This is a genomic window from Actinomadura nitritigenes (assembly GCF_017573545.1).
Lineage (GTDB): Bacteria > Actinomycetota > Actinomycetes > Streptosporangiales > Streptosporangiaceae > Spirillospora > Spirillospora nitritigenes.
In genome coordinates this window covers 223,191-327,823 of sequence record NZ_JAGEOK010000008.1, presented here as the reverse complement: position 1 = coordinate 327,823, position 104,633 = coordinate 223,191, and the positions used below count along the sequence as shown (strand labels likewise).

The following is a 104,633-nucleotide window of genomic DNA, read 5'->3' as shown; positions in this document are numbered from 1 at the left end:
GCATTAGCGTGGGCCATGAAGACCTCCGAGACGGGTGAAGACGGCTATCTCCACCGCACTCGGAGGTCTTCGCTTTGATCAACCACCAACCCGGCGTGTCACCAACCTCGTGACCGAGTACAGCTAGGGGCGAGGGGCGGGCTCGTCGGGCTCGAAGGTGGCGGCGAGGGCCTCGGCGAGGGCGGGGACGAGGTCGGGTCCGGCGAGGACCTCGTCGTCGGTGTCGTGGCGGCGCAGCCGGAGGGCGGAGTGCCGGGTGCCGTCCCGCAGGACGCCGACGATCATGCGGACGTCCTCGCGGGCGGGGTGGCCGGCGGCGAACTCGGCGGCCTCGGCCTCGTCCTCGGGGATCTCGTCCTCGGCCTCGGGCGGGAGCACGACCCGTTCGATGACGAGGGCGCAGCCCTCGACGGCGTCGGGCCAGGCGATGGCGGCGAGGGCGTCCTCGACGCCGGCCTTCTCGGGGAGGGCGGGCTGTTCGAGGGCGGCGAGGGTGTCGGTGTCGGGGGGCAGGCCGAGCTGGTCGGCGAGTTCGGGCTCGGCGCGGCGCAGCTCGGTGCTGCGGACGAGGGCGTAGAGGCGGGGCGCGGAGTCCCAGCCCTCCTGTGCCGAGTGACGTTCGAGGTCCAGCACGACTTCTTCCAGAAGGCTCACGGGGCCCATCTTTCCCCGTCCGGGGACCGGGAAATGCGGGAACCCCGGTGGTAGTCGGTAAGTTGCTTACACAGCACCGGCGCGCGGCCGGTGGGCCGCGATCTCGATCGGAGGGGCAATTGGCCTTCCGGACTCCCGGTTCGGGGCGCCGGTTCGGCGCCGGACGCACCCGGCCGATACTGCCGGTCCTGGTGGCGCTGGCGCTGCTGCTGGCGTTTTTCCTGGTCTTCACCGCGGTCTACACGGATCTGCTGTGGTACCGCTCGATCGGCTTCTCGACGGTGTACACGACGCGGTTGCGCGCGGAGGCGGTGCTGTTCGCCGGCGCGGGCCTGCTGATGTCGCTGGTGGTGGGCGCGAACGTGGCGGTGGCGTACCGGCTGCGCCCGGCGTACCGGCCGCTGTCGGTGGAGCAGCAGGGGCTGGAGCGGTACCGCTCGGTGATCGATCCGCGCCGGAGGCTGATCTCGCTGGGGCTGCTGCTCCTGCTGGGCGTGCTGACGGGGTCGTCGGTGGCGGGCCGGTGGCAGGTGTGGCTGGCGTTCCTGAACCGCACATCGTTCGGCGTGAAGGACCCGCAGTTCCATAAGGACGTGTCGTTCTACGTCTTCACCTATCCGTTCCTGCGGCTGGTGCTGGGCGTGGTGTTCGCGACGGTGATCCTGTCGTTCCTGGCCGCGGTGATGGTGCATTACCTGTATGGCGGTCTGCGGCTTCAGGGGCCGGGCGACAAGGCGAGCCCGCCCGCGCGCGCGCATCTGTCGGTGCTGGTGGGCCTTTTCGTGCTGCTGAAGGCGCTGGCGTACTGGCTGGACCGGTACGGGCTCGTCCATTCGGAGCGGGGCGTGACGACCGGCGCGTCCTATACCGACGTGAACGCGCTGCTGCCCGCCAAGACGATCCTGGCGGTCATCGCGCTGCTGTGCGCGGTCATGTTCTTCAGCAACCTGCTGCGGCGCGGGATGATGCTGCCGGGCGTGGGGTTCACGCTGCTGGTGCTGTCGGCGATCCTGCTGGGCGGGCTGTACCCACTGCTGATCCAGCAGTTCCAGGTGAAGCCGGACGAGCTCGCCAAGGAGCGCGGCTACATCCAGCGCAACATCGACTTCACGCGGCGGGCGTACGGGGTGGGCGGCGCGAAGGTCGTCCCGTACGGGTCGTCGCCGGTGACGGACCAGAAGCAGCTGCAGGACGAGGCGAACGGGCTGGGCGGCGTCCGCGTCCTCGACCCGAACGTCGTGGGCCCGACGTTCGAGCAGCTGCAGCGGATCCGCCCGTTCTACAAGTTCCCGGACACCCTGGACGTCGACCGCTACACGGTGGACGGCAAGACCACCGACACGGTGGTGGCGCTGCGGGAGCTGTCGGGCGCGCCGTCGGGGCAGCGCAGCTGGGTGAAGGACCGGATGGTCTACACGCACGGCTACGGGTTCGTGTCGGCCTACGGCGACCAGATGGCGCAGGGCGGGAACCCGGACTTCATCACCCGGGACATGCCGGCCTCGTCCGGTCAGCGGATCCAGGTGACGCGGCCGGAGATCTACTTCGGGGAGCGGTCGCCGCGCTACTCCGTCGCCGGCGGGAAGGGCCAGCAGGAGCTGAACTACCCGGACAACAGCCCGGACGACGGGCAGCAGAGCACCACCTACGACGGGAACGGCGGCGTCCCGATCGACTCGTTCTTCCACAAGCTGCTGTACTCGGCGAAGTTCCAGGACAAGAACCTGCTGCTGTCCGGCGCGATCAAGAAGGGCGCGCAGATCCTGTACGACCGGTCGCCGCGGGAGCGGGTGCACAAGGCGGCGCCGTGGCTGACGCTGGACGGCGACCCGTATCCGGCGGTGGTGCAGGGCCGGGTCGTGTGGATCGTGGACGGCTACACCACGTCCGGCGCGTACCCGTACTCGGAGCAGACGAGCCTGGGCGAGGCGACCCGCGACACGATCACCGACACTCGCTCGTCGGTGGCGCGGCAGGCGAACGACCACATCAACTACATGCGGAACTCGGTGAAGGCCACGGTCGACGCCTACAGCGGCGCCGTCCACCTGTACCAGTGGGACACCGAGGACCCGATCCTCAAGACGTGGATGAAGGTCTTCCCGGACACCGTCCAGAAGAAGTCGAGCATCCCGGACGACCTGCTGCAGCACTTCCGCTACCCGCAGGACCTGTTCAAGGTGCAGCGTCAGATCCTGACCAAGTACCACGTGACGGACGCGTCCGCGTTCTACAACGGCGAGGGCTTCTGGGAGGTGCCGCAGGACCCGACGACGCGGGGCAGGCTGCAGCCTCCGTACTACCAGAGCCTGAAGATGCCGGCGCCGTTCGACGGCTCGCCGGCGTTCTCCCTGACGACGGTGTTCAACCCGCGCGACAACCCGCAGCTCGCGTCGTTCATGGCGGTGGACTCCGATCCGTCGAGCCCGTACTACGGGCAGATCCGGATCCTGCAGATGCCGCGGGACGCGCAGCCGCCGGGCCCGGGGCAGGTGCAGAACTCGTTCGAGACGGACTCGCAGGTGAAGGGCGACCTGTTCGCGCTGAGGCAGGGCGGGACGAAGACCGTCGCGGGCAACCTGCTGACGATCCCGTTCGGGGGGAGCCTGCTGTACGTCGAGCCGATGTACACCAAGGCGTCCGGCGGGAAGGAGCAGCAGCCGTACCCGCTGCTCGGCAAGGTGCTGGTGCGGTACGGCACCCGGATCGCGGCGGCCGGCACGTTCGGGGACGCGTTGAAGCAGGTCCTCGGCGGGACGGGCGCGCCCGCGGTGACGGCGCCCGGGGACGGCCGGCTGACGCGGGACGAGCAGCAGGCGGTCGACGACCTGCAGAAGGCCGTGAGCGACTACGAGAAGGCCCAGCAGGAGGGCGACTACCCGGGCATGGGCGACGCCTGGAAGCGGATCAAGCGCGCGCAGGAGGCGCTGTCGGCGGCGCGGCAGGCGGGCGCGGGCCGGCCGAAGCCGACTCCGGACGCGACCCCCTCGCCGTCCGCGACGCCGTCCCCGACCGACCCGGCCGAAGCCTCGGCAGGCTGATCCCCGCCGGCCCGGCCCGGACGGAGCCGGGCGGCGGGCGGGGCCGGGCGGGCTAGCGGCGGCGTTTGCGGGCGCGGCGGATCGCGGCGGCGGCGCCGATCGCGGCGACCGTGGCGCCGGCCGCGGTCGCCATGGTGGCCTCCTTGCCGCCGACGCGGCGCCCGACCACGGCGTGCCGCCCGGCGGTCTCCTCCATCACGGCGCGGAGCGCGGCGGCGTTGTCGTAGCCCGGCTTCCACCCCGCGGCCCGCAGCCGGGCGCAGTCGACCACCCACGGGTAGGCGACGTAGTGCAGGTCCGTGGCGGGCGCCGGGGTCATGCCGAGGCGGTGCAGCCGCTGCGCCATCCCGAACGTCAGCGCGGCGGGCAGCTCGAAGGTGCGCTTGCCGGTGATCTCGGTGACCTCGTCGGGGCCGAGCCAGCCCTCGCAGCCGACCGCGACCGGGCCCTGGAGGTCCTCGGCGACGATCACCTCCAGCGCGGACGCGAGGTCCTCGACGTGGCAGAACTGCCAGCCGGGCGTGCTGCCCTTCACCGTCAGCAGCCGGGGCGCCTCGAAGTGCCGGGTGACGACGGTGTCGACGCCGGGCCCCGCGAGGGCGGCGGGCCGCACGACGGTGATCTCCAGCCCGGGGTGGGTGAGCGGCGCGGTGGCGGCCAGCTCCTCGATCTCCAGGTAGTCCCCGGCGATGCTGACGTTGGCCTCGGCGAGCAGCGGGGCGTCCTCGGGCAGCGGCACCTCGTTCCCGGGACCGGCGCCGTACACCATGGCGCTGGTGACGAGCACCACGCGGCGGACCCGGGCCGCCGCGGCGGCCGTGACGACGGTCTGCGCGCCCCGCACGTTGTGGGTGCGGCGCTCCTTCCCGTCGACGTCCGGGGAGTGCTCGACGTCCAGGTTGACGATCACGTCCACGTCGGAGAGCCGGTTCGACAGCAGCGGGTCCCGGATGTCGACGACACGCCACGTGGCGCCGGTCACGTCGCCGCGGTGCCCGTCGATGGCGACGACCTTGCGGATGTCTTCCCGTTCGGCGAGCCGGGCGGCCAGCAGCCGTCCCGCCCCGGAGGCCGCACCGGTGACGGCGACGACCGGGGCCTTGCTACGCCGAGGGCGAACCTTGCCCGTTGCCACGGAGGTGCCCCCTTCCTTGAGTACGCGACCTTGCCGGGACCGGCTAACGTTGCGGATATGAGCCCATCATGCATCCCAGGGGCGAACCGATGAGTGACACTCCCTTCGGCTTCAACCGTCCCGGCGACGGAGACGACGACAGTCCCCAGGATCCATTCAAGGGCATGGGCGGCGACATGGCGCAGTTCGCCGACATGCTGCACCGGTTCGCGGACATGATCGGCGCGCAGGGGCAGGGCGGCGCGTCCGGCGGCCCGCTGAACTGGGACCTGGCCAAGAACATCGCCCGGCACCAGGTGGTCGAGCAGGGCGACCCGTCGATCGTGGACGCCGAGCGGCGCCAGGTCGAGGAGGCGCTGCGGCTGGCCGACCTGTGGCTGGACGAGGGCACCACGCTGCCCGCCGGCATCCGCTCGCCGAAGGCGTGGAGCCGGTCGGAGTGGATCGAGCAGACGCTGCCGGTGTGGGCGAAGGTCTGCGACCCGATCGCGTCCCGCATGGTCGAGTCGATGGGCGGCGCCCTCGGCGGCGCCGGCGAGATGCCCGCCGAGATGCAGGCGATGGCCGGCCCGCTGATCGGGATGGTCAAGCAGATGGCCGGCGCGATGGTCGGCGGCCAGGCGGGGCAGGCGCTCGGCGCGCTGGCCCGCGAGGTGACCGGTTCGGCGGACGTGGGGCTGCCGCTGGCGCCCGACGGCGTCGGCGCGCTGCTGCCCGCGGGGGTCGAGGCGTTCGGCTCCGGCCTGGAGGTCTCCGAGGACGAGGTCCGGCTGTACCTGGCGCTGCGGGAGGCCGCGCACCAGCGGCTGTTCGCGCACGTGCCGTGGCTGCGGGCGCACCTGCTCGGCGCCGTCGAGGAGTACGCGCGGGGCATCACCGTCGACCTGTCGGGCATCGAGCAGGCCGTCCAGGGGCTCGACCTGAGCAACCCGGAGGCGATCCAGGAGGCGCTGGGCGGCGAGATCCAGCTGCAGCCCGAGGAGACGCCCCGGCAGAAGGCGGCGCTCGCCCGGCTGGAGACCACGCTCGCACTGGTCGAGGGCTGGGTCGACACCGTGGTCAACGAGGTCGCCGAGGGGCGGCTGCCCGAGTCGGTGAAGCTGGCCGAGGCGGTGCGGCGGCGCCGCGCGACGGGCGGCCCGGCGGAGCGGACGTTCGCGACGCTGGTCGGCCTGGAGCTGCGGCCGCGGCGGCTGCGCGAGGCCGCGGCGCTGTGGCGCAAGCTGACGGAGGCGCGGGGCACGCAGGGCCGGGACGCGGTCTGGGAGCACCCCGACCTGCTGCCGACGGCCGACGATCTCGACGACCCGGACGGCTTCGTCCACGGCCGGGAGATCGAGGGGCTGTCCGACCTCGACCTGACCAACCTGACCACGGCGGCCGAGGAGGGCGACTCCGAGGCCGGCGAGAAGCCCGAGGCGAAGCCCGGCGACGGGACCGGCGAGAAGCCGGATGACGAGCCCGGCGACCCCGGCGAGGGGGACGCGGGGTCCGGCGGCCAGGGGCCGCGGTCGTGAGCGGCACGCGCGTGCCGCACGCGTCCCGGGTGAACGGCTGCCGGTACGAGCCGGGGTCGTCCACGAACGTGATCCGGCGGCGGGTCGCGCGGGAGAGCCTGTGCTGGCAGCGGCCCGTGGACCAGGAGCGGCGCCGCCGGCATCCCGCCAGCTCGCCCTACGCCCGCGCCAACCGCACGTGACCGCGCCGCCCGCCACGGCCCCGCTGTACGCCGACGCCTTCGAGGTCCTGGCGTCCTGGAAGGCGCCCGACGCGGACCAGGAACGGCTGCGCCGGGAGTTCCTGCGGCATCTCGAGGAGCATCCGGCGGACGGGATGTGGCGGGAGTGCGCCGGCGCGCACATCACGGCCAGCACGGCGGTGCTCGACGCGTCGGGGTCCCGGATCCTGCTGACGCTGCACTCCAAGATCAAGGCGTGGCTGCAGCTCGGCGGGCACTGCGAGCCCGGCGACACGACGCTGGCCGGCGCGGCGCTGCGGGAGGCGACGGAGGAGTCCGGCATCCCGGACCTGCGGCCGCTGCCGGGGCCCGTCCAGCTGGACCGGCACCGGGTGCGCTGCCATCCGGAGGGGACATGGCATCTCGACGTCCAGTACGTCGTGATCGCTCCGGAGGGCGCGCGGCACGTGGTGTCGGACGAGTCGGACGACCTGGCATGGTTCCCCGTCGACGACCTCCCCGCCGACACCGACGACGCCCTGCGCCGCCTGGCCGCCCGCGCGGTGCGGCGTTAGCGGCCGGGAGCCGGCGGAGGGGTGTTAGCGGAGCGGCGAGCCTTCGAGGAGGGCCCGCGTGTTGTCCCAGCCTTCCAGGCCGGGGTCGAGAGAGCGCAGGTCGTCGGGGGTGCGGATGCGGTGCCAGCCGGGCCCCTGCGGAACGAGTCCGGGGCGCGGGGTGGCGGCGCGGAGCCGGGCGAGCGCGTCCGGGGCGTCGAGCACGGTGCCGGGTCCGTCGAGCACGGTGCCGGGGGCGTCGAGCACGGTCGCGAGCCAGGCGGGCAGCGGCAGGCGGGCGGCGAGCGCGACGAGCCCGTTGCCGCCGGCGGCCTGGCAGGCGGCGGCGGGCGCGCTGCCGAGGGCGCGGAACAGCTTGCCGAGCAGCAGCGGCGGCAGGTCGGGGGCGTCCGGGACGATCAGCGCGGCCTCGCGCGCGCCGAGCGCGTGCAGGGCGGCGAAGGCGGCGGCGGGGGCGGGGTCGCGGACGATCGGCGTGCCCGGCCAGGTGATCGCCTCGGCGTCCGCGGGGCCGTCCGGGTCGACGACGAGCGCGGCCGTCACGAACTCCAGGCCGGCGGCGACCTCGTAGACGTCCTCGAGCATGGCCAGCCGGAACTCGGCGTCGTCCACCCCGGGGGGAGCGGCGGACGGGCCGGACGGGTCGTACGGCAGGACCGCGGCGCAGCGGTCTCCGAGCGGGTTCCCGGGCAGGGTCACCCGGCGACCTCGTGGGGGAATCCGTCGCCGTGCAGGCCGTCGCCGTGGTGCATGCCGTCGTCGTGCGCGGGCTCCTCGTCGGGGGCGTCCGCCTCCAGCGGCAGGTGCGCGGCGGCGGCGACGCCCTCCAGGTACCCGCGGGCCCGGTCGGCCTTGGGGTAGTTGCCGACGAGCTGCCAGAAGTCGGCGCCGTGCCCGGGGATCAGCAGGTGCGCCAGCTCGTGGATCAGCACGTAGTCGACGACCCAGGACGGCATGCCGCGCAGCCGGGTGGACAGCCGGATCGTGCCGTCGTCGGGGGTGCAGGATCCCCAGCGGGTGCGCTGGTTGGCGACCCAGCGGACGCTGACCGGGTCGGCGCGGCCGTCCAGGTAGCGGCGGGACAGCTCGTGGGCGCGCGACTCGAGGGCGGCGTCGGAGGGGCGGCGGCGGCGCTCGCGCTCCTCCAGCCGTTCCAGGATGGTGGCGATCCACTGCTCCTCTTCGGCCTTGCTGAGCCTGGAGGGCACCATCACCACCACCTTGTCCCCGTCGCGGTAGGCGGACACGGTCCGGCGGCGCCTGGTGCTGCGGCGGACCTCAACGTTAGGGGGCACGGCGCAACCGTACCCAAAATTTTGCGTCCTCCACAGGGGGTGTTTTACGTCAGCCCAGGTCAGAGCCCATCTTTTGGTGGAGCCTCAGCTGGTTTCCACAGCCCGTTCACGCGCCGGTGAAGCGCGGGGAACGCTTCTCCCGCTGGGCGGTCAGTCCCTCGATCATGTCCTCGGACGCCATCGTGACGGGCTGGGCGAGCGATTCCCAGCGCAGGGCGGCGTCCATGCCGGCGTGCCCGCCGTCCGCCAGGGCGACCTTGGTGAGCCGGGTCGCGATGGGCGCGTTGGCGGCGATCCGCTCGGCGATCTCGAGGGTCCTGGCCAGCACGTCCTCGCGGGGGAACGCCTGGTTGACCAGGCCGTGCCGGGCGGCCTCGGCGCCGGTGAGGACGCGTCCGGCCAGCAGCATCTCGCGGGCCAGCGGCAGCCCGGCGACCTCGGGGAACAGCCAGGTGGCGGCCATGCCGGGGTGCAGTCCGAGCGCGGTGAACGGGGCGAGCAGCTTGGCGTCCTCGGCGGCGTAGCGCAGGTCGCAGGCCAGGGCGAGGCACAGCCCGGCGCCGACGGCGTGCCCGTTGACGGCGGCGATCGTGGGGACCTCGAGGCTCCGGATCGTCAGCCACGTCCGGTAGAACGCGAGCATCCGGTCGCGGAGCGCGGGGACGGCGACGGCGTTGGTGTCGGCGAGCCAGGACAGGTCGCCGCCGGAGCTGAACGCGGAGCCGGCCCCGGTGAGCACCACGCAGCGCAGCCCGGAGTCGCCGCGCAGGTCCGCGACGGCCTGCTGGTAGGCGGCGGTCATCTCGTCGGACATCGCGTTGCGCCGGGCGGGGTCGTTCAGCGTCAGGACGGCGATCCCGTCGGGACGGCGCTCGACCCGCAGCACCTCGGGCTGTTCTCCGGACATGGCTCCGCACCGTACCCTGCGGCGCGTGCGGCGCGTTCACGCGCCCCCTCCGGGGCGGCGAATCGGGCCGCGTCCGGCCGCGCGAAATGCGTGAGAAAGCGCACACTTACCGAAGAAGTGCAGGTCACAGCGTTTCCCGTTGACGCGGTTTCCGGATTTGGTCCCCGGTCGTTGTGGCGCGAACAACAGCCGATCACGGACAATGGTCGGCGTGAGCGATCTTCCCCGCCGCGCGGTGACGCGGTCAGCAAAGCTGGCGTCCCTCCCCCTCGGCTTCGCGGGGCGCACCGCCCTCGGCATCGGGAAGCGGACCATCGGCCGGCCCGCCGAGGCCGTCGCCATGGAGATCCAGACGCGCACCGCCGAGCAGCTGTTCAAGGTGCTCGGCGAGCTCAAGGGCGGCGCGATGAAGCTCGGCCAGATGCTGTCGATCTTCGAGGCGGCGCTGCCGCCGGAGATCGCCGGGCCGTACCGCGCCACCCTCACCCGGCTGCAGGAGGCCGCTCCCCCGCTGCCCGCCTCGACCGTCCACAAGGTCCTCGCCGAGGCGCTCGGCGAGGACTGGCGCGACAGCTTCACCTCGTTCGACGACAAGCCCGCCGCCGCCGCGTCCATCGGCCAGGTGCACCGCGCCGTGTGGGCCGACGGCCGCCCCGTCGCGGTGAAGGTGCAGTACCCCGGCGCCGGCAAGGCGCTGATCAGCGACTTCAACCAGCTCGCCCGGCTCGGCCGGCTGTTCGGCGTCCTCATGCCGGGCCTGGACGTCAAGTCGATGCTGGCCGAGCTGAAGGAACGGGTCGTCGAGGAGCTCGACTACACCATCGAGGCCGAGTCCCAGACGATCATCCGGGACGCCTACCTCGACGACCCCGACTTCTCCATCCCCGAGGTCATCGCCCAGTCCGGCGACGTGCTGGTCACCGAGTGGATGGAGGGCACCCCGCTCTCGAAGATCATCAGCGACGGCGACCAGGAGACCCGGAACCACGCGGCGCTGCTGTACTGCCGGTTCCTGCTGTCGGGGCCGAAGCGGTCCGGGATGCTGCACGGCGACCCGCACCCCGGCAACTTCCGGCTGCTGGACGACGGCCGGCTCGGCGTGCTCGACTTCGGCGCCGTCGACCGCATCCCCGGCGGCTTCCAGCGGCGGCTCGGGCTGCTGCTGCGGATCGGCACGATGGCCGACATCGACGAGATCGAGGACGCCCTGCGCGAGGAGGACTTCATCCGCGAGGGCGTGGAGGTCGACGCCGAGGAGCTGCAGGCGTTCCTCGCCCCGATCACCGAGCCGTTCGTCACCGAGACCTTCAAGTTCAACCGGGAATGGCTGCGCGACATGGCCGCCCGCGTCACCGACCTGCGCCCGACCAACGTCGTCCGGCAGCTCAACCTGCCGCCCGAGTACGTGATCATCCACCGGGTGCTGTCGGCCGGCACCGGCGTGCTGTGCCAGCTGGAGTGCGAGATCCCGGCCCGCGCCGAATCGCTGAAGTGGGTGCCCGGCTTCGCCGACGACGAGGACGAGGAACTCGTCACCGGCTGATTGTCGCCTGGAGCGGAGCGGAAGGCGACGGTCAGCCGCCATTGCCGGGGGGGCGTGGGGGGTCATCCCCCCACCGGAATGCTGGCCGGAAGAGCGTGAAGAACGGCGGGCCCCGCTCGCGCTGATGAGGCGCGGGCGGGGCCCGTCGTGGTGCGTCCGGCGAGTGGGAGGCCGGAGCACCGGTGTCCGCCGGGAGGCGCGCCCTGGATTCAGGTGGCGCCCGCCGAAACCATCCAAGAAGCGGCGGGCCGGCGCCCTGCGACCGGCGGACCGGAGGTGGTCATCGGTGGTTCTTCGACACGTGCGCGTCGGCGTCACGGGACGCGGTGGGCGCGAGCAGCACCCGCCGCACGCGCGACGCCCTCGTCTGCGCCTCCCGGCGCGCGCGCCGCAGGGCGCGCACGCGGGCGGCGAGCTCGTCGGGCACGGCCACGGGTATTCGTTCCCGGGACAGGTCCTGGCTGAGCAACGTCATCTCGTTCTCCCCGGCCGCCCGGAGGCGCGGTCCCCGCGCGGGGACCGCGCCTCTGGGCTCGATACGGCCGAACTTCGTCGGTACGGCGGACACGGTCGGCATCAGGGCCTCACACGGCCGCTTCGTCCGGGAGCGGGTGCTTGCGCGGGCGGCCGCGGGGCCGCTTGCGCGCGACGATCACGCCGCGGACGAAGAGCTCGCCGCCCCAGACGCCCCACGGCTCCTGGCGCTCGAGCGCACCGGCGAGGCACTCCTTGCGGAGCGGGCACTCCAGGCACAGCGCCTTGGCGAGCTCGACGTCGGCGGGCGCCTCGGCGAAGAACAGCTCGGGGTCGGTCCGGCACGGAAGAGTGAGGTCCTCCTCGCTGATGGCGAGAGCCCCCTGCATCACAGTCACCCTGGTTCCTCTCGTTGGATCTCAACGGGCGTGTCGGTTGGGTCGTCCGGGCAAAGAAGAAGGCCGCGGATCCGGTATCGGATCCGCGGCCTGGGGGCTCGCCGGTGTCTTGCTAGACCGGTCGCCTCCAGGGATACGGACCCGACACGCCACCCGCCGGGGTGGCGCCCATGTGGGCCGTGGCCGGAGCCTGGGACGTCATGCCTTCGGATGCGAAGACACTCCACCCCTGCTCGTCCTGGATTCGCTGCTCAAGGCGCAGATCACGTAGATCGCGCAGACGGGTGCCGTCGACGCGGAGCCGCTCGCCGGCCGCATTGGCCGACGGGGCGACGCCGAGACGGGCCGGTCCGCCGGGCTTCACGCCGAGCGGGGTCCGGACACACGAGACGGAATACGCGTTCGAGGCGCCGGGGCATGCCGCGGTCCAGGACGACAGCGATTTCATCGACGTGTTGATCACCGGACTGCACACCACCTCTCTGGCTCCTCGGGCCGGGGCCGGCGGATTCAAGATCCACACCGGTCGGCCGGTTGATTGCTCGCGACGAGCGTACGGGGACTTCGCCGAAGCAATCAAGGTATTTTTGACCTGCGGTTTTGTGGGTGACTTCACCCTCGTTCCCCGGAACCGGCGCCGCTCGCGCGGCGTCGAAACTCCCGGGAGCGCCTTACAAGACGATCATCGCATACGGGGCGCGCCGCGTCCCGTCATCCCTCGCGTCCGGAGTCGGACACGCGGATGAGTCCCTCCTGCATCACCGACACCACCAGCTCCCCGGAGCGGGTGAACACCTGGCCGCGGGCCAAGCCCCGCGCGCCCCCGGCGAACGGGGTGTCCTGGTAGTACAGCAGCCAGTCGTCGGCGCGGAACGGCCGGTGGAACCACATCGCGTGGTCCAGGCTGGCGCCCATCGTCCGCTGGTCGCCCCAGGCCAGCCCGTGGTTGAGCAGGACGGTGTCGAGCAGCGTCATGTCCGAGGCGTAGGTCATCAGGCAGACGTGCAGCAGCGGGTCGTCGGGCAGGTCCCCGATCACCTTCAGCCACACCACCGACTCCGGCGAGGCGAGCGCCGGGTCCTTGGCCGCCTCCCAGGTCAGCGGCGTCGCGTGCCGCACGTCGAACGGCCGCCTGTCGACGAAGGCGCGCGCGCCCGCCTCACCGAACAGCGGGGTCAACCGGGCCAGCGAGTCCGGCAGCGTCTCCGGGTCGGGGGCGTCCGGCATCGGCGCGTGGTGCGCCGGGCCGTCCTCGACGATCTGGAACGACGCCGACAGCGTGAAGATCGCCTTGCCGTGCTGGATGGCGCTGACGCGGCGGGTCGTGAAGGACCGGCCGTCGCGGACCCGGTCGACGGTGTAGACGATCGGGACGAGCGGGTCGCCGGGCCGGATGAAGTAGGCGTGCAGCGAGTGCACCGGCCGGTTCACCGGAACGGTCCGTCCGGCGGCGACCAGTGCCTGCCCCGCCACCTGCCCGCCGAAGACACGCTGCCGGCGCTCCTCGGGGCTGCGGCCGCGGAAGATGTCGTTCTCGATCTGCTCGAGATCCAGCAGGTCCAGCAGTGCCTTCAGGGAATCGCTCACGGCCGCCAGTCTTCCCTATACACCCCTGTGAGCGGCGTCTCACCCCCAGGTCACCCCTCCGAGCGCGCCGCTCCCCGAGCACCCGAGACGCCGCCGGGCGCGGGAACGGTCAGACGCCGCAGAGGTTCAGGACGGCCTCGCCGTAGCGGTCGAGCTTGACCTTGCCGACGCCGGGGATGCGGGCGAGCTCCTCCATCGACTCGGGGCAGTGCTCGGCGATCGCCTGAAGCGTCGCGTCCGTGAACACCACGTACGCCGGAATCCGCTGCTCCGCCGACACCTCGGCGCGCCAGTCCTTCAGCGCGATGAACAGCTCCTCGTTCAGCTCGGACGGGCAGTCCTCGCAGCGGCCGAGCTTGCGCTCGACGGCGGCGGTGAGCGGCCGCCCGCACACCCGGCACGGCTGCGGGCCCTTGGTGACGCGGCGCTTCGCGCGGTCGACGCGGGCGGGCATGTGCGTGGTGGTCTTGCCGGTCAGGCCGTCGAGGAACCGGGACGCGCGGCGCAGCTGCGACCCGCCCGGCGATCGCGCCAGCGCCCACGACAGCGTCAGGTGGACGCGCGCGCGCGTGATCCCGACGTAGAGCAGCCTGCGCTCCTCCTCGACCTGCTCCGGCGTCTTGGCGTAGACGATCGGCAGCGTGCCCTCCGCCAGGCCGACGAGGAACACCGCGTCCCACTCCAGGCCCTTGGCGGCGTGCAGCGAGGCGAGCGTCACGCCCTCCAGCGGCGGCGCGTGCTGCGCCGCGGCGCGCTCCTCCAGCTCGGCGACGAACTCCGGCAGGCCCGCCTTCGGGTCGTCGGCGGCCATGTCCTCGGCGAGCTGCGCCAGCGCGGCGAGGGATTCCCACCTCGCGCGGGCCGCCCCCGCGCCCTCCGGCGGCCTGTCGGAGAACCCCGCCCCGGACAGCACGTGCCGGACCGTCATGATCAGGCCCGTCCCGTCGGTCTCGGCGTCGGCGCCCGCGCGGGCCGCGCCGCGCAGCCGGACCACCGCCTCCCGCACCTCCGGCCGCTCGAAGAACCGCTCCGCGCCGCGCAGCACGTAAGGGACGCCGGCCGCCGCGAGCGCCGCCTCGTACGTCTCGGACTGCGCGTTGATCCGGAAGAGGATCGCGATCTCGCGGGCCGGGACGCCCTCGTCGATCAGCTTGCGGGCCCGCCGCGCCGTGTCGTCGGCCTCGGCGACCTCGTCGTCGTACTCGTTGAACACCGGCTCCGGGCCGCCCTCGCGCTGCGCGACCAGCTCCAGCCGGTGCCGGTCGCCCCTCGCCTGCCCGATCACCCCGTTCGCCAGGCGCACGACCTGCGGCGTCGACCGGTAGTCGCGGACGAGCTTCACGACCTTCGCGTCCGGGTGCTCGCGGGTGAAGCCGAGCAGGTAGGACGGGCTGGCACCGGTGAAGGAGTAGATCGTCTGGTTCGGGTCGCCGACGACGCACAGGTCGTGCCGGCCGCCGAGCCAGGTGTCCAGCAGCATCTTCTGCAGCGGGTTGACGTCCTGGAACTCGTCGACGACGAAGTACCGGTACTGCTCGCGGACCTGGTTGGCGACCTCGCGGTGCTCGGTGAGGACGGCGGCGGTCAGCTCCAGCATCCCCTCGAAGTCGAGCAGGTTGCGCTCGCGCCGCAGCTGCTCGTACATCGCGTAGACGCGCGCCACGTCCACCACCTCGGTGGACGGCCTGCGCCCCGCCCGCACGACCGCGGCCGGGTAGTCCTCGGGGCGGTTCTGGGTGACCTTCGCCCACTCGATCTCGCCGGCGACGTCGCGCAGCTCGGTGCGGCCGAGCGACAGCCCGCACGCGCGCGCCGCGTCCGCGACCAGCCCGATCTTCGAGTCGATGATCTTGGGTGGGTCGCCGCCGATGACCCGCGGCCAGAAGTAGCTGAGCTGGCGCAGCGCCGCCGCGTGGAACGTGCGGGCCTGCACGCCGGGCGCGCCGAGCTGCCGCAGCCGGCTGCGCAGCTCGCCGGCGGCGCGGGTGGTGAACGTCACCGCGAGCACCCGCTGCGGCGTCACCACCCCGGTGAGCGTCGCGTACGCGATCCGGTGCGTGATGGCGCGGGTCTTGCCCGTCCCGGCGCCCGCGAGGACGCACACCGGACCCTGCACCGCCTCCGCGACCGCCCGCTGTTCGGGGTCGAGTCCCTCCAGCACCGACTCAGCCAACATTCCCCCATACTCCCAGCCCGCCTCGACCGTATCCGCCCGCCACACGAATTGTGGACGGCCGGCCGTGCCCCGGCGGGCGCGCCGCCGCTCGCGGAATGCCGGACGGGTATCTAGTGTTCTTCGGGAGGCGAGTGCACAGATCGTCCGAACGAACGAGGGAGACGACGTACCGATGGCGACGCCGACGACCGACCGGGTCGAGGGCCCGACCGGCCAGCTCACCATGTACACGACGACCTGGTGCGGGTTCTGCCGGCGGCTGAAGAGCCAGCTGGCCCGCGACGGCATCGAGATGGTCGAGATCGACATCGAGCGCGACCCGAAGGCCGCCGAGTTCGTGATGAGCGTCAACGGCGGCAACCAGACCGTCCCGACAATCCTGTTCCCCGACGGCTCCTCCGCGACCAATCCGAGCGCGAAGGAAGTCAAGCGTCGTCTGGCGGAGCTCGCAGGCTAGCGCCGAACGAGAAGGCCCGCCGACCGCTCGGTCGGCGGGCCTTTCGCATCCCCGCGTGCGCCGGGAGCATCCGTCGGGCAAGACGACGGTAGGGACCGTCTGTGGACCAACCCCGCATGCACGGGGAGCGACTTGAACTTACCGTCCGCGTCCGTCAGAACGCGGGCATGTGGGGGAGGTCGCCGCCGTACCAGCGCATGATGAGCTGGGCGGCGATGGACAGGGGGCCGGGGGCGACGATCTCCTTCGCCTCGATCGCGGCGCGCAGCTCGTCGCGGGTGTACCAGCCGGCGTCGAGGATCTCCTCGGGGTCGGGGCGCAGCGGGAGGGTGCCGTCGGCCGTGGCGGTGAAGCCGAGCATCAGGCTCTGCGGCAGCGGCCACGGCTGGCTGCCGAGGTAGCGGACGTCCTGCACGGCGAGGCCGACCTCCTCCTCCACCTCCCGCGCGACGGCCTGCTCCAGCGACTCGCCGGGCTCGACGAACCCGGCGAGGATCGAGCGGCGGTCGGCGGGCCACTGCGGGCCGCGGGCCAGCAGGATCCGGTCGTCGGCGTCGGTGACCAGCATGATCACGGCGGGGTCGACGCGGGGGAAGTGCTGGGAGCCGTCCACGGGGCAGGCCCGGACGTGCCCGGCGGACGTGACGCGGGTCTCCGTGCCGCAGCGGGGGCAGAACCGGTGGGTGCGGTGCCAGTGCTCCAGCGCGACGGCGTGCGTGAGCAGGCCGGAGTCGCGGTCGGGGAGCAGCGCGCCGACGCGGCGCAGCCCGGCCGGCTCGGCGCCGTCGACCGCGGGCAGCTCGCCGGGCACGCCGAAGTAGGCGGTGCCGGCCTCGTCGACGCCGAGCAGCCACCGGTCGCCGTCCGGGGCCTGCGCGGGCGCGACGAACACGAGCGCCGGCTCGGGCCGGTGGGTGACGAGCGTCCGCCCGTCCTGGACGACCAGGACCCGCGTCGCCGGGTCGGCCCACGCGGCGGCGAGCCACGCGTCGTCGCGCCGCTTCAGCGCGACCCGGTCGAGCGTGCCGCGCGCGAGCGCCAGCCACTCGAGCGGTCCTTCGGTCACCGTCATCGGGCTCCTTCTCCCTGGCCCATCTCTGCCGGGCCTGTCTCCGTCGGGCCTGTCTCCGCCGGACCTGCCTCCAGGTTCAGCGGAGCGCGGCGGCGAGTTCTTCCCACAGGTAGGCGGCGGTCTCGGCGCCCTTGAGCAGCAGGGAGACCTCGACCTTCTCGTTCGGCGCGTGGATCCGGTCGTCGTCGAGCCCGACCGCGACGAAGATCAGCGGCGCGTCGAGGACGTCGGCGAGGTCGGCCTCGGGGCCGCTGCCGCCCTCGCGGGTGAACAGGACCTCGCGGCCGAACGCGCGCTCCATGGCGCGGCGGGCGGCCGTGACGCCGGGCGAGTCGATCGGGGAGAAGCAGGGCCGGACGCCGCCGCCGGGGACGTGCACCTCGGCCTCGACGCCGTAGGGGGTGTTGGCGGCGACCCAGTCCCGGAACGCCTGCTGTACCTTGGCGGGGTCCTGGACGGCGACGAGCCGGAAGGAGATCTTGGCGTGCGCCTCGCGGGGGACGATCGTCTTGCCGCCGGGGCCGGTGTGACCGCCCCACATGCCGTTGATCTCGGCGGTCGGGCGCGCCCAGACGCGCTCCAGGGTGGTGTAGCCCTTCTCGCCGTAGGCGGCGCGGCTCCCGCCGGCGGTGCGCAGCCATTCCGCCTCGTCGAACGGGAGCTTGGCGAAGAGCGCGCGCTCCTCGTCGGTCAGCGGGACGACGTCGTCGTAGAAGCCGGGGAGGGTGACGCGGCCGTCGGCGTCGTGCAGCGCGGCCATCAGCGTCGCCATGGCGTGCAGCGGGTTCGGGACGGCGCCGCCGAACGACCCGGAGTGCAGGTCCGAGGACGGGCCGCGGAGGGTGACCTCGGCCTCGGTGAGGCCGCGCATGCCGGTGCACATCGACGGGACGTCCGCGGCCCACATGGTGGTGTCGCTGATGACGATCGCGTCGCAGCCGAGCCGGTCGCGGCGGTCGCGCAGCAGCCCGGCGAAGTGCACGGAGCCGGACTCCTCCTCCCCCTCGACGAGCAGCTTGACGGTGACGGGCGGGGCGTCGGCGCCGGACGCGGCGAGCGCGGCGCGGATGCCGAGGGTGTGGAAGAACACCTGGCCCTTGTCGTCGGACGCGCCGCGGCCGATGAGCCGCCCGTCCTTCTCGACGGGCTCGAACGGCGCGGTGTCCCATTCGGACAGCGGCTCCACCGGCTGCACGTCGTGGTGCCCGTAGACCAGGACGGTCGGGGCGGACGGGTCGGCGGCGGGCCATTCGGCGTACACGGCCGGCAGGCCGGGGGTGTCCCAGATCTCCACGGTGGGGAATCCCTGCCCGCGCAGGTAGTCCGCGAGCCATCCGGCGGACCGCCGCACCTCGGTGGCGTAGGCGGGGTCCCCTGACACGGACGGTATCGCCAGCCACTCCTTGAGGTCGGCGATGAACCGGTCGCGGCCGGCCTCGATGTACTGGACGATTTCCTGGTCTCGCTCGGTCAACTGCATGCCCCTTCGCATGTCGTACTGTCAGGCACTGTAAGGGATCCTGTTCCGTCGGCCCCCCAGGAGGAGCTTTGATCCTCATCGATCCGCCGTTGTGGCCCGCGCGCGGGCGGGTGTGGTCGCACATGGTGAGCGACGTGTCGTACGAGGAGCTGCACGCGTTCGCCGCCGGGCTCGGCATGCCGGTGCGGGCGTTCGACCGCGACCATTACGACGTGCCGTCCGAGCTGTACGAGGCGGCGGTCTCGCAGGGTGCGGAGGCGGTGGGGTGCCAGGAGCTGCTCCTGCGTCTGACCCGTGCGGGGTTGCGGCGCAGGAAGGCGGTCCGGCGGCGGCCCGCGGCGGGTTCGGGCGTCGGTCAGGCGCTGATCGGTGGCGCCGACCGGTAGGTGCTGATCGGCAGGTGCTGATCGGCAGGTGCTGATCGGTCAGGCGCTGAGGAGCATCAGCTCGGTCTCGATGTTGCGGCGCGCGCGCTGCTCGTAGCGTTCGCGGGCCGTGGCGGTGTGGAACAGGTGCGGGAGGGCGAGAAGGCTGTTGAGCACTTCGGCGCGCCCGGCGCGGAAGAGGTCCTCGGGGACGAAGCCGTACTCCTCGCGGACGGCGGCGGCGTAGGCGGCGTACCGGTCGGGGTCGGCGCCGAGGACGGCGAGGTCGGCGTCGCAGAGCACCTGGCCGTTGCGGTCGCCGGGCTCGGGCGCGTGGGTGACGGTCAGCACGACGAGCCGGACGACCTCGTCGACCGTCGCCGCGGGCAGGTCGGTGTCGGCGAGCATGCGGGCGGCGAGGCGGGCGCTGCGCTCCTCGTTGTCGGCGCGCTCGGGGTCGTAGACGGCGTCGTGGAACCAGGCGGCGAGCCGGACGGCGCCGGGGTCCGCGGCGTCGCCGGCGAGCTCGTCCACCAGGTCGAGGACGGCGGTGAGGTGCTCGCGGGTGTGGTACTTGCGATGCGGCTCGCCGTACCGCTTGTCCAGCTCGGTCCCGATGTGCCGGGTGTGGGGGCCGGCCAGCGCGGTCCAGCGCTCGACGAGATCCATGCGCTCATCCTCCCGGATCGCCGGACGCGGCGGGACACGCGATGCCATCGTTCTTGCCTGCGGCCCCCGGCGCGGCCACTATGGTGACGGTTGCGAGTTAGGCAAGGCTTACCTCACCGACTCACTGGAAAGGCCGACCGTGGCCGCCTCCCTCTACGTGGTCGCCGGCAAGGCGACCGACTCGGTGACGCACGGGTTCCTGCCCGCCGCCGCGCGCCTCGGGCTGGACGTCGTCCTGCTGACCGACCGTCCCGCCGCCCACGCGGACGTCGCCGGCCGGGTCGTCGAGTGCGATGTCTCCGACTTCCGGCACATCATCGCCCGGGTCGGAGACGAGCCCGCCGGGATCTTCTCCAACAGCGACTTCCTGCAGGCGCCGGCCGCGCTCGCCGCCGCGTACTTCGGGCTCCCCGGAAAGGACTGGCGGGCCGCGACGCGGGCGAAGGACAAGGCGCTGACGCGCCGCCACCTCGCCGCGCTGGACCCCGTCTTCTCGGCGGACGCCTTCGACGTGCCGCCGGACGCGCCGTACCCGCTCGTCCTGAAGCCGCGCGAGGGCGTCGCCAGCGAGGACGTCTTCCTCGTCCGCGACGCCCGCGAGCTGGAGGCGCGGCGCGGCGAGGTCGCGGCGCGCCGGGACGGCCCGCTGGTGGCCGAGGAGTACCTGCCGGGCCGGCTGCACACGCTGGAGACGCTCGGGGACGGCCGGGAGATGCGGGTCCTCGGCTCGTACCGGACGACCGTGTCGCCGCCGCCGTTCTTCGTGGAGGAGCGCCTGGAGTGGGCGCCGCCGCCTCCGGAGACGCCGCAGATCCTCGCGCAGCTCGACGCGCTCGGCGTCGGGTTCGGCGCGTGCCACACCGAGTTCGTCGTCCACGAGGGCCGCGCCCGCATCATCGAGGTGAACTACCGGCTCATCGGCGACCACTGCGACTTCCTGCTGGCGGACCTGCTCGGGGTCCCGCTGTTCGAGCGGATCCTGGGCGTCCACCTCGGGGAGCCGCTGGGCCCGGACGTCCCGTCGGCGGTGGGGGGCGACGTCCCGTCCGCGCGGGGGCACGCCGTCGCGGAGGCCGTCATCGCGAACCGCGCCGGGGTCCTGCGCGCCGCCCCCGGCCCCATGGAGTTCGACGACGGGGCCGTGCGGCTGGCGTACCGCCCGCAGCGCGCCGTGGGCGACCCGGTCGCGCTCACCCGCACGAACCGCGACTACCTGGGGACGGTCCGCGCGATCGGTCCGGCGCGAGACGAGGTGGAGGCCGCGCTGGCGCGTTTCCGCTCCGCCCACGACTGGACCATCGCGTGACCGGTTCGGACGTGGCCGGTTCGGATGTGGAGGGTCCGCTCGCGGCCCGGGTCCTGGACGCCCTGCTCCGCGAGGACTACGCGGGACTGCGGCGCCGCGTCGACGGCCGGACGCTCGCGCTGCCGGGACGCCCCGTCCGGCTGGTGGACGCCGACCCGGCCTTCCTCTCCGAGCTGCGCGTGGACCCGTCGCAGAACCTCGCCTTACGGGACGTCTTCGCGGCGGTGCGGCACCTGGCCGATCCCCGCGACGACACCGACGCGTTCGAACGCGAGTGCCTGGACGCCCTCGCGACGGTGAAGCTCCACAACGACGCGCGTCCCGCCGTCCACCGGCGCCTGGCGCGGACACCGGACGAGCTGAGGACGGGCCCCGGGACGTTCTACGAGAGCCTCGCCGCCTACAACGACCATCCGGTCCATCCGACGGGCCGCGGCCGTGCCGGGCTGAGCCAGTCGGACCTGAGCCGTTACGCCCCCGAGTTCGCGCCGTCGTTCCCGTTGCGCTGGGCGTCCGTCCGGGGCGCGACCCTGGCGGGCGAGCGTCCCGTCTGGTGGCCCGCACCGGCCGACGTGGGGCTGCGGTCCGCGGACGCGCTGTTCCCCGTCCACCCGCTGGCCGTCCGGCTGGTGCGGGACCAGCCGGCCGCGACGATGGCCCCGGAACCGTACCTGCAGGTGGCGCCGACCCTGTCGATGCGGACCGTCGCGGCGGCGCCGCTGGAGCATGTGAAGGTCCCTCTGCCGACGAGCACGCTCGGCCTGCGCAACCGCCGCACGATCGTCCCCGGCACGCTGCCGGACGGTGCGCTGGTGGAGCGCGTCCTGCGGCTCGTCCTGGCCAGGGAGCCGCACCTTCCCGTCCTGCTCGCCGATGAGCAGACCTACGGGCACGCCGACAACCCGCTCCTCGCGTATCTCGTACGGCGCTTCCCAGCGGAAACGGCGCGCGCGCACGTCGTCCCGATCGCCGCCCTGTTGGCGGAGGCCCCGGACAAGGGCCACGTCATAGAGCGCTGGGACGTCGAGCCGCTCTTCGACGCCTACCTGGCCGCGCTGTTCGCGTGGAACGTCACGCTGTTCCGCTACGGGATCGCCCTGGAGGCCCACCAGCAGAACGTCGCGCTCGTCCTGGACGGCGGCCCGGTCATGGACGGCACGCCGCCGCGCCTGCTCGTCAAGGACAACGACGGCGCCCTCATCGACCCCGCGCGGCTCCGCGAGCGCCTCGGCCCGTCCCCCGGCGCCGACCCCCGCGACCTCGTCGACCGGCGCATGGTGACCGCCGACCCCGACGCGCTCGCCCGCGTGTTCGTCACGATCACCCTGCACCTGTGCGCCGCGGCTCCCGCCCTCGGGCTCGCCGAGCGGGGCCTGCTCCCCTGGCGCACCGGCCGCGCCCTGATCCGCGACCGGCTCGCCGCCGCGCTCGGCCCGGGGGACGCGTTCCTGCGCTCCCGCACGCTCGACGCGGACGCGCTGCCGGGCAAGGCCATGGTCACCGCCGGGACCCTCGTCGACAAGGCCAGGACCGGCGCCGCCGACATCAACAAGCACTACGGCCCGCCCGGGCCGAACTACCTACGGGATGCGACGTGCTTCTGACCGAACGGGCCCTGACGGCCGACGACGCCACCTCCACCGCGCTGCTCAACTGCCTGATCCGCGAGGTCTGCGGGCCCGAGCAGCAGGTGTGGCCGGACGGCGGGCACCTCGTCGCCCGGCTGCCGCGCGCCGGCGTCGTGCTGCGCACCGGGCTCGCCCGGCCGCCGGCCGGCCCCACCTACCGGCTGGCGCCGCCGTACGAGGAGCGGCGCGGCGACGCGTGGATCCCCGCGTCCTGGGACCGCCTCGCCGACCTGGTGGCCGGCGAGCTCGAACTGGCGACGGGCCAGCCGAACCCCGAGTTCCTCACGCAGGTCGGCGACAGCCACGGCGCGCTCGCCGCCATGATCGCCGCGCGCCGCGAACCGCAGGACGACCGGTACCTCGAGTCCGAGCAGTCGCTCGTCGCCGGGCACCGCTTCCACCCGTCGCCGAAGTCCCGGCAGGGCTCCCCCGCCGAGTGGCTCCGGTACGCGCCGGAGACCAGGGCCCGGTTCCGCCCGCACTGGCTCGCCGTCCGGGACGACCTCGTCGCGGAGGAGGGCGACCCGCGGGCTTTCGCGGGCCTCGGCGGACCGTCCGTCCCCGGCTTCCGGACGCTTCCCGTCCATCCCTGGCAGTTCTCGCTGCTCACCGGCGACCCGCTGCTGCGCGACGCGCTGGCGCGGGGGCTCGTCCGCGACCTCGGGCCGGCCGGCGCCGAGGCCGTGCCCACGTCGTCGGTCCGCACGGTGTACCTGCCGGACGCGGACCTGTTCTGCAAGTTCAGCCTGGACGTGCGCATCACCAACTGCGTCCGCAAGAACGCCTGGTACGAGCTGTCCGGCGCGGTGGCGCTGAACGAGCTGCTGCCGCCGGTGTTCGCCTCCCTGGGCGCGACGCTCCTCGCCGAGCCCGCCTACCGCAGCGTCGCCCTCGCCGACCGCCGCCTCTACGAGGGCCTCGGCGTCATCGTCCGCCAAGGGGTGAGGCACCTCCCCGGCACGCCGCTCCTGGCGGGCGCCCTGGCCGACCCCTACACCACCCTCCTGGACGACCTGCCCGCCCTGTCGACCGCCGGCGGCGCCCTCGCGTGGTGGAACGCCTATGTCGCGCAGGTGGCGCCCCCGGTGCTCCGCGCCTTCCTCGACCACGGCGTCGTCCTCGAACCGCACCTGCAGAACGTCCTCATCTGCGTCGACGCGGACGGCATGCCGGTCCACGCCGCGTTCCGCGACCTCGAAGGCACCAAGCTCACCGCCGGCCGCTGGGACCTGTCCCACCTGCCCGCCCGCGTCGCCGAGGGCCTCACCTACGCCCCCGCGCACGGCTGGAACCGCGTCGTCTACTGCCTCCTCGTCAACCACCTCACCGAAACGGCGGCCGCCGTCGCCGACCTGCATCCCGCGCTCGAACCCGACCTCTGGGAGGCGGCCCGGACCCATCTCGCGTCCCTCGACCACCATCCGCAGGTCAGGGCGCTCCTCGCCGGCGTCCCGCTTCCCGCGAAGGCGAACCTGCGCACCCGCTGGTCGCGTTCCGCCGACCGGAGCGCCGCCTACGTCCCCGCCCCCAACCCGCTCTCCGCGCCCCGTCCGCTGTGAACCTCGACGCCGTCCGCGGCCTCGACCGCCTCCCCGCCTACGTCTACGACCTGCCGGGCCTGAAAGGGCACGTGGCGACCATTCGCGGCGCTCTCGGCCGCACCGAACTCTTCTATGCCGCCAAAGCCAATCCGGACGCCGAGATCCTCCGCACCATCGCACCGCACGTGGACGGGATCGAGGTCTCCTCAGGCGGCGAACTGACCCACGTCCGCGAAACCCTCCCGGGCGTTCGCCTCGCCTTCGGCGGCCCCGGCAAGACCGACGAGGAACTGGCCCTCGCCGCAGGAGTCGACCGCGTCCATGTCGAGAGCCCGCGGGAACTCGACCGCCTGCGCAGCCCCGCCGACGTCCTTCTCCGGGCCAATCTCCCCTTCCACGCCCCGGACGCCGCCCTCACCATGAGCGGCCCGTTCGGAATGGACGAGGACGCCCTCGACGCCTGCGCCGCGCGAATGGCCGATCTCCCCCACCTCGCCCTCCGCGGCGTCCACGCCCACCTGGCCTCTGGCCTGGACGCCTCCGCCATGCTCGACCTGGCACACCGGATAGCCGAATGGGCTCTTCCGTGGCTGAAGGACCACGGCGTCGACGACCCGGAACTGAACTTCGGCGGCGGAATGGCCGTCGACTACACCTCGCCCGGGACGCGCTTCGACTGGCCCGCCTACGGCGCGGGGCTGGCCGGCATTCCCGCCCGCCTCCGCGTCGAACCCGGCCGGTCCATGACCGCCTACCACGGCTGGTACGTCACCGACGTCCTCGACGTGAAGACGACGCGCGGCGAGACCTACGTCATTCTCCGCGGCGGCACCCACCACCTCAGGACACCGGTCACGAAAGGCCACGACCAGCCGTTCACCGTCCTCACCGCGGACGGCCCGGAATCACCGGCGACCCTCGTCGGGCAGCTCTGCACGCCGAAGGACGTCTTCGCCCGCGACGTCCCCGTCCCGCCGCTCGGCCCCGGCGACGTCATCGCCTTCGCCATGGCCGGCGCCTACGCCTGGAACATCTCCCACCACGACTTCCTCATGCATCCCGAACCCGCGTTCCACTACCTCCGCTAAGGTCACCGTCCGTGGCCGACATCTACGACTTCTTCCTGGCGATCAACCTCCGCGACCTCCCCGACGCCGAGGAGGCCGAGCTCCGCTGGCATCTCGGCCTGGGCCCGCAGCCCCCGGAACTGACGATCCCGATCGACTTCTCCGAGGTCGTCGTGGACGACGACGGCGAACGGACGATCGTGGAGGCCCCGGAGCCCCAGCTCGCCCAGCGCGGCGCGGGATGGAAGATCGGCGGTGCCCTCTTCGCCGCCCTGGAAGCCCGTGAGAACGGCGGCTGGGCCCTGACCGCCCGCCAGGAACTCCACCCCGACTACTACGACCGCGTGGACCCGCTGCTCGAATGGCTCGGCGCCCGCGCGGACCACCCGTACGTCGGCGAGGACGGCACCGTCAGGAGCGGCGGCTGCGGAGACTTCGTCGGCTACGAGCGCTGGTACGAGGACAGCACGATCGAGCGGCTCCTCGTCATCGAGGACTTCAAGATCCTCCGCCGCTGACGCGCGGCGCGCCGCTCCAGCGCCATGCCGTGACGCGCTCGCGGCCGGGGAGGTCGCCGCGCCCCGTCGCCCAGAGGAGGGTGGGCCACGGGGCGGTGTCGCGCGGGGCGTCCGGGAACAGCCGCGCCAGCACCTTGGCGCACAGGTCGGCGGGCGGGTCCCACGCGAGCCCGAGGCCCTGCGCGAGGTCATGGGTGTGGACGAGCGTCTCCACGATCCCCATCGCCGCGAACCCCTCGGGATCGGACGCCCCGAACGCGTGGTGCGCGCGGACGTCGGACGGCGTCGTCCGGACCAGCGCCGCCAGCATCGCGCCGCACGCCGCCAGCATCTCCAGGAGCCCGCCGGGCCCGGCGTCGCGGTTCGCGTACGTGACGTTCGCGGGGCCGCCCGGGCGCCGCGCCTCCCACAGGAACGGCACCTCCCGTTCCTTCGGCCGCGCGCCGAGCTGCGCCGCGTACGCGAACAGGTCGTCGCTCAGGTGCTCGACGGTCTCCCAGCACGTCCACTCCAGCGTGCCCGCCCTGTCGTCCCACGCCCCCTCGGGGGCCTTCTCCAGCACGTGCACGGCCAGCCGGACGGCCGACTCGACGTCGTCGGCGGTGACGGTAGATGACATGCCGCCGACCGTACCGTCCTGCGCGATGAGGAAGCGGTACCCGGCGATGCGGGCGTCGAAGGCGCGCTCCCCCATTCGCGGGTGGTGAGCGGGGCCGTGACCACACCCGCGGCGGCGTGCCGGGCGTGGACGGCCGCGATGTCCACCCCGCCGGGCAGGTTGACGTAGACGGTCACCCCGGCGCCCCGATGCTCGCGGGACGCCGCGGGCAGGAACTCCTCCTCGTCGGTGCCGAGCATGACCTGCGCGTCGCCGAGCGACACGCACGCGAGGCGGTCCGCGGAGTCGCGCGGCGTGGCGAAGACCGGGAGCCAGCCGAGGCTCCCGGTGAAGAAATCCGCGGTGGCGTACGGGTCCTCGCACGCGAGGAAGACGGACAGCATGGCCGCACCCTACGGGCCGGGTCCGACACCGCGACCGCCTTGCCGGAGGGCGGCGGCGGGGCGGGGTGCGTTACAAACTCCTCGTCACGGCAACGTATGTGCTGGGCGATGTGAGGAGATTGCGGTGCTTGAGCGGGTGCGGTCGGCCGCGAGTCTGGGCGTACGGGCGACACGGGCGGTGCGGGACACCGGGATCATGCATCCGGTGCGGCCCGACCGGGCGGCGCGGCTGCTGCTCCCGTACCTGCGGTTCGGGCCCGTCCCGGCGACGGTCGGCGCGATGGCGGCGCTGCGGTTCCCCGGCCGGACCGCGCTGATCGACGAGCGGGGCGCGCTGACGTACGCCGAGCTGGAGGAGCGGGCCGCCGCGCTCGCGACCGCGCTGCGGGACCGGGCCGGCGACGGGAAGGTCGGCGTGCTGTGCCGCAACCACCGCGGGTTCGTCGAGGCGGTCCTGGCGGCGTCGCGGCTCGGCAACGACGTGGTGCTGCTGAACACCGACTTCTCCGCGGCGCAGCTGGGGCAGGTCGCCGAGCGGGAGGGCGTCTCGCTGCTCGTCCACGACGAGGAGTTCGGCGCGGCCGTCGACGAGTCGGGCTTCGCGGGCGCCCGCGTGCTCGCGTGGACCGACGAAGGCGACGGCGGCGGCGAGTCGATCGACGCGCTGGTGGCGGCGACGGAGGCCGAGCCGCTCAACCCGGACCGGCCCAGCAACGTGATCGTGATGACCTCCGGCACCACCGGGACGCCGAAGGGCGCGCGCCACGACCTGTCGCTGACGTCGCTGCTGCCCGCCGCGCTCAGCCACGTGATGCGCGTCCCCGTGCGGTCGGGCGCGCCCATCGTGGTGGCGCCGCCGCTCTTCCACATCCTCGGTTTCGCGTACACGTCGGTGGGGCTCGGCCTGGGGATGCCGCTCATCCTGTTCCGCCGGTTCGACCCGGGCGAGATGCTGGCGGCGATCACCGACTGCGAGGCGGAGGCGCTCGTCGCGGTGCCGGTGATGCTGCAGAGGATCCTGGACGCCGCGCGGCGCGAGGGGCGCCGGACGCCGACCCTGCGCACCGTCGTGTGCGGCGGGTCGGCGCTGCACCCGCACCTGTCCGAGGCGTTCATGGACGAGTTCGGCGACGTCCTGGTCAACGTGTACGGGGCCACGGAGACGGGCTGGGCGACGATCGCGACGCCCGAGGACCTGCGGGCGGCGCCCGGAACGGTCGGCAGGCCGTCGTTCCGGCTCACGATCAGGATCCTGGACGAGGACGGGAACGAGGTCCCGGCGGGCGGGACCGGCGAGGTCTACACCGGCGGCGGCCTGCGGTTCGCCGGATACACCGGAGGCGGCGGCAAGAGGGTCCGGGACGGGCTGACCGGCACCGGCGACCTCGGCCACCTCGACGCCGAGGGACGGCTGTTCATCGACGGCCGCGCCGACGACATGATCGTCTCGGGCGGTGAGAACGTGTTCCCCGGCGAGGTGGAGGACCTGCTCGGCCGGCACCCCGCGGTCGCCGAGGTGACGGTGAAGGGCGTCGAGGACGAGAGGTTCGGCCAGCGCCTCGCCGCCTACGTGGTGCGCAGGGAGGACTCCCAGGTCACCGAGGACGACCTGAAGGCCCACGTGAAGGAGCACCTCGCGCGCTACAAGGTGCCGCGGGAGATCCGCTTCGTCGACGAGCTGCCCCGCACCAGCACCGGCAAGGTCAGGTCGAAGGCGCTGGCCGACTGACGGCGTCGTCCCCCTGACGGCGTCGTCCACCGACGGAGGGCGGCGCCCGGAGCCAAGGCCGCGGGCCCCGGACGCGCCCCGTCACCACCCCGTGCGCGAGAGGGCCGTCTCAGGCGGCGCCGCGGTTCTTGGCGGCCATGCAGATGCGGGCGAGGTCGTTGAGGGCGTCGGCGCGGCGCTCGTCGAGGGTGCGGCGGTCGCCCGGGCCCGCCTCCGCGAGGGTGTCGATGACCAGCGAGAACACCGGCCACTCGGCGGGGCCGATGGCGCCCTGGAAGTCGATGCCGTCCTCCAGGTCGTCGAGGTCGAGGTTGCGGGCGAACGTCGCGAGCGCGGCCTCGGCGGCCACGACCCCGATGCGCATCGCCAGCGCGGCCGGCTCGCGGTCGAGGGAACGCGCGGTGCTGGAACCCATGGTCGACAAGATAGAACACATGAGCGAGGCACGTCGAACATTCGCTCGAAAACATTCCGGCGAAACGGTCGAATCAACCGGCGCTGGCGTGGTGGAACAGGTAGGTGTGCGTGAAGTGCAGCTCGCCGTCCTCGCGGCTCGGCCGCATGCCGGTGGCCGGACCGCCGGAGAGCTCGTCCTCCAGCTCGCGGCGGATCCGCTCGGCGGCGTCCGCGGGCGTCCGCGACAGCTCCAGCCACGGCTCCAGCGGGCGGACGACGTCGACCGACCGCGTCCGCTTCACCTCGGCGCCCGCCGCGGTGACGAGGTCCGCGATCCGCTCCGCGGTGAGCACGGTGCCGTGCGACGGGTCGCGGAGCCGCTCGATCCGGTCCGGGTCGCCGGCCAGGCCCTCCGGGCGGACGAGGTCGGCGATGATCAGCGCGGCGCCGGGCCGGCTGACCCGGGCCATCTCCTTCACGACGGCCTCCGGGTCGGCGGCCTGGTGCAGGGAGAAGCGCGTCACGACGAGGGTGAACGTCCGGTCGAGGTAGGGCAGCGCGGCGGCGTCGCCGCGGGTGAAGGTGACGTTGGTGACGCCCTGCCGGTCGGCCTCCCGCTTGCCCTCGGCGAGCATCGCCGGGGTGAGGTCGAGGGCGGTGACGTGCCGCACGCGGTGCGCGATCGCCCGGGACACCAGGGCGGTGCCGGCCGCGACCTCCAGGACGTTGTCGTCCAGGTCGAGCTCCGGGTCCATGAACCGGACGAGGTCGTCGAGATGCCGGGTGAACGCGGCGTTCAGCCGCGGGTCCGCGAACCCGGCCGCCTGCTTGGAGAACTCCCGTACGACCTTCTCGTCATGGAACACCGTCACGTCGCCTCCCTGGATGCGTTCCCCGGATCATCTCTGAAACGCGGTTCGGTGAACAGGGGCAGTGACACCTTTCACTGACGGACGGTAAGCACGCGCCGTCCGGCGGTCAGGCGGCGGGGACGGAGTCGAGGAGGGCGGCGAGGCCGGCGGCGTCCAGCAGATCCGCCGGCCGGACGGTGGTGTTCGCGGCGACGTAGTGGAACGCGGCGCTGACCTGGCCGACCTCCACGCCCGCGAGCTCCGCCCACGCGAGCCGGTACGCGGCGAGCTGCACGGCGGCGAAGCGGGCGTCGTCGCCGGACGGCGGGCGGCCGGTCTTCCAGTCGACGACCTCGTAGCCGCCGCCGCGCCGCCGGAACACCGCGTCCATCCGGCCGCGGACCAGCCGGTCGCCGATGACGGTCTCGAACGGGACCTCGATGTCGAGGGGTTCGCGGGCCGCCCACTCCGACTCCTCGAACCGCTCCTGAAGGCGGAGCAGGTGGGAGTCGTCGGCGGCGCCCTCGTCGGCGGCGCCGGGCAGCTCGTCCGGGTCGAGGAGGCGCTGCTGCCCCCAGCGGCCCTCCAGCCAGGCGTGGAACGCGGTGCCGCGCCGCGCGTAGGGCGCGGGCGGGCGCGGCATCGGGCGGCGGATCTGCCGGGCCAGCGCCGCGGGGTCGCGGGCGAGCGAGACCAGCGACGACACCGACAGGTGCGCGGGCAGCTCGACGAGGAGGCCGTCGCCGCCGCGGCCCCGGTCGCGCTCGGCGAGGAGGAGTTCGACGTCGCGCGCCCAGGCGGTCATGCGGCCGCGGTCGGCGTCGGACAGTCCCTCGTCGCCGGCCCACAGCCGGTTCCGTCCGGCCGTGGCGTCCTCGACCATGCGGGCGGCCTCGACGACGGCCTCGTAGCGTTCGCGGGCGGACGCGTCGGTCCTGCCGCGCTCGCCGGGCGGGACCGGCCACTGCGCCTCCTCGGGGTCGGCGAGCAGCGGGTTCGTCTCGCCCTCCTCGGGCGGGTCGGCCCAGACGGCGACCGTCCCGGCGCCGGCCAGGCAGACCGCGCGGACCTCCTCCAGGAACGGCGACGGGCCGAGCGGGCGCCCCGACGACCCCCACCAGTACCCGGTGGTGATGAGCAGGCCGGACGCGCGCGTCACGGCGACGTACGCGAGGCGCCGCTCCTCGCGCAGGTCGCGTTCGGAGCACGCCTGGTCGAACGCGGCGAGGTCGTCCTTCTCCAGGCCGTTCAGCGGCGGCAGGTCGGCGCGGTCGCCGCGCAGCATGAACGGCAGGACGCGCGGGTTCGCGGTCCAGCGGGTCGCGTTCTGCGGCGGCGACGGGAAGATCGAGCCCTTCGCGGGGCCGCCGTTCTTCTGCGGCACGTACGACAGGCCCGGCACGACGACGACCGGCCATTCCAGGCCCTTGGACGCGTGGACGGTCAGCAGCTTGACGCTGTCGGTCTCGCCGACGCGGCCCGCCTCCAGCCCGAACTCCTCGCTCTCGGCGGCCTTCAGGTAGGCGAGGAACGCGCCGAGCGTCGGGTCCTCGGCGTCGCCCGCGAAGGTGGCGGCGGCGTCGATGAACGCGTCGAGGTCGGCGCGGGCGGTGACGGGGTCGAGGCCGGACCGGGCGGCGACCTCGATGTCCAGGCCGAGGGCGCGCTCGACCTCGTTGACCAGGTCGGGCAGCGGCAGCCCGACCTGGCTCCGCAGCCCCCGCAGCTCGTCGCGCAGCCGCCGCAGCCGCCCGTACCCCTCGGGCGAGTACGCCTCGGGCGCGCCGAGGTCGTCGAGCGCGTCGACGAGGCTTCCGGTCTCCTGGTTCAGCTCGCTGACGAGCTGCCGGAGCGGGTCGTCCGCCGCGTCCGGCTCCGCCGCGCCGTCCGGGGCGGCCCGACCGTCCGGGGCGGCCCGACCGTCCGGGTCGCCGTCGGAGGGCGGGTCGTCCCCGCCGCGCTCGGGCGGGGTGACGTCGCGGGCGGCCTCCTGCGCCAGCGCCCGCGCGCGGCGTCCGAGCGCGACGAGGTCGCGGGGGCCGAGGCGCCAGCGCGGGCCCGTGAGCAGCCGGGCCAGCGACGCGCCCGCGGTCGGGTCGTGCATGACGCGGAGGGTCGCGACGACGTCCTGCACCTCGGGGACGGTCAGCAGCCCGCCGAGCCCGACGACCTCGACGGGGATGCCGCGGGCCTCCAGCGCGCGGCGGATCAGCGGGAACTGCGACCGCTTCCGGGCGAGGACGGCGACGTCGGAGTACCGGAGCGGCTCGGCCTGCGCGCCGCCGTCCGGCGCGACCGCCGGGTCCCCCGCCATGAGCCCGGCGATGCGCCCGGCGATCCGGTCGGCCTCGTCCTCGACGGTGGCGAACAGCGCGCACTCGACGCGGCCGCGCCCCTCGCGCCCGGCGCCGGGGACGAGCCGCGGCACCGCCTTCGTCTCCGCGCGCAGCTCCTCCTGGATCCTGGCGGCGGCCTCCAGGATCTGCTCGCCGTTGCGGAACGACCGGCTGAGCTGCACCACCGGCGCCGGCACCGGCCGCCGGTCCCCCGCACCGGGCTGGGCGGGGAAGTCGTGGGCGAAGCGCAGCAGGTTCCCGGCGCTCGCGCCGCGCCACCCGTAGATCGACTGGCACGGGTCGCCGACGGCCGTCACCGGGTGCCCGCCCGCGAACAGCGACTTCAGCAGGACGAGCTGCGCCTGGCTGGTGTCCTGGTACTCGTCGAGCAGCACCACGGAGAACCGGGACCGCTCGATCATCCCGACCTCGGGGTGCTTGTAGGCGATCCGCGCGGCGAGCGCCATCTGGTCGCCGTGGTCGATGACCTCCCGGTCGGCCTTCGCCCGCCCGTACTTCTCGATCAGCGGCATCAGCTGCTCGCGGACGGCCTGCCGGGCGAGGATGTCGCGCTGCGCCTTCAGCGGCTTGCGCAGCGCCGCGAACCGCTCGTCCAGCCACGCCCCGACCTTCCGGACGTCGTCGGCGGTGCGCAGGTGCTCGGCGAGGTCGCCGGACAGCTCCATCACGGCCTTGGTGACGGTGTCGGGCTGCCATTCGATGCGGTCCATCGGGCCGTCGTAGGCGTCGACGACCCGGGAGCAGATCTGCCACGCGACCGCCGGGGAGATCAGCCGCATCGTCGGTTCGAGGGCCTCGCGCAGCGCGTGGTCGCCGAACAGCCGGGCGGCGTACGAGTGGTACGTCGACACCATCGGCTCGCCGTCGAACAGCGCCTCGCCGCCGAGCCGCTCCAGCTCGTCGCCCGGCAGCACCTCGCGCAGCTTGTCGAGCCGCTTGCGAACGCGCACGCCGAGCTCGGCGGCGGCCTTGCGGGTGAAGGTCAGGCCGAGGACGCGCTCGGGCCGGACGAACCCGTTCGCGACCAGCCACACCACCCGCGCGGCCATCGTCTCGCTCTTGCCGGACCCGGCGCCCGCGATCACCGCCATCGGCGCCATGGGGGCCTCGATCACCCGGGCCTGCTCCTCGGTCGGCTCCGGGATCTCCAGCAGCCGGGCCAGCTCTCCCGGCGTGATCACCTCGCTCCCCCCGAGCTCGTCGTCGCATGGGGGGACGGCCTCCCGACGCCTCCCGCCCGATTCCGTCGGATCCTAGTCGCCGACCTGTCCGCCCTCGTCGTGGACGGGACAGCAGGAGCGTACGGGACACGTCCGACACTTGTCGTTCGCGCGCGCCTGGAACACGTCGCCGGCCATCCCGCTCGCGACGACCTCGACCAGCTTCTTGGGCCACTCCGGGTCGTCGTCCTCGGCGGGCGGCGGCTGCTCCTGCTCGCGGGCCTTCGCGGTGAACGCGGCCTTGCCGACCTGGATCAGCTTCGCGCCGCCGGGCTCGATCAGCCCGTGCCGCTCGAACGCGCCGAGCATCACCGCGTACTGGTAGACGCCGAGCTGCGGGTGCCGGGCCAGGTCGTCCTTCGGGACGGCCGTGGAGGAGGTCTTGATGTCGATGATGACGGCGCGGCCCTGCTCGTCGCGTTCGGCGCGGTCGATGCGGCCCTTGATGACGACGCGGCCGAGGTCGACCTTGAACGACTCCTCCAGCGCGACGACCTCGTTGGGGTTGTCGCGGTGCCAGGCGAGGAACTTGTCGACCATCGCCGTGGCCTGCTCGCGCTGCTTCTCGGAGTACCAGGAGCTGCGGAAGTCCAGGTCGTTCCAGATCTGGTCGAGCCGCTCGGCGACGTGCACCTCGGTGACGCCGTCGTCGGCGCCCGCCATCTCGGCGACCGCGTGGATGACCTTGCCCATGGTGCTGAACTCGTTCGGGCCGCCCTCCTGCGCGCCGACCGCCGCGGCCAGCAGCCAGCGCAGCCCGCACGTGGTGAACGCCTCGACCTGCGACGGGGAGATGGTGATCTGCTCGTCGTCGGCGAACGCGGGGCCCTGGTCCGACAGCGCGGTGATCGCGTACCAGTTCTCGGGACGGGCGCCGCGCACGCCCGCGCGCGCGAGGCGGGCGAGGTGCCCGGCGGCGGCGCGGCGCAGCGGCTCGGGGCGGGTCGGGTCCGACACCGCCGACCGCAGGTCGGCGACCAGCGCGGACAGCGACAGCCAGCGGGTCTTCTCGTCGAGCTGGGACTGCTCGATCGCGCCGGGCAGCAGCTCGTTGAGGAACCGGGACGGCCGCTCCTCGGTGTCGTCCCCGCCGACCGCCGTCACCACGAGCCGCTTGCGCGCGCGCGTGACCGCGACGTAGAAGAGCCGGCGCTCCTCGTCCAGCATCTTCGCGGCCATGGACGCGCCGGCCGCCGCGCTCAGCACACCGCCCGAACCCACCTCCGCGTCGGGCTCCGCGCCCGCCGCGTGCTCGATCAGCTCCTCGACGCCGAGCAGCGACCCGCGCAGCCGCACGTCCGGCCACACGCCCTCCTGGACGCCCGCGACGATGACGACGTCCCACTCCAGGCCCTTCGACCGGTGCGCGGTGAGGATCCGGACCGCCTCGCCCTCCGGCGCCTGCTCGGCGAGCGTGTCCCCGGCGATCTCCTGCGCGGCGATGTCGTCGACGAACAGCTCCGGGCCCGCCTGCGGCAGCCGGTCGACGAACCGGGCCGCGTGGTCGAACAGCGCGACGACGGCGTCCAGGTCCCGGTCGGCGGACGCGCCGCGCGTCCCGCCCTTGACGCTCTGCTCCAGCAGGACGTCCGCCTGCCCGCTCTCCTCCCACACCGCCCACAGCACGTCCTCCGCGGATCCGCCGTCGTGGACGCTGCGCCGCGCCACGTCGATCAGGTTCGCGATCCGCTCGGCCGGGGCGCGCACCTTCTCGTGGACGAGCACCAGCTCGCGCGGGTCGTTCACGGCCGCGATGAGCAGCTCGCCCAGCGGGCGCTGCCCGCCCGACAGCTCCTCCAGGTCGCGCAGGGCGCGCTTGAGGCGCCGCATCGCGAGGGCGTCGGCGCCGCCGAGGGGGCCGGTGAGCAGGTCCTCCGCGACGACCTCGTCCAGGTAGCCCTTCTTCAGCGCGGCCCGAAGCAGCACCAGGAACGGCCGGACGGCCGGCTCCTGCATCAGCGGCACCTCGTCGCCGGCGACGACGACCGGGACGCCCGCCTGCGCCAGCGCCCGCCGCAGCACCGGGACCTGCCGGACCGCGCTGCGCACCAGCACCGCCATCCGGGACCACGGCACCCCGTCGAGCAGGTGCGCGCGCCGCAGCTCGTCCGCGACCAGCGCCGACTCCTGGCTCTCCGAGTCGGCGATCACAGCGCGCACTTCATCGGGGGGTCCAGGGGGGTCGCCCCTCCTGGACGACGCAGCGCGCACTTCATCGGACGACGCAGCGCGCACTTCGCCGGACGACCCGGAGGGGCCCTTCACCCCGGAAGGCGCCGACCCGGCCTCGCCCTCGTCGGCCTCGTCCGGCGTGAGGAGGGCCCGGTGCTCGGCGGCGCCCGCCGAACCGGCGGGCAGGCGGCGCGCGATCCGCCGGGACGCCTCCAGGATCTCCGGTCCCATGCGGCGGCAGGTGCGCAGCGCCACCACCGGCGCGGGCCGGCCGTCCAGCGTGAGGAAGCGGTTCGGGAACTCCTGGATCCCGCGCACGTCCGCGCCCCGGAACCCGTAGATCGACTGGTCGGGGTCGCCGACCACGACGAGGTCGCGGCCCTCCCCTGCCAGCAGGTGCAGAAGCGCCTCCTGCGCGGGGTCGGTGTCCTGGTACTCGTCCACGAACACCACGTCGTAGGCGTCGCGCTCGCGGATCCGGACCTCCTCGTCGGCGAGCATCCCGGCGGCCATGTAGATCAGCTCGCCGTAGTCGTAGGTGGGGACGGGGTCCAGCGCGAACCGCTCGACGTACCGCTCCATGAACGCGCCGATCGCGGGCCAGTCGTCGCGTCCCCGCATCCGTCCGAGCGCGACCAGCTCCTCGGGGGTGAACCGCCGCTCGACGGCCCGCAGCGTGAAGTCGCGGAGCTCCTCGGCGAACCCGCGCGTCGCGAGCGCCGCCCGCAGCCGCTCCGGCCAGTCCCGCGCGCCGTCCGCCAGCTCGCCCTCGAGCAGCCGCCGCACCTCCAGCAGCTGCTCCGGGCCGGACAGCAGCCGCGGCGCGGGCTCCTCGTTCAGCACCGCGTCCCGGCGGAGCAGCGCGTAGGCGTAGCTGTGGAACGTCAGCGCCAGCGGCGTCCGGGTCGTGCGGTGCAGCCGCCCGGTGATCCGCTGCCGCAGCTCCCCGGCCGCCTTGCGGCTGAACGTGAGCACCAGCACGCGTTCGGGGTCGACGCCCCGGTTCTCGATCCGGTCGACGACCGCCTCGACGATCGTCGTGGTCTTCCCGGTGCCCGGCCCGGCCAGCACCAGCATCGGCCCGCCCGCGTGCTCCACGACCCGCCGCTGCCGCTCGTCGAGCACGGGCGGGACGGCGCGCGCGGGGCCCGCGCGGCGGACGAGACGGTAGGAAGCAGGCGGCACAACAGTTCATTGGAGCAGATCACCGGGGCTCCTCGGACCACAACGGGCGCATGTCGCGAAGGTGACGCGCGGAGACCGCGTGGAACACGGGACTCGGCAGCCTGCACAAACGCGGGCCCGCCGCGATGTGCGCTCTTCCGTTGCGGTCCGCGCAACCGATCATGGAGAGTCGCGGCACCCCCGTGCACGGAACGCGGACGGCCGCGTCCCGGGGAGGTGGGAGGTTTCGCCCCTTGTCGCCTGCGCATTGGATCTATCTCCTGGGCCTCGCCGCCCTCATCGCCACCGTGGTGGCGCGCAAGAACGTCGTGGGTCTCGCCGTCTGCGGGACGTTCGTCACGGCACTCGTCTACAGCGGCAGCGTCACGACCGGGATCGCGGCGGTGTTCAACGCCGGGATCGTCGCGGCCCGCGAACTGCTGCCGATCTTCCTCATCATCGCGATCGTGACCGCGATGCTCGGCGCCATGCGGGGGCTCGGCGCCGACCTGATGATGGTGCGGCCGCTGCAGCGGTTCATCCGCAACGGGCACCTGGCCTACCTGGTGCTCGCCGTCGTCACCTACCTGCTGTCGATGTCGTTCTGGCCGACGCCGGTGCTGCCGCTGATCGCGGCGATCCTGCTGCCGGCGGCGGTCCGGGTCGGGCTGCCGCCGCTCGCCGCCGCCATCGCGATCGCGATCACGGGGCAGGGCATGGCGCTCAGCTCCGACTACATCATGGGCGTCGCGTCGGGACTGTCCGCGCAGGGCGCGCACGTGCCCGCGGGGGCGATCGCCGACCGCGCGCTCATCATCTCGCTCATCGCGGGCGTCGTCGCGCTCGGCGTGTCCTACCTGCGCGACGTCCGCACCAAGCTGCTCGACCCGGTGGTGGCGGCGGCCGCCGCCCTGGACCTCGCCGCCGCCGGGGACGGCGACGTCCGCGCCGGGACGCGCGGCGAGGCCCGCGCCGCGGCGTCCGGCGGCGGGGAAGAAGGCGGGGACGGCGGGGGCTCCGGTGCGACCGCGACCCTGACCGCGACGGGCCCCGCCGGTCCGGACGGGGAGCCCGCGAGGCCCGGCGCGCGGGCCCGGATCGTGGCCGTCGCGGTGCCGCTGGCGTTCGCCGTGCTGCTCGTCGTCATGCTGCTCGGCCGGTTCACCTCCCTCGTCCCCGACATCGACGACGGGCAGGGGGCGCCGCTCGTCGGCGGGACGGCGGCGCTGGCGCTGGTCGCCGTCGCGGTCGTCGCGGACCGCCGGAACTGGCTGCAGAGCTGCGCCGACCACTTCACCGACGGCATCGGGTTCGCGTTCCGGACGATGGGCGTCGTCATCCCGATCGCCGGGTTCGTCTACGTGGGCCTGTCGGACTACTCGGCCGAGATCCTCGGGATGCCGGACGGCGCGAAGGGCCCCGCGCTGCTGCTGGACGCGATCGGGCACGTCCAGGACCACATCCCGCACGTGCCGGTGTTCGCCTCGTTCGCGATGCTGCTGATCGGCATGGTGATCGGGCTGGACGGCAACGGCTGGCCCGGGCTGCCGTTCACCGGGTCGCTCGCCGGGGAGCTCGGGCACGCGGCGGGCGCCGATCCCGCCACGCTCGCCGCGATCGCGCAGAACGGCGCGAGCTGGACCGGCGGCGGGACGCTCGTCATCTGGTCGTCGCTGATCGTCGTCGCGGGCGTCAGCGGCGTGTCGGTCATCGACCTGGCCAGACGCCTGTTCGTGCCGGTGGTGTCGGGCCTCGTCGTCGCCACGGCGGTCGCGGCGGTGGCGCTGTGAGCCCGGCGCCGGACGCGGTGGAGACCGCGGAACTGGTCAGGACGGGCGCGCTGGCGGCCCGCGAGGCGGTGGCGGCTGCGCTGGACCGGATCGCCCGGCTGGACGGGGACCTCGGCGCATTCGTCCACGTGGACGCGGACGGCGCGGCCGCCCGCGCCGCCGCGGTGGACGCGATGGTGGCGCGTGGCGAGGACCCCGGGCCGCTCGCGGGCGTCCCGCTCGCGGTGAAGGAGCTGCACGCCGTCGCCGGATGGCCGTACGCGATGGGCAGCGTCCTGCACGCGGACCGCGTCGCCGACCGCACCTCGACGATCGTCGCGCGGGCGGTCGCGGCGGGGGCCGTCCCGGTGGGGCTCACCGCGTCGCCGGAGTTCGGGCGGGCGTCGTTCACCGCGTCCGCCCTGCACGGCGTCACCCGCAACCCGCACGCGCCTGAGCTCACGCCGGGCGGGTCCAGCGGCGGGTCGGCCGCGGCGGTCGCGTCCGGCATGGTGCCGCTCGGGACCGGGACGGACGGGGCGGGCTCGCTGCGCATCCCGGCCTCCTACTGCGGGCTCGTCGGGTTCAAGGGGACGTACGGGCGCGTCCCGCGCGGGCCCCGGCACCGCGGCACCGCCGAGAACGACCACTACGGCGTCCTCACCCGCACCGTCCGCGACACCGCCCGCTTCCTCGACTGCGTCTGCGGGGCGGACGAGTACGACCGCGCGTCGCTGCCCGCCCCGCCCGCCCCGTTCGAGACGGCGCTGGACCGCGAGGACCTGCGGGGGCTGCGGGTCGCGTGGTCGCCCGACCTCGGCTGCGCGCCGTGCGACCCGGCGGTGGTGGCGGTCGTCGAGGACGCGGCGAAGGCGTTCATCGCGGGCACCGGCGCGCGTGAGGTGCCCGCCGGGGTCCGGCTGGAGTCCTGCGGGGCCGCGTTCCGGACGCTGTCGGTCCCGGACGTCCACGCCGAGCTGCGGGACGCGCCGGAGGACCGGCTCGGGTCGGTCCACCCGACCGTCCGCCGCTACGGCGACGCGGCCCGCACCCTGGACGCGGACGCCCTGGTCGACGCGCACGAGGCCCGCGCGCGGCTGGTCGAGACGCTCGCCGGGGCGTTCGGCCGGTTCGACCTGCTGCTGACCCCGGCGACGCAGGCCCCGGCGTTCCCCGCGGAGGGGCCGATGCCCACCGAGATCGCCGGGCGTCCCGTGGACCACTGGGGCGCGCTGGCCGTCACGTTCCCGTTCAACCTGTCGGGGCATCCGGCGGTGTCGGTGCCCGCCGGGTGGGCGGGCGGCGCCCCGACCGGCCTGCAGATCGTCGGGCGGCGCCACGAGGACGCCCGCGTCCTCGCCGCGGCGGCGGCGTTCGAGCGCCTCCGCCCCTGGCCGGCGCCCTGACCGTGCCGGGCCGGACGGCGAGGTGCTCGCCGCCGGCCCGGATCGGCCTCGTCAGGGGTCCGACGGCCGCTACGCGGAGGCGATCTTCTCCTGGAAGGCGCGGAGGGCGGCGGCGCCGACGGCCTTGTCCTGGTCGCCGTTCCCGCCGCTGACGCCGACCGCGCCGACGACCTCGCCCTCGTGCACGATCGGGAAGCCGCCGACGAAGATCGCGAACTTGCCGGGCAGCATCTGGTTGATGCCGAACGCCTCGTTGCCGGGCAGCGCGGGCCCGTTCGGCGGCTCGTTGAACTTGTGGGTGTCGCGCTGGTGGCCGGCCGCGGTGAACGCCTTGGCGATCGCGATCTCCACGCCGGTGAGGCGGGCGCCGGTCATCCGGTGCAGCGCGATCGGGTGGGCGCCGTCGTCGGCGATGCAGATCGTCTGCCTCACCCCGATGCGCCGCGCCTCCTCCTCGGCGGCGGTCAGCATGACCAGGGCGTCTTCCAGGGTGAGCCGGTGAACGGTGTGCACGGGACCTCCGGTCGTGTCGAGCGGAAACGCCGTCCCGGCCTGCCCACACCGCCGTTTCCACTGCGGATGAAAATGGGTATTGCCGGAATCGGAATTGTCACGCAGGATGTGGCTGACGGATGGAGCGCCGGCTCCCGCCGTCCGCCACGAATTGCCTTCACTCCCGTCAGTCTCGGAGGGCCGCCGCCACCGAGGCTATGTACACTCTGCCGAACGATCCGGACGGGATGTGGGCACATGGCACAACCATCGGTATCCGCGACGACCCCCGCGCCGGCCCCGGCCGGCGACCAGGTGCCGGTGCGCACCCTGCTCGCCGAGCCGCTGCTGCGCGGCACCCTGATCGCCGGAGCGTCCGGGCTCGACCGCGGCGTCGGCTGGTGCCTGCCGCTGTCGGAGACCCGCACCGATCCGGACACCGGCCCCGACCTCGCCGGGGTCGCCGTCCACCTGCCGGTGACCGCGCTGGCCCCGCCGGACGAGGCGGCGGCGGTGGTCGCCGGCCTGGTCCGCCGGGAGGCCGCCGCGCTGCTGGCCTGGCGGCCGCGCGGCGCCGACACGGGCCTCGCCGACACGGGCCTCGCCGCCGCGGCCCGCGCCGCCGACGCGGCGGGCGTCCCGCTGCTGGCGCTGCCCGCCGAGGCCGACTACCGGGCGGTGAGCCGGCTCGTCGGGCAGAAGGCGCTCGCGCAGGCGGCGCACATCCTGGAGTACGGGACCCGGGTGCACCGCACGCTCGCCGAGGTCCTCGCGCACGGGCCGGGCATCCCGGCGATGGCGCACGCGATCGTCGGGCTGTCGCGCTGCTCGGTGCTGATCTGCGACGCGGAGGGCGAGCGGCTGGCGTGGGCGGAGACACCGGACGGCCCCGCCCCGGACCCGGACGCCGTGCAGGCCGCGCTCCCGGCACCGCCCCCGCGCGGGCCGGACGCCGTCCTGGACGGGCACGCGCACGCGGACGAGGCGGAGCTGGCCGTCGCGCCCGGCGTCACGCTGAACGCGCTGATCACGCCCGTGGTCGTCGGCGGCGAGCCGTTCGGGCGGCTGGTGATGGTCGAGCCGACGTGCCCGCCGGACCCGCACGACCTGGCGCAGCACCGCGTCGTCGCCGAGCACGGCGCCACGCTGATCGGGTCGGAGATGCTGCGGCAGCGGTCGGTGCGGGCCGCGGAGGAGCGGGCCCGCGGCGACTTCGTCGAGGCCCTCGTGCACGGCCGGTTCGCCGACCCGCACGAGCTGGGCGCGCGCGCCCGGCACCACGACTTCGACGTGGACGGCCACTACGCGGTGCACGTGGTGTCGGCGGCGGCGCTGCTGCCGGTCGGCCGGGACTACCTGCGCCGGACGGTCACCGCGACCCGCGCCGCGCAGACGCTGGAGCCCGCGGGCTGCACGCTGACGGCCGCGATCGGCTCCACGATCGTGGTGATCCGGCAGGTGACGTCCGGGCCGGACCCGCTGAAGCAGCGCGCGGAGGCGGCCCGGTTCGCCGAGCGGCTGCACCGGGCGCTGCGCGCGCAGCTCGGCGAGGACCTGCGGGTGACGCACGGGCGTCCGGGCGCCGGCGCGGCGGGCGTCGCGGCCGGCTACCACGAGGCGCGGCTCGCGATGGGCCTGGCCTGGCACACGTCGGCGGCGCCCGTGTGCGGCTACGACGACCTGCGGGTGTTCGCCGCGCTGAAGGACGTCGCGGGCAGCGCGGAGGCCAAGTCGTTCGCGCAGGAGACGCTCGCCCCGCTGCGCCGCGCGAACGGCGGCGACCTGGAGCAGATCGTGCTGGCGTACATCAGGACGTCGGGGAACCTGAACGCGGCGGCCCGCGAGCTGGGCATGCACCGCAACACGATGCTCTACAAGCTGGACCGGGCGTCGCGGGCGCTGCGGATGGACATCCGGTCGGCGGACGCGCAGTTCATGTTCTGGCTGGCGCTGCACATCGACACGCTGACGACGGTCACCGGCAGCCTCGCGGACGAGATGGCCCCGCCCGCCGCCGCGCCCCGCTGACGGGGCAGCGTCCGCCTGCGGCGAGTCGTCGTGACGGGACCCGCCACAACGACGGCTCGCCGCAGGTCAGCGGATGGGGTCGGGGCCCAGGTGGGAGGCCAGGAGGCCCAGTGCGGCCGTCGCGGCGCAGACGGTGAAGACGAGGCCGAACGCGGGGGCCTGGTCGAGGACGGCGCCGACCCACGCGGCGCCGACCGCCGATCCGCCGAAGCGCAGCAGGTTGAACAGGCCGAGGCCGGCGCCGGTCCGCCCGGCGTCCGAGCGGGTGGCGCCGGTCGCGGCGGGGGTCTGGACGAACGCGACGCCGGCCCCGGTGAGCGCGAGGGCGGCGAGCAGCAGCGGGATCGCCCACGACCAGGCGAGCACGGCGCCGACGAGCGCCTGCCCGGCGATGAGGACGGCGAGCCCGCCGCGCAGCACCGTCCGGGCGCCGAGCCGCTCCATCAGCAGGCCGGTCACGGGCCCGAGCAGCGACATCGCCAGCGGCAGGCTCAGCAGGTACGCGCCCGCGACGAGGGTCGCGGTGTGCCGCTGCGTGGTCAGGTAGACGGGGACGGCGAGCAGCGTCGCGCCGAGGCAGAACATCTGCGCGAGGACGCTGAGGCACGACCGCAGGTAGCGGGTCTCGATCAGCAGGCGCGGCGGCAGGAACGCGTCGGGCCGCCCGCGCGAGGACGCGACGTAGCCGCCGGCGGCGAGCAGCCCGGCGAGGGCGCCGCACCACACGACGGGAGAGGCGGCGCCGAGGCTCGCGGCGGCGGACGTGGCGCCGAGGCCGAACGCGGCGGCGAGGGTGAGCAGCGCGGCGCCGCGCCAGTCGAGCGGGACGGCCCGCGCCCGCCCCGGCGGGACGAACCGGACCGCGAGGCCCGCGGCGGCCAGGCACACCGGCACGACCGGCCAGAACACCGCGTGCCACCCGAACCAGGTGGCGAGGCCGCCGCCGAGCGCCGGCCCGGCGGCCTGCCCGACGCCGTTCGCGGCGGCCCACAGGCCGAGGGCCCGGCCGCGCCGGTCCCCGTCGAACCGGGCGGCGATCAGCGCCATGACCGCGGGCAGCATCGCGGCGGTCGCGACGCCCTGCACGGCGCGCATCGCGACCAGCAGCGGCAGCGTCGCGGCGAATCCGGCGCCCGCGGACGCGAGCGCCAGCACGACCATGGCCGCGACGAACACCCGGCGCGGGCCGATCCGGTCGCCGAGCCACCCCGACACGGGCAGCAGCACCGCGAACGTCAGCGTGAACGCGACGACGACCAGGGTCCCGGCGGAGATCGGGGCGCGCAGGTCCCGCAGGATCAGCGTCAGCGGGACGTTGACGATGGTGTTCGCGACGGTCCCGGTGAACGTGCCGAGCAGCAGCGGGACGAGCGCCGCCCACGATCCGCGTTCCGCCTCGCGGCCGTCCCGGGCGCCGGGCCCCCGGTCGACCGCGGTCATCCGCGGGCGAGCTTGCGGCGGCGCGGGCCGCCGTTCGCGGCGTCCTCGGGCGGGACGTGCACGAGGATCTGCCCGTCCTCCTCCTTCACCGGGTACACGCTGATCGCCTTGGTCGCCGGGGGCGTGATCGGCTCGCCGGTGGCGAAGTCGAACACGCTGCCGTGGCAGGAGCAGAGCAGGCCGTCCTCGGTGGCGCGGCCGGACGACAGCAGGCAGTCGAGGTGGGTGCAGTAGTTGGACATGGCGTGCACCTCGCCGTCCCAGCGGGCGACGGCCACCTCGGCCTCGCCCACGAAGAAGCGGCGGACGACGCCCTCGGGCACCTGGCCCGAGCGGGCCACGGGCTGGTATTCCATCGGTCGCTCCTGTGATCTCGGTGACGGCTAGAGCGCGTCGAACAGTTCGGTGAGGTCGGCGTCCTCGTCGCGCAGGACGTCCGGGTCGGGGGCGGCGCCCGCGCCGATGAGCTGCCGCGCCACGGCGAGGTCGCCGCCGCGGTCGACGCTGAACGCGCCGCGCAGCACGCCGTCCGCGAGGTAGAAGGCGACGAAGTCGAAGTCCTCGACGCGGCCGCGGACGACGACCCGGTCGGCGCCGTCGCAGTGGCCGGCGTGCTGGAGGTTGCGGTCGAACTGGTCGGACCAGAACCACGGCGGCGCGGTGTGCGCGGACGTCCCGCCGAGGATGTTCTTGGCGGCGGCCATCCCCTGCGCGTTGGCGTTGTCGAAGTGCTCGGCGCGGACGCGGCGGCCCAGCCCGGGCCGCCACTGCAGCGCGACGTCGCCGGCGGCGAAGACGCCCTCGACGGACGTCCGGCAGTACTCGTCGACCGGGATGCCGCCCGCGGTCTCGATGCCCGCGCCGGTGACGGCCTCGACGTTCGGCACCATGCCGGCGCCGACGACGACCACGTCCGCCTCCAGCGACGCGCCGCCGCTGGTCGTGACGACCGCGCCGGACGCGGTCTCGGTGTAGCCCTCGACCTTCTCGCCGGTGCGCAGGTCGACGCCGCTGGTGCGCAGCAGCGCGGCCATGACGTCGCCCATCAGGTCGCCGAGGACGTGCGCGAGCGGCCGTCCCGCCTGCTCGACCAGCGTGACCTGCGCGCCGAGGCCGATCGCGGTGGACGCGACCTCGCAGCCGACGAACCCGGCGCCGATCACCACGACCCGCGCGCCCGGCCGCAGCTCGGCGCGCAGCCGGTCCGCGTCCTCGATGGTGCGCAGGTAGCGGACCCGGTCGCCCTCGATCCCGGGCAGCCGGCGCGGCCGCCCGCCGGTCGCGATCAGCAGCGCGCCGGCCGTCAGGGACGAGCCGTCCGCCAGCTCCAGGCTCCGCTCGGCCGGCCGGATCGCGGTCGCCGCGGCGCCGAGCCGCAGCTCGACGCTATTGCGCTCGCACCACTCGGGGGTGAGCAGGTACAGCTCGTCGCGGCCGTCCTCGCCCGCCAGGTACTCCTTCGACAGCGGCGGGCGCTGGTACGGGACGTGCGGTTCGGCGCCGACCAGGGTCACGCGGCCCTCGAAGCCGCGGCGGCGCAGCGTGCGGGCGGCGACGGCGGCGGTCTGCCCCGCCCCGGCCACCACGACCGACTCGATCATTGTGCGCCCTCCTTCAGGGGCTCCTCCGCCGGGACGCGCGGGCGCGGGTCCACGTAGACGGCGTCGCCGGCGATCCGCACGGCGTGGCTCGGCTGGCACTCGTCCCGGTCCTCGACGCGTCCGGTCGCCGGGTCGATCAGCCACTGGTGGCCGGGGCAGATCACCCGCCCGTTCAGCACCGTCCCCTTCGACAGGGACCGCTGCTTGTGGACGCAGACGTCGTCCAGCGCGTAGACGTCGTCGCCGACCAGGAACAGCGCGACCCGCCGTCCGGCCACGGTCACGCCGAGCCGCTTGCGCTTGCGCAGCTGCGCCAGCGACGCGGCCTCCACCCACTCCTCCGGCCGCTCGTCCACCCGCTGCTCTTCCACGGGGTCCTCCTCGCGTGTGGTGCGGCGACGGGGCCGCCGGGCCCCGCCGCCGGGTCGGGATCGGATCAGGCGCCGACGAGGTCGGGCTTGACGTAGGTGTCGTAGAGGCCCTGCGTGTAGGAGAAGCGCATCTCCGCGCCCCACCGGCAGAGCTTCAGGCAGCGCTGCTGGAGGGCCGGCGTGTCCGCGTGGTCCAGGACGATCTGGTAGCCGCGCTCGCCGTGCACCACGTCGGAGGTGATGTGCAGGTCGAAGAACTCGATCTCGTCCTCGGTGAACCCGTACACCTCGCGCAGCGGCACGATCTGCTTCTTGTAGATGCCCGGCACCTGCGACTCGAGGCCGACCACGAGGGCGGCGGTGGCGACCACGAAGTGCTCGCGCATCGCGACCGCGTAGCACCACGCCTGGAGGCCGCGGGTGATGGCGTTCATGTTGTCGGGGTTCTCCACCCGCTCCCGGGTGGTGCCGCACGCCTCGGCGAACCGGATCAGCAGGTCGGTGTGCCGGATGTCGGCGAGCTCCTCCTCGTACATGTTCTGCAGGGTGAAGTCCTTGGCGCCGGTGAACTCGTCGGGCGTGTTGCCGTAGACGTAGCCGAGGTAGTCGGCGAACGGCCCGACGTAGTGGTAGTGGTTCTCCGCCCAGCGGGCGAAGTGCTCCCGCTTCAGCTCACCGTTGGCCCACGCCTGGCTGAACGAGGCGTTCTTCGCCTCGCGTCCCTTGATGGCGTTCTCCAGCTCGGCGCGGAACTCTTCCTTGGACAGCAGCTCTGCCATTTCCTTGCTCCCTTCCAGTGGTGCGGCGGTTACCTATTCAGGGGGTGATGTAGACGCTCTTCTCGCGCAGGTAGAAGAGCATCATCGAGGGGCCGGCCTGCTCCTTGAACGTCTGCGTGCTGGAGTCCTTCAGGCCGCCGAACGGCACGGTCATCGCCATCCCGGACGTCGGCTGGTTCACCTTCACCAGGCCGCTGTCGGAGCGCCGCGCGAACTCCAGCGCCCGGTCCAGGTCGCGGGTGACGATCCCGGCGGACAGCCCGTAGTCGGTGCCGTTCGCGAGCGCGACCGCCTCGTCCAGGCCGGACGCCCGCTGGAACCCGAGCACCGGCCCGAAGATCTCCTCGCGGGTGATCCGCATGTCCGGGGCGAGGCCGGCGAAGACGGCGGGGGCGACGAAGTACCCGTCGCCGGGCAGGCGCCGCCCGCCGGTGACGAGCTTGGCGCCCTCCTCCTCGCCGATCCGGACGTAGTCGAGGAACTTCTCCAGCTGGAAGTCGGCGGCGAGCGGGCCCATCTGGACGCCGTCGTCCATGCCGTTCCCGACGACGCGGGCCTCGGCGGCGCGCGCGACGCGGTCGAGCAGCTCGTCGTGGACGGCGTCGTGCGCGATGACCCGGCTGGTGCCGGTGCACGCCTGGCCGGACAGCCCGAACGCGCCCTTGAGGATGATCTGCGCGGCGCGGTCCAGGTCGGCGTCGTCCAGGACGACGACGGGGTTCTTGCCACCCATCTCCAGCTGCGCGCGGCGGGCGGGCCCGACCGCCGCGTGGACGGCCCGTCCCGCGCGGGTGGAGCCGGTGAACGTGACCGCGCCGACCCGTGCGTCGGCGGCGACGGCCGCGCCGGCTTCGGCGCCGCCGTGCACCAGCGCGATCGCCTTCGCGGGCAGCCCGCCCGCGAGCAGCGCCTCGACCAGCCGCTGCGCCAGCAGCGGCGTCACCGGCGACGGCTTGAACACCACCGCGTTCCCCGCCGCCAGCGCCGGTCCGAGCTTGCGGGACGGGATGTTCAGCGGGAAGTTCCACGGCGTGATCGCGCCGACCACCCCGACGGGCTCGCGCCGGGTGTAGACGAGGCCGCCGTCGGCGGACGGGTAGCTCTCCCCCGCGATCCGGTGGGCCTCGGCGGCGTAGAAGCGCAGGTTCCGGGGCGTCCGGGAGACCTCCATGGCGGCCTCGGCGCGGGTCTTGCCCTCCTCGCGGACCAGCTCGCCGACGAGGCCGTCCGCCCGGTCCTCCAGCCACCGCGCGGCCGCCTCCAGGACGTCGGCGCGCTTCTCGGCGGCCGTCGCGCCCCATTCCGCGGCGCCCTCGACGGCGCCCGCGACGGCCTTTTCCACGTCCGCCGCCGACGATTCGGGGAACTCTCCGACGACGTCGCCGAGATCGGCGGGATTGTGGCGGCGGAACGTCACTCCCGACGCCGCGGGGACCCATTCCCCGCCGATGAGATTCAGGCCTTCGTGCACGGTCACTCGTCCTCCACGTTCGGTGCGGCGATCGCGGTCAGCTCGACTTCCACCGGGGCGCCGCCGGGCAGCGCCCGGACCCCGATCGCGCTGCGGGCGGGGCGGCCGAGCCCGAGGCCGTCCAGGACCTCGGAGGCCCCGTCGGCGACGGCGGACAGGTCGGTGAACCCGTCGGCGCAGGCCACGTACACGGTCATCCGCAGCCAGCGCCGGACCCGGCCGGCGTGCCCGGCGGTCAGGGCGGCGACGGCGTTGCGGGCGGCGAGCGCGGCGGCGCCGCGGGCCTGCGCGACGTCGAGGTCCCGTCCGGCGAGGCCGGTCACGACCAGCCGCCCGTCCTCGCGCGGGGTCATCCCGGCACTGGTGAGCAGGACGTCGCCCGCGCGCAGCGGTTCGGCGACGGCGGTGACGTAGGCGCCCTGCGGACGCGGCGCCGGGCGCGCCTCGGACGGCCGGGCTTCGGGCACCGGGGCTTCAGACACCGAGGGCCACCCCGTCCTGGCGCGGGTCGGAGGCGCCGAGGAGGGCGCCCCCGGCGACCGAGACGATCTGGGCGCTGCCGCCGGCGTCCCACGCGTCCTGGACGGCGACGTCGTGCCCGGACGCGCGGAGCGCCTCGATGCGCGCGCCGCCGAGCCGCGACTCGACGCGCAGTTCCGGCGGCCGCCCGATGACGTCGGCGTCGCTGCCGGGGTGGACGGTGAAGCGGGGCGCGGCGACGGCCGTAGCGGGGTCGTGGCCGTGGTCGAGCAGGTGCGAGAGCAGCTGCATGTTCCACTGCACCTGGCCGTCGCCGCCGGGTGTGTTGCCGACGTGCAGCAGGCGGCCCGCGGAGTCGGTGACGAGCCAGGCGTTCAGGGTGTGCAGCGGGCGCCGCCGCGGCCGGACCTCGTTCGGGTGGCCGTCGATGAGGTAGGCGCCGCGCCCGAGCCGGTTGTTCAGGACGATCCCGGTGCCCGGGACGGTCATCCGGGCGCCGAAGGTGAACGCGAGCGAGTGGATGAGGCTGACGGCGCGGCCCTCGGCGTCCACCGCGACCATCGACGTGGTGTCGCCGCCCGCGGGGACGGGCGAGGCGACGGCGGCGGGGAGGTCGCCGCCGTCGAGGCGGGCGCGCGCGGCGGCGATCGCGTCGGCGGCGAGCAGCCCGCGCCAGTGGTCGCTGTCGGAGCCGCACCCGGCGAAGCGGTCGGCGAACGCGACCCGGGCGGCGGACGCCATCCGGTGGACGGCCTCGGCGGACAGCCACGGCAGCTCCGACAGCACGCCGTCGCAGAGGCCGGCCTGCTGCGCCACCATCCAGCCGGGCGTCGGCGGCGTCGTGAGGTGGACGGTCGCGCCCCGGTACGTGCAGGTCAGCGGCGTCTCGGCGACGGAGCGCCCGCTCGCCATCCACTCGTAGCCTGAGAACGGGGCGCCGCCCGCGACGAGCGCGTCCACGCACCGCTCGGCGAGCCCGCCCGCGTACAGGTCGCGGGGGTCGGCGGCGAGGCGGCGCAGGGTCCCGGCCAGCTCGCGCTGGTGGAGCGGCTCGCCGGCGGACGGGACGCGCCCGCCCGGCAGGAACGTCGCGGCGGTGCCGGCGTCGCGGGCGAGGGCGTCGCGGCGCTCGACGATGTCGGCGCGGGTCTTCAGCGTGCAGGGCAGGCCGTTCTCGGCGGCGTCGATCGCGGGCGCCCACAGCTCGGGCAGGCCGCGGGACGCGGAGTCGGCGTGCAGGGCGGCGAGCGCGGCGACCGCGCCCGGGGCGGCGACGGCGAGCGCGCCCTCCAGGGGGACGGCGGTGAGGCCGCGGTCGCGGTAGAAGGCCGGGTCGCCGCCGTCCGGGCCGAAGCCGCTGCCGTTGAACGCGGCGACCGACCCGTCGGGACGGCGCAGCAGCGCGAACGCGTCGCCGCCGACGCCGCACTGGCCGGGCAGCGCGAGCCAGGACAGCGCGGCCATGGCGAGCGCCGCGTCCACCGCGTTCCCGCCCTCGGCGAGGACCCGCGCGCCGGCCAGGCTGACCGCCGGGTGGCTGGAGGCGACCATGCCGCCGGACGCGGCGGCGGGGCCGCGGCCGGGGTGCCCGAAGTCCGCCGGCGTTGCGTGCTGTGCTGACATGCCGACCAGTCTCGGCGGGCCGCGAACCGCCCCGATACGGGCCGAATGCCGAAGATCCGCTCCCTTCCTTGGGCACCCTGCACAGTCAGGACGGACAGTCCCGAATGCTTGCGAACGAGTCCGACATCGTGCACAAAATGACTGCCTGTGCCGTGTGCACGTTCCTCATTGCTCACCGGGGAGGGATCGAGCAGATTCTCTGCAACCGTTGCGCCGATCGCCTCGCAGATGGCGCCGACAGGAGGTGGCGCGCCCGTGGGAGCCGCTCACTGGGTCTATCTTTCCGGAATCGTCCTCATCATCGCCGTCATGATCGCGCGGAAGAACGTCGTGATCCCGGCCATCGCGGCCACGTTCCTGACGGCCTGGACGTACACCGGCAGCTTCGTCAAAGGACTGGAGTCCATCTTCAATGCCAGCCTGACCTCTGCCTCCGAGCTGTTCAACATCTTCCTCATCATCGCGCTGGTCACCGCGCTGCTCGGCGCGCTGCGCGCGCTCGGCGCGGACCGCCGCATGGTCGAGCCGTTCCGGCTGGTCATGCGGTCGGGGCACTCGGCGTACTGGGTGCTGGCGTTCGTCACGTACGCGATCAGCCTGTTCTTCTGGCCGACGCCCGCGGTGCCGCTGATGGGCGCGATCCTGCTGCCCGCCGCGATCGCCGCCGGGCTGCCGCCGATCGCCGCCGCGCTCGCCATCGCCGTCGCCGGGCAGGGCATGGCCCTGTCCAGCGACTACGTCATCCAGGTCGCGCCCGGCCTGTCGGCCAAGGCCGCCAACGTCGGCACCGACGCCGTCGCGGGCAAGGCCATGGTGCTGTCGCTGATCACCGGCGGCGTCGCGCTGTTCCTCGGCTACCTGATGACCCGCTCGCAGTACCGCAGGCCGGACGCGCTGCTCCTCGAACGCTGGGAGGCCGGCGAGACGGAGGCCGCCGCACCGGCGACGCGCCGCTCGCTCATCCCCGGCCTGCCGCTGCGCCGGCGCATCCTGCAGCCCGCGCCCGCCGCGGCCACCACCGCCGAAGGGGACGGTGCCGTCACCGTCCTCGACCACGGCCCCGGCGCGGGCGCGGGCGCCGACGCCGGGGCGGGGGCCGGGTCCGTCACCGTCCCGGCGCAGCGCACCGGCGGCCCGTCCGGCACGGGATCCGGCGGCGCCGGGCGTCCGGGCGGCGCGGGACGTTCGGGAGGCGAGCCGAGCGACGCGATGGCCGCCGCCGCGCTCAGGTCGCTGAACGGCGGGGACCTGCCGGGCGACGACTGCCCGAAGCGGTCCAAGGCGTTCGCGGCGATCATCCCGCTCGCGCTCGTCGGGCTCGTCGGCTACATGCTGCTGGGCAAGTTCACCGACGCGGTCCCCGAGGTCGTCGGCGGCGACGCCGCCGCCCTGGTCGGCGGCGTCACCGTCGCGCTGCTGCTCGCCGCCGCCGTCGCCCGCGACGCCGGCCACGCGCTGCAGGCCTGCGCCGACCACATCGTGGACGGGCTCGTCTTCGCCGTCCGCGCGATGGGGGTCGTCATCCCCATCGCCGGGTTCTTCTTCATCGGCAACGCCGACTTCGCCGGGAAGATCATGAGCCTGGGCGACGGCGCGAAGGCGCCCGGCTTCCTGTTCGAGGCCGTCAGCCACCTGGAGGGCGCCATCCCCGACAGCCGCTACGTCGTGGGCTTCGGCGTCCTGATCATCGGCATGATCACCGGGCTGGACGGGTCGGGCTTCGCGGGGCTGCCGCTCACCGGCTCCCTCGCCGGCACGCTCGGCCCGACGTCCGGCGTCGACCCGGCGCTGCTCGCCGCGATCGGCCAGATGGGCTGCGTGTGGTCCGGCGGCGGGGTGCTGATCGCCTGGTCGTCGCTGCTGGCGGTCGCCGGGTTCGCCCGCGTGCCGGTCATGGACCTCGTCCGGCGGTCGTTCCTGCCGGTCGTGGTGGGGCTCGCGGTCGCCACCGTGGCCGGCCTGATCATCTACTGACGCGCCCGCCCGCGCGCCGTCCCTTCCCCTCGTGTAAGGAGCATGGTGACCACCTCGTCCGACCTGTCCACGGCCGCCGCGTCCCGCACCCCGGACGCGGCGGCCGCGGGCCGGCCCGCCCTCTCCCCCGTCCGGCTGCGCGGCGTGCTGCTGGTGCTGCTCACGTTCGGCGCCGGGGCGACCGACATCGTCGGCTTCCTCGGCATGGAGAAGGTCTTCACCGCCAACATGACCGGCAACATCGTGCTGTTCGGCCTCGCGGCGGGCGAGGCCCACGGCGTCGACCTGGCCCGCTGCGGGATCGCCACGCTGGCGTTCGCGCTCGGCCTGCTCGCCGGGTTCCGCGTCGCCGGGCGCACCGACCCCGAGCACGTGTGGCCGGCCCGCGTCACGGCGGTCCTGTGCGTCGTGCTCGTCCTGCAGACGGTGTTCCTCGCCGGATGGGCGCTCGCCGATGCGGAACCGCACGGCACCGCGCTGCTCGCGCTGATCGCGCTGTCGTCCACCGCGATGGGCGCGCAGACGGCGGCCGCGCGGAGCATGGCCGCCGACGGCATCACGACCACGTTCGTCACCGGCACGCTCACCTCGATCATGGGCGGGCTGACCGCCGGGCGGACCGCGGCGGCCGGGCTGCGGACGGCGGTGATCCTCGCGCTGGCCGCGGGCGCCGCCGTCGCCGGGGCGCTGATGGCCCACGCGCCCGTCGTCGCGGCGGCGCTCAGCCCCGCCGTCCTGCTGGTCGTGGTGCTGTTGGCCCGCCGCCTGCACCCCGACCGCGCCTCCTGACGGACCCGCACCGCGCCGGCCCGCGGGTCCTGACGGGCCCCGCGGGTCAGGCGCGACCGCGGGTCAGGCGCGGCCGTCCCAGCGGGCGCGGGCCATGTCGACGCGGCGGCCGTCCGGGCGCAGCGGGGTGCCCTCGGCGCGGTAGTGCTCGTGCGCCTCGACCTCGTTGCAGCTCGGCGGGCGGCCGTCCGCACGGATCACCCGCCACCACGGCACCCCGCCGCCGAACAGCGACATCACCCGTCCGACCTGCCGCGGCCCGCCCCGCCCCACCATCTCGGCGATGTCCCCGTACGCGAGGACGCGGCCCGGCGGGATGCGGTCCACCGTGTCCAGGACCGCCTCGGCGTACTCGTCAGGTTCCGACCACATGCGACGATTCTCCAAGCCTCGTCCCGCCACCGCCACCCGGCCGCCACCAGCCCCGCCAGGCACAGCGCGCAGACGGCGACGCAGGTGACCACGAGCGTGCCCGACCGGTGGACGACCTGGACGGGCCGGACGTCCCCGGCCGCGAACCGGCGGTCCGGAGCCAGCCCCGCGCCTCCCGTCCGGGCGCCCGCGAGCGCGTCGGACGCGGTCAGCGCGGCGAGCGCGTCGACCCGGCCGAAGCCGACGCCGAGGTCGTAGCCGCCGGCCGGGCGGTGCCGGGCGCTCGCCGCGACCGCCTGCGCGACCAGCGCCGGCGCCAGCCCCGGATGCCGCGACCTGACCAGTGCCGCCACGCCCGACACGAACGCCGTCGCGGGACTGGTGCCGTCGCCGATCCAGTACCGGTCGCCGGGCCCCGCGCCGACGATCTGGACGCCGGGCGCCGACACGCTGACGGCCGAGTTGCGGTTGGAGAAGTTCGCGTGCCGGCCCTGCGCGTCCACGGCCGCGACCGAGATGACGCCCGGGAACGACGCCGGATAGGAGTACCGGGTGTGGCCGCCGCGCCTGGCCGTCCGGTCGGCGCCGCCGTTGCCGGCCGCCGCGACCACCACGACGTTCCGGCCTATCGCGTAGGCGACGGCGGCGCGCTCCCGCTCGGTCGGGTACGAGCGGCCGAGCGACAGGTTGATCACGTCGGCGCCGTGGTCGACGGCGTACCGGATGCCGTCCGCGATCGTCCCCGCGTAGCGGTGGTTCCCGGTGAACGCCGCGAAGCCCGGCTCGTCGCGTTCCAGGATCACCCGCAGCGCCAGCAGCCGGGCCTGCGGCGCCACCCCGACCACGCCGAGGCCGCCGCCCGGGCCGTGCCCGTGACCGGCGATGAGGGACGCCATGTTGGTGCCGTGCAGCCGCTTCGGCGGGACGCCGGGCGGCGACGCGCCCTCGGTGTAGTCGGGGCCGGTCGTCACCGAGCCGGCGAGGTCGGGCTGCTCCGGGTCCACGCCCGAGTCCAGGACCGCGACGGTCGTGCCGGCGCCGCGCGCCAGCGCCCACGCCTCGGGGACGTCCAGCGACTCCAGCACCGCCGACACCGCGTCCCGCACCTGGTCGGCGCGCGCGGTGCCCGGGACCAGCGGCGGGACGGCCAGGGCCGCCGCCACCAGCGCCGCGCCCGGCCGCCTCAGCACGACCACTCCGGGGTGCCGCAGCGGACGCGGGCGGGCGCGGTGAGGGGGTGCAGCACCCGGTCGACCAGCTGCGGCGCCAGCTCGGCGAGGTCGGGCAGGTCCCGCGCGGCGCGCAGCGTCGGCCGCCCGTCGGCGTACCCGACGGTGGCGGCGACGACGTACGGGCCGCGCTGCGCGGCGGCGGCCGACTGCCGGGCCGCGTCGGCGAACCGCGCCGCGACCGTGCCGGGGAACGGCAGCGCCCGCAGACCCGGCGCCGGCGCGCCCGCCGGGAACCACGCGACCGCGCCGCGCGCGGACGCGGTGTCCGGGAACGCGGCGACCCCGACCGTCACCGCGAGGCCCTGCGCCTGGTCGAGGTAGGTGGCGCGGAGCACCGCGAGGCAGTCGCGCGCGGTCAGCGACCCGGACAGCCGCGGGTCGACGGCGGTGTCGCAGCGGGTGTCGGTGCCGATCCCGACGCGCCGCGCCGTCTCCGCGGAGCCCTCGTCGAGCGTGTAGCGCAGCCCGGCCGGGAAGATCCGCCCGGCGGGCCAGGCGCGGTACCGCCGGGCGATCTCGGTGGCGACGGCGGCGGACCGCTCGGCGGCCGTCGGGCCGCGCGCCACCTCGCCCGCCAGCCGGACGCCCGCGACGGCGAGCACGGCCGCGCATCCCGCCGCGATCAGCAGCGGCACCGCCGTGGGGGGCGGCGGGCCGGACGGGGCGGCCGGGGCCTCGTCCGGTTCGGTGTCCGGGGCTGGGATCTCCGCGCGCGCCACGGGCGGAGCGTAACCGACCGCCCCCCGGCGGCGCTGGATGACCGGCCGGTCAGTCGATCATTCGCCCGAAGGTTCGTCAGGCGGCGCGAACGCGGGCGGCGCACCGCGACCCGCGTCCGGCGGCACCGCCGGCGAGGCGGGCGCCGGTGGGGCGGGCGCGTGTGGGGCGGGCGGCTGGGGCGGGCCGAAGCCGGGGCCGCCGCCGGGCCGGGTCGCAGGCGGGGGCGGGGCGGTCGACCCGAAGGCGGAACCGCCCTGCGGCGCGCCCGCCGGTGCCCCGCCGTACCGGGACGGCCCGTACGGCGGCCGGGCCCCGAACCCACCGCCCTGCGGCCCGCCGGGCCCCGCGGGGGCGGGCGCGAACCCGGCGGGCAGGACGCGCGGGTGGCGGCGGTGGAACGCGGCCGCGACGACGACCGCGACGATGACGCCGCCGACGCCGATCACCACGACGCCGACGGCCGCCGGGGTGACCCAGGCGGGCCGGTCGATGATCGTGACCGGACCCGGGTCGTGGTCGGCGAAGCGCTTCGCGCCCGGCTTGCCGCCGGACGCGCCGGCCGCGCCCTTGGCGAGCGTGTCGGCCGCGGTGAGGGCCCGCTGGGCGTGGACCTCGCCGAAGCCCACGTCGGGGCCGTAGCCGCTCTTCGGCCCGAAGCGGGTGCTCTCGATGAGGGCCTGGGAGACCAGCGCGGGCGCCATCCTGGGGTGCCGCGCGCGGATCAGCGCGGCGATCCCGGACACCACGGCGCTGGCGTCGCTCGTGCCGTCGGAGAGGAAGTACTCGCCGCCGGGTCCGGCGACGGGCAGGCCGGCGCCCGGCGCGGACAGCACGACCGACAGGTTGCGGTTGGAGAAGGGCGCCCGCGCGTGCGACGGCTGCGTCGCGGCGACCGCGATGACGCCCGGGTAGGACGCGGGGTAGGAGTACGGCGAGAACCCGTCGCCGTCCACGAGCCCGGCGTCGTCGCCGTTGTTGCCGACCGCGGACACCACGACGACGCCCTTGCCGATGGCGTAGCCGATGGCCTCGCGCTCGGCGGGGATCTCGGTGTCCCGGCCGGGGAGGCTGATCTTGCCGAGCGACAGGTTGATGACGTCGGCGCCGTGGTCGGCGGCGTACCGGATGCCCTTCGCGACGGCGTCCTCCGCCTCACGCGAGCTCCGGTAGCGCGCGTAGCTCGGGTCCTCCTTCTCGCCGATGACCCGGATGGCGAGGACCCGCGCCTCGGGCGCCATCCCGATGACGCCGTCGCGGCCGCCCGCCCCGTGGCCGTGCCCGGCGATCAGCGACGCCATCCCCGTGCCGTGCAGGTGAGCGGGCTTGCTGCCGCCGTCGATGGCGGCGAGCATGTTCGGGCCGACGGTGACGGACCCGGCGATGTCCTTCTGGTTCGGGTCGACGCCGGAGTCGACCAGCGCGACGGTGACGTTCCGGCCCTTGGTGATCTTCCAGGCGGCGTCCATGCCGAGCTCCCCGAGGACGCCGCGCTGCCGGTCCCGGACGATGTCGGCGTGCGCAGGCGCCGGGACGAGCGGGAGGCACGCGCCGGTGAGCGCCGCCGCCAGCAGTGCGCGCGCGGCCGCCGCGCGCCGCCCGCCCGCGGCCCGCTCGCGGCGCGTCCGCGCCCGGGTCAGCATTTCCACCCGCGCGCGTGGCAGTCGGGCAGGGCCTTGGCGGAGAGGGTGCGGGCGATCGTGGAGCCGAGCTGCGGCGCGATCGAGAACGGGTCGCCGGGCCGCTGCTTGCGGACGGCCGAGGCGGGGCGGCCGTCCGCCTCGCCGGAGGTGGTCAGCACGACGTAGGGGCCGCCGCGGTCGGACGTCCGGTCCTGCCGGGCCGCGTCGGTGAACCGGGCGGACGCGGTGCCGGGGAACGGGGCGGCGCGCAGCGCGGGGCGGACGCCGCCGTCGCCCGGCCCCTGGGAGCCGGGGATCGCCTTGTAGGCGCGGTCGGCGGCCCACGGGTCGGCGAACGCGATGACGCCGACGGTGACGACGATGCCCTGGAGCTGGTCGGTGTAGGTGGCGCGGAGGACGGCCTTGCAGCCCTGCTGGAGGAGCGGCTCCGCGAGCTCCTGGTCGACGCCGGTGGCGCAGTTGGTGTCGGGGACGATGCCGGTCCGGGACGCGTACTCGCCGTGCCCCTCCTCCAGGCTGTAGGTGATCTTGCTGGGGAAGATCCGTTCGGCGGGCCACGCCTGCCAGCGCCGCGCGACCTCGGCCTTGGCGGCCCACTCCACCTCCGCGTTGGTGGGGTCGCGGTGCAGCTCGGCCCAGACGCCGCCGATCGCGATGGTGCCGGTCACCAGGTAGACGCAGCCGACGACGATCGCGGCGACCATCCACTGGCGGGCGCGCAGCCCGAGCACGGTGACCGGGGGCCCCTGCGGCGCACCCTGCGCGGCCCCCCACTGCATGCCCGCACCGGGAGCGCCGGGCATGCCACCGCCGGCCATGCCACCGGGCCTGCCACCGCCCGGCATGCCACCGCCGGGCATCCGGGCCCCTGGCATCCCGGGGCCGGGCATGCCCGCGCCCGGGGGCGTCATGGGACCGGGCGGCCCCGGGGGCGCGCCGGGGCCCGGTCCTGGCGGACGGCCGGGAGGCGCGCCCGCCGGCGGTCCGGATGATGCCGGGGGGCCGGGCGGCAGGTGCGGGCCTGGCGGGGGCGGCTGCTGGGAGGGGGGCAGGAATGCCACAACAGCCAAGATTAACTCTGGTTCATGACATTCCGCCCTTACATCGGGGTGAGGGGACCCGTCCTAACCCGGACGCTCCGGCCCCGGACAGGCGGAGGGGCCCCTCCGCAGAGGGGCCCCTCCGTCACGGCGGAATGCGCGGCGAGGTCACCGGTCGGTCGTCCGGCGGGCCTCCTTCGCCGCGTCCTTGACCTGCTCACCGACCTGCTTGGCGCCGCCGGCGGCCTGGTCCTTGCGGCCCTCGGCCTCCAGGTAGGGGTCGCCGGAACGCCGCCCGGCCTCTTCCTTGCCCTGCCCCTTGGCCTTCTGGGTCTTGTTCTTGAGCTTGTCGAGGATGCCCATGGCTCCTTCTTCCGTACGAGGTCCGTACTGAGGAAGCCGTGCCCGCTACATCCCGATCTATGCCGTCCGCCGGGAGACCCCGGCCACACTTCGGCGGGAGACCCCCGCCACATCGGACCCACCGTCCCCTCCGGACTAGGCGGCAGGGGCGCTGGCGTGGGCGTTTCCGGCCACCGGCCTTAGGGGAATGCGGGCGGACATGGCAAGGTTGTGCCGTGAGGGGACGACGACGTCCCGCCCCCGTAACAGCCGAGCGTCAGCACAGGAGCACCCACCGTGTCGTTGCCACCTCTGGTCGAGCCCGCAGCGGAGCTCACCCGCGACGAGGTCAACCGCTACTCGCGGCACCTCATCATCCCCGACGTGGGGATGTCCGGGCAGAAGCGCCTCAAGAACGCCAAGGTCCTGGTCGTCGGCGCGGGCGGTCTCGGCTCCCCCGCGCTGCTCTACCTGGCCGCCGCCGGCGTCGGCACCCTCGGCGTCGTCGACTTCGACGTCGTGGACGAGTCGAACCTGCAGCGCCAGATCATCCACCGGCAGTCGTCGCTGGGCAAGCCGAAGGTCGAGTCGGCCGCCGAGACCGTCCGCGAGATCAACCCGCTGATCGACGTGGTCGTGCACGACTTCGCGCTCGACCGCGACAACATCATGGACGTGTTCGCCCAGTACGACCTGATCCTGGACGGCACCGACAACTTCGCGACCCGGTACATGGTGAACGACGCGGCGGTGCTGCTCGGCAAGCCGTACGTGTGGGGCTCCATCTACCGGTTCGACGGCCAGGCGTCGGTGTTCTGGGCCGAGCACGGCCCCTGCTACCGCTGCCTCTACCCGGAGCCGCCGCCGCCCGGCATGGTCCCGTCGTGCGCCGAGGGCGGCGTCCTCGGCGTGCTGTGCGCGTCGATCGGCTCGATCCAGGTGAACGAGGCCATCAAGCTGCTGACCGGCATCGGCGAGCCGCTGGTCGGCCGGCTGATGATCTACGACGCGCTGGAGATGACGTACCGGTCGGTCAAGGTCCGCAAGGACCCCGAGTGCCCGCTGTGCGGCAAGAACCCGACGCAGACCGAGCTGCTGGAGGACTACGAGGCCTTCTGCGGAGCGGTGTCGGAGGAGGCCACCGAGGCCGCCAAGGAATCGACGATCACCGTCCTGGACCTGAAGGCCATGCAGGACCGCGGCGACGACATCTTCCTGGTGGACGTCCGCGAGCCGAACGAGTACGAGATCGTCTCGATCCCGGGCGCGACGCTGATCCCGAAGGGCGAGTTCCTGAACGGCTCGGCGCTGGAGCTGCTGCCGCAAGACAAGAAGATCGTCCTGCACTGCAAGTCGGGCGTCCGCTCGGCCGAGGCCCTCGCCGTGGTGAAGAACGCCGGCTTCGGCGACGCCGTGCACGTCGGCGGCGGCATCCTGGCCTGGGTGAAGCAGATCGACCCGACCCAGCCCAGCTACTGACGCACCACGCGTCGGGGCACTGACGCACTGACGCGGCCCCGCGTCCACCGAGCCCCCGGATCCGCATCGGATCCGGGGGCTTCGTGCTGCCCGGGCGGTTCGCGCCGCCCGGGCCCGTTCACTTCTTGTCGGGCGGGCTGTAGGTGAGGCCGAGCGGCGGGGCTATCTCCTGGAGCATGAGCTCGAACATGGGGGCGGCGTCGTCGAGGGCGAAGCCGAGGTGGCCGAACGCCTCCAGGCTGACGCTGCCCTGCAGCCGCACCCAGCACTTGAGGAACTGCTGGATCACCCCGAGCGGGAGCGAGACGCCGAGGCGCTCCTCGCGGTAGCGGCGCAGCTGGGGAAGCAGGTCCGGGTCGAGCTCCTCGTCGGGTGGGACGGGGAACGGCTTCTTCTGCCACAGCTCCAGGAACAGCGCCATGAACGTCCAGCCGAACTGGCGGGCGCACTCCTCGGCGAAGTCGGCCTGCTCGTCGGGGTCGAGGCCGCGGATAGGGGCGCCGAACAGCAGCGCGTACTCGCGCGGGTGCCCGAGCGCCCAGCTGCGGAACTGCCGGGCGACGGACAGGAACTTGCCGCTCATGTCGTCGTGGGGCACCCGCGCGATGGCCGCCTGCAGCTCGGTCGTCAGCTCGGTGTAGACGTCGCCGACGACGTGGCGCAGCAGTTCGGAGTGGCTGTCGTAATAGCGGTAGAGCGCCGGCGCCGTCATCCCCATCTCGCGGGCGATGGCGCGCAGCGTCACCGCCTCGGGCCCCTGCTCCACGAGGATCCGCCGCGCGGTCTCGGAGATCTCCCGGACCGTCGCCTCGCGCAGCCGGTCACGCCGTGTCGTCACGCTCCGCCCCACTTCCTCCCAGGTCCGGCCGCCTCCGGCCGCCACCGCATGATTCCCCAAAAACACCATTGACGAAAGTGAACGACATATGCAAAGTTTACAGCGTTCGCTAGTTTACGGCGTTCACCGACGTGATGCGGTGTAACAGGCAGGGGGAACGACGATGTTCGAGCGATGGGGCCGCTGGGTGCACCGCCGGCGGCGGTGGGTGCTCGCGGTCGCGGGAGCGGCGCTGGTCTTCGCCGCCGTATGGGGCACGGGCGTGTTCGGCGCGCTGACCTCGTCCGGCGGCTTCGACACGCCCGGCAGCGAGAGCGCGCAGGCGACGAGGATCGCCGAGCGCGACCTCGGCCGCGACCAGGCCGACGTGGTGGTCCTCTACAAGGGGCGCCCCGGCATGACGGTGGACGACCCGTCCTACCGCGCGTCGGTGGAGAAGGCGCTGGCCGCGCTGCCCCAGGGCAAGGTCGCCGGGACGGCCACCTACTGGACGACCAAGGCGCCGCAGTTCGTCGGCGCGGACCGCGGCTCCACCTACGCCGTGCTGCAGCTGACCGGCAAGGACGAGGCCGCGCGGCAGGACTCCTACGACGCGATCAAGGACGACCTCACCGACGTCGACGGCGGCCTGACCGCCAAGGTCGGCGGGCAGCTCGGCACCCAGACCGCCATCAACGAGCGGGTCTCCTCCGACATCGGCCGGGCCGAGGGCATGGCCATACCGGTGCTGCTGGTGCTGCTCGTGCTGATCTTCGGCGGGCTGGTGTCGGCGAGCCTGCCGCTGCTGATCGGCGGGCTCGCCATCCTCGGCTCGTTCACCGCGCTGCACGCGCTCAGCTACGTCACCGACGTGTCGATCTTCGCGGTGAACATCACGACGTTCCTCGGGCTCGGCCTCGCGATCGACTACGGCCTGTTCATGGTCAGCCGGTTCCGCGAGGAGGTCCGGCGCGACGGCGCCACCACCGAGGACGCGGTCGCCGCGACGATGGCCACGGCCGGGCGGACGGTCGCGGTCTCCGGCGTCACGGTCGCGGTGTCGCTGTCCGGGCTGCTGCTGTTCGACCAGAACTTCCTGATCTCGATGGGCTACGGCGGCATCGCCACCGTCTTCGTCTGCATGATCGGCGCGCTGACCGTGCTGCCGGCGCTGCTGGCCGTCCTCGGCCCCAGGGTGGACGCCCTGCCGATCCGCCGCCGCAAGGCCGCCGCCGCGAAGGCGCGGGGCGAGGCGGACGGCTGGTGGGGCCGGCTCGCGCACAGCGTGATGCGCCGCCCGGTGATCTACGCCGTCGCCACCGTCGCGCTGCTGCTCACGCTGGGCAGCCCCTTCCTCCACATCAACTGGGGCGGTGTGGACGCCAAGGTGCTGCCGTCCGGCGCCGACGCGCGGGTCGTCTCCGAGACCCTGCAGACCCGGTTCCCGAGCAACTCCACCGAGGCGATCCAGGCCGTCGTGACCGGCACGTCCGACCGGGCCGCGATCCGGTCCTACGGCGACCGGCTCGCGGCGCTGCCCGGCGCGACCGGCGCGACCGTGACCGGCGCGAAGGGCGAGACGACGCGGATCGCGCTCACCTTCTCCGCCGAGCCCGACTCCGCCGCCGCGCGCGACCTCGTCCACCGCGTCCGGGACGTCCCGCCGCCGCCCGGCGCGCGCTCCTACGTGGGCGGCGGCACCGCCGACGTCGTCGACCAGCTGTCCAGCATCGGCGGGACGCTGCCGTGGCTGGCGCTGCTCGTCGGCGGCGTGACGTTCGCGCTGCTGTTCCTCGCGTTCGGCTCGGTGGTGCTGCCGCTGAAGGCCATCGTGATGAACATGCTGTCGCTGTCGGCGACGTTCGGCGTGGTCGTGCTGATCTTCCAGGACGGGCACCTGTCCGGCCCCCTGGACTTCACCGCGACCGGCGCCATCTCCCCGTCGATGCCGATCCTGATGCTGGCGATGCTGTTCGGCATCTCGATGGACTACGAGGTGTTCCTGCTGTCGCGGGTCCGCGAGCAGTACGACCTGACCGGCTCCAACACCACCGCGGTCGCGACCGGGGTGCAGCGCACCGGCGCCATCATCACCAGCGCCGCGCTGCTGTTCATCATCGTGATCGGCGCGTTCGCCACGTCCGGGGTCGCGTTCATCAAGATGACCGGCGTGGGGATGGCGGTCGCGATCCTGGTGGACGCGACGGTCGTCCGCGCGCTGCTGGTGCCGGCGACGATGCGGCTGCTCGGCCGCGCGAACTGGTGGGCGCCCGGCCCGCTGGCCCGGCTGTACGGCCGGTACGGGCTCCGCGAGAGCGACTCCCCCGCGCCGCCGCGGTCGCAGGAGCCGGCGTCCGCGCACTGAGCGCCCGGCCGCACCTTCTCCGGGCCAGGTCCGAGGCCGTGTCCCGCCGCCCGCGGGACACGGCCTCGCGCCGCTCCCGGTGGGCGCGGGAGAAAACGGTCGCCAAAATTCCAAAGCGCTTGTGGTCCGCCTCACCCGGCGGGAAACTGAATGACGTTCGCCCCGCGCCGTGTGACGCGCACCACGACGGCCCGCGCCCGGCGACCCTCTTCCTCACCGTCACGGGTATTCCCCTGGAGGCATCATGCCCACGCTGGCGACCACCGAGGCCGACGTCGCCCTCGACCACCTGGAGCGCCTGACCGAGGAGCTGCGCTCCCGCGGCTGGACGGTGGAGATGGCCGCGCCGCCGGACCGCTGGCCCTCCGCGCTCGTCGCCAACCCCGAGATGCGGATGTTCAACGAGAACGTGATCGCCGTGCAGGAACGTTCCGACGGCTCGTGGTCGTACTTCTACGGCTGGGGCGAGCGCATCGCGCCGTGCACCGACCCGTCCGCCGCCGCCTCGATGCTGATCCGCGTGCTGGCCGTCCGCCGCGACGCGTGACCCCCCTGCGGGACGTCCGCCGCGAGAGCCGGCTCACATCCCGGACGGCTCGGAGATCAATGCAGGTCACATAGCATGTCGGTCATGCTCTGGACGCGTTATGCGGCGATCGGCGACTCCTTCACGGAAGGGGTCGGCGACCCCTGCGAGGGGGGCGCCGCCGGCGGGGGCTGGCGCGGTTGGGCGGACCGGGCGGCGGCCGAACTCGCCGCCCGGTCGAACGGACCCGGCGCGCCCCGGTTCGGCTACGCCAACCTCGCGATCCGCGGCCGCCTGCTGGACCGGATCGTCGACGAGCAGCTCCCCGCCGCCCTGGACCTGAAGCCCGACCTCGTGTCGGTGTCGGGCGGCGGCAACGACCTGCTGCGACCCGGCGTGGACATCGACGCGCTCGCCGCCCGGATGGACGAGGCCGTCGCCGCGATCCGCGCGGCCGGCGCCGACGCGGTCCTGTTCACCGGCGTCGACCCGGCCGGCTCGCCCGTCATCCGGCGCACGCGCGGGCGCGTCGCCGTCTTCAACGAGCACCTGCGGGCGATCGCGGCCCGCCGCGGCGCGTTCGTCGTCGACCAGTGGTCCATGGATGTCCTGCGCGACTGGCGCTGCTGGGGCGTCGACCGCCTGCACATGTCGCCCGAGGGGCACCGGCGCGTCGCGCTCGCGATGCTGGAGGCCCTCGGCGTCCCGGACGCGGGCGACTGGCGCGAGCCGGAGCTGGCGCCGCTGCCGGAGCTGAGCCGGGGCGCGCAGCGGCTGGCGAACGCCCGCTGGGCGCGCGGCTACCTGGCCCCGTGGATCGGGCGGCGGCTGCGCGGCCGCTCGTCCGGCGACCTCGTCACCGCCAAGCGCCCCACGCTGTCGCCGATCGAGTGGCCGCGGGCGTCGGCGGAGGGCTAGGCCGACTTGCGGGTGCGGCTCTTCGCCGGCTCCTTCTTGCCGCCGGACTTCGCCGGCGTCTTGCGGCCGCGCGACGCGGGCTTCTTCTGCGTCTCCTTCTCCGACGGCGCCGCCGCCTTGCCGCCGCCCCCGCCGCCGCGGCTCTTCTTCGCGGCCTCGACGCTGGCGCGCAGCGCGCTCAGCAGGTCCGCCGCGGGCTCCTCCTCGGCCTCCTCGGACGGCCGGGTCACCTCGCGCCCCTCGACCTTCGCGTCGATCACCGCCTGGAGCGCCTCGCGGTAGGCGTCCTTGTACTCGCTCGGGTCGAAGTCGCCCGCCATCGAGTCGATCAGCGACGACGCCATCGACAGCTCCTGCTTGCGGACCTCGATGTCCTCCTCCAGGAAGGGGAAGTCGGGCTCGCGCACCTCGTCCGGCCACAGCATCGTCTCCAGGACGAACACGCCGCCCCGGACGCGCAGCGTCGCCAGCGACTCGCGCTGCCGCAGCGCCACCTTCACGATGGCGACCTGGTCGGAGTTCTCCAGCGCGTCGCGCAGCAGCACGTACGGCTTCGCGCCCTGCGCGTCCGGCTCCAGGTAGTAGGACTTGGCGAAGTAGATCGGGTCGACCTCGGACTCCTCGACGAACTGGAGCACGTCGATGCGGCGGCTGGTGGTCAGCGGCAGGTCGGCGAAGTCCTCGTCGGTGAGGATCACCATCTCGCCGCTCGGCAGCTCGTACCCCTTCGCGATGTCGGAGTACGGCACCTCCTCGCCGTCGACGGTGCAGACCCGCTTGTACCTGACGCGGCCGCCGTCCTCCCGGTGCACCTGGTGGAAGCTGACGTCCCGCTGCTCGGTCGCGGAGTACAGCTTCACCGGGATCGTCACCAGCCCGAACGAGATAGCGCCCTTCCAGATGCTCCGCATGCCGATGTCCTTACCCAGCCCGGTCCGCTCCTCCCCTTAGCGTCGCAACCCCGTTCGATTTGCGCCATAACGGGCACTTGATCCTTTTCTTGGACGCGGGCATCGGGTAAGACGCGGGTATGACCATGCCATGGCCCGTCGAGCCGATGATGGCCGTCACCGGCGACCTCCCCGACGACGGCGGGCGCTGGGGCCTGGAGCTCAAATGGGACGGCGTCCGGGTCGTCTCGCAGGTGTCGCCGGACGGCGTCCACGCGACCGGCCGGCGCGGGAACGACGTGACCTCGCGCTACCCGGAGCTCACCGCCCTCGCCGACCTGCTGCCCGACCACGACGTCGTGCTGGACGGCGAGGTCGTCGCGTTCGAGCGGGGCCGGCCGAGCTTCGAGCGCCTCCAGCGCCGGATGCACGTGTCGGAGCCGCACCCCCGGCTCATCCGCGAGGTCCCCGTCCGGTACGTGGTCTTCGACGTGCTGTTCCTGGACGGCCGGGTGCTCTACGACGTCCCCTACGCCGAGCGGCGGTCGCTGCTCGACGGCCTCGACCTCGCCGGCAGCGGACCCGTCGAGGTGCCCCCCTACCTGCACGGCGGCGACACCACCCAGGTGGACGAGCTGCTCGCCTTCACCATCGAGGAGCACCTGGAGGGCCTGCTCGCCAAGCGGCTCGACTCCCCGTACCGGCCGGGCCGCCGCGTCGACTTCTGGCGCAAGGTGAAGAACTTCCAGACCCGCGAGGTGATCGTCTGTGGCTGGAAGCCCGGCCGGGGGCGCCGCGAGGGCGGGGTCGGGTCGCTGCTGCTCGGCGAGTACGACCCCAAGGGGCGGCTCGGGTTCGTCGGGCACGTCGGCACCGGCTTCAGCGACCGGGTCCTCGACGAGCTGTACGAGGTGCTGTGGCCGCTGCGCCGCCCGACCAGCCCGTTCGACGAGCCCGTCCCGCGCGAGCACGCCCGCGACGCGCAGTGGGTTGAGCCGCGCCTCGTCGGGGAGGTCGCCTACAGCGCCCGCACCAGGGACGGCCGCCTCCGCTTCCCGTCCTGGCGCGGGCTGCGCGACGACAAGGACCCCCTGGAGGTCACGAGTGAGCAGTGACACCCCCGCGCCGGAGCACCGGCGGTGAGCGGCCGGCAGGTCGAGGTGGACGGCCGCCGGCTCAGCCTGTCCAACCTCGACAAGAACCTGTACCCGGAGTTCACCAAGGGCGAGGTCATCGACTACTACGCGCGGATGGCGCCGGTGATGCTGCCGCACCTGAAGGACCGGCCGGCCACCCGGATCCGCTGGCCGGAGGGCGTGGACGGCGGGAAGTTCTTCGAGAAGAACGCGCCCTCGCACACACCGGACTGGGTGCGGACGGCGGAGATCCCCACGCCGGGCAGCTCGTCCGGCCGCGAGACGGCGGACTTCGTCGTCGTCGACGACCTGCCGACGCTCGTGTGGTGCGCGAACCTCGCCGCGCTCGAGCTGCACGTCCCGCAGTGGAAGGTCGGCCCGCGCGGCGGGGTGCACGCCCCCGACCTGGTGGTGTTCGACCTGGACCCCGGGCCGCCCGCGACGATCGTCGAGGCGTGCCGGGTGGCCGGGCTGCTGCGCGACGTGCTCGCCGAGGACGGCTTCGACTCCTACCCCAAGACCAGCGGCAAGAAGGGCCTGCACCTGTACGTGCCGATCAAGGAGCCGGACGACGCGGCGCGGACGTCGGAGTACGCCAAGGCCGCCGCACAGCGCCTCGCGTCGGAGCATCCGGACCTGGTCGTCGCGAAGATGGAGAAGCGGCTGCGCAAGGGCAAGGTCCTCGTGGACTGGAGCCAGAACAACCCGGCCAAGACGACCGTCGCGGCCTACTCGCTGCGCGCCGCGTCCAGCCCGTCGGTGTCCACCCCGCTCACCTGGGACGAGCTGGGGTCCTGCGGGGACGCCGCCGACCTGGTGTTCTCGCCCGACGACGTGCTCGGCCGGGTCGAGAAGCACGGGGACCTGCTGGAGCCCCTGCTGGGCGGGCGCCGCCGCGCCCTCCCGTGACCCGCCCGGCCCGCCGCCCCGGCACGATCTCTCCCTTTCCGGGCGCCGTATGTGTCCGAACGGCCACGCTCCGGCGCCGACTTCCGCCACCATGAGCACGGGGACGCAATGTGAGCGGGAACACACCCGCCGGTGCGGAAGGAAGATCAGTTGTCGCAGAACCATCACTACGACGCCGTGGTGCTGGGCGGGGGGACGGCGGGAGAGCTGGTCGCGACCGGCCTCGCCCGCGCCGGGCGCGACGTCGCGCTCGTCGAGAACCGCCTGGTCGGCGGCGAATCGCGGTATTTCGCGTGCGTCCCGTCCAAATCGCTGCTGCTGTCGGCCCGGCGGGGCGAGACCTGGGAGATGGCGGTCGCCCGGCGCGACGCCCTCACCGGGTACCGCGCCGACGAGCGGATCGTCGCCCGGATGGCCGAGGAGGGCGTCACCGTGCTGCGCGGCCGCGGGCAGGTGACCGGGCCCGGCCGGATCGAGGTGGACGGCGCCGCGCACGGCTTCGGCGACCTCGTGCTGTGCACCGGCAGCGAGCCGGTGATCCCGCCCGTCGACGGCCTCGCCGACGTCCCGCTGTGGACGAGCGACGGCGCCCTGTCGGTGCCCGACCTGCCGCGCCGGCTCGTCGTCCTCGGCGGCGGCCCGGTCGGCTGCGAGCTCGCGCAGGTGTACGCCGCGTTCGGCTCGCAGGTGTCGGTGGTCGAGGCGTCCGGGCGGCTGCTGACCGCCGAGGCCCCGTTCGCCGGGGAGGTGCTCGCCGACGCGCTCCGCCGGATGGGCGTCGACCTGCGCCTCGGCGCCGACCTGAGCCACGTCGAGCGCAAGGAGTCGGGGCTGCGGCTGTGGCTGTCGGACGGCGGCACGCTGGACGCCGACCGGATCCTGGTCGCCGCCGGGCGCCGCCCCCGGGTGGAGGGCCTCGGCCTGGAGACCCTCGGCGTCGCCACGTCGCCCGGCCACGGCGTGCCGGTGGACGAGACGTGCCGGGTGCCGTCGACGTCCGGCGACGTGTGGGCGGCGGGCGACGTCACGGGCGTCGCCCGCACCACGCACGCCGCCCGGTACCAGGCGCGGCTCGTCCTGGCGAACCTGCTCGGCGAGCACCGCGCGGCCGACTACCGCGCGATCCCCCGGGTCGTGTACACGACCCCCACCGTCTACGCGGTCGGGATCGCCCCGAAGCAGGCCGAGGAACTCGGAATAGACCTCCTCACCGCCGGGTACGACCTCGCCGCGACGGCGCGGGCGGCGGTGGAGGCCGACGAGCGCGGCCGGGTCGAGCTGTACGCCGACCGCTCCCGCGGGCTGCTGATCGGCGCCGCCGCGGCCGGACTCTACGCTGAGGAGTGGATGAGCGAGGTCGCGCTGGCCATCCGCGCGGAGACGCCGCTGAGCGTGCTCACCGACGTCGTGCACGCGTTCCCGACCTATGGCGAGTCCGTGGAGGCGCCGCTGCGGGAACTGGCCGGACGCCTGTGACGGACCTTCCGATGGGCTCTTCCGAGGAGGACGCGTGATGAGCGAGACCGACGACCTGGAGCGGGAGCCGCTGCCCGAGGACGCCAACGAGGCCGACACCGCGGAGCAGCGGGCCGATGTCGGCGAGGAGGGCGAGGACGGCGAGGAGACGACCGAGTGGGCGGCGCAGCTGCCGATGGACGTCAACGAGGCCGACGCCGCCGAGCAGCACCGGGAGATCCCGCTCGACGAGGACGACTACCGCTGACCGCCGGCGGCCCCCGGCCGCCGCGCCGGAGCGCCCGCGCGGTCCGGCGGGCGACGCGTCCGGCTGCGGCGGTCCGCCGCCGGAAATACACTGACCTGCGCGCGCGGGGAACGTCGGTGGTCTTTTGTTAGTGACCCACGAGGTTACCGGCGCGTAGGATGGTGGGATTGTTTCCCCGCGACGGACACCCTCTACCGTCGCACTGATCTGGTGATCGGAGAGTGTGGTGACGGCTACCCCGGACGCACGCCCCCGTGGCACGCGCCTGCCGCGGCTGGCGCGCCGCAGGCAACTGCTCGGCGCGGCCCAGGAGGTGTTCGTCGCGCAGGGGTACCACGCGGCGGCGATGGACGAGATCGCCGAGCGTGCGGGAGTCAGCAAACCCGTGCTCTACCAGCACTTCCCGGGCAAGCTGGAGCTGTACCTGGCCCTGCTGGACGAGCATGCCGAGGCGCTGGTGAAGACCGTGCGCGACGCGCTGGAGTCCACCACGGACAACAAGCTGCGCGTGCAGGCGAGCATGCAGGCGTTCTACGACTTCGTGGCCGGCGACGGCGAGGCGTACCGGCTGGTCTTCGAGTCCGACCTGCGCAACGTGGCGCCCGTCCGGGCCCGCGTCGACCGCGCCAACCAGCAGTGCGCCGAGATGATCGCCCAGGTGATCGCCGAGGACACCGGCGCCGCCAGCGACGAGGCGCACCTGCTCGGCATGGGCCTGGTCGGGATGGCCGAGGTCAGCGCCCGGTTCTGGCTGTCGCAGCACCGCGCCATCCCGAAGGACACCGCCGAGAAGATCATCGCCCGCCTCGCCTGGCGCGGCATCTCCGGTTTCCCGCGGACCGGCGAGCAGGGCTGACGCCGCGTTTCACTCGCGGCGAAGCGGCGGGACGGCCGATCCGCCGATCTCCGTGCGACCATCGGAGGGACCGTCCCGCGGGTGCCGGGACGGCACCGACGAGGGGAGCAGCGCGTGCAGGTTCGGATCGGCGTGCAGAACGTGCCGAAGGAGATCGTCGTGGAGACCGACCAGTCCGCCGACGAGGTGCAGGAGGCCCTCGCCGGCGCGCTGGCGGAGCCGCGCGGGGTCTTCGTGCTGAAGGACCGGCGCTCGGGGCGGGTCGTCGTGCCCGCCGAGCGGGTCGGCTACCTGGAGATCGCCGAGGACGAGCGGCGCGGCGTGGGCTTCGGTTCGCAGTACGCGTGAGCCGGTGACCGGGGCGGGCCGGTGACCAGGGGCGGGCTGGTGACGCGGCGCGTCCGGTCGGCCGCTTTAGCGGACCTACCGGCAGGTCGGCAAGCGTCTTGACAAAGATTTTGTTTGTTTCCGGAGGAACGGGCATACCGGTTGCGACCAACGGGCCGGAGCTTCCGGCCCCCGGAAACGAAACGGACTGACTGAGATGCTGACGATCCTCTGGTTCATCATCGCCGGTGCCGTGATCGGAGCGCTGGCGCGGCTGATCGTGCCCGGTCGCAACCCGATCGGCATCCTGCTGACGATCGGGGTGGGCATCGTCGGCGCGATCCTCGGCGGCATGATCGCCTCCGCGCTCGGCGCCGGCTGGTTCATCGCGCTCGTCTTCGCGGTCGTGATCGCCGCGATCGGCGTGGCCGCGCTGACCTCGCTCAACAGCCGTGGCGGCGGACGCTGGGGCGGACGCCGCCGCAGCCGCAGCTTCTGACCGGCCCCCTCCGGCCGGGCGACCTCCCGGCTCCCGGCCGGGCACCCCGGCGGCAGGCCCCCGCTCCCCGCAAGCGGGGGCCTTCCCCTGTCCGAGCCCTGTTCCCGCCCTGGTCCGGGGGCCGGGCGGCGGCGGGCCGGCCGTCAGGGCGACGGTGCGGCGACGCCCGCCGCGCGGAAGACGTCCGGGCGGATGAACCGGCCGAGCCGCCGGTAGGGCACGCTGAACGCCCGCCAGGCCCGTCCGCAGGCCATGCTGTAGCCCAGCGCGGGCTCCGGCGGGTAGAAGTCGACGCCCTCGCGCGTCGGCAGCACCTGGACGTGCCCGTCCCTGATCATCGCGGGCGTCACGTCCCCGGTGTCCGGACCCGCCGGCTCGTCCTCGCAGAGGGAGCCGCCGCCGGGCCCGTACTCGACCAGCAGGCGGGTGAAGGCGCGGGTGCCGGCCGGCGTGAGCGCGTCCGCCCGGAAGAAGTCGCGGGGCGGCACGGCGCGGCCGGTGGTGAGGTCGACCGTGACCATCTGCGCCAGAGCCGTGTTCCGGTTCAGGACCGTCCCGCTGAAGGAGTAGCGGACGGAGAACAGCTTCGGCCCGTTCAGCCCCACCTCGTAGGTCACCTTGCCCGTGTAGGGGGTCGGCGGGTCGGCGGTGCCGGTGAAGGCGGACAGGTCGTGGCCGGCCGTTCGCGCCCAGGTTTCGGCGGGCTCGCGGACGACCGCGTTGACCTTCGCCAGCACCGCGGCGGGCAGCCCGCTCAGCTGCGGGTAGCTCGCCGTGACGCGCGTCGCGGGGTGGCCGGTCGTCCGGACGACCGACACGGGCCGCACCCGCAGGTCCGCCCGCGCCTGCGGGGCACCGCCCCCGGAGGCGGCCGTGTAGGCCCCCGCGCCGCCCGCCGCGAGCGCCGCGGTGGCCGCCACCGCGGCGGCGACCTTGGCCCCGGTCGCCGCGAACAGGCCGCCGCCGGCCGCCGCGCCGGCCCCGGCGCCCCCGCCCGCCGCGGCCCCGCCCGCGGCCGCACCACCTGCCGCACCACCTGCCGCACCACCTGCCGCCGCACCTCCCGCAGCCGCCGGGACCAGCCCGGCGGCGGCCAGCGGGAACGCGGCCGCGAACGCCACGGCTGCGCCCGCCAGAGCGCGGACGCCCCGCCCCTCCCAGCCCGGCCCGTACGCCGCGGCGGCGGCCGCCTCCAACTCGGCGGCGAACGCGGCGGCGCCGGGCGGACGGTCCTCCGGGGCCTTGGCCATCCCGCGGACGACCAGGTCGCGCAGTCCCTCCGGGAGGCGCTCGGCCGGGACCGCGCCGTCCAGATGCCCGGCCCGGAGCGCCGGCAGATCCCCGGAGAAGGGCCGGCCGCCGGTCACGCACTCGAAGAACACGCAGGTCGCGGCGTACACGTCGGTGGCCGGCGAGGCGGGCCGCCGCTCCCACTGCTCGGGCGCCATGTAGGCGGGCGTCCCGGACCCGGCGCCGTCCCCGGTCACGGTGGCGATCCCGAAGTCGATCAGCTTGCTCAGCCCGTCCGCCCGGACGACGACGTTGGCGGGCTTGTAGTCGCGGTGCACCACGCCGGCCGCGTGGGCGGCGGCGAGGCCGCGCAGGGACCCCTTCAGCACGGTGAGCGCCGCCTCCGGCTCCAGCGCACCGTGCTCGGCCAGGATCCGCCTGAGCGAGACCCCGTCCACCGCCTCCATCACGAGCGCGGCCCCGCGCGCGGCGCTGACGAACCGGTAGAGCCGGACGACGTGCGGATCGTCGACGCGGCCGAGCATCACCGCCTCGGCGCGCAGCCGCTCGATCGCCTCGTCGTCGCCGTCCCGGCGGACCAGGTACTTGATCGCGACCGGCGCGCCGGCGGTGTCGTGCCGCGCCAGCACCACCCGGCCCTGCGCGCCCGAGCCCAGCTCCCGCACCTCGGTGAAGCCCTCGACGCGCCACGGCGGCGCACCGCTGGACGACGGCTCGACGGACGGCGGCGGGCCGGACGGCGGCGCGTCCCCGGACGGCGGCGCGTCCCCGGGCGGCGGCGCGTCCCCGGGCGGCGCGGCGGGCGGTGGGGCCGTCCCCGACGTGTCGGCCCCGGACGGTTCGATCATGCCCATCAATCTGGGGCACGGGACGCCCGCGGGCAACCGATGATCGTCCGCGGCCCGCGGTGTCCGGATGTGGCCGCCGGGAGGGGTCTCCGCGCCGGTCCGTCCGGGCCCGTTCCACGCCACGGATCGGCGCTGGCGAGCGGGGATGGAATAGACGAAAACGCGGAAACGTTAGGTCTGGTGATCGGCTATTGGTGTATGCAACTGACGGTCGGTACACTGCGTGGCGGAGTGTGACCGCACGCAGCCACAATCAGTGACTGCTTTCAACCCCTGACTGCGGTCGCCGAGACATTTTGATCAACGGCTGGTCCCTCCCGCGCGAGCGCGCGGCCACAGGAAGCGACCGGCGGGCGCGCCAGGACGGCGAAGCCCAGCCGGCGGCGACTGTGACCTCGATCGACAGCGCCCCTGACGGGCCCGCCCGCCGGCATCCCGCCGACGCGGGCGACGAGCCGCGCCGCACCGGGGAGCGAGGACCCCGCATATTGGAGGCTGAAAGCCCTGACTACCTTTCGTGACCTCGGGGTCGTCCCCGAGATAGCCGATGCCCTGCAGGCCGAGGGCATCGTGGAAGCGTTCCCCATCCAGGAGCTCGCCCTGCCGATCGCGCTGGGCGGCCACGACATCATCGGGCAGGCCCGCACCGGCACCGGCAAGACGCTGGCGTTCGGCGCGGCGCTGCTCCAGCGCATCGAGCACGGCGGCAAGAAGCCGCAGGCGCTCGTCGTCGCGCCCACCCGCGAGCTGGCCCTGCAGGTCACCGACGACCTGCTGGTCGCCGGCGGCAAGCTCGGCAGCCGCGTGCTGTCGGTGTACGGCGGTCGCGCCTACGAACCGCAGATCGAGGCGCTGCGCGAGGGCGTCGACGTGGTCGTCGGCACCCCGGGCCGGCTGCTCGACCTGGTCAAGCAGAAGCACCTGGACCTGTCGCAGGTCGGCGTGCTGGTGCTGGACGAGGCCGACCGCATGCTCGACCTCGGGTTCCTGCCCGACATCGAGCGGATCATCGCGAAGGTCCCCGCGCAGCGGCAGACGATGATGTTCTCGGCGACCATGCCGGGCGAGATCGTCGCGCTGTCGCGCCGCTACCTGACCCGCCCGACCAACGTGCGGGCCGAGTCGCACGCCGAGTCCGACGCGACGCCGCAGGTCGTCCAGCACGTCTTCCAGGCCCACCAGATGGACAAGCCGGAGATGCTGGCGCGGCTGCTGCAGGCCGAGGGCCGCGGGCTGACGATGATCTTCTGCCAGACCAAGCGGGCCTGCGACCGGGTCGCCGCCGACCTGGTCCAGCGCGGCTTCGACGCCGCCGCCGTGCACGGCGACCTCGGGCAGAGCCAGCGCGAGCGGGCGCTGCGCGCGTTCCGCAGCGGCAAGATCGGCATGCTGGTCGCCACCGACGTGGCGGCCCGCGGCCTCGACGTCGACGACGTCACCCACGTCGTCAACTACGAGTGCCCGGACAGCGCCGACACCTACGTGCACCGCATCGGCCGCACCGGCCGCGCGGGCAAGGAGGGCGTCGCGGTCACGCTGATCGACTGGGCCGACCTGACCCGGTGGAAGCTGATCAACAGCACGCTCGACCTGCCGTTCGCGGCGCCGGAGGAGACCTACTCCACCTCTCCGCACTTCTTCGAGGCGCTCGGGATCCCCGAGGGCACGAAGGGCACCCTGCCGAAGGAGCACCGCCACGAGCGGGCCGGGCTGGACGCCGAGGAGCTGGAGGACATCGGCGAGACCGGCAAGGTGCGCAGCACCGCGCGCCACGAGGACCGGGAGCGTCCGCGCCCCCGCCGCCGCAAGCGCGCCAGGACCCGCACCCGCGGCGGCCAGCCGATCGAGGGCAAGGCGACCGAGGGCGGCGCGTCCGCGGCCGCCGACGGGGCGTCCGACACCGTCGTCGACGCCGTCGCCACCGAGCGCAAGCGGAGCCGCACCCGGCGCCGCACCCGCGCCGGCAAGCCCGCGGCCGACACGACCGAGGCCACCCAGACGGCCTGACGCCCGCACCGACCGCGAGACACGGCCCGCCCGTGCTCTCGCGGTTCTGTGTTTCTCGCAGTGCCCTCGGCGCCAGGCGCCGGAGCGCCTTCCTTCGGCGGGCGCTGCATCAGAGTGCGGCTAGGTCCCCTGGCGGCCGCGGTCGGACGCTGCTCCGTCGGACGCTGCCTCTCGTAGGCCGAGGGCGGTGGTGGGGTGGTCGGTGACCAGGACGGCGACGCGGGGGTCGCCGAGGAAGCGCCGCATCAGCGGCTCGGCGTTGACCGTCCAGATCATCGCGGGGATCCCGGCGCGGCCGCACTGCCGCAGCACCCCGACACGGGCGAGCCGGTGGTTGAGCGCGACCATGTCCGCGCCGGCGCGGCGGATCTGCCGCAGCGGCGCGAGATCGCGGGCGACGCCCGGCTCCCACAGGTTGCGGCCCACCGACAGGGCCGTCCGGGTCCGCGGGAAGCTCCTCTTGATCTCGACGAGCGAGGCCACCTCGCGGGTCGTCACCACGAACCGGCCGGGCCCGAACGCCTCGATCGCGAGCGCGACGGTCTCGTGCTCGCAGCCGCGCTCCTTCAGGTCCAGGTGGCCCTGCGCGCCGGACGCGGCGATGAGCTCCATGGCCTCGTCCACCAGCGGCAGCGGGCGGGGTGACAGTTCCCTCGCCCGGCGGTAGGACAGCCGTGCCAGCGGCAGCCCGCCGATCTCGCGGTCGTGGTGCACGACCAGCCGTCCGTCGCCGGTGCGCCGGACGTCGATCTCGACGTACTCGGCCCCGGAGCCGGCCGCGTCGCGCAGGCCGTCCAGGCCCGCCTCGTCCCGTCGATGCGCCGAGATCGCCGGCTTCGCTCGCACGCTGCGACGGTACCACCGCGGGGTTTCGCGGCGGTGGCCGGCGGATGCCCGTTTAGTATGGTTGCACTCCGTGAGTACGCCCCGGTTCCTGACCCTGCCCCCCGGCGTGAGCCGGACGACCGTCGAGACGTCGCGCGGCCCTTTCGCCGCGCTGGAGGCGCTCCCGGGGTCGCGGGTGCCCGAGCGGTTTCCCGCCCTCCTCGTGCCGGGCCTCACCGGCAGCAAGGAGGACTTCCTCGCGATGCTGCCGACGCTCGCCGCGTCCGGCCGCCGCGTCGTCGCGATCGACATGCGCGGGCAGCACGAGACGCCGGGCCCGGACGACCCGGACGCCTACGGCCGCGCGGCCCTCGGCACCGACCTCGTGGGGCTGCTGGAGGCGCTCGGCCCGGACCCGGTGCACCTGGTGGGGCACTCGTTCGGGGGGCTGGTGGCGCGGGAGGCGGTCCTGGCCGGGCCAGCGCGGCCGGCGTCGCTGACGCTGATGAGCTCCGGGCCGTCCGCCGTGACGGGGCCGTCCGCGGACAAGGCGCGGGCGCTGCGGGACGCGATCCCCGAGCTGGGCATGGCCGCGATCTGGAGCGTCGGCATGGAGCCCGACTACGTCGCGAGCGGCGTCCAGGCCGACATCCTGGCCTTCCTGAAGGACCGGACGCTCGGCAACTCCGAGGCGGGGCTGGTCGGCATGTCCCGCGAGATCCTCACCGCGCCCGACCGGGTCGACGAGCTCGCCAAGCACTGCGGCGAGACGGGCCTGCGGACCCTCGTCCTGTACGGGGAGGACGACGACGTGTGGGACCCGCGCGTCCAGGCGGAGATGGCGGAGCGGCTGAACGCGGCCAGGGTCGTGATCCCGAGCGCGGCGCACTCCCCCGCCTGGGAGGCGCCGGAGACGACCGCCGCCGCCCTCACCGACTTCTGGAACCAGTCCGAGCACACGCTGAAGTGATCTCCGCGGGCCGGGGCGCGCCGGGCCGTGCGGCGCGCCCCGGCCCGCGGAGGGCCGCTCAGACCGTCGCGGTGAACAGGTAGTTCATCGGCAGGCCCGTGGTGTCGCGGGGCAGCGGCGGCCACGGCCAGCGGCCGAACGAGGCGCCCTCCTCGCCCGGCAACCGCAGCTCGCCGACCGTCCAGCCGCACGCGGCGAGGAGGTCCTCGGGACGGTCGGTGCCCCACAGCCAGGGGCAGCCGTCGGCGCGCAGCCGCGCCAGGCCCTCCTGCGTGAACTCGCTGATCATGGACTGGTGGGACAGCAGGTCCCCGGCCGCGGCGCTGCCGGACGCCGACAGCTCCCCGAGCCTGGCCAGCAGCGCCCGGGCGGCGTCCTCGGGCAGGTAGAACAGCAGGCCCTCGACGATCCACAGGGTGGGGACGGCCGGGTCCCAGCCGGCGGCGCGGAGCTCGCCGTCCCAGGGGCCGGTCAGGTCGGTGCCGATGCCGCGCCGGTCGCAGCGGTGCCGGACCCCCAGCTCCGCGAGCCTCTTCTCCTTCCCTTCCATGAGGTCGGCCTGGTCGAGTTCGTACAGGACGGTCCCGGTCGGCCAGGGCAGCCGGGCCGACCGGGTGTCCAGGCCGGCCGCGACCAGCACGACCTGGGCGTGCGCGGACCGGGTGATCACCTCGTCCAGCCAGCGGGTGCGGACGGCGAGGAACTCGGTGGTGCCGGGGTTGTCGTAGCGCTCCCAGCGCGCGAAGCCCTCGGGCCCGGCGAGGGCCTCGGCGAGGTCGTCGGTGAACAGGGCGTCGGGGCGGCGGGACTCCACCGCGCGGGCGGCGGCCGTCCAGCGGGCCGTCGCGGACACGCCTTCCATGGTCCTTCTCCTTTCGGCGGCGGGCTCAGCGGCGGCCGGCGGTGACGGCGTCGACGAGGCGGCGCATCGACTCGGGGAGCCGGGCGGGCGCCATGTTCCCGTCGGCGTCGGGGCGCACGCAGGCGACCCGCTGCTCCCCGGTGGCGACGAGCTCCTCGCCGTCGGGGCGCTGCCGCCAGTACTCGAACTTCATGGTCATCTGGGTCTGGCCGACCTCGCCGGGGGTCATCCGGACGATCACCTCGTCGAAGATCGTCAGCTCGCGGAGGTACTCGCACTGGCAGCTGACGGTCAGCAGCCGCACCCCGTCGCCGAACCCGGCGACGACGTCGGGGGTGTACTCGCGCAGGCAGAGCTCGCGGGCGCGGCCCTGCCAGCTGACGTAGTTGACGTAGTTGACGTTGCCGAGCAGGTCGGTGTCCTCGATGGTGACGACGTGCCGGTACTCGTAGCCCTTCACGCGGTGGCCCGCTTCCCGGCCGGCTCGGTGAGGACGGCCAGCACGACCGGTTCGGCGACGCCCCGCAGGCCGGTCGCCATGGTCGCGACGCGGACGTCCCCGGCGGCCAGCACCGCCCAGCCGTCCTCGTGGGTGGAGTGCAGGGTGAACGGGGTCCCGGCGGGCAGTCCCGCCTTGACCGCCGACTCCCCCGCCGCCCACACGCGGGTCGCGGCCGTGTCGAGGTCCTCGGCGGTGTCGGCGCGCTCGGTGAGGGCTTCGGCGAGCGCGAGGCCGTCCGCGCCGAGCAGGCCGGCCCAGGCGCCGCGGTCGCGTGCGGTGACCGTCTCCAGGTCGCAGCCGGGGGTGCTGGTGGCGAGGGTGACGCCGGAGCAGTGCGCGAGCGAGACGGTCTCGCCGGTGCTCGCCTCCGGCTTGCCGTCCGGGCGGTGCCGCAGCGCGACGTCCCCGCCGAGCAGCCGCCGGACGGCCAGCCCGGCGGCCTCGCGCCGGGACGCGCCGTCCGGGTCGGTGTCGATCGCCGCGCGCCCGGCCAGGCCGAACGCGACGAGGGCGTGCTCGACGTAGGGGCCGAGGAGGGCGGGCACCCAGCCGGCGGGGAGCGGGAACTTCTCCACCATCCGGGTCGTGAAGCCCTCCCAGGTCTCGATCAGCTCGCCGTCCTCGTCGGTGACCTCCATGTCCCAGCAGTCCTCGTCCACCCGGTAGCGGGCGTGGACGAACGCGGGCGCCGCGCCGGTGCCCGGGCCGGGGACGAGCCGCCGCACGCCCGCCGGGATCGCCAGGACGGTCGGCGCGCACAGTGCCAGCGGCTGCATGTAGGCGTCGCGGGCGGCGGGGTCGCCGAGCAGCAGCGTCGGCGGCAGGTAGCGGCCGAACCAGCCGACGCGGGTGTCGGGCAGCAGCCGGGCGGTGACGTGCGTGGCGTCGGCGCGCCGGATGTCGCCCATCAGCCGGAACCGGGGGCCGTGGAACAGCATCGGCCCGTACAGCTCGGTCTGCGGGTCGATCGCCATGGGCGGCAGCGCGGCGTTCTCCGGCCGGACGAGCCCGGTGCCCTTCGGCGTCGCGGCCGGCGCCTCGCAGACCGCCCGGAAGTGGTCCACCTGGAAGTTGGTGGTGCTGCACCGGACGACGGTCGTGACGGCGCCGGACTCGTCCCGCAGCGCCGCGACCCGGACGGTGACCGGAGCGTCCTGCGCGACCGCGATGGCCCGCAGGAACTCGACGTCGGTCAGGACCGGAGCGGTGCCCGCCCCGGAGCCCGCCTCGATGTCGAGGCCGAGGAGCGCCGCCGCGGCCTGCGCCATGATCTCCATGCCGACGGTGCCGGGCAGGACGGCCTCGGTGCCGCCGCCGAACACGTGCTCGGCGAGGTACGGGTCGCTCGCCCAGGTGACCTCGGAGTCGGCGACCAGCTCGATGCCGGGGTAGTTCACCCGGGGCCGCTCCAGGAACCGCAGCAGCGGCGGCTCGTCCGCGCCGAACGACACGGTCGGCATCTCGCCGAACCGTCCGGTGACGACGGCGACGACGGGCGCGTCCGGGTCGGCGACCAGCGCCCGCAGCATCGCCACGCCCTGGTCCGGGGTGATCGTGGTGACGCCGGCGCGGGACAGGTTCTCGACGGAGCCGAGCCGCTCGCCCATCCCGACGCCCGACCACAGCGACCACTCGACGGCGCGGAACCGGCAGTGCGGCAGCTCGGCGGCGAGCCGCTCGACCAGGTCGCTCTGCCATTCGTTGGCGGCGGCGTAGTGGGCCTCGCCGCGCAGCCCGGCGCGTCCGGTCATGCTGCCGAACGTGACGACGAGCCGCAGGGCCGCCGTGTCGACGGCGGCGAGGACGGCCTCCAGCCCGGCGACCTTCGGGTCGATCGTGCGGGCGTAGTCGTCGTCGGTCAGCTCTTCGAGGAGCTTCGGGACGTTACCGCCCGCGCCGTGCAGGACGGCGGTGACCGTCCCGAGCTCCGCCTCCGCCTCGGCGACGATCTCGGCGACCCGGGCGGCGTCGGTGACGTCGGCGCGCAGGTAGCGGGCGGTGACGCCGGCGGCCGCCATGCGTTCGAGGTTGGCGGCCAGCTCCGCGTCGCCGGCCGGGTCGGACCGTCCGACCAGGGCGAGCCTGGCGCCGCTCTCGCGGGCCAGGGCGAGGGCGCACTCGGCGGAGATGCCCTTGCCGCCGCCCGTGACGAGCAGGACGTCGTCCGGGCCGAGCGGCAGGTCGGTGCCGTGCGGCGCGACCGGCGCGAGGACGGGCTCGCGGCGGACGCCGCCCTCGTGGATCACCTCGCGGAACCGGGTCGTGGCGGCGGCGTCCGCCGCGACCAGGGCCGGGGCCGCCGGGTCGGCGAGGTCGGCGGACACGACGGTCGTCGCCACCCAGGGCGCCTCCAGGTGCAGGGTCTTGGCGAACCCGGCCGCGCCGGGGCCGTCCTGGACGAGCACGCAGCGCGTCACGTCCTTGCCGGAGAGGACGGCGGCGGCGCCCGCGCGCAGCGTCGCGAGCCGCTCCTCCCCCGGCGGGACGATCACCAGGACGCCCTCGCCCAGCTCGGCGGCCTCCAGCGCCTCGCGCAGCGCGCCGGCGGCCGGGTGGTCGCCGACGACCTGCCAGGCGCCCGGGGTCCGCGGCGCGGCCCGTCCGGGCACGGCGGTCGCGCGGCGGTCCACCGCGAACGCCCGCACCCACGGGCCCACGCCCGGCGGGACGATCTTCGCGGCGGCGGCCTCGGTGTCCTCCGCTCCGGCGCCGCCGGTCGCGACCAGCTCCTGCAGCGTCTCGGCGACCTGGCCGAGCGTCGCGGTCGCGTAACCGGTCGGGGCGGCGGTCTCCGCCAGGTCGAGGGTCCGCATGGCCTCCCCGACCAGCTCCGACACCACGATGGAGCTGAGGTGCAGGTCGTCGAGGAACTTGCTGTCAGCCTGGACGGCTTCGAGGGGGAACTCGGCGCGGCGCGCCACCAGCGTGCGCATCAGCATCAGCGGGTCACCGGTGTCCACCTCGCCCGGGACGTCGCCGCCCGGCGCGCTCCCGCCGGACGTGGCGGCCCGCGCGGACGCGTCGGCGAGCAGCGCCGTGTCCACCTCCGGGACGATCTCGCAGAAGTTGGCGATGAAGGCCGGTTCGGCGTCCGGGTCGAACGGGCGGATCAGCCGGTCGGCGAACAGGTCGGCGACGCGGACGCCCGCGCCCGCGGCGAACGCGGCGCCGAGCGCGGCGAGCAGCCCGCCGAGCGAGTCCTCGTCGGTGCGGGTCGCGACGGCCGGGACGCCGGTCATCTCGCGGGCCAGGTGGGTGAGGACCTGCCCGGGCCCGACCTCGATCAGCAGGTCGGCTCCGTCCGTGCCGTTCGAGGGGGGACGACCCCCCGCACCCCCCGAGTCGCCTCCGGCTCCGTCCGTGCCGTTCGAGGGGGGACGACCCCCCGCACCCCCCGAGTCGCCTCCGGCTCCGTTCACGGCGGCCGTGAGGGCCTCGGCGAACAGCACCGGCGCGGTGATCTGCTCGCGCAGCAGCGCGCGCAGCTCGTCCGGCGCCATCGCGGCGGGCAGCGGCGCGCCGGTCACGGTCGAGAACACCTGGCGGCGCGGCCCGGCGAGGGGCTCCTCGCCGAGCCGTCCGGCGAACGCGTCGGCGGCGGGCGCGACCAGCGGCGAGTGGAACGCGTGCGACACCGGCAGCCGGACGGCCTGGAGCCCGGCCCGGGTCGCGCGGCCGATCACCCGCAGCAGCCCGTCGGACGGCCCGGACACCACCGTCTGCCTCGGCCCGTTGCGGCCCGCGATGACGACGCCGTCGTCCTGCTCGGCCAGCAGCGCGGCGACCGTCTCCGCGTCGGCGGACACGCTCGCCATCGAACCGCCGTCCTCGGCCAGCTCGCTCATCGTCGCGCCGCGCGCCGCCGCGATCCGCAGCAGCGCGTCCTCGTCGAGGGCGTCCGCCCAGTGCAGCGCGGTGATCTCGCCGAGGCTGTGCCCGACGGCCGCCTGCGCCTGCACGCCGAGCCCGGTCAGCACCCGCAGCCCCGCCGCCGACGCGGTCGCGATGCGCGGCTGCGCCACCGCCGTCTCCACCTGGTCGGCGCCGGCCGGCAGCGCGGCCGTCTCGTACAGCTCGTCGACCGTGTCGAAGCGCCGGCGCAGCGCCCCGCCGTCGGAGCGGGTGCCCGACCCCTGGCCGGGGAACAGGAACACGATGCGCGGCAGCCCGCCGGGCCCGCCGACGAACACGCCGGCCGCCGGGTCGATGTGCCGGGCGGTCCCCTCTCCGGCGAGTTCGGCGACGCGGCGCAGGCCCGCCGCCAGCTTCGCCGGGGCGCTCGCGACGACCGCGGCCCGCCACGGCCGCCGGTCCAGCCGCCCGGCGAGGTGCGCGGCGAGGTCGGGCAGCTCGGACCGCGCCGCCGCCTCCGCCACCGCGGCCAGCGCGGTCGCGCGCTCGGCCAGCGCCGCCGGCGAGTCGGCGTCCAGCGCGAACAGCTCCGCGTCCTGCGGCGAGTTGATCACCGAGCGGGTCCGGTTGTCGACGCGCGCGCGGCGGGACGGGCGCGGCGCCTCGACCACCACGTGCGTGTTGATGCCGCCGAAGCCCATCGCGCTGACGCCCGCCCGCAGCGGCACGCCCTCCGGCCACGCCTCGCCCTTGCGCAGGACGCGCAGCGCGTCGCCGCCCGCGTCCAGCAGCGGGTGCGGCCGCTCGCACCCCGTCGTCGGCGGCAGCACGCCCGTCCCGGCCGCCTTGACGCCCTTGATCAGCCCGGCGATGCCCGCCGCGGCCTTGGTGTGCCCGATGTTCGCCTTGATCGAGCCGACCGCCGCGGGGATCCCGTTCGCGCCCGCCGCGCGGCGCGCCTCGATCAGCGTCTCCAGCTCGGCCGCGTCGCCGACCGCCGTCCCGGTGCCGTGGCCCTCGAAGTAGCCGACCTCGTCCGGGCCGAACCCGGCGCGCCGGTACGCCCGGTCCAGCGCGAGCCGCTGCCCGTCGGTCTCCGGCCGGGTGATGCCGCCCGCGCCGTCGGACGACACGCCCCATCCGTCGATGAAGCCGTGCACGTGGTGGCCGCGCGCGACGGCGTCCTCCTCGCGCATCAGCACGACCATCCCGCAGCCCTCGCCGGGCCAGAACCCGGCCGACCGCTGGTCGTAGACGCGCATCTCCTCGACGGCCAGCGCGCCCGCGCGCGAGAACCCGATCAGCTCCGTGGCGTCCACGCTGATGTCCACGCCGCCCGCGACCGCGAGGTCCATGTCGCCGGAGACCAGCGCGTTGCACGCCGTGATCACCGACAGCAGCGACGACGCGCACGCGCCGTCCACGACGTAGCCGCCGCCGTTGAAGTCGAAGTGGTTGCAGATCCGCCCGGCGATCGTGTTGGACAGCCCGCCGGCCAGCGAGTCGCCGTCCGGCACCGGGAACGGCGCCTTGTAGGAGTGCTCCAGCTCCGCCAGCAGCGCCGCGAGCCGGTCGCCCGCCACGTCGTCCTTGAGCGCGTCCGCGACCACCCGCCGCACGTAGGGCCAGCGCAGCCGCATCTGCGCGGCCCGGATGCCCTCGCCGGTCAGCGAGTTGCCGACCAGCACCCCGGTGGTCTCGCCCGGCGCGCCGCGCCCCTCCGGGAACCCGGCGTCGGCCAGCGCCTCCGCCGCCGTCTCGAGCGCCAGCCAGTGCGTCAGGTCCGCGTTGCGGAACGTCGACCCGGCGACCTTGAACCGGACCCGGTCGAACTCCCAGTCGCGCAGCAGCGCGGCCTCGGTGATGTAGATCTGGTCGGCCGAGTCGCGGTCGGCGCTGTAGTAGTCCTCCAGCCTGATCCGCGTGGACGGGATGCGCCGGAACGACCGGCGCCCGGCCAGCACGTTGTCCCACAGCTCGCCGGGGTCCGCGGCGTCCGGGAACCGGCACGCCATGCCGACGATCGCTATTCGAGAATTCACGGAAACCCTCCAGAAGCGGGGAGGCGAGCGGCTCTTGTTTCCCCTCCACCCGGAATACGGGCATGCCGGAATGACCGCCGGGCCCATGAGTGAAGGAAATACGGCGACCGCCGCGAATGGCGTCCCGAGAGCGCGCGAGCGACGACGTCGACGCCCGCTCCACTCCAAGATCAACCTAAGTTACTCGACTGTAGGCAAGCACTCTCGCCGACGTCAAGGGACCGGACCGTTCATCCGATGACAAATTTCCACCCCTCAGGAGACCATTCTCGCCCGGCCCGTGCCCCGCGCCACGCGTTTCCACCCGCCCGCCCCCGGAGCGCCCTCTCATGCCCCTTTGCCCGTTTCACCGCACACACCGCGACTACGGCGGAGCCGAAAGTGATGCCATCCTCCGTAATGGACGGCCCACCCAATAGGGGCCACAGAAGAATGAAAATTCAACCGCCCGCGCCACCAGCGGCCGTCACGGTCGGCGACCGGAAAACCGCGCAGCGGAACCGCGATGCTCCTACCCTGGTGGCATGCCGGTGGATTACCGAGCCCCGAACATCAACGCGCGCAGCCTCGGGCAGCAGCTGCGGAAGATCCGGGAGCTCCTCGAGCTGTCCTACCCCGACGCCGCCGCGCTCCTCGGCCGCGACGCCGACTGGCTGGCCCGCGTCGAGACGGGCTTCGGCGACGTCACCCCCGAGCAGGTCGGCGCGATCCTCGACGCCTACGGCGCGCCGGACCGGGTCCGCGCGGTCCTCGTCGACCTCGCGACCCGGCCCGAGGGCCCGCCCTGGCTGGCGCGCCACGTCGGCCGCCTGAAGGCCCTCGTCCGCGACATCTACACCGTCGAGTCGGAGTCCCCGTACATCCACACGTTCGGCATCTCCCGCATGCCCGAGCTGGTCTGGTGCGAGGAGTACGCCCGCCTGGTCTTCGGGGTCCGCGAGGCGGACCCGGACGAGGAGTGGGACCTGCTCCGCAACCGCCAGGAGCACCGCCCCCTCGGCGAGCCCCGCACCCTCGACGTGATCATCGACGGCTACATGCTGGAGAGTCCCGGCGGCCGAGCCGACGTCCTGCACGCCCAGGTCACGCACCTGCTCGACCTCGCCACCGACGCCCGCGCGACCGTCCGGGTCGTCCCCACGGGCGCCGGCGCGTACGCGGGCCTCCACGGCGCCTTCGACGTCCTGGAGTTCCCGGGCGTCACCGAGCGGATCTCCCTCGTCCACTCCGCCCTCGGCATCGACACCGCCCAGGCCGACCTGTGGGACACGTGGAAGCTCGTCGAGGAGAAGGCCCTCACCCCCGCCGCCTCCCGCGCCCTCCTGGAGACCACCCGCACCACCCTCGCCGCCCGGTGACGCACCCGCGGGCGGGCCGCGCGCGAACGGGCGGTCAGCCGAAGGCGACGCGGGTGACGTGGTCGGTGACCGGGGGCAGGCAGGTGCCGCTGCTGCACGCGGCGTAGGAGATCACGACCTCGGCCGAGCGTCCCGTCTTCCGGACGGGCAGGGAGAGCGTGACCGGGCCGTCCGGATAGACGGGCAAGCTCACCCCCAGCGAAGGAAGGACGAGCGTCCGTACGGGACGGTCGGCGGTGGAGCGTCCGGTGGCGGTCAAGCCGCCCCGCACATCCAGCCTCGTCGCGACGCCCAGGCCGTCCACGCCGCCGGCCGGGAGGTCCACGCTGTAGACATAGAATCCCGGACGTAGAGGCCGGTACACCGCCTTCACCGCCGTGTCCGTCACGCTGACCGACACCTCGACGCCGCCCTCGGTGAAGCGGGTGGACCGCTCAGGGGCGCTCTTGTGGCCGCCGCATCCGCCGACCAGCAGCACGAGTGCGACCAGGATCGCCCACCTCACCGCCAACGCTTCAGGAAGCCCGCCACCTGCTTCGGCGACAGCGAGCGCGCGGTGGCGAACGAGCCGTCGTTGGTCGTCGTCCTGACCTTCCCGGCGCCGGAGAGGACCACCAGTGCGGGGATTCCGCTGGTCTCCAGGTTCAGCCCGTACTGCTCTGCCAATCGGACGTTGTGGTCGAACCGGCCGACATCGATGGAGACGACGTGGTAGCGGGCGAGGACCGGCCGGACCGTCGCCGTCCGGAAGGTGCGTCCGAGCATGACGCAGTCCGGGCACCAGTCCGCGCCGAAGTCGAGGAGCACCGGGCGCCCGTCGCGCTCGGCCCGCGCGAGCGCGGCGGCGATGTCGGCCATCGCGTCCCGGGCGGGGTCGTACCCCTCCCGGATCGGCTCGGCGGTGGCCGCGGGCCGCGCGGCGGCGGGAGTCGACGGGGCCGCCGCCGGCGGGGAGCCGCTGCCGAGCGGGAAAGCCTTTCACACCTGCGAGCGGATCCGCCGAGGCGGCTCGCGGAGGCGAAGGTCATACTCGGGGGATGGGGAAGAGTTATGAGCGTATTGAGGGCAGGCTGCGGGCGTTCATCGAGGCGCAGCACATCTTCTTCACCGCGACGGCGCCGCTGGACGGGAACGGCACCGTCAACCTTTCACCGAAGGGCCTGACCGGGTCGTTCGCGGTGCTCGACGAGCTCACCGTCGCCTATCTCGACTTCGCGGGCAGCAACGCCGAGACGATCGCCCACCTGCGGGAGAACGGCCGGATCACGCTGATGTGGTGCGCGTTCGACGGCCCGCCGAACATCGTGCGGGTGCACGGGCGGGGCGAGCCGGTGTTCCGCGACGATCCGCGCTGGGGCGAGCTGATGCGCCATTTCCCGGACATCGACCCGACCTCGCACGGGCTGCGGGCGATCATCGTCGTCCGGGCCGAGAAGATCCGCGACACCTGCGGGTACGCCGTCCCGTTCATGACGTACGAGGAGGACCGCCCGCTGCACGGGTCGCGGTTCGCGCGGGAGACCGACGAGTCGCTCGACGCGTACTTCCACAAGAAGGAGCACGTCGCGACCAGCATCGACGGCCTGCCGGGCCTGCCCCTGCCGCTGCCCCCGCTCCCCCGGGAGACCTGACCCCGCCCGGCCGGGGCCGGGCGGGGATCTTCAGGGGCGTTGGAAGGGCGTCGTGACGGCGGCGGTGGTCAGCAGGGCCGTGAGGTGGGTCATGGGAACCCCCGTCGCCGTGTCCTGCACCGCCTTCATGCCCAGGTAGCGGTACGTGCCCGGGGCGAGGATGATCTCCACGCGCACCGTGTCCCCCGGGTCGCCGAAGGACCTGGCCAGCGCGATGCCCTGCCGTCCGAGCGCGTCCCTCTCGCTGTGGACGACGTCGACGCCGGGAACCGTCGCGAGCGTCTGGAACAGCGCGGCCCGCAGCTCGGGCGGGAGCGGCATGCGCAGCAGCCGGCCGATGCGGTTGAAGACGAGCTGGTCGCGCGGCCCCTTGTCGTCCGCGTTCTGGCCCCTGCCGTGAGCGGCGTCGGAGTACAGCCGCTCGCGAAGCGCGGACGGGCCGGTCGGCAGGGTGCGGACGTCGGCGTGCGGGCGCCGGTCGACGTCGCCGTCTCGGAGGGTCGGAACCCAGCGCCCCGGTTCATGGAGGTCGCAGCGGCCGCCGGGCCGCTCCGGGAGGGTGGTTCCAGCCGCCATCGAGCCGTCCCGCCGGAGCCAGGTCTCCTCGCACTGCGTTCCGTGCTCGTCGGGCCAGACGACCAGCTGCATCGTGTAGCTGTACGCGGCCGGCCTGACCGGGGGGCCGCTGCGGGCGGTGGCCGCGGCGTCGCGCAGCACCTCCGCGGCGGCGGCCGTCGCCGATCCGCGGCCCTCCGGCGCGACGACCTGCGCCATCGTGATCGCGACGGCGGCGGCCACCGCGGCGGTCCCGGCGAGGAGGCCCATGGCCGCCGGTCGCGGGACGCGCGGCGGCCACCGGCGCGCGGGCCGCGCGGCGGCGGCGAGCCGGTCGCGCCCCGTCCGCAGCGCGGCGTCCGTGGGCGGGGCCACGTCGGGCCTGGCCTCGCGCAGCAGCGCCATCTCATCCATCGGTGTCCTCCTCGGTGGGGTCGGCGCCGCCGAGCGCCGCGCGGAGCCGGGCCCGGCCGCGCGACAGGCGGGACCGGACGGTGCCCACGGGGACGTCCAGCGCCGCGGCCACCTCCTCGTAGCTCAGGTCGGCCCAGGCCACCAGGAGCAGCGCCTCCCGGTAGACCTCGGGCAGGTCGGCGAGCGCCCGGGCGAGCGGCCCGCGAAGGGCCTGCGCGCTCACCCGCGCCTCGGTGTCGACGGGCTCGGCCGCGGTCTCGCCGCCGAGCCGTTCCAGCAGCAGGTAGCGGGCCGTCTCGGCCTTGCGGTGCCGGGCGACGAGCCGGGTCGCGATCCCGTACAGCCACGGCCGGGCGTCCGCGCGGGCCAGGTCGTAGCGCCGCCGCTTGCGGAAGGCGATCAGGAACGTCTCGGCCATCAGGTCGTCGGCCGTGTCGGGTCCGAGGCGGCGCGCGACGTACCGGTGGATCGCGGGCGCGTGCCGGTCGTACACGGCGGTGAACGCGTCCGGCTCCGCGAGGGATCTGCGGATCAGCTCGGCGTCGCCCTGCGCCGTCGCGGGCGGACGGCCCGGCCGGGCCCGGATACCGATCACCACGCGGCCGGCGGTGTCGACGGCTCTGTCATCGGGGGGCCTCCCAGGGTCGCGGTGTGCCTACACCGGTTATCCCTTGGACGCCGTTCTCCGGTTCCCGCCGGGCGGTTCAGCCGAGGTCGGCGAGGTCTTCGAGGGTGAGGCGGAGGTCGGCGGCGGCCATGTTCTCCTCCAGGTGGGCCGGGGAACCGGTGCCGGGGATGAGGAGGACGTTCGGGGAGCGGGCCAGCAGCCAGGCGAGGGCGACCTGCGGGACGGTCGCGCCGTGGCGGGCGGCGACGGCGTTGAGGTGGTCGGCCGCGAGCGGCTCGTAGCCGCCGACCGGGAAGAACGGGACGTAGGCGATGCCCGCCTCGGCGCAGGAGTCCACGAGGGGGTCGTCGTCGCGCTGGGCGACGTTGTACTGGTTCTGGACGCAGGCGATCGGCGCGATCCGGCGGGCCTCGGCGACCTGGGCGGGGGTGACGTTGGAGACGCCGAGGTGGCGGATCAGGCCCTCGTCGCGCAGCGCCAGCAGGGATTCGAGGGGCTCCGCGAGGGAGTCCTCGGAGGGGCCGAGGACGCCCATCCGCAGGTTCACGACGTCGAGGCGGTCCAGGCCGAGGGCCGTGAGGTTCGCCTCGACGGCGCGGCGCAGGCCGGAGGGGGTGAGGCCGGTGTGCTCCTCGGCGGGCAGGTGGATGTCGGAGCCCTCGACCAGCGCGCCGACCTTGGTGACGATCACCAGGTCGTCCGGGTAGGGGTGCAGCGCCTCGCGGATCAGTTCGTTGGCGGACACCCCGTCGTGGGAGTAGTAGTTCGAGGTGTCGATGTGGTTCACGCCGAGTTCCACGGCGCGGCTCAGGACGGCGAGGGCCGTGTAGCGGTCGGGGCGGGGGCCGCCCGGCCAGCCCGACAGCCGCATCGCGCCGTACCCGATCCGCGCGACGTCCAGGTCCCCGCCGAGCGCCCATCGTCCACTCATGATCGCCACCCTAGCCTCCGGGGTCAGGGCCAGCGGTAGGCGGCGCCCTGGGCGGGGACGTGGTGCGGGAGGTAGCACTTGGTCGTGACGTGCTCGTCCTTGCAGTCGAGGCAGAGGTAGGTGCGGTGGCCGCGCAGGCCGCGGGCGCGGCCGCCGCAGGGCGGGCAGACGCACGGCGACCAGCCGACGATCACGCGGCCGGGGACGAGGCGGTGGCCGCGGGGGCACAGGAACGGGACATGCACGACTCGAACATACTATCGAGTCATTCCGGGAGTAAGGTCGGGCCGGTGAGCGCGCCCGACCCCGATCCCGTGAGCGCTCCCGGCCCCGGCGTCGTGCGGCGCGCGCAGCGCGGCGACCTGATGGCGCTGGACGAGGTGCTCGCGGCGCTCGCCCCGTACGTGCGGCGGCTCTGCGGGCCGATCGCGCTGCAGGACGCGCCGGACGCCGCGCAGGAGGCGCTGATCGCGGTGATGCGCAACCTGAGGACGCTCCGCGACCCGGCCGCGCTCCTCGGCTGGGTGCGGGTCATCGCCGTCCGGGAGGCGGTCCGGATCGCCCGGCAGTCGTCCCGGACGGTCCCCGCCGAGCCGCCCGACCTGCCCGCGCCCGGCGATCCGTCGCTGGCCGCCGACGTCCGGGACGTGCTCGACCGGCTGTCGCCCGAGCACCGCGCCGTGCTGGTGCTGCGCGACCTGGAGGGGCTGGACGAGGAGACCGCGGCGCGGCTGCTGCGGGTCCCAGCGGGGACCGTCCGGTCCCGGCTGTTCCGGGCGCGGGCGCGCTTCCGGCTGAGCTGGCGCAACGAAGGGAGCCCGCCGTGACCTGGCCGCTCGGAGAGCTGGACGACGTGCGCCGGCTCCGCGCGCTGGCTGCCGCGTACCCCGGCGTCCTGCTGGAGGAGGCGGTCCTGCCGGCCGCGTTCGAGGACGTGTGGACGGTGCTGGGCGACCCGGAGCGCGGCTTCCCCGGCCTGGTGCCCGACGTGCGGTCCCTGCGCGTCACCGAACGCGAGGGCGAGCGGATGCGCGCGATGGTGCACGGGCGTTCCGGGCTGCGCGCGCGCTTCGACATGGTGCTGCGTCCCGGCTGGTGCCTGATGCAGAGCCGCTTCCTGGTGTTCGGCATGGCGGCCGTTCCCGAGGGGGACGCGACGCGCTTCGCCTACATGGCCGGCTTCCGCGTCCCGGGCGTGCGCGTCGCGGGCCCGGTGCTGCGCCGCGCGCTGGGCCCCGCCGTCCTGCGCCGGTTCGTCAGGCGGTTCGGCCCGGCGGAGTGACGCGGATCACGGGAGTGGCGCGGGAGGTCCGCGTCCTCTTCCAGGCATGAGCATTCACGAACTGGCGGCCCTCCTCGCCGCCGCGGTCCTCGGCCTCGACGCCCTCCTGCACGTGTACTGGATGACCGGCCGCACCTGGCCCGCCCGCGACGTCACCGCCCTGTCCCAGGGCCTGCTGAACGCGGACGTCCCCTTCACTCCCCGGGTGCTGGCGCCGCTCGTCCTCGTCCTGGCGGCCGGCGCGATCGCCGTGCCGGCGCGGGCCGGGATGATCCTCACCGGCGTCCCCGGCTGGATCCCGGCGGCCGGGACCGCCGCCGTCGCCGCGGGCGTCGCCCTCCGCGCGGGCGCGGGCGTCGTCTGGGCCCTCGGCGTCGGCGCCCGCCGCGGTTCCGTCTTCTACCGGCTCAACCTCACCGTCTACACGCCGCTGTGCCTCGTGCTGACGGCCGCGACACTGGGCGTGGCCATCGGTTGACCTGCGGAGACGTCCCGGCCGTGGCGGTCCGCGCCGCGGCCGGCCGCCCGGTCAGGCGAGCCCGGCGTCGTGGGCGAGCAGGGCGATCTGGGTGCGGTTGTCCAGGTCCAGCTTCGTCAGGATGCTCGACACGTGCGCCTTGACGGTCGCCACGCTCATGAACAGCGCGGCGCCGATCTCGGCGTTGGACCGGCCCTCCGCGATCGCGACGACCACGTCGCCCTCGCGCGGGCTGAGCCGCCCGAGCGCGGCGCGGGCGCGCTCGTAGGCGCCCGCCTGGGTGGCGGCGCGGTCCATCAGCCGCCGGGTGATCCGCGGCGACAGGATCGGCTCGCCCGACGCCACGTGCCGGACCGCGTCGACGATCTGCGCGGGCGGCGTGTCCTTCAGCAGGAACCCGCTCGCGCCCGCGCGCAGCGCGTGCAGGATGTTCTCGTCGGTGTCGAACGTGGTCAGGACGATGACCTCGGGCGCGGGAACGCGGCTGCGCAGGCCGCGGGTCGCGGCGATGCCGTCGACGCGGGGCATCCGCAGGTCCATCAGGACGACGTCGGGCGCGTGCCGGTCGGCGGCCTCCGGCACCTCCGCGCCGTCCGCCGCCTCCCCGACCACCGAGATGCCGTGGACGCCGTCCAGCATCATCGACAGGCCCGCCCGGACGAGGGCGTCGTCGTCCACGATCAGCACGCGCAGGGGGCGGTTCACGCCGGCCATGGTAGCCAGGCGCGCAGCCGGAACTCCCCGGCGGCGACCTCGTGGTCCAGCCGCCCGCCGGCCAGCTGCACCCGCTCGGTCAGCCCGACCAGGCCCGTCCCGGTGCCGGGGGCGAGCGGGACGGCGCCGTCCGGCGGCAGCGGGTTCCGGATGTCGATCACCAGCCGGGTGCCGGGACGGCCCTCGACCGCCACCCGGACCGGGCGTCCGGCGGCGTGCTTGCGGGCGTTCGTCAGCCCCTCCTGGACGACCCGGTAGGCGGTGCGCCCGGCGGCGGCGGGCAGCGCGGCGGGCTCGACGACCTCGTCCCGCAGCTGGACGCTCCCGCCCGCGTCGCGGGACTCCGCCACCAGCGCCGGCAGGTCGGTGAGGACGGGCAGCGGCCGGTCGTCGTCGCAGGCGTCCTCGTCCCGGAGGATGTTGATCACCTCGCGCAGCTCGTCGAGGGCCTGGTGCACCCCGGCGCGGACCACCCCTGCGGCCTGCGCGAGCTTCTCCGGCGGCGCGTCCGGACGGTACTCCAGCGCGCCCGCGTAGGTCGCCAGCAGCGACAGCCGGTGCGCGAGGACGTCGTGCATCTCGCGGGCGATGCGGGTGCGCTCCAGCATCCGGGCCTCGGCGACGCGCCGGCCCTGCTCGGCCTCGGCGCGGCGGGCGCGCTCGCGCAGCGACGCCAGCAGCGCGCGGCGCGCCTGCGTCAGCGCGCCCCAGCCGGCCAGCGCGCCGTACGCGACCGCGACCAGCAGCAGCCACCAGCCGAAGGTGATGCCGCCCATGGGCCGCCAGAGCCCGCGCGCCGCGTGCGCGGCGATCCCCGCGGCGCCGACCGCCACCGCGACCGGGAACCGGCGCCGTTGCGCGACGTGCAACGTGCCGAAGGTGGCCGCCGGCGTCGCCGCCGGGGACAGCGCGGCCAGCACGGTCAGCGCGAGCGCGCCGGGCACCGGGCGCCACAGGACGAGCGGCGACAGCAGGCAGGCCAGCACCCCGAGCGCGATGTCGAGGCCGAGCGGCACCGCGTCCCCCGCGGGACGGCCCCAGATCGTCACCGCGCCGAGCGCCCCGACGGCGGCGACGACCACCGCCGCGCCGGCGGGGAGCCGCAGGCCGCGCCGCTCGACTTCGCAGATGTCCTCGCTGTTCACGGGGTCAGGGTAAGGCGGGGCCCGGCGGCCCCGACACCTACCGAAGTAGGGGGTCCCCCGGACCGGGGGCGGACCCGCCGCAGCCGCCCGCCCGATGCGCCGCGCCCCGCCCGGCGGCGATCGTGGCGGCATGAACGAGATGACCGGAACCCGTCCCGCCCGCGGCGTCACCGCCCGCCGCGCCCTCACCGTCGCCGCCGCGGCCGGCGCCGCACTGCTCGTCTGGGCGGTCGCCGACCCGATCGGCGGCGCCGGCATGCACGCACGCGGCCAGCACGTCGGCCCCGCCACCGTGATCGTGTTCACGCTGCTGGCCGGGCTGGCCGGCTGGGGGCTGCTGGCCGTCCTGGAACGCCGCGCGAAGCGCCCCGGCCGCACCTGGGGCATCACCGCCGGCATCGTCCTCGGCGTGTCGCTGACCGGCCCGCTGGACTCCGATGGCCCCGGCACCTACGCCGCGCTGATGGCGATGCACCTGGTCGTCGGCGCCATCCTCATCGCGGGTCTGGGCCGCACCGTGCGTGTCCGCTGCTAGGAGACGGGCTTCGTCGTGTAGCAGTAGTTCGACTCGCCCTTGAAGTAGTGCCGGGCGCGGGGGTCGTCGTACCGCCAGCGGCATCCCGCGTCGAGCTGCGCCTTCGACATCAGCTGGGCGGCGCGCTCGTGCGCCACGCAGTACGCGCCGGGCCGCGGGGTGTCCCGGTACTCCTCCCACTCCCAGCCGAGCTTCGCGCAGTACGCCGAGAAATGGCCGGGCCCGAGTTCGACCCGCTCGTACGACGGTCCGGACGATGGCCCGGACGACGGCTTGCGCGACGGCGCCGGACGCGACGCCGTCGCGCTCCGGCTCGGGCTCGCGCCGGGACTCCGGGGCGCGGTCGGGCTCCCGCTGCCGGGAACGTTCGCGCGTCCCGCCTCCGCGGCCCGCCCCTCGCCGGCGGCGGTGCCCGCCGTCCCCTGCGGGGACGCGTGCGGGCCGCCGCCGCCCGTGTCACCGTCCGCCATCTGCACGAACCCGAACACCGCGGCGCCCGCGACGACCGCCGCGCCGGCCCCCGCCAGCACGCCCGCCCGCCGCCGGCCGCGCCGCCGCTCTTGCGGAACGGTCGACGCGTCCGCCGCCGGAACCGCCCCGGCCACGGCGGCGGGCGCACTGTCGGGCGCGGGGTCGGACGCAGGGCGCGGGGCAGGGTCGGACGCGGCGGCGGGCGCAGGGGCAGATGGCCGGGGCGGCGCCGGGGCGGGCGCGGGCGCGGAAGCGGGAACGCCACCGGGCGCCGTCCGCTGCGAGCGGCGGACGAGGCGGTCCAGCACCTGCTGCGCGGTCGGGCGCCGGGCCGGGTCCTTGGCGAGGCACTCGGCGAGCAGCCCCCGCAGCGGTTCCTCCACGCCGTCGAGCCGCGGCGGCTCGTGCGCGATCCGGTTCATCACGATCGGGATGGACTCGTTCCCGAACGGCGGGCGGCCCGTCGCGGCGAACACCATCGTCGACGCCCACGCGAACACGTCCACCGCGGGCCCCAGCTCGCCCGGCTGGAGCTGCTCGGGCGCCATGTACGCGGGGGTGCCGACGGCGCGGCTCACCACGGTCTGCGCGCCCGACAGCGCCCGCGAGATCCCGAAGTCGATGACGCGGGGGCCGTCCGCGGCGAGCAGCACGTTGGGCGGCTTGAAATCGCGGTGCACCACCCCGGCGTCGTGCAGCGCGACCAGCGCCGTCGCCGTCGCGATCGCCAGCCGGTCCAGGGCGCTGCCCGACCGCGGGCCGCCCTCCCGGACGACCGCGCTCAGCGGCGGCCCGTCGACGTACTCGCTGACGATGAAGCGGCGGGTGCCGAACGCGCCGGAGTCCAGCACCTGGGCGGTGCAGAACCGCGCGACCTGCTTGGCGGCCTCCAGCTCGCGGGCGAACGTGTCCTGCGCGCCCGGATCGCCGGTCAGCTGCGCGTGGAACAGCTTGATCGCGACCCGGTCGCCGCCGCCGTCGGGGACGGCGGCGTAGACGACGCCCTGCCCGCCCTCCCCGATCCGCCCGGTGATCCGGTAGCCGCCGAGCCGCCGCGGGTCGGTGGGTTCGAGGGGATGGAGGTCCGGCACACCCGCACTATAACGACGGCGATGCCGGGTTTCCCGGCGCTCAGTGGTCGCGATGCGTGAGCAGGTGCGCCACCGACCTCAGCTCCGCGGCCGCCGCCGGGACGGGGTCCGCGGCGTCCAGCTCGGTGAGGGCGCTCGCGACCAGCGCGTCCGCCTCCGCCTCCGCCCACGCGCGGCCGCCCGCCGCCTCGATCAGCGCGGCGGCGCGGGCCGGCTCGTCGCCCGCGAGCGCCCCGCGCCGCAGGTACAGCGCCGCCAGCTCCGCCCCCGCCGGCGTCCCCGACGTCAGCGCCGCCACCACCGGCAGCGACTTCTTCCGGTTGCGCAGGTCGGAGTGGGCGGGCTTGCCGGTGACCTCCGGGTCGCCCCAGATGCCGAGCAGGTCGTCCACCAGCTGGAACGCCAGCCCGAGCCGCTCGCCGAACGTCCGGTACCGGGACGCGCGCCCGGCGCCGCCCCCGTACAGGGCGCCGAGCGCGCACGCGCCGCCGAGCAGCGCGCCGGTCTTCCCGCCCGCCATCGCCAGGCACTCGGCCGGCGTGACGTCGGCGCGGTCCTCGAACGCGGTGTCGGCGCTCTGCCCCTCCACCAGTTCGAGGACGGCGCGGCTGAGCATCCGGACCGCGGCCGCCGGGTCCGGGGACGGCGCGTCCGCGAGCGCCTCGTAGGCGGCCGCGAGCAGCCCGTCCCCGGCGAGGATGGCGGCGCTGACCCCGAACACCGTCCACGCGGTGGGCCGGTGCCGGCGGGTGCGGTCGCCGTCCATGACGTCGTCGTGCAGCAGCGAGAAGTTGTGCGTCAGCTCGACCGCGACGGCGGCCGGCAGGGCGGCGGCCGCCGTCCCGCCGGCCGCCTCGGCCGCCAGCAGCGTCAGCGCCGGGCGGACGGACTTGCCGCTCGCCCCCGCCGCGGGACGGCCCGCCTCGTCCCGCCAGCCGAAGTGGAACTCGGCGATGCCGCGCATCGAGCCGGGCATCGCCTCGACCACGGATCGCAGCGCGGGCTCCACCAGGCCCCGGCTCCACGCCAGGACCTCGGCGGCGGATCGGGCGGAGGTCTCCACCGGCATGTCCCGTCCTCCCGTCAGCGGCCGATCTCGACGTTCTCCAGCACGCCGAGCGCGTCTGGCACCAGCACGGCGGCCGAGTAGTAGGCGCTGACCAGGTAGGACAGGATCGCCCGGTCGTCGATGCCGGTGAAGCGGACCGACAGGCCGGGCTGCACCTCGTCGGGGATGCCGGTGCGGTGCAGGCCGATGACGCCCTGCTCGTCCTCCCCCGTCCGCATCGCGATGATCGACGTGGTGCCGGTGGAGCTGATCGGGATCTTGTCGCACGGGTAGATCGGGACGCCGCGCCACGCCTGGACGCGCCGCCCGCCGTCCGCCTCGGCGGTCCCCGGGTACACGCCGCGCCGGGTGCACTCGCGGCCGAACGCGGCGATGGCCTTCGGGTGGGCGAGGTAGAAGCGGGTCTTGCGGCGGCGGGCGAGCAGCTCGTCCATGTCGTCGGGGGTGGGCGGGCCGCCGCGGGTCTGGATGCGGTGCCGCAGGTCGGCGTTGTGCAGCAGGCCGAAGTCGCGGTTGTTGACCAGCTCGTGCTCCTGCCGCTCCCGGATCTCCTCGATGGTGAGGCGGAGCTGCTGCTCGATCTGGTTCATCGGCTTGTTGTAGAGGTCGGCGACGCGGGTGTGGACGCGCAGCAGCGTCTGCGTCACGGCCATCTCGTACTCGCGGGGCGACGTCTCGTAGTCGACGAACGTGCCGGGCAGCACGGGCTCGCCGTCGTGGCCGGACGCCAGGTCGATGGCCGCCTCGCCGTGCCGGGTCTGCGGCGGCTTCGGCGCGTCGCGGTACTCCTCCAGGCGCGCGCGCAGCGTCTCCGACCGTTCCGTGAGCTCGACGATCGCGGTCGGGGACAGGGTCAGCACGATGGACGGGGTGAGGGCCCGGAACGTGTGCGGCCATTCGCCGGCGTCGCCGAGGAGCGCCTCGTCGCCGAAGTAGTCGCCGCCGTCGCGGATCGCGATCTGCGTCTCGCCGCCGTACTCGCCCGTCCCGACCTCGGCGATCTTGCCGTGCGCGATCAGGTGGACGCGGTCGCGCGGGTCGCCGGCCGCCGCGATCGTGTCGCCGGGCGCGTACTCGGCCTGCGTGAACCTCCCGGCGACCGCGTCCAGGAGCATCGCGTCGAGCCCCTTCAGCTGCGGCAGCTCCGCCAGCTCGCCGGGGATGACGCGGACGTTGGCGCCGTCGTTGACGAACGTCACCCGCCCGTCGCCGAGCTCGTAGGTGAGCCGCCGGTTCACCCGGTAGGTGCCGGCGTCCGCCCGCACCCACGGCAGCAGCGACAGCAGCCACCGGGGGGTGATGCCCTGCATCTGCGGCACGGACTTGGTGGTGGTCGCGAGATTGCGCGCTGCCCGCGTGCTCAGGGCCAGCTGCGAGTCGGTCATGTGCCGCTACCTCCGGGGGATCGCTGGTCGGGTCTCGCTGGGCCGCACCAGTGCGGGACGCGCCGGGCGGAACGGTGCGCGGGCCGCCGCGGTGCCGAGCCCGGACGGGCCGGCCGGCACGCGGAACCGCGCGCCCCTGGACGGCGGGGCGGCCGCCACCGGCGGCGCGGTGTCGCGGGCGGGCGGCGCGTACCGGCCGGTCGTCGTGGACCAGCGCAGGTCGCCGGCCATCCACCGGCGCATGGCCCGGACGTGGCGGGCGAGGCCGTCGCGGGCGGCGGCGTCCAGCCCGGCCTCGGTGGCGAGGATCGGCAGCTCGGCCGCCGCGGTCCGCTCGAACTGCCGGACGCGCGCCTCCACCAGGTCGGCGACGATGCCGGCGGCGCGCCGCGTCCCGCAGCCGAGGAACCGCTCGACGGCCACGACCGCGTTGTTGAGCCCGTCCTCGGCCCCGATCTCCTTGGGGTAGGAGAGCAGGTCGTTGCGGAGCCCGGCGACGTCGGCGAACGTGTCGTGCAGCGCCTGCATCGGGGTGGACGCGGGGACGTCCGGCGGCAGCCCGCCGGCGTGGGCGTGCCGCAGCAGCGCGGCGGTGAACGCGGCGCCGCTCGTCCGGCGGCGCATCTCGACGAAGTCGACGGGGTCGGGGACGCGGTGGTGGACGAGCCCCGCCAGCTCCCACAGCCAGCTGTCGGTGAGCTGCCGCAGCGCCTCGTCGAGCCCGGCGCGCTCGCCGCCGGACATGGCGGCTTCGGTGCGGGCCCGCAGGTCCGCGAGCCCCCGTTCGACCGGATCGGACGGCGGGCACGGGCCGGACGGCGCGAGCAGCCGCGCCGTGTACGCCTTGGCGCCGAGCAGGTCGCGGGGCCGCTTGAACCGCTCGGCGAAGAGGTCGTCGAAGAAGAACCGCCACAGGTGCCAGTCGGCGATGAGCTCGAGCTCGGGGCCGGGCGCGTCGGGATGGGTGAGCGCCGCGAACATCGCGTAGTCGGCCGCGTCGAACGCCTCGGGCGTCCACGTCCCGGGGACGCCCGAGTCGAGCATGCCCGTCTCCCGCGCCCACTCCGCCGTGTGCGCGCGGAGCCCGGCGATCCGGGGGTTGAGCAGCGGCTCGTACGGGAGGGAGAACTCGGGCGTCCGGAACCCCGCGCCGCCGTCCGGCGCGCCCGCGGGCGGCCCCGGCGGGCCGGTCAGCGACCGGATCCGCACCGCCGACGTCCCGAGCCCGAGCAGCCGGGCGATCTCCGGAGGCCCGGACACGGCGCCCCGCCGCACCGCGCCCTCGTTCATGTAGCGGCTGGACCGCAGGTGCCACTCGTGCCCGCCGGACTGCCAGTCCTGCAGCCCCCGCGCGTAGCGCAGCACGTCGCGGCGCTCCGCCGGGCTCAGCCCGTGCTCCTCGAACAGGACTGGCAGCTCGGTGGCGGCGGTGTGCTCGAACTGCTGCATCCGCGACGTCAGCAGGTCGTTGGTGATCTCGGCGGCGCGCTGCGGCCCGGTCTCGAAGAACCGCTCCATCACCAGGACGCCGTTGTTGACCTCGCCCTCGCTCTCGGTCTCCCGCTGGTAGGAGAAGATGTCGTTGCGCAGGTGGACGGCGTCGGAGAACGCGTCCTTCAGCACCCGGAGCGGGCGCGTCCCGGCGACGCGGGCGGGCACCTCCGCGCCCGCCGCGACCTCGACCAGGTCCGCCGACCAGGGCGCGCCGCCGACCTTGCGGCGCATGTGGACGTAGTCGATCGGGTTCGGGACGCGGGACTCGTCGATGTTCGCCAGCTCCCACGCCGACTCCTGCAGCAGGTTGCGGGTGCTCTCGGCGAACCGGGCGCGCCAGTCCTCCGACATGAGCGGGACGGTCCGCTCCCACAGGTCGGCGAGCCCCCGCTCGACCGGGTTCGCGGGCTCGGGGGGCGGCGGACCCCCCGCCTTCACCGGCATGAAGGCGGGGAGCCGCGCGAGGTGCTCCCTGGCGCCCGCGAGGTCGCGGGGCCGCTTGTACCGCTCGAGGAAGTGGTCGTCGAAGTAGAACACCCACACGTACCAGTCGGTCACCAGGTCCAGGACGGGACCGGGCGCGTCCGGGTGCGTGTACGCGGTGAGCAGCGCGTAGTCGTGCGCGTCGTACTCGGCCTCGTCCCAGACCTCGGGCCCGGTCCCGTCGGGCCCGAGGATCCCCGTCCCGTGCGCCCAGCGGCGGGAGTGCTCGCGGGCCGCGCCGGCCCGGGGGTTCAGCCGCGCGGGGTGCGGCACGTAGAACTCGGGGAGTTCGAACGGCTGCACTACGCCGCACCGCCGTGCGCGACCTCGACGGACTCCAGCATGCCGAGCGCGTCCGGGACCAGGACGGCCGCCGAGTAGTAGCAGCTGACCAGGTAGTTGATGAGCGCCTTGTCGTCGATCCCCATGTACCGGACGGACAGGCCCGGCTGGTACTCGTCCGGCAGCCCGGTCTGGTGCAGGCCGATGACGCCCTGCGTCGCCTCGCCGGTGCGCATCAGCAGGATCGAGCTGGTCTTCGTCGTGCTGACCGGGATCTTGTTGCAGGGGAAGATCGGGACGCCGCGCCAGCCCGGCACCTTGTGGCCGCCGACGTCGACGCTGTCGGGGTAGACGCCGCGGGCGCTGCACTCGCGGCCGAACGCCGCGATCGCCTTCGGGTGGGCGAGGAAGAACGCCGGGTCCTTCCAGACGAGCGTGAGCAGCTCGTCCATGTCGTCGGGGGTGGGCGGGCCGGAGCGGGTGTGCACCCGCTGCGTGAGGTCGGCGTTGTGCAGCAGGCCGAAGTCCCGGTTGTTGATCAGCTCGTGCTCCTGCCGCTCGCGCAGCGCCTCGATGGTCAGCCGGAGCTGCTGCTCGACCTGGTCCATCGGCTCGTTGTAGAGGTCGGCGACGCGGGTGTGGACGCGCAGCACCGTCTGCGCGACGCTCAGCTCGTACTCGCGCGGGGACCCCTCGTAGTCGACGAACGTGCCGGGCAGCACGGGCTCGCCCTCGTGACCGGACGCCAGGTCGATCGCGGCCTCGCCGTGCTGGTTGCTCGACCGCTCCGGGCTCGCCCGGTAGGCGTCCAGGTGCTCGCGCAGCGACGCCGACTGGCCGAGCGTCTCCTGGAAGTCGGTCTCGCTCATGCTGAGGACCGTCACCGCGGTGAGCGCCTTGACGGTGTGCTCCCAGGTCGCCGGCTCCGCCCCCTCCTCGGAGCCGACGAGCGCCTGCTCGCCGAAGAAGTCGCCGTCGGCGAGGGTCCCGTGCACGGCCTCCGCGCCGTACTCGCCGGTCCCGACCTTGCTGAGCTTGCCGTGCACGACCAGCACGACCCGGTCGATCGGGCGGCCCTCCTCGACGATGACGTCGCCCGGCTCGTACTCCTGCTGGGTGAACCGGCCGGCCAGCGCGTCCAGGGCCAGGTCGTCCTCGTAGCCGCGCAGCGGGGGCAGCTCCCCCAGCTCGCGGGGGATGACCCGGACGTCCGCGCCGGTCGTCACGAACGTCACCCGCCCGTCGCCGACCGTGTAGGTGAGCCGCCGGTTGACGCGGTAGGCGCCGCCGGACGCCTCCACCCACGGCAGCAGTTTCAGCAGCCAGCGGGAGGTGATCCCCTGCATCTGGGGGACGGACTTGGTCGTGGTCGCCAGGTTCCGTGCCGCAGAGGTACTGAGGCTCAACTGCTCTTCCGTCACGTCCACACCGCCGATTCGTCGAGGTCTGCCATGGATGAACCAACGGAGACGCTACCGACGGTAATCGAACGGGCGCAACGAGCTATGTGTTGCCCTTAACGCCACAGAAGTGACACCGTCCGGCGATAGCCGCGGCGGAGGTCACCGCGCCCCGGAGACCACCGGTTCCGGGGCGTTCTCCATCCCGACCCGCTCGATCGGCACGTTCGCCGTCTCCTTGATCATCATGATCGGGACCAGCGCCACCGCCGCCGCGAGCATGATGTAGTACGCCGGGACGTAGTTGCTGCCCGTCACGTCGATCAGCGACCCGACGAGCACCGCGGCCGTGCCGCCGAACAGCGACGTCGAGATGTTGTAGCCGATCGCGAACGCCCCGTACCGCACCTTCGTCGGGAACATCGCCGGGAACGTCGCGCCGATCACGGCGAGCATCAGCACCAGCAGCCCGCCGATGATCGCGTACCCGAGCACGATGCCGAACCAGTTGTTGGTCTGCATCAGCGCGAACGCCGGCCAGCTCAGCAGGAGGAACCCGGCCGCCGCCATCAGCAGCACCGGCTTGCGGCCGATCCGGTCCGACAGGTGGCCGGTCGGCAGGATCACCGCCATCATCGCGGCCTCCACCCCGATCGTGACCAGCTGCGACTTCACGCTGCCCATGTGCAGGAAGTCCACCAGGTACGACGGCATGAAGGTGAGCAGCGTGTAGTCCGCGACGTTCAGCAGGAAGACGATCCCGATCAGCATCAGGACGACCTTCCAGTAGTGCGCGAGGGTCTCCTTCAGCGGCGAGCGCGCCTTCTTGCCGGCCTCCTCCATCCGCTGGAAGGTCGGGGTGTCCTCGATCCGGGTCCGCACGTAGAGCCCGACGATCCCGAGCGGCAGCGCGAGCAGGAACGGGAGCCGCCAGCCCCAGGCGTGCATCGCCGCGTCGCCGAGCGCCACGTTCACCAGCAGGACGAGCCCGGCGCCCAGGATGTATCCGGTCAGCGTGCCGAACTCCAGGAAGCTGCCGAAATAACCGCGCCGGCTCGTCGGCGCGTACTCGGCGATCATCGTGGCGGCCCCGCCGTACTCGCCGCCCGTGGAGAACCCCTGCGTGAGGCGCACCGCCAGCAGCAGCAGCGGCGCCGCGATCCCGATCGCGCCGTACCCGGGCAGGATGCCGATCAGGAAGGTGGAGCCCGACATCAGGATGATCGTGGTGGCGAGCACCCGCTTGCGGCCGAGCTTGTCGCCCATCGGGCCGAAGAACAGCCCGCCGAACGGGCGGGCCAGGAACGCCGCGGCGATCAGCGCGAACGAGCGCAGCGTCGCGCTGCCGGCGACGTGCTCGGGGAAGAACACGGTGCCGATGATGGAGGTCATAACCCCGGCGCTGAACACGCCGAAGTCGAACCACTCGATGCAGTTGCCCATCGCGGAGGCGATGACGGCCTTGTGCACCGCTCCGAGGTCCACGCCCTCCGTCGCGGCGTGGCCGCCCCCGTCGGCCGCCGCCGCTCCCAGCGCGTCCGCGGGTTCCGGACCGGACTCTGCGTTCATCCGCACCTCCCGGCAGTCCTCTGCCCGGAGATCGGCGGAGTTAACGCACGGTCATGGCGGTCCGGCGACTCGGCGGAGGCGGCCCGCTCACGCCTTCCGGACGTTCCTGGCGGTGCCCTCTTCGTCCTCTTCGTCCCCGGTGGCGGCTCCGCCCGCGTCCCCCGCGCCCGCGTTCACCGCGCCGGCGTCCTCCGCACCCGGCTCCTCCGCACCCGACTCCTCCGTGCCGGCGTCGACCGGGGGGACTTCGGCCGTCGCCTCGGCGGCGCTCCCGACGCCGTCGCCGAGGGTGTCGCCCGGGTCGCCGCCGAGCAGCTCGTCGGTCAGCTCGGGGAGCGCCGCGGTGCGGGACGGGTCGTCCTCCACGAGGTCCTCGTCGTCCTCCGGGATGGCCACCAGCGCCTGCGTCTCCTGCGCGCCCCGGGTGATCACGCCGCTGGAGAGGATCGTGTTGCGGTGCCGCAGCGCGCCGTTCTCGCGGAGCAGGTCGTCGACCTCCGCGCGGGCGCGCGCGATCCGCCGGCTCAGCCGCACGTGCACGAGGAACCCGCCGACGGCGAGCCCGACGACGAAGCCGGCGACGGGGAGCCCGACCAGCGGCGGCGCGAGCGTGGCGGCCAGGGCCACGACGATCAGCGCGACGACCACCGCAAGTGCGCCAAAGTGCTGCTCCATCCAGTCCAGGACGGCGTTGACGCGCTTGGGAATCCTCACTCGGCTTCTCCTCCACTCGGCTCGGGACGGACCGCTGCGCCCGGGGACGGGGGCATCTGAGGGCAACGATCGGCCGGCGCCGCCGTGTTCCAGCGGTCCGCGCCATCGGTCCCGGAGGTGCGGTCCCGAAGGCGCGGCGGCGGCCTTCGGCGGCTCGGGCCTCCGGCCGGTTCGGCGCCCGTCCGGAGTGCCGGGGTGCATCGCGCGAGCGCGCCGTCCGAACGGGAGGCGGTGCCGGAGGCGAGCCTCCCGAGAGGCTCGCGGAGCGGGTGCGCCCCCACCCGATCACGGTCAGGGCCGAGCCGCCGGGCAGGGTCCCGGGACGTGATCGCGATGAACGAAGCCTAACAGCATGTGACGACGGAGCCGTAACGGCGCCCGTTCGTCACGCGGCGTGACCGGTTCCGGGCCGCGGCCCGCACACCGATGCGACCTGCGCCGCAGCGGCGCCGTCCGGGATGCGAGCACGGCCCCGCGCCGAATATCGTCAATGAATATGAGCGAACACTTTGACGTCGTGGTCCTGGGCGCGGGCCCGGGTGGATATGTCGCCGCGATCCGGTCGGCGCAGCTCGGGCTGAAGACGGCGATCATCGAGGAGAAGTACTGGGGCGGCGTGTGCCTCAACGTCGGCTGCATCCCCTCGAAGGCGCTGCTGCGCAACGCCGAGCTGGCGCACATCTTCACCCAGGAGCAGAAGACCTACGGGATCAACGTCGAGGGCACCGTCGCCTTCGACTACGGCGTCGCCTTCCAGCGCAGCCGCCAGGTATCGGACAAGCTCGTCAAGGGCGTCCAGTTCCTGATGAAGAAGAACAAGATCACCTCCTATGACGGGCGCGGGACGTTCACCGACCCGAACACCCTGCAGGTCGCCAAGGCCGACGGCTCGACCGAGACCGTGACCTTCGACAACTGCATCATCGCGGCGGGCGCGCACACCAAGCTGCTGCCCGGGACGTCGCTGTCGGAGCGGGTCGTCACCTACGAGGAGCAGATCCTCAGCTCCGAGCTGCCGGGGAGCATCGTCATCGCCGGCGCGGGCGCCATCGGCGTCGAGTTCGCCTACGTCCTGCACAACTACGGCGTCAAGGTCACGATCGTCGAGTTCCTCGACCGGATGGTCCCGAACGAGGACGCCGACGTGTCCAAGGAGCTGGCCAAGCGGTACCGCAAGCTCGGCATCGACGTGCTGACCTCCACCCGGGTCGACGGCATCGACGACTCCGGCGACAAGGTCAAGGTCACCGTCACCGGCAAGGACGGCGCCCAGCAGGTCATCGAGACCGACAAGGTGCTGCAGGCGATCGGCTTCCAGCCGAACGTGGACGGCTACGGTCTCGACAAGACCGGCGTGCAGCTCACCGAGCGCGG

General features: G+C 74.4%; 93 protein-coding genes (1 of these 93 only partly in view). 38 read left to right on the top strand and 55 right to left on the bottom strand.

Translation table 11 applies throughout. From position 1 onward, the window contains the following. Positions 1–123: 123 nt before the first annotated feature. The gene (locus tag J4557_RS14975; protein ID WP_190852688.1) at positions 124–663 is read right to left on the bottom strand and encodes a PPA1309 family protein; all 540 of its coding nucleotides are present in this window, start codon (positions 661–663) and stop codon (positions 124–126) included. Positions 664–773: 110 nt separating this feature from the next. Here J4557_RS14975 and J4557_RS14970 point away from each other — a divergent pair, with 110 nt between their 5' ends. Next, positions 774–3,695, top strand: a complete 2,922-nt coding sequence (locus J4557_RS14970; RefSeq protein WP_208267104.1) for a UPF0182 family membrane protein — start codon at positions 774–776, stop codon at positions 3,693–3,695. Positions 3,696–3,747: 52 nt separating this feature from the next. On the opposite strand, the gene J4557_RS14965 is transcribed toward J4557_RS14970, so the two are convergent. Continuing rightward, the gene (locus J4557_RS14965; protein ID WP_208267103.1) at positions 3,748–4,830 is read right to left on the bottom strand and encodes an NAD-dependent epimerase/dehydratase family protein; all 1,083 of its coding nucleotides are present in this window, start codon (positions 4,828–4,830) and stop codon (positions 3,748–3,750) included. Between the two features lie 89 nt (positions 4,831–4,919). Between J4557_RS14965 and J4557_RS14960 the strand changes: the two genes are divergently transcribed. Genes J4557_RS14960 through J4557_RS14955 form a run of 3 tightly spaced genes read left to right on the top strand, consistent with a single transcriptional unit; the run spans position 4,920 to position 7,083 of the window. Beyond that, positions 4,920–6,347, top strand: a complete 1,428-nt coding sequence (locus tag J4557_RS14960; protein WP_208267102.1) for a zinc-dependent metalloprotease — start codon at positions 4,920–4,922, stop codon at positions 6,345–6,347. Continuing rightward, positions 6,344–6,529, top strand: coding sequence for a hypothetical protein (locus J4557_RS49600; protein ID WP_190852697.1), 186 nt, complete (start codon positions 6,344–6,346; stop codon positions 6,527–6,529). Before J4557_RS14960 ends, J4557_RS49600 begins: the two co-directional genes overlap by 4 nt. Next, positions 6,526–7,083: an NUDIX hydrolase gene (locus J4557_RS14955; RefSeq protein ID WP_307799806.1), complete on the top strand. Its 558-nt coding sequence runs from the start codon at positions 6,526–6,528 to the stop codon at positions 7,081–7,083. The genes J4557_RS49600 and J4557_RS14955 overlap by 4 nt, the downstream gene beginning before the upstream one ends. Positions 7,084–7,107: 24 nt before the next feature. On the opposite strand, the gene J4557_RS14950 is transcribed toward J4557_RS14955, so the two are convergent. The 3 genes from J4557_RS14950 to J4557_RS14940 all read right to left on the bottom strand — a co-directional run bounded on the left by J4557_RS14950 (position 7,108) and on the right by J4557_RS14940 (position 9,285). Continuing rightward, entirely contained in the window at positions 7,108–7,782 is a 675-nt protein-coding gene (locus J4557_RS14950; protein WP_307799805.1) for a hypothetical protein, read from the bottom strand. Beyond that, on the bottom strand, positions 7,779–8,330 hold the full coding sequence (locus J4557_RS14945) for a M48 metallopeptidase family protein (RefSeq protein WP_208267139.1): 552 nt from the start codon (positions 8,328–8,330) through the stop codon (positions 7,779–7,781). Before J4557_RS14945 ends, J4557_RS14950 begins: the two co-directional genes overlap by 4 nt. 154 nt (positions 8,331–8,484) lie before the next feature. After that, positions 8,485–9,285: an enoyl-CoA hydratase/isomerase family protein gene (locus J4557_RS14940; protein WP_208267100.1), complete on the bottom strand. Its 801-nt coding sequence runs from the start codon at positions 9,283–9,285 to the stop codon at positions 8,485–8,487. Positions 9,286–9,496: 211 nt separating this feature from the next. Between J4557_RS14940 and J4557_RS14935 the strand changes: the two genes are divergently transcribed. Next, the gene (locus J4557_RS14935; protein ID WP_307799803.1) at positions 9,497–10,828 is read left to right on the top strand and encodes an ABC1 kinase family protein; all 1,332 of its coding nucleotides are present in this window, start codon (positions 9,497–9,499) and stop codon (positions 10,826–10,828) included. Positions 10,829–11,108: 280 nt separating this feature from the next. On the opposite strand, the gene J4557_RS14930 is transcribed toward J4557_RS14935, so the two are convergent. The 5 genes from J4557_RS14930 to J4557_RS14910 form a co-directional block, all read right to left on the bottom strand. Beyond that, positions 11,109–11,303 carry a hypothetical protein gene (locus J4557_RS14930; RefSeq protein ID WP_208267098.1) on the bottom strand — a complete coding sequence of 65 codons (195 nt, stop codon included), beginning with the start codon at positions 11,301–11,303 and terminating at the stop codon, positions 11,109–11,111. Between the two features lie 109 nt (positions 11,304–11,412). Next, positions 11,413–11,691 carry a WhiB family transcriptional regulator gene (locus J4557_RS14925; RefSeq protein ID WP_190852706.1) on the bottom strand — a complete coding sequence of 93 codons (279 nt, stop codon included), beginning with the start codon at positions 11,689–11,691 and terminating at the stop codon, positions 11,413–11,415. A 121-nt stretch (positions 11,692–11,812) separates the two neighbouring features. Continuing rightward, positions 11,813–12,163, bottom strand: coding sequence for a hypothetical protein (locus J4557_RS14920; RefSeq protein WP_208267097.1), 351 nt, complete (start codon positions 12,161–12,163; stop codon positions 11,813–11,815). Between the two features lie 248 nt (positions 12,164–12,411). Next, positions 12,412–13,287: an acyl-CoA thioesterase II gene (gene tesB / locus J4557_RS14915; RefSeq protein ID WP_208267096.1), complete on the bottom strand. Its 876-nt coding sequence runs from the start codon at positions 13,285–13,287 to the stop codon at positions 12,412–12,414. 109 nt (positions 13,288–13,396) lie between these two features. After that, positions 13,397–15,463, bottom strand: coding sequence for an ATP-dependent DNA helicase UvrD2 (locus J4557_RS14910; RefSeq protein WP_208267095.1), 2,067 nt, complete (start codon positions 15,461–15,463; stop codon positions 13,397–13,399). A 172-nt stretch (positions 15,464–15,635) separates the two neighbouring features. On the opposite strand from J4557_RS14910, the gene J4557_RS14905 reads away from it, so the two are divergent. Beyond that, positions 15,636–15,920: a mycoredoxin gene (locus tag J4557_RS14905; RefSeq protein WP_208267094.1), complete on the top strand. Its 285-nt coding sequence runs from the start codon at positions 15,636–15,638 to the stop codon at positions 15,918–15,920. A 154-nt stretch (positions 15,921–16,074) separates the two neighbouring features. Here the strand turns inward: J4557_RS14905 and nudC are convergent, their stop codons facing one another. Both nudC and J4557_RS14895 read right to left on the bottom strand, forming a co-directional pair. Further along, entirely contained in the window at positions 16,075–16,992 is a 918-nt protein-coding gene (nudC, locus tag J4557_RS14900; protein ID WP_208267093.1) for an NAD(+) diphosphatase, read from the bottom strand. Positions 16,993–17,068: 76 nt separating this feature from the next. Then, a complete protein-coding gene (locus J4557_RS14895; RefSeq protein ID WP_243775734.1) occupies positions 17,069–18,466 on the bottom strand; it encodes a dipeptidase in 1,398 nt (465 codons plus the stop codon). A 74-nt stretch (positions 18,467–18,540) separates the two neighbouring features. Between J4557_RS14895 and J4557_RS14890 the strand changes: the two genes are divergently transcribed. Beyond that, positions 18,541–18,858: a DUF4031 domain-containing protein gene (locus J4557_RS14890; protein ID WP_208267091.1), complete on the top strand. Its 318-nt coding sequence runs from the start codon at positions 18,541–18,543 to the stop codon at positions 18,856–18,858. A 39-nt stretch (positions 18,859–18,897) separates the two neighbouring features. Here J4557_RS14890 and J4557_RS14885 read toward each other — a convergent pair whose 3' ends face one another. After that, the gene (locus tag J4557_RS14885; RefSeq protein ID WP_208267090.1) at positions 18,898–19,506 is read right to left on the bottom strand and encodes an HD domain-containing protein; all 609 of its coding nucleotides are present in this window, start codon (positions 19,504–19,506) and stop codon (positions 18,898–18,900) included. Between the two features lie 139 nt (positions 19,507–19,645). On the opposite strand from J4557_RS14885, the gene J4557_RS14880 reads away from it, so the two are divergent. From J4557_RS14880 to J4557_RS14860, 5 genes are read left to right on the top strand one after another with little or no spacing between them, the layout of a single operon-like run. Then, on the top strand, positions 19,646–20,812 hold the full coding sequence (locus tag J4557_RS14880; protein WP_307799802.1) for an ATP-grasp domain-containing protein: 1,167 nt from the start codon (positions 19,646–19,648) through the stop codon (positions 20,810–20,812). Beyond that, entirely contained in the window at positions 20,809–22,416 is a 1,608-nt protein-coding gene (locus J4557_RS14875) for an IucA/IucC family protein (protein ID WP_307799801.1), read from the top strand. Before J4557_RS14880 ends, J4557_RS14875 begins: the two co-directional genes overlap by 4 nt. Beyond that, the gene (locus tag J4557_RS14870; protein WP_208267088.1) at positions 22,407–23,999 is read left to right on the top strand and encodes an IucA/IucC family protein; all 1,593 of its coding nucleotides are present in this window, start codon (positions 22,407–22,409) and stop codon (positions 23,997–23,999) included. Before J4557_RS14875 ends, J4557_RS14870 begins: the two co-directional genes overlap by 10 nt. After that, a complete protein-coding gene (locus J4557_RS14865) occupies positions 23,996–25,069 on the top strand; it encodes a type III PLP-dependent enzyme domain-containing protein (RefSeq protein ID WP_208267087.1) in 1,074 nt (357 codons plus the stop codon). Before J4557_RS14870 ends, J4557_RS14865 begins: the two co-directional genes overlap by 4 nt. 11 nt (positions 25,070–25,080) lie before the next feature. Beyond that, positions 25,081–25,566, top strand: coding sequence for a hypothetical protein (locus J4557_RS14860; RefSeq protein ID WP_208267086.1), 486 nt, complete (start codon positions 25,081–25,083; stop codon positions 25,564–25,566). Here the strand turns inward: J4557_RS14860 and J4557_RS14855 are convergent. Further along, positions 25,547–26,260, bottom strand: coding sequence for a DinB family protein (locus tag J4557_RS14855; RefSeq protein ID WP_243775733.1), 714 nt, complete (start codon positions 26,258–26,260; stop codon positions 25,547–25,549). The two genes, J4557_RS14860 and J4557_RS14855, sit on opposite strands and share 20 nt — an antisense overlap. Before the next feature lie 432 nt (positions 26,261–26,692). Here J4557_RS14855 and J4557_RS14850 point away from each other — a divergent pair, with 432 nt between their 5' ends. Continuing rightward, a complete protein-coding gene (locus J4557_RS14850) occupies positions 26,693–28,297 on the top strand; it encodes an AMP-binding protein (RefSeq protein ID WP_307799800.1) in 1,605 nt (534 codons plus the stop codon). A 109-nt stretch (positions 28,298–28,406) separates the two neighbouring features. On the opposite strand, the gene J4557_RS14845 is transcribed toward J4557_RS14850, so the two are convergent. The 4 genes from J4557_RS14845 to J4557_RS14830 form a co-directional block, all read right to left on the bottom strand. Continuing rightward, positions 28,407–28,712, bottom strand: a complete 306-nt coding sequence (locus J4557_RS14845) for a hypothetical protein (RefSeq protein WP_190852739.1) — start codon at positions 28,710–28,712, stop codon at positions 28,407–28,409. Positions 28,713–28,785: 73 nt separating this feature from the next. Continuing rightward, positions 28,786–29,565, bottom strand: a complete 780-nt coding sequence (locus J4557_RS14840; RefSeq protein WP_208267085.1) for a class I SAM-dependent methyltransferase — start codon at positions 29,563–29,565, stop codon at positions 28,786–28,788. 106 nt (positions 29,566–29,671) lie between these two features. Beyond that, on the bottom strand, positions 29,672–33,082 hold the full coding sequence (locus tag J4557_RS14835; RefSeq protein WP_208267084.1) for an ATP-dependent helicase: 3,411 nt from the start codon (positions 33,080–33,082) through the stop codon (positions 29,672–29,674). A 72-nt stretch (positions 33,083–33,154) separates the two neighbouring features. Beyond that, complete coding sequence (locus tag J4557_RS14830) at positions 33,155–36,478, bottom strand: ATP-dependent helicase (RefSeq protein ID WP_307799798.1); 3,324 nt, start codon at positions 36,476–36,478, stop codon at positions 33,155–33,157. A 233-nt stretch (positions 36,479–36,711) separates the two neighbouring features. On the opposite strand from J4557_RS14830, the gene J4557_RS14825 reads away from it, so the two are divergent. Together J4557_RS14825 and J4557_RS14820 are read left to right on the top strand one after the other, a co-directional pair. Next, positions 36,712–38,247, top strand: coding sequence for a hypothetical protein (locus J4557_RS14825; protein WP_208267083.1), 1,536 nt, complete (start codon positions 36,712–36,714; stop codon positions 38,245–38,247). Beyond that, a complete protein-coding gene (locus tag J4557_RS14820; RefSeq protein WP_208267082.1) occupies positions 38,244–39,632 on the top strand; it encodes an amidase in 1,389 nt (462 codons plus the stop codon). The genes J4557_RS14825 and J4557_RS14820 overlap by 4 nt, the downstream gene beginning before the upstream one ends. A 69-nt stretch (positions 39,633–39,701) precedes the next feature. Here the strand turns inward: J4557_RS14820 and J4557_RS14815 are convergent, their stop codons facing one another. Next, on the bottom strand, positions 39,702–40,145 hold the full coding sequence (locus tag J4557_RS14815) for a GlcG/HbpS family heme-binding protein (protein WP_208267081.1): 444 nt from the start codon (positions 40,143–40,145) through the stop codon (positions 39,702–39,704). A gap of 237 nt (positions 40,146–40,382) precedes the next feature. Here J4557_RS14815 and J4557_RS14810 point away from each other — a divergent pair, with 237 nt between their 5' ends. Then, entirely contained in the window at positions 40,383–42,152 is a 1,770-nt protein-coding gene (locus tag J4557_RS14810; RefSeq protein ID WP_208267080.1) for a PucR family transcriptional regulator, read from the top strand. Between the two features lie 66 nt (positions 42,153–42,218). Here the strand turns inward: J4557_RS14810 and J4557_RS14805 are convergent, their stop codons facing one another. The 8 genes from J4557_RS14805 to J4557_RS14770 all read right to left on the bottom strand — a co-directional run bounded on the left by J4557_RS14805 (position 42,219) and on the right by J4557_RS14770 (position 49,917). Continuing rightward, entirely contained in the window at positions 42,219–43,592 is a 1,374-nt protein-coding gene (locus J4557_RS14805) for an MFS transporter (protein WP_208267079.1), read from the bottom strand. After that, the gene (locus J4557_RS14800) at positions 43,589–43,948 is read right to left on the bottom strand and encodes a Rieske (2Fe-2S) protein (protein ID WP_208267078.1); all 360 of its coding nucleotides are present in this window, start codon (positions 43,946–43,948) and stop codon (positions 43,589–43,591) included. The genes J4557_RS14805 and J4557_RS14800 overlap by 4 nt, the downstream gene beginning before the upstream one ends. Before the next feature lie 27 nt (positions 43,949–43,975). Then, positions 43,976–45,193, bottom strand: coding sequence for an NAD(P)/FAD-dependent oxidoreductase (locus J4557_RS14795; RefSeq protein ID WP_208267077.1), 1,218 nt, complete (start codon positions 45,191–45,193; stop codon positions 43,976–43,978). Continuing rightward, entirely contained in the window at positions 45,190–45,564 is a 375-nt protein-coding gene (locus tag J4557_RS14790) for a Rieske (2Fe-2S) protein (protein WP_208267076.1), read from the bottom strand. Before J4557_RS14790 ends, J4557_RS14795 begins: the two co-directional genes overlap by 4 nt. Before the next feature lie 65 nt (positions 45,565–45,629). Further along, complete coding sequence (locus J4557_RS14785; protein ID WP_208267075.1) at positions 45,630–46,343, bottom strand: iron-containing redox enzyme family protein; 714 nt, start codon at positions 46,341–46,343, stop codon at positions 45,630–45,632. A gap of 37 nt (positions 46,344–46,380) precedes the next feature. After that, positions 46,381–47,820: an aldehyde dehydrogenase family protein gene (locus J4557_RS14780; RefSeq protein WP_307799795.1), complete on the bottom strand. Its 1,440-nt coding sequence runs from the start codon at positions 47,818–47,820 to the stop codon at positions 46,381–46,383. After that, complete coding sequence (locus J4557_RS14775) at positions 47,817–48,296, bottom strand: RidA family protein (RefSeq protein ID WP_208267074.1); 480 nt, start codon at positions 48,294–48,296, stop codon at positions 47,817–47,819. Before J4557_RS14775 ends, J4557_RS14780 begins: the two co-directional genes overlap by 4 nt. Further along, positions 48,289–49,917, bottom strand: coding sequence for a gamma-glutamyltransferase (locus J4557_RS14770; RefSeq protein ID WP_208267073.1), 1,629 nt, complete (start codon positions 49,915–49,917; stop codon positions 48,289–48,291). The genes J4557_RS14775 and J4557_RS14770 overlap by 8 nt, the downstream gene beginning before the upstream one ends. A 309-nt stretch (positions 49,918–50,226) precedes the next feature. Here J4557_RS14770 and J4557_RS14765 point away from each other — a divergent pair, with 309 nt between their 5' ends. Both J4557_RS14765 and J4557_RS14760 read left to right on the top strand, forming a co-directional pair. Beyond that, positions 50,227–51,891, top strand: a complete 1,665-nt coding sequence (locus J4557_RS14765) for a hypothetical protein (protein ID WP_243775732.1) — start codon at positions 50,227–50,229, stop codon at positions 51,889–51,891. Between the two features lie 42 nt (positions 51,892–51,933). Continuing rightward, on the top strand, positions 51,934–52,680 hold the full coding sequence (locus tag J4557_RS14760) for a DUF1275 family protein (protein WP_208267071.1): 747 nt from the start codon (positions 51,934–51,936) through the stop codon (positions 52,678–52,680). A 63-nt stretch (positions 52,681–52,743) separates the two neighbouring features. Here J4557_RS14760 and J4557_RS14755 read toward each other — a convergent pair whose 3' ends face one another. The 6 genes from J4557_RS14755 to J4557_RS14730 all read right to left on the bottom strand — a co-directional run bounded on the left by J4557_RS14755 (position 52,744) and on the right by J4557_RS14730 (position 58,047). Then, entirely contained in the window at positions 52,744–53,007 is a 264-nt protein-coding gene (locus tag J4557_RS14755; protein ID WP_307799794.1) for an MGMT family protein, read from the bottom strand. Beyond that, on the bottom strand, positions 52,917–54,242 hold the full coding sequence (locus J4557_RS14750) for a S8 family serine peptidase (protein WP_307799793.1): 1,326 nt from the start codon (positions 54,240–54,242) through the stop codon (positions 52,917–52,919). Before J4557_RS14750 ends, J4557_RS14755 begins: the two co-directional genes overlap by 91 nt. Continuing rightward, positions 54,236–55,003, bottom strand: coding sequence for a hypothetical protein (locus tag J4557_RS14745; RefSeq protein ID WP_208267069.1), 768 nt, complete (start codon positions 55,001–55,003; stop codon positions 54,236–54,238). Before J4557_RS14745 ends, J4557_RS14750 begins: the two co-directional genes overlap by 7 nt. Before the next feature lie 57 nt (positions 55,004–55,060). Then, positions 55,061–56,644, bottom strand: a complete 1,584-nt coding sequence (locus J4557_RS14740) for a S8 family serine peptidase (RefSeq protein WP_208267068.1) — start codon at positions 56,642–56,644, stop codon at positions 55,061–55,063. Beyond that, positions 56,638–57,423, bottom strand: a complete 786-nt coding sequence (locus J4557_RS14735; protein ID WP_208267067.1) for a hypothetical protein — start codon at positions 57,421–57,423, stop codon at positions 56,638–56,640. The genes J4557_RS14740 and J4557_RS14735 overlap by 7 nt, the downstream gene beginning before the upstream one ends. A gap of 429 nt (positions 57,424–57,852) precedes the next feature. Continuing rightward, complete coding sequence (locus J4557_RS14730; protein WP_208267066.1) at positions 57,853–58,047, bottom strand: CsbD family protein; 195 nt, start codon at positions 58,045–58,047, stop codon at positions 57,853–57,855. A gap of 276 nt (positions 58,048–58,323) precedes the next feature. Between J4557_RS14730 and moeZ the strand changes: the two genes are divergently transcribed. Continuing rightward, the gene (gene moeZ, locus J4557_RS14725) at positions 58,324–59,505 is read left to right on the top strand and encodes an adenylyltransferase/sulfurtransferase MoeZ (protein WP_208267065.1); all 1,182 of its coding nucleotides are present in this window, start codon (positions 58,324–58,326) and stop codon (positions 59,503–59,505) included. Between the two features lie 118 nt (positions 59,506–59,623). On the opposite strand, the gene J4557_RS14720 is transcribed toward moeZ, so the two are convergent. Then, entirely contained in the window at positions 59,624–60,343 is a 720-nt protein-coding gene (locus J4557_RS14720) for a TetR/AcrR family transcriptional regulator (RefSeq protein ID WP_208267064.1), read from the bottom strand. Positions 60,344–60,506: 163 nt separating this feature from the next. Here J4557_RS14720 and J4557_RS14715 point away from each other — a divergent pair, with 163 nt between their 5' ends. From J4557_RS14715 to J4557_RS14705, 3 genes are all read left to right on the top strand, one after another. Beyond that, on the top strand, positions 60,507–62,687 hold the full coding sequence (locus tag J4557_RS14715; protein ID WP_208267063.1) for an MMPL family transporter: 2,181 nt from the start codon (positions 60,507–60,509) through the stop codon (positions 62,685–62,687). A 244-nt stretch (positions 62,688–62,931) separates the two neighbouring features. After that, on the top strand, positions 62,932–63,234 hold the full coding sequence (locus tag J4557_RS14710) for a hypothetical protein (RefSeq protein ID WP_208267062.1): 303 nt from the start codon (positions 62,932–62,934) through the stop codon (positions 63,232–63,234). An 84-nt stretch (positions 63,235–63,318) separates the two neighbouring features. Beyond that, positions 63,319–64,131: an SGNH/GDSL hydrolase family protein gene (locus tag J4557_RS14705; RefSeq protein ID WP_307799792.1), complete on the top strand. Its 813-nt coding sequence runs from the start codon at positions 63,319–63,321 to the stop codon at positions 64,129–64,131. Here the strand turns inward: J4557_RS14705 and ku are convergent. Then, the gene (ku, locus tag J4557_RS14700; RefSeq protein ID WP_208267060.1) at positions 64,128–65,042 is read right to left on the bottom strand and encodes a non-homologous end joining protein Ku; all 915 of its coding nucleotides are present in this window, start codon (positions 65,040–65,042) and stop codon (positions 64,128–64,130) included. The genes J4557_RS14705 and ku overlap by 4 nt on opposite strands. Positions 65,043–65,161: 119 nt before the next feature. Here ku and ligD (J4557_RS14695) point away from each other — a divergent pair, with 119 nt between their 5' ends. The 7 genes from ligD (J4557_RS14695) (at position 65,162) to J4557_RS14665 (ending at position 70,471) form a co-directional block, all read left to right on the top strand. Continuing rightward, entirely contained in the window at positions 65,162–66,136 is a 975-nt protein-coding gene (ligD, locus tag J4557_RS14695; RefSeq protein WP_208267059.1) for a non-homologous end-joining DNA ligase, read from the top strand. Positions 66,137–66,160: 24 nt separating this feature from the next. After that, positions 66,161–67,066 (top strand): non-homologous end-joining DNA ligase, encoded by a 906-nt coding sequence (gene ligD, locus J4557_RS14690; protein WP_208267058.1) that lies wholly within the window; start codon positions 66,161–66,163, stop codon positions 67,064–67,066. Positions 67,067–67,216: 150 nt separating this feature from the next. Then, entirely contained in the window at positions 67,217–68,542 is a 1,326-nt protein-coding gene (locus J4557_RS14685) for a dihydrolipoyl dehydrogenase family protein (protein WP_243775731.1), read from the top strand. Between the two features lie 37 nt (positions 68,543–68,579). Then, positions 68,580–68,789, top strand: coding sequence for an Rv3202a family protein (locus J4557_RS14680; RefSeq protein ID WP_208267057.1), 210 nt, complete (start codon positions 68,580–68,582; stop codon positions 68,787–68,789). Positions 68,790–69,015: 226 nt separating this feature from the next. After that, the gene (locus J4557_RS14675; RefSeq protein WP_190868678.1) at positions 69,016–69,645 is read left to right on the top strand and encodes a TetR family transcriptional regulator; all 630 of its coding nucleotides are present in this window, start codon (positions 69,016–69,018) and stop codon (positions 69,643–69,645) included. A 114-nt stretch (positions 69,646–69,759) separates the two neighbouring features. Then, on the top strand, positions 69,760–69,993 hold the full coding sequence (locus J4557_RS14670; RefSeq protein ID WP_173099177.1) for a DUF3107 domain-containing protein: 234 nt from the start codon (positions 69,760–69,762) through the stop codon (positions 69,991–69,993). 196 nt (positions 69,994–70,189) lie between these two features. Continuing rightward, entirely contained in the window at positions 70,190–70,471 is a 282-nt protein-coding gene (locus J4557_RS14665; RefSeq protein ID WP_208267056.1) for a GlsB/YeaQ/YmgE family stress response membrane protein, read from the top strand. A gap of 143 nt (positions 70,472–70,614) precedes the next feature. Here J4557_RS14665 and J4557_RS14660 read toward each other — a convergent pair whose 3' ends face one another. Next, a complete protein-coding gene (locus tag J4557_RS14660) occupies positions 70,615–72,570 on the bottom strand; it encodes a protein kinase domain-containing protein (protein ID WP_208267055.1) in 1,956 nt (651 codons plus the stop codon). A gap of 570 nt (positions 72,571–73,140) precedes the next feature. On the opposite strand from J4557_RS14660, the gene J4557_RS14655 reads away from it, so the two are divergent. Beyond that, entirely contained in the window at positions 73,141–74,577 is a 1,437-nt protein-coding gene (locus J4557_RS14655; RefSeq protein WP_307799788.1) for a DEAD/DEAH box helicase, read from the top strand. A gap of 120 nt (positions 74,578–74,697) precedes the next feature. Here J4557_RS14655 and J4557_RS14650 read toward each other — a convergent pair whose 3' ends face one another. Then, the gene (locus J4557_RS14650; RefSeq protein WP_208267054.1) at positions 74,698–75,423 is read right to left on the bottom strand and encodes a glycerophosphodiester phosphodiesterase; all 726 of its coding nucleotides are present in this window, start codon (positions 75,421–75,423) and stop codon (positions 74,698–74,700) included. 70 nt (positions 75,424–75,493) lie between these two features. Between J4557_RS14650 and J4557_RS14645 the strand changes: the two genes are divergently transcribed. After that, positions 75,494–76,372, top strand: a complete 879-nt coding sequence (locus J4557_RS14645) for an alpha/beta fold hydrolase (RefSeq protein ID WP_208267053.1) — start codon at positions 75,494–75,496, stop codon at positions 76,370–76,372. Positions 76,373–76,430: 58 nt separating this feature from the next. On the opposite strand, the gene J4557_RS14640 is transcribed toward J4557_RS14645, so the two are convergent. The 3 genes from J4557_RS14640 to J4557_RS14630 are packed head-to-tail and all read right to left on the bottom strand — an operon-like array spanning position 76,431 to position 83,630. Continuing rightward, the gene (locus tag J4557_RS14640; RefSeq protein ID WP_208267052.1) at positions 76,431–77,234 is read right to left on the bottom strand and encodes a class I SAM-dependent methyltransferase; all 804 of its coding nucleotides are present in this window, start codon (positions 77,232–77,234) and stop codon (positions 76,431–76,433) included. Positions 77,235–77,259: 25 nt separating this feature from the next. After that, positions 77,260–77,694, bottom strand: coding sequence for an acyl-CoA thioesterase (locus tag J4557_RS14635; protein ID WP_208267051.1), 435 nt, complete (start codon positions 77,692–77,694; stop codon positions 77,260–77,262). Further along, complete coding sequence (locus J4557_RS14630) at positions 77,691–83,630, bottom strand: SDR family NAD(P)-dependent oxidoreductase (RefSeq protein ID WP_208267050.1); 5,940 nt, start codon at positions 83,628–83,630, stop codon at positions 77,691–77,693. The genes J4557_RS14635 and J4557_RS14630 overlap by 4 nt, the downstream gene beginning before the upstream one ends. Positions 83,631–84,154: 524 nt before the next feature. Between J4557_RS14630 and J4557_RS14625 the strand changes: the two genes are divergently transcribed. Beyond that, the gene (locus J4557_RS14625) at positions 84,155–84,988 is read left to right on the top strand and encodes a helix-turn-helix domain-containing protein (protein ID WP_208267049.1); all 834 of its coding nucleotides are present in this window, start codon (positions 84,155–84,157) and stop codon (positions 84,986–84,988) included. Between the two features lie 34 nt (positions 84,989–85,022). On the opposite strand, the gene J4557_RS14620 is transcribed toward J4557_RS14625, so the two are convergent. Both J4557_RS14620 and J4557_RS14615 read right to left on the bottom strand, forming a co-directional pair. Next, positions 85,023–85,493, bottom strand: a complete 471-nt coding sequence (locus J4557_RS14620) for a hypothetical protein (protein WP_208267048.1) — start codon at positions 85,491–85,493, stop codon at positions 85,023–85,025. Further along, complete coding sequence (locus tag J4557_RS14615; RefSeq protein WP_208267047.1) at positions 85,490–85,846, bottom strand: thioredoxin family protein; 357 nt, start codon at positions 85,844–85,846, stop codon at positions 85,490–85,492. Before J4557_RS14615 ends, J4557_RS14620 begins: the two co-directional genes overlap by 4 nt. A 179-nt stretch (positions 85,847–86,025) precedes the next feature. On the opposite strand from J4557_RS14615, the gene J4557_RS14610 reads away from it, so the two are divergent. Further along, positions 86,026–86,619 (top strand): pyridoxamine 5'-phosphate oxidase family protein, encoded by a 594-nt coding sequence (locus J4557_RS14610; RefSeq protein ID WP_208267046.1) that lies wholly within the window; start codon positions 86,026–86,028, stop codon positions 86,617–86,619. Positions 86,620–86,649: 30 nt separating this feature from the next. Here J4557_RS14610 and J4557_RS14605 read toward each other — a convergent pair whose 3' ends face one another. The 4 genes from J4557_RS14605 to J4557_RS14590 form a co-directional block, all read right to left on the bottom strand. Continuing rightward, the gene (locus J4557_RS14605) at positions 86,650–87,588 is read right to left on the bottom strand and encodes a CU044_5270 family protein (protein WP_208267045.1); all 939 of its coding nucleotides are present in this window, start codon (positions 87,586–87,588) and stop codon (positions 86,650–86,652) included. Beyond that, complete coding sequence (locus J4557_RS14600; protein ID WP_307799786.1) at positions 87,581–88,186, bottom strand: RNA polymerase sigma factor; 606 nt, start codon at positions 88,184–88,186, stop codon at positions 87,581–87,583. Before J4557_RS14600 ends, J4557_RS14605 begins: the two co-directional genes overlap by 8 nt. 106 nt (positions 88,187–88,292) lie before the next feature. After that, positions 88,293–89,147, bottom strand: a complete 855-nt coding sequence (locus tag J4557_RS14595; protein ID WP_208267044.1) for an oxidoreductase — start codon at positions 89,145–89,147, stop codon at positions 88,293–88,295. A gap of 23 nt (positions 89,148–89,170) precedes the next feature. Next, positions 89,171–89,392 carry a hypothetical protein gene (locus J4557_RS14590; protein WP_151546928.1) on the bottom strand — a complete coding sequence of 74 codons (222 nt, stop codon included), beginning with the start codon at positions 89,390–89,392 and terminating at the stop codon, positions 89,171–89,173. A gap of 45 nt (positions 89,393–89,437) precedes the next feature. Between J4557_RS14590 and J4557_RS14585 the strand changes: the two genes are divergently transcribed. Genes J4557_RS14585 through J4557_RS14575 form a run of 3 tightly spaced genes read left to right on the top strand, consistent with a single transcriptional unit; the run spans position 89,438 to position 90,907 of the window. After that, the gene (locus tag J4557_RS14585; protein WP_208267043.1) at positions 89,438–89,974 is read left to right on the top strand and encodes an RNA polymerase sigma factor; all 537 of its coding nucleotides are present in this window, start codon (positions 89,438–89,440) and stop codon (positions 89,972–89,974) included. After that, on the top strand, positions 89,971–90,429 hold the full coding sequence (locus tag J4557_RS14580; protein ID WP_208267042.1) for a hypothetical protein: 459 nt from the start codon (positions 89,971–89,973) through the stop codon (positions 90,427–90,429). Before J4557_RS14585 ends, J4557_RS14580 begins: the two co-directional genes overlap by 4 nt. Positions 90,430–90,475: 46 nt before the next feature. Next, the gene (locus J4557_RS14575) at positions 90,476–90,907 is read left to right on the top strand and encodes a DUF3995 domain-containing protein (RefSeq protein WP_208267041.1); all 432 of its coding nucleotides are present in this window, start codon (positions 90,476–90,478) and stop codon (positions 90,905–90,907) included. Between the two features lie 51 nt (positions 90,908–90,958). Here the strand turns inward: J4557_RS14575 and J4557_RS14570 are convergent, their stop codons facing one another. Next, the gene (locus tag J4557_RS14570) at positions 90,959–91,621 is read right to left on the bottom strand and encodes a response regulator transcription factor (RefSeq protein ID WP_208267040.1); all 663 of its coding nucleotides are present in this window, start codon (positions 91,619–91,621) and stop codon (positions 90,959–90,961) included. Beyond that, complete coding sequence (locus tag J4557_RS14565; RefSeq protein WP_307799785.1) at positions 91,609–92,766, bottom strand: sensor histidine kinase; 1,158 nt, start codon at positions 92,764–92,766, stop codon at positions 91,609–91,611. The genes J4557_RS14570 and J4557_RS14565 overlap by 13 nt, the downstream gene beginning before the upstream one ends. A gap of 130 nt (positions 92,767–92,896) precedes the next feature. On the opposite strand from J4557_RS14565, the gene J4557_RS14560 reads away from it, so the two are divergent. After that, positions 92,897–93,301, top strand: a complete 405-nt coding sequence (locus J4557_RS14560; protein ID WP_208267038.1) for a DUF6069 family protein — start codon at positions 92,897–92,899, stop codon at positions 93,299–93,301. Here the strand turns inward: J4557_RS14560 and J4557_RS49595 are convergent. The 7 genes from J4557_RS49595 to J4557_RS14525 form a co-directional block, all read right to left on the bottom strand. Beyond that, a complete protein-coding gene (locus tag J4557_RS49595) occupies positions 93,298–94,863 on the bottom strand; it encodes a serine/threonine-protein kinase (RefSeq protein ID WP_307799784.1) in 1,566 nt (521 codons plus the stop codon). The two genes, J4557_RS14560 and J4557_RS49595, sit on opposite strands and share 4 nt — an antisense overlap. Positions 94,864–94,903: 40 nt before the next feature. Continuing rightward, complete coding sequence (locus J4557_RS14550; RefSeq protein WP_208267037.1) at positions 94,904–95,932, bottom strand: family 2 encapsulin nanocompartment cargo protein polyprenyl transferase; 1,029 nt, start codon at positions 95,930–95,932, stop codon at positions 94,904–94,906. Positions 95,933–95,946: 14 nt separating this feature from the next. Next, positions 95,947–97,317 carry a family 2B encapsulin nanocompartment shell protein gene (locus tag J4557_RS14545; protein ID WP_208267036.1) on the bottom strand — a complete coding sequence of 457 codons (1,371 nt, stop codon included), beginning with the start codon at positions 97,315–97,317 and terminating at the stop codon, positions 95,947–95,949. Between the two features lie 6 nt (positions 97,318–97,323). Beyond that, a complete protein-coding gene (locus J4557_RS14540) occupies positions 97,324–99,597 on the bottom strand; it encodes a terpene synthase family protein (RefSeq protein WP_208267035.1) in 2,274 nt (757 codons plus the stop codon). Then, the gene (locus J4557_RS14535) at positions 99,597–100,997 is read right to left on the bottom strand and encodes a family 2B encapsulin nanocompartment shell protein (RefSeq protein WP_307799808.1); all 1,401 of its coding nucleotides are present in this window, start codon (positions 100,995–100,997) and stop codon (positions 99,597–99,599) included. Before J4557_RS14535 ends, J4557_RS14540 begins: the two co-directional genes overlap by 1 nt. Before the next feature lie 141 nt (positions 100,998–101,138). Then, positions 101,139–102,545, bottom strand: coding sequence for an MFS transporter (locus tag J4557_RS14530; RefSeq protein WP_208267034.1), 1,407 nt, complete (start codon positions 102,543–102,545; stop codon positions 101,139–101,141). Between the two features lie 87 nt (positions 102,546–102,632). Beyond that, on the bottom strand, positions 102,633–103,259 hold the full coding sequence (locus J4557_RS14525; RefSeq protein ID WP_208267033.1) for a hypothetical protein: 627 nt from the start codon (positions 103,257–103,259) through the stop codon (positions 102,633–102,635). Positions 103,260–103,755: 496 nt separating this feature from the next. On the opposite strand from J4557_RS14525, the gene lpdA reads away from it, so the two are divergent. Beyond that, positions 103,756–104,633, top strand: partial view of a dihydrolipoyl dehydrogenase gene (gene lpdA / locus J4557_RS14520; protein ID WP_208267032.1) — the 5' portion only. It continues 526 nt past the right edge of the window; only the first 878 of its 1,404 coding nucleotides appear in the window; its start codon is at positions 103,756–103,758; its stop codon lies beyond the right edge, outside the window.

Excerpts from the sequence above, each read along its gene's own strand:
- J4557_RS14975 (WP_190852688.1), bottom strand. The coding sequence starts at position 663 with ATGGGCCCCGTGAGCCTTCTGGAAGAAGTCGTGCTGGACCTCGAACGT.
- J4557_RS14960 (WP_208267102.1), top strand. The coding sequence starts at position 4,920 with ATGAGTGACACTCCCTTCGGCTTCAACCGTCCCGGCGACGGAGACGAC.
- J4557_RS14940 (WP_208267100.1), bottom strand. The coding sequence starts at position 9,285 with ATGTCCGGAGAACAGCCCGAGGTGCTGCGGGTCGAGCGCCGTCCCGAC.
- J4557_RS14930 (WP_208267098.1), bottom strand. The coding sequence starts at position 11,303 with ATGACGTTGCTCAGCCAGGACCTGTCCCGGGAACGAATACCCGTGGCC.
- J4557_RS14925 (WP_190852706.1), bottom strand. The coding sequence starts at position 11,691 with ATGCAGGGGGCTCTCGCCATCAGCGAGGAGGACCTCACTCTTCCGTGC.
- J4557_RS14910 (WP_208267095.1), bottom strand. The coding sequence starts at position 15,463 with ATGTTGGCTGAGTCGGTGCTGGAGGGACTCGACCCCGAACAGCGGGCG.
- J4557_RS14905 (WP_208267094.1), top strand. The coding sequence starts at position 15,636 with ATGGCGACGCCGACGACCGACCGGGTCGAGGGCCCGACCGGCCAGCTC.
- nudC (WP_208267093.1), bottom strand. The coding sequence starts at position 16,992 with ATGACGGTGACCGAAGGACCGCTCGAGTGGCTGGCGCTCGCGCGCGGC.
- J4557_RS14885 (WP_208267090.1), bottom strand. The coding sequence starts at position 19,506 with ATGGATCTCGTCGAGCGCTGGACCGCGCTGGCCGGCCCCCACACCCGG.
- J4557_RS14855 (WP_243775733.1), bottom strand. The coding sequence starts at position 26,260 with ATGGGGGAGCGCGCCTTCGACGCCCGCATCGCCGGGTACCGCTTCCTC.
- J4557_RS14845 (WP_190852739.1), bottom strand. The coding sequence starts at position 28,712 with ATGGGTTCCAGCACCGCGCGTTCCCTCGACCGCGAGCCGGCCGCGCTG.
- J4557_RS14810 (WP_208267080.1), top strand. The coding sequence starts at position 40,383 with ATGGCACAACCATCGGTATCCGCGACGACCCCCGCGCCGGCCCCGGCC.
- J4557_RS14805 (WP_208267079.1), bottom strand. The coding sequence starts at position 43,592 with ATGACCGCGGTCGACCGGGGGCCCGGCGCCCGGGACGGCCGCGAGGCG.
- J4557_RS14800 (WP_208267078.1), bottom strand. The coding sequence starts at position 43,948 with ATGGAATACCAGCCCGTGGCCCGCTCGGGCCAGGTGCCCGAGGGCGTC.
- J4557_RS14795 (WP_208267077.1), bottom strand. The coding sequence starts at position 45,193 with ATGATCGAGTCGGTCGTGGTGGCCGGGGCGGGGCAGACCGCCGCCGTC.
- J4557_RS14785 (WP_208267075.1), bottom strand. The coding sequence starts at position 46,343 with ATGGCAGAGCTGCTGTCCAAGGAAGAGTTCCGCGCCGAGCTGGAGAAC.
- J4557_RS14770 (WP_208267073.1), bottom strand. The coding sequence starts at position 49,917 with ATGTCAGCACAGCACGCAACGCCGGCGGACTTCGGGCACCCCGGCCGC.
- J4557_RS14765 (WP_243775732.1), top strand. The coding sequence starts at position 50,227 with ATGATCGCGCGGAAGAACGTCGTGATCCCGGCCATCGCGGCCACGTTC.
- J4557_RS14760 (WP_208267071.1), top strand. The coding sequence starts at position 51,934 with ATGGTGACCACCTCGTCCGACCTGTCCACGGCCGCCGCGTCCCGCACC.
- J4557_RS14740 (WP_208267068.1), bottom strand. The coding sequence starts at position 56,644 with ATGCTGACCCGGGCGCGGACGCGCCGCGAGCGGGCCGCGGGCGGGCGG.
- J4557_RS14735 (WP_208267067.1), bottom strand. The coding sequence starts at position 57,423 with ATGCAGTGGGGGGCCGCGCAGGGTGCGCCGCAGGGGCCCCCGGTCACC.
- J4557_RS14730 (WP_208267066.1), bottom strand. The coding sequence starts at position 58,047 with ATGGGCATCCTCGACAAGCTCAAGAACAAGACCCAGAAGGCCAAGGGG.
- J4557_RS14715 (WP_208267063.1), top strand. The coding sequence starts at position 60,507 with ATGTTCGAGCGATGGGGCCGCTGGGTGCACCGCCGGCGGCGGTGGGTG.
- J4557_RS14710 (WP_208267062.1), top strand. The coding sequence starts at position 62,932 with ATGCCCACGCTGGCGACCACCGAGGCCGACGTCGCCCTCGACCACCTG.
- J4557_RS14705 (WP_307799792.1), top strand. The coding sequence starts at position 63,319 with ATGCTCTGGACGCGTTATGCGGCGATCGGCGACTCCTTCACGGAAGGG.
- ku (WP_208267060.1), bottom strand. The coding sequence starts at position 65,042 with ATGCGGAGCATCTGGAAGGGCGCTATCTCGTTCGGGCTGGTGACGATC.
- ligD (WP_208267059.1), top strand. The coding sequence starts at position 65,162 with ATGACCATGCCATGGCCCGTCGAGCCGATGATGGCCGTCACCGGCGAC.
- J4557_RS14680 (WP_208267057.1), top strand. The coding sequence starts at position 68,580 with ATGAGCGAGACCGACGACCTGGAGCGGGAGCCGCTGCCCGAGGACGCC.
- J4557_RS14665 (WP_208267056.1), top strand. The coding sequence starts at position 70,190 with ATGCTGACGATCCTCTGGTTCATCATCGCCGGTGCCGTGATCGGAGCG.
- J4557_RS14660 (WP_208267055.1), bottom strand. The coding sequence starts at position 72,570 with ATGATCGAACCGTCCGGGGCCGACACGTCGGGGACGGCCCCACCGCCC.
- J4557_RS14640 (WP_208267052.1), bottom strand. The coding sequence starts at position 77,234 with ATGGAAGGCGTGTCCGCGACGGCCCGCTGGACGGCCGCCGCCCGCGCG.
- J4557_RS14625 (WP_208267049.1), top strand. The coding sequence starts at position 84,155 with ATGCCGGTGGATTACCGAGCCCCGAACATCAACGCGCGCAGCCTCGGG.
- J4557_RS14615 (WP_208267047.1), bottom strand. The coding sequence starts at position 85,846 with ATGGCCGACATCGCCGCCGCGCTCGCGCGGGCCGAGCGCGACGGGCGC.
- J4557_RS14610 (WP_208267046.1), top strand. The coding sequence starts at position 86,026 with ATGGGGAAGAGTTATGAGCGTATTGAGGGCAGGCTGCGGGCGTTCATC.
- J4557_RS14605 (WP_208267045.1), bottom strand. The coding sequence starts at position 87,588 with ATGGATGAGATGGCGCTGCTGCGCGAGGCCAGGCCCGACGTGGCCCCG.
- J4557_RS14595 (WP_208267044.1), bottom strand. The coding sequence starts at position 89,147 with ATGAGTGGACGATGGGCGCTCGGCGGGGACCTGGACGTCGCGCGGATC.
- J4557_RS14575 (WP_208267041.1), top strand. The coding sequence starts at position 90,476 with ATGAGCATTCACGAACTGGCGGCCCTCCTCGCCGCCGCGGTCCTCGGC.
- J4557_RS14570 (WP_208267040.1), bottom strand. The coding sequence starts at position 91,621 with ATGGCCGGCGTGAACCGCCCCCTGCGCGTGCTGATCGTGGACGACGAC.
- J4557_RS14560 (WP_208267038.1), top strand. The coding sequence starts at position 92,897 with ATGAACGAGATGACCGGAACCCGTCCCGCCCGCGGCGTCACCGCCCGC.
- J4557_RS14550 (WP_208267037.1), bottom strand. The coding sequence starts at position 95,932 with ATGCCGGTGGAGACCTCCGCCCGATCCGCCGCCGAGGTCCTGGCGTGG.
- J4557_RS14545 (WP_208267036.1), bottom strand. The coding sequence starts at position 97,317 with ATGACCGACTCGCAGCTGGCCCTGAGCACGCGGGCAGCGCGCAATCTC.
- J4557_RS14530 (WP_208267034.1), bottom strand. The coding sequence starts at position 102,545 with ATGAACGCAGAGTCCGGTCCGGAACCCGCGGACGCGCTGGGAGCGGCG.